The sequence below is a fragment of the Ferruginibacter sp. SUN106 genome, from assembly GCF_050611765.1.
In the GTDB taxonomy this organism is placed as follows: domain Bacteria; phylum Bacteroidota; class Bacteroidia; order Chitinophagales; family Chitinophagaceae; genus Ferruginibacter.
The window spans coordinates 1-115,088 of sequence record NZ_JBODJC010000006.1; the positions used below are offsets into that span (position 1 = coordinate 1).

The following is a 115,088-nucleotide window of genomic DNA, read 5'->3' on the forward strand; positions in this document are numbered from 1 at the left end:
AAAAGACCTCACCTGGCATTAAAAATGAAAACGCCAGATGAGATTTATCAAACAAAAACCCCGGCTACTTGAGGCAACCGGGATAATTTTAAAATCTGTCAACTTATTTAAGGACTATTCATAAGTTTAAAAACAGATATCAGAAACTTTTAATGACAGCTTTTAATTTTTTCTGCAAAGGCAAATCAGATAAGCCCTTTAAAAGCCTGAAGAGTCCGTAAAACATGGCGCCATATGGCAATACTATAATGCTGCCTTTTGAAAAACGTTCTGAAAAAAATACAATGGCTGTACCTGCTGCAGCAATAATTAACCCGTAAAAAAGATCCGCCTGTATTTTATCAAGTTTGTCTTTGCATTGTTGTTTGGCTTCTTTTATAAGCGACACCGAAATTCTATCATCAATACCCTGTTTTTTAAACTCATTTACAATTGCGGTATCGGATTTCCCTTCTTCTTTTGCAGTGGTGATAATTTTAAAAAAATCAATTAATTCTCCTGTTGTTTTTGTAAGCTTGAAATTGGCATATTCTTTTTCTTGTATTTCTTCTGTTTCTTTAGCTATTGTCAACTGCTCAATATTGATATTACGCTTTGCCAGTTCTTCTTTAGCAACTGTTAATGCCTCAGGTGTTAACTGATCGCTTTCATGCAGTATTTTATAAATTATTTGTTGATCGGTTAAGTCTGCGTACAAGTTTTGTAACAATGAATTTTCTGCCAAAGTGTGAATTTTTTAGGTGTTGCGTGAGTACAAATATAGAGGGTATAAAAAAACTCCCCAATAAATTGAGGAGTTTGTAAAAATCATATAGCAGTAATTAGATGATCAGCATCGCATCTCCATAACTGAAGAAACGATATTTATCTTTAATTGCTTTTTTATAGGCTTCCATCATTAAATCGTAACCGGCAAATGCACAAGCCATAATTAACAAACTTGTTTTTGGTAAATGAAAATTGGTTACCAATGCATCAGCTATATTAAAATTGTAAGGCGGATGAATAAAATGATTCGTCCAGCCTTCAGATGGTTTTAATAATTTTTGTGCCGTAAAAGAACTTTCCATTGAACGCATGGTTGTGGTGCCAATAGAACAAATGCGGTGACCGGTTTCTTTTGCTTTGTTTACAATATCGCAGGCAGTTTGTTCAACCCTGTAATATTCAGCATCCATTTTATGTTTGCTCAAATCCTCCACTTCAATAGGGCGGAAAGTACCGAGGCCGGTGTGCAAAGTAGTTTCTGCAAAGCGAATACCTTTAATTTCTAAACGCTTGATTAATTCTTTACTAAAGTGCAAACCAGCAGTGGGGGCTGCAACAGCGCCTTCATGTTTTGCATACACTGTCTGGTAACGCTCTTTATCTTCTTCCTCAGGTTTACGTTTAATGTATTTAGGCAAAGGAGTCTCGCCTAAAATTTCCAGCATTCCCCTGAATTCTTCATCAGTGCCATCCCATAAAAAACGGATGGTACGGCCACGGCTGGTGGTATTATCAATTACTTCTGCAACTAATTCATCGCTCTCTCCAAAATATAATTTGTTACCTACACGTATCTTACGGGCTGGGTCTACAATTACATCCCATAATTTGTTGGGCTTGTTCAATTCTCTCAATAAAAACACTTCAATTTTGGCACCTGTTTTTTCTTTGCGGCCATACATACGGGCAGGAAAAACCTTGGTATTATTTACCACAAACACATCTTTGTCATCAAAATAATCAATGATTTCTTTAAAATGTTTGTTTTCAATATTGCCGGTTTTGCGGTCAATCACCATCATACGGCTGTCTTCACGTTTTTTGGTGGGGTTTTGGGCAATTAAATTCAGTGGAAGATCGAAACGGAACTGGGATAATTTCATGTAACTAATATTTTAAAAGGTTACATGCCGTGTACAGAGAAGCTTTGAAGACTAGCCTTTCAGGAGGCACTTATCATGTTACGGCATGATTTTGAAGGCGCAAAGATAAGACATTTTAGCGGAGGAAAGCTACCGGTATTGGAAAAATGTTAATTACTTGGGAATAGCTAAAAGGTTAGATATTGTTTTTTATTGCAAACTGACAGCAATTGTTAGCAGTTTGCCAATTGAAGGAGCAGTAATTATGGAAACAGGTGGCTGATATGATCTTTGTATTATCTTTATTACACAATCAAGAGATACATGAAACTAATAGCAACCCTTTTGCTGTTTTCCTTTTCCGTACTATCAGCAAATAGCCAGCCAGCAAAAAAATCCGAAAAAAAATACCAGGGCCTTTTATGGGAGATCAGTGGCAATGGATTGGCCAAACCCAGCTACCTTTTTGGTACCATGCATGTAAGTAATAAACTGGCCTTTCACCTGGCCGATTCATTTTACAATGCTATTAAAAGTGTGGATGTGGTAGCGTTGGAAACAAACCCCGCCAACTGGCAGGATGATTATAGTAAGCCCAACATATTCGACTCCCGTTCGGGTGATATTGCAGGCTATGCGTACAAGGCCCTGCAAATTCCTAACGATTATATTCATAAAAATACTTTTGCCATTGATAAATACGAAAGCAATGTAAAACTGGCCATGTCTACAGAGCCGGCTATGATCAATGGCATGCTCTACCGCACATATAACCAGGGCGCAGATTTTGAAGAAGACACTTACCTGGACATGTATATTTTTCAAACCGGAAGTAAACTGGGGAAAAAGATGACTGGTGTAGAGAATTTTGAAGAGAGTGAAAAATTAGTGGCTCAGGCATATAAAGATGCCGCTAAAGAAAAACGTAATAAAAATTATGAGCCCGACTATAACTACGATGATTATTTAAAGAGCCCGTATTCTATTGAAGATGCTTATCGTAAAGGCGACCTGGATATGCTTGACAGCCTGGAAGGCAAACAATTTACCAGCAAGGCTTTTTTAGAAAAATTTCTGTACAAAAGAAATGAAATACAAGCCAACTCTATCGACTCGATCATAAAAAGTAAAACAAGCTTATTTGTAGGGGTGGGCAGTGCTCATTTGCCGGGAAAACGTGGGGTTATTGAAATGCTGCGAAGTAAGGGTTATACACTACGTGCTGTAAGAATGGGCGAACGTGACGGACAACAAAAAGATGTGATTGATAAGATAAGGGTTCCGGTAAATTTTAGAACCATCGAATCGGATGATAAAACTTTTTCAGTAGAAATTCCGGGAGAAAAATTTTACAGCTTTAGCAGGTTAAGTGATTTAAATATTAAGCAATATGCCGACATGGGCAATGGTGCTTATTATGTAGTAAGCCGTATTAAGACAAACGGGTTGCTTTTAGGTGAGAATGAAACCACAGTGTATAAAAAAGTAGATAGCCTGTTATATGAAAATATTCCGGGAAAGATATTGAAGAAATCTCCAATAGTGAAAAACGGTTACAAAGGTTTTGATGTTACCAACAGAACAAGGAGAGGTGATATTCAGCGCTATAATATTATTGTAACGCCATTTGAAATTTTATTTTTTAAGATCAGTGGTATTGGTGATTATGTTTTGGAAGGAGGGGAAGCTAATCGTTTTTTTAATTCGATAAATATTGTACAGAATACAGCCACCAACTGGATAAACTTTTATCCTGCAACCGGAGGTTTTGAAATAAAATTACCGCATACGCCAATTTTGCAAAAGGATTTTGAAGGCGACCGCCTGGAATATACTGCCACCGACAGCAAAGAAAATATCACCTACACTTTGATGAAGGCCAACCTGCACAACTATGGTTTTATAGAAGAAGATACTTTTGACCTGAACCTGATGGATGAAAGCTTTGCATCCAGTGATGTTATAGAAAAACAAGTGAGCAGACAGCAAGGTAAATGGCAGGGATACCCGGTATTGGATTGCAAATACAAACATAAGGACGGTAGTTTTACCTCGGTAAGATATTTACTGCAAGGGCCAAATTATTTTGCACAGCTGGCGCATTATACAACCGAAACTAAAAACGTAAAACAGTATTTTGATGCTTTTAAAATAACGCCATTTATTTATCCTGAAGTAAAGTTACGGGTTGATACCGCCATGCATTTTACAGTGCAGTCCCCGCTTTTTCCTGATATGAAGAAGCAAAATGAGCTGATGGAAAACCTGCGCAATATGATGGACGGCTATGGTTACGGAGATAATGATGATAGCCCCATACCAGAGTTTGGTGTAAAGCTGATAGGGAATGACACCATTGGCGAAAAGATATTTGTGGCCTGGGCAAAATCACCTAAAAATACTTACTTAAAAGATTCTACAAAACTCTTCAGTAACAGCGATTATAATTTTTCGGGCAGCGATAATAAAGACCAATCTTACCTGTATTTAAAAAGGGACAGTGGGATAACAGCAAATGGCATGCGGTATTTATTTCAACAGGTTACTGATACCAACAGCAGCCGGAAACTTATTTCAAAAGCCTACTACAAATCCGGCAATTATTTTATGCTGATGGCAATGACAGATACACTAACGCCGGCGAGCAGCTTGTTATCAAATTTTATACAGACTTTCACGCCTTCTGATACGGTTAAAGGTGAGTCGCCTTTTGTAAAACGCAACGGTGAATTCTTTAAAGACTTTGCCGGTAAAGACAGTGCTACGCATGCCAAAGCAATGAAGCGGTTGAAAACAATCGACTTCGATTCCTCAGATGTACAATCGTTAAGAAACATAATAGATACGCTGAGCTGGAAAACAAAAGGCTACTTACAGCTAAAACAAACTTTTATCGCCAGGCTGAAAGAAACAAAAGACAATAGCCTGGTGGATTATTTAAAACAATTGTACGTTGCAGCAAAAGATACAGCAGATCTGCAGAACAGTGTGTTACACGCCTTGTTAGGAATGCAAACCAAAAGAGCGTTTACTGCTTTTAAAGATGTGATTATAATGGAACCTCCGGTGGTTACTTCAAACAACGGTTCAAATGATTATGATTACGCCAGCGTGATCCCGGGGATGGGGAAATTTGCGAAAAAGTTTCCTGCCCCAAGAAGATATTATGATTACAAAGGTGAGTGGAACCAGCTGTATGATACACTCTCATTGGCTAAAGTGGTTTTCCCGGATATACTGCAATTGATTAACCTGGATGATTATAAAAGCACTGTAATGGAATTGCTTACCACAATGGTGGATAGTGGTTATGTTAGCGCTAAAGATTATGAATTGTATTTTTCCAAGTTTTATGTAGAAGCCAAACAGGAACTTAAAAAGGAAAGAGCTAATGAAAGCCAGAAAGCTATTGCCAAAGCAGAAAAAGTGAATAAGGCTGATAGTGATGATGAGATTAATGCGTACAGCCGTAAAGGAGATGGCGATTCAGGTAATGAACTGTTGCAAAGTTACAGCGTGCTTTTATTACCCTATTGGGATAAGAATCCCGGAGTGCCTGCATTTTTTGACGATATCATGAAACTGAAAAATAAACAGATCAGGTTTAATACCATGTTGCTGTTGTTGCGTAACAAAAAAACTGTGCCCGATTCTTTACTGAATTTTTATGCCAGCGATGAAGAGTATCGTGTGGATTTGTACAGGAATCTTAAAAGAGCAAAACTGCTGGATAAATTTCCTGCTAAATATAATAATCAATCTGACCTGGTTAAAAGTGCTATCATGAATTCATCTTCTTATGATACCATTGCCTTGATGGAAAAAATGCCGGTCACTTACAAAAACAAAAAGGGCTTTGTGTATTTCTTCAAGTATAAAAATAAAAAGGAAGAGAAAAAATGGAAGATACTTTCTTACGGTATGCAACCGGAGAATACAAAAGAGTTTGATGATGATAATGATGACTTTACTTCGGAAACCTCTTATAGTTACAACAGGAGTGAGGATGATAAATTAGATGAGACCAAACCGGAGAGAGAGCAGTTGCAGAAATTAATGAAAACGATGCTGTATAAAATGCACAGCAGCGCAGCACAGTTTTATAATGGAAGAAACGACGATTCTTATAACGATGTGCTGACTGAAAAAATCAAAACAAACCGCTATGGAGATTAAGTAATTAATTGCCTGCCGGGAATAGCTTCAATTAATTTTTGGGTGTATTCATTTTGTGGATGGTGATAAATCTGTTCCGCATCACCCTGCTCAACAATTTTGCCTTTGTGCATTACTAAAATCCTATCACTCACATACCTTACAACAGAAAGATCGTGTGATATAAATATCGAAGTAAAGTTAAATTCTTTTTTAAGGTCATTTAATAAATTCAATACCTGCGCCTGCACACTTACATCCAATGCCGAAACACTTTCATCGAAAATTAAGAAAGAAGGATTTAATGCCAATGCACGTGCAATACAAATGCGCTGGCGTTGCCCGCCACTAAACTGGTGCGGATAGCGATTGAAATGTTCCGGCAATAAACTTACCTTTTCTAATAACTCCATCACTTTTTCTTTGCGCTGCAAATTGTTTTCTAAAATTTTATGCACTACCAAAGGTTCTATAATGGCATTGCCAATAGTAATACGTGGGTTTAATGAACCATAAGGGTCCTGGAAAACAATCTGAAGATCTTTACGCATGTTACGCAACTCCGATTTTTTTATCTGCGTAATATCTTTACCTTCTAAATAAATTTTACCACCTGTTGGTTGTATCAATTGTAAAATCGTTCTCCCTAAAGTAGTTTTACCGCAGCCACTTTCCCCTACAAGCCCGAGTGTTTCGCCCTGCATTACTTCAAAACTAACATCATCAACTGCCTTAAAATATTGCGAAGCTTTGCCAAATATTTTTTTTGCAGCAGGAAAATACACTTTTAAATTCTCTACATGCAAAACGGTTGGTCGTTGATCGTTGATTGTTATTGGTGGTATACTTTGTACAGTTGTATTTAGAGCTTTTTCACTTTCTTCTCCAATAAAATCACTTACTACCGGTAATCGTTCTCCTTTAGTTTTTCCTGCAGGCCTGCAAGCTAACAGTGCTTTTGTATAAGGATGTTGTGGCGATTGCAATACTTCTTTAGTTATTCCTTGTTCTACTATTTCACCTTTGTACATTACTATCACTTTATCTGCAATATCAGCAACAACACCCAGGTCGTGTGTAATTAAAATCACACTCATGCGGTTTTGCTGCTGCAGTTCTTTTATCAGTTCCAGTATTGTTTTTTGTACCGTTACATCAAGTGCTGTGGTAGGTTCATCGGCAATTAATAAAGCAGGATCGCAACTAATGGCCATAGCAATCATCACCCTTTGCTTTTGCCCGCCACTTAATTCGTGCGGATAGCGATGAATGATGTTTTCCGGATCAGGTAATTTTACTTTTTCAAAAAGTGCAATGGTTTTTTGCCTGGCGGTTTTTGCATTTACATTCTGATGTAATTGTATAGACTCCATTACTTGTTTGCCACAGGTAAAAACCGGATTCAATGATGTCATTGGCTCCTGGAAGATCATCGCAATTTTTTTGCCTCTTATCTTATTGATCTCGGTTGCAGGTAATTTTACCAGGTTTGCAGGAGGTTTATCTTTTCTATAAAATAAAGCCTTGCCACTGATACTGCTTTGTGCAGGCAATAATTGTAGTAAGGATAATGCCGTTACAGATTTACCTGATCCGCTTTCGCCAACAATGGCCACCAGCTCTCCTTTTTTTATTTCTATCGAACTGTTTTTTACGGCAATAGTTTTTTTGCCTTCATTACTGAATTGGATAGAAAGGTTTTGTATGGAAAGGAGCGATGGCATGTAGTGTACTTTGGAAGCTCCAGCTTCCAAATATTGACTGGAAGCTGGAGCTTCCAGCTACTAAAATTTCAAATGTCTTACAGTTAAACCGTTATTGATTAATTGTTTTAAAGAATCGATACCTATTTTTAAATGGCGTTCTACAAACGCTGCCGTCACATTTTTATCACTGGCTTCTGTTTTCACTCCTTCGGGAACCATTGGCTGATCGCTTACTAATAACAATGCACCAGTTGGGATATGATTATAAAAACCAACAGAAAAAATAGTCGCCGTTTCCATATCAATGGCATAGGCTTTTACTTTTTGCAGGTACAATTTAAATTCTTCATCATGTTCCCAAACCCTGCGGTTAGTGGTGTACACGGTACCTGTCCAGTAATCAGTTTCATAATCTCTTATGGTTGTTGAAATCGCTTTCTGTAAACTAAAAGAGGGCAATGCAGGAACAATAGGAGGGAAGTAATCGTTACTCGTTCCTTCGCCTCTCATAGCGGCTATTGGCAAAATCAGATCACCAATACTGTGACGTTTTTTTAGCCCTCCACATTTACCTAAAAATAAAACCGCTTCCGGTTGTATAGCACTTAACAGATCCATAATTGTGGCAGCACCAGGACTTCCCATACCAAAATTAATAATGGTAATATTTTCGGCAGTGGCACATTGCATCGGCCTGTCCCGTCCAATTACTTTTACATTATTCCATGTAGCAAACATGTCTACATAATTACTGAAATTGGTCAATAAAATATATTTACCAAAGTTTTCTAATGCTTCGCCGGTGTACCTCGGCAGCCAGTTGTTTACAATTTCTTCTTTTGACTTCATATTTTCTTTTATTTTTTGGAACTAACTGAATTTCTTTATTGAACATCCTACCTGCAATTGCGAGGCTCGCCTGAACGTCCTACCTTTGTTCAACAATACTTTCTGGCAGTTACATTTTTTAAAATTACAAAATTCCCTTCAGGTACGATGATAAAAATTGAATACCCTCCTTATCAACCTAAAATTAAAAAGGAAGATAACCGGGAAATTATCTTTGATGAAGTAAGAAAAAAATGGGTAATACTTACTCCTGAAGAATGGGTGCGGCAGAATTTTTTGCAATACCTGGTGCAGGTAAAAAAATATCCTGCTTCTTTAATTGCTGTAGAGAAGGAAATTAAACTAGGGGATCTTAAAAAACGGTTTGACATAGTGGTGTATGATGCCGCATCAAAACCATGGATGATAGCAGAGTGTAAAGAGATGAATGTGGAATTAAATAAACAAGTGTTGGACCAGGTATTACGTTACAACATAACCATGCAGGTGCCGTACCTGGTGATTACCAACGGCAGCTACTGCATGGCTTTTCAATGTATAAATACCGAATTGAAGGAATTGTCAGAATTGCCTGTAAAAATTTAATATAAATTTATGCTACAGGCAAAATCATAAATCTGCAATCCGAAATCTAAAATCTTTTAGGGCAGCCCAATGTTTTATCTTTTTTATTAAATGAATAGATAATGCCAATACTGTGGCTCAGGTAATGATCATTTTTACTGGGGTTGGCAGATTTGCTAAAGCCGTCTAAATAATCAGTAAAACTTAAACGGTAACTCGTTTCAACAAGTAAAGAGAAACGATCGTTCAGTGCATAGCGTACGCCTGCACCTACAGGTACAACGGGTAGAATGCGGGGTAAAGTTCTTGCCGCATCTGTTGCCAATCCGTTTTGTACATCTGAGCCTTCGCCGAATACAGTGGTGTTGATGTTACTCCAGTCTCTTTTTATTTTTACAAATGAAAAGCCGGCACCTGCGAAAAGATATGGAGAGAAACGTGGCGACCTTGCCTGTAAAAAACTCCATACACCTTGTAATGAAAGTTCTGTTACTGGTGTGGTGAAATTAAAATTTCTTTGCTGCCTCCAGTCAGGATTAGAGTATTTTGCATCGTTGCCATATAACTTTCCCCTGTTAATATTGAGGCGAACTGAAAATGCAGGGCTGATGATGCGATAAATATGCAAAGCCAGTTGCGGCTTCATTGTTTTGTATGATCCTAATTGTTGTGGAGTCAGATCTCCCTGGTAAACAAATACTCCGCCGCTAAGGCCAACTTCATATTTTGAAAGATCTATTTGTGCTTGCAGGAAAAAAATATTGCCGGTTACCAATACAACGGCAAGGATAGTTTTTTTTAATACAGACTTCATTGGATTTACATTTAGTGGTGAAAAAAAGGTCAATGTAAAAGTCTGTATATCGATAAGATAGATTTAATGCTTGATTTATAGTAATGTAACAGTAGAAATCAGAAATTAGTATTACAATTATACTGTTACACTGTTAAACAAAAGTGAAGATGTAAGGTTTACTTTTTTTCTTTGATCGATGCTGTTAATTTTTGCTACTGATTACACAAATGAACACGAGTAAAAAAACTATTAGTGAAAATTCGTAGTTAACTGTTACAACAACTAACTACGAATTAGTTTTAAAATATTTATTTGAATTTTAAATTCAGGCTTACAATATCCGAATTCAATCCATTGGTTCTGCTATAGTGCCCATACCGCAATTCGAGCATGCTTAATCTTTCAATTCCCAGTACACCTTTAGGAGGAGCTACACGAAAACCTGCTCCAAAAAAATTACTGTTGAATTTAGACAGATCGGGGCTGCTGGTGTAATATTGATCTGCAACGGTATGTGCTTCGTACGCAGCATAATATTTTATTGCTGTTTGAGTATAAAAACGATAAAAGGGAGTAACAGAGAAAAACGGTGTTAATTTTACTGCAGTTTCAAGATCAATAGTATTGGATTGTAGCCCCCAGTTATCTTTATAAAAGCGGTAGAAGGATCTTAGTATAACCTTGTCGCCAAGAAAGTAATTCGCTCTTACACCTAATGGCACTTTAAATCTGTTGCCGGGTAAATTTTCCACGTGTACAGATCCGTCGGTAAAATAAACCCTGTGAAAGGGAAGCCCCAGGTAACCATTCTGTGAAACAAGATCCGTTAAAAACATCAGCTGAAAATTTTTGTTCACCACCTGCGAATAAGAAAGCGAAGTGCTGAAAGTATTCCTGGCACTAACAGGGTAATGGTGCTCACCGTGAGAAGAAGAAGCACTGCTTGTTGCAGGTATTAATTCTGTTGGGTATATCAATGAAACTCTATCTAGATATGCCTGTGCTTTTATTCCAAATTCCCGGTTATTGTTTTTAGATTTTTTATTGAAGCTGGCACCGATGCCAAAAGAAGTGTAATCAAACTCTTTAGAGAAAGAAGCATTTAAGCCAAATGTATTACCGGTTTTTTCATTTTCCACACTCCATGCCAAAGATGGATAAAAGCGCACGTCATGTGAAGATGCAGAAGAGTTTGCTTTCAGGTCAATCTTGTCAGATGATGCTGAAGTATAGGTATCAACACCTGCTTCGATGGTAACTGAATGTTTGCGTAATTTATAATCATACCCAACCAGTTTCAGATCGATCACATTGGCAATGTCGGTTAATTTTTCTGTACCAATACCTCCGGTAACGGCGCTGTTATTACCATCCTGGTGATAATAACTGCTTACTAAATTTATTTCATCAATTTTCAGCGGGCGGCTTTCATATACAGAATCTGTGGTTTTTGTTTGTGCAAATGCTCCAAATAAACCTAAGTACAAACCTACTACAGATAAACAGATTTTCTTCATAAGTGATTTTATTTTGCCAGTCTTTTGTCAATAAGATTTTTCAGTGTGTTGTTGCTTTGAGTAATCATTTTTCTAGTTACAGCCACATCCGCCACCTGTCTTGCCTCCGTTAGCACCAGATGCACCTTCACGATAGGTTTGAAAACTCATTTCTGTCTTCTGTACTTTTCTTGAACCTAATACCATTTCTGAATCGTTCAGTTTATTTTTTTGATACTCTTTTACGCTGGCGCAACTTGTGGCCGCAACTGAAACTGTAATTCCTGCAGCAATTATTTTTAGATTTCTTTTGGTGCTCATATCAGGTTTATGTTTTTTGAAGTGTAAATTTTATCCTGCTCATCAATAATAATGCAGGCTATATTTTTTATTTGATTGATCATATCCAACCCGGCAACAATACCCATAATAGTAACAGGAGTTGCCATGGCATCTGCTATTTCAGCATTGGGACTAATAATGGTTACGCTTTTAATGCCGTGTACCGGCATGCCTGTTTTAGGGTCAATGGTATGAGAATATTTTTGTCCATTGATCACTACAAATTTTTCATAATTACCGGAAGTGGCAACAGCCATATCAGTAATGTTCATATAAGAAAATGGTTGATGAATACTGTTGGGGTTGGCAATACCAATTGTCCAGGGTTTGCCATCTGGTTGATAACCCCAAGTGGTTAAATCGCCTGCTGCATTTACAATACCATTCTCTACACCATTTTGTTTTAAAATGTATTTAGCACGTTCGGCAGCATAACCTTTTCCAATGCCACCAAATCCAATACGCATGCCTTTTTCTTTTAAGAATACAGTATAATGCTCCCTGTTTAAAATGATATTTTTATAGTTGATCAGCCGCACCATTTTCTTTGCCAGTTTTTCATCAGGCAGTGCTTTCATATTCTTATCAAAATTCCACAATCGTTTATCAATAGAGCCATAAGAAATATCAAATGCTCCTTGTGTGATCTCTGATATTTTTATAGAGCGTTGAATGATATCAAATATTTCTTTATCTACTTTAACAGGTTTTATTCCTGCATTAGTATTAATTAAATAAGTCTGACTGTTATCGCTGAAAGTGGTGAGTAATCTTTCAATACGCTGTATCTCATCAATAGCAGCGTCAATACAATTGTTGGCCCAGCCTTCGTCTTCTTCATCGGCTACCACGCTTATTTCAAAGCGGTTGCCCATTAATTTTAAAGTACGCTTAAAAATAGTTTGTACTGGCGTAAGAGTATCATTTGTTAGCATTGCTGAATGATTTGATCTCGTTTGTAAATTCTTCTGCAGAAATACCAGGAAAGCCATCATAAGTTTTCAATACTTTGCCATCAGCATCTAATAATAAAGTGAGAGGGAATTTTCCTTTAGGATTATATTTATCTGCTAACGCTTCATTTCGTTTTACCTGGTCTTTATCCGGCTGGTTCTTTTTTAACCTTGGAAAATCAGCATTTACCAGTACCAGGTTTGCCTCGGCATATGTTTTAAATGCTGCGCTTTCAAATATCTCTTTTCGTAAGCGGATGCAGGGACCACACCAGTCGGAGCCGGAAAAATTCAGTACAATCAATTCATGTTTCTGCGTTGCCGTTTTTTTTGCTTCCTCTAAATTGTTCAGCCAGCCCGATGAAGTTGCAAATAGCGAGGAGAATAATAGAAGTGTTATGAATTTCATATTGATTGAATTTTATGTAATCTTTTACAAGTAATTATCAGTCAGCTAAAACTATTCCAACAAAAAATTATGCAAGTAAGTATTGAAGCACTTACTGTTAATATTGTGTTGTATCTTTTTTAATAAAGCAGGTTTATAGAAATAAACCCGCTTTTTTGTTCGCCATTAAACCTACTTAACCTGTATAACTACTGAAGCTGAGTCTTGTCCGTTTTTGCATTGGCCCCTGTCGTGTCCTCTCACATGCCACATACTATCAATATGATGATTCCATAAACTATCAGGAAGACGATGACCGATACTGTCGCTGTGATTACAAACATGTACAGAATCTAAATCCAGGCCCCTGGCTCTCACACCAATTACGTAATTGCCTGGTTGAGAAAATGTAAAATAATTGGTCTTTTCTGTAGTAACACCGTAAGTTGCTATAGCAGTTGCTGCGGGTGTTGCCGACCAGCTTAATGTATTTACATTTGTGCTGGCGGTTACAGTAACCGTTTGGCCAACAGCCACCTGGGTAGCTGAGGCAGTTAATGAAACACTACTGCTATCCGAATTGGATTTGTTGCAGGCAAATAAAGCTGTTGCGGTAATCAGCAGACTAAAAAGGGCTTTTTTCATAATTGTTTTTTTTTGAGTGGACAAATTTTGATAGCGTATAATAAAAGCACAGATGTGGAGTTATGGATAAAGGGTTGGGTAACAAAAAATATTTTATTTGGTAACCCAACCATTTAACATTTGATTGACATCTTAACTGTATTCGCAATATGCAGGACGAACTAAACCAGCTTATACAACTCTGTATTAAAGGGGAAAGACATTCCCAGAGCAGGTTGTATGCGTTGCTGGCACCAAAGATGTTTGTTATATGCCTGCGTTATTCTAAAAACAGGGAAGAAGCAGAGGAAACTTTGCAGGAAGGTTTTATGAAAGTGTTTGAAAATTTACAGCAGTTTAAATTTGCCGGCTCTTTTGAGGGATGGGTAAGAAAAATTATGGTGAATTGTGCGCTACAGAAATTCAGGAGTAAATCACATCTTCACGCCGTGGTAAATATCGACGATGTAAAAACCGAATACGGCGGTACTGAAAATATATCCTCTCAACTGGGGGCTAAAGAATTGTTACAGATGGTGCAGCTATTGCCATCAGCTTACCGGATGGTTTTCAATCTTTATGTTTTTGAAGGCATGAAGCACAGGGAAATAGCAGAAGTGCTGGGCATTTCCGAAGGTACTTCCAAATCCAATTTATCAGATGCAAGAGCTATTTTAAAAAAGGCTGTTGTAAACAGCGCACAAATTGCTAAACAAAATACTAATTAGCTTATGAGCGAAAATTTACACGATATTGATAAATTGTTCAGGGATTCCATAGAAGGGCAGGAGGAAATGCCTTCGGGAAAAGTATGGGATGCCATAGATAACAACCTGGATAAAAGCAATGTAATCCAGATAAAAAGAAAATATAATAATCTTAAACGATTAGCAATTGCATTGCTGTTACTTTTATTAGGTACCATTATTTATGAAATACAGTCAAAAAAATCGGACGGGGAAAGAGTAGCGGTAGATATTATGGATAATGGAACATACAGGAAAGTGGGAGCAACAAACAAGAATGATAGTGGTGAGAAAAATACACCCAATGCAACAGAAGGAAAGCAGAATAGTACAAGTGAAACTGCAACGGGCACTAACGGTACAGCATCAGATAATACTGAAATGAAAAATGCAGGGAAAGATCTACAAAATGATTCTTTGAATAATCTTGTAGAAAAGGATGAGCAAAAGCTGAAGCAAAAAACAGCCATTGGTACAGAACAAAAATCAAAAAATAAATTCAATATAAAAAATCCTAAAGCAGAAGGTGGGGATGAAATGGTAAATGAAAATGCTCCATCATTGCAGGTAACTAAATCACCAATAAAAAAATCCTCCGTTCATAAAACAAAAATTGCTATAAAAAATCCTGCTGCACAAGAAGATGAGATTGCAGATGAAAATGATATAGTAAGCCATACAAATAATAAAACTAAAGTGGCCGCAGGTGCCAACGAATTAAGGGCATTGCAGCATGATAAGGCAGAAAAGATAACTGGTGATTTGAAAAAAAATGATCTTGTAAAAATAGAAACCAGGAGAATTGCACCTGATGCCACAATAGCGTCTGCCAAAAACAAAAGCCTTAAAAACCCTAAGCCTTTTCATATCAATATAATGCCGTTTTATTCGCCGCAATTTAGTTTCAACCGGCTGGAAGATGATCATCATGATCCCGGTCCGCAGCCAAGAAACGGCAGAGAGGAAATTAAAAATGATGAGCAACATGAAACCACTTCTTCATTTGGAATTTTAGTCCAGGTACCTGCAGGTAAAAAATGGAGTTTGCAATCCGGTATTACTTACCTGAACAAAAAGATAAGTATCGAACCTAAAAAAATATTTGCCAAGCTGGATAATGATGGTAAAATAAAGTACCGTTTTGATTGTTCTTCGGGCTATACTTATATCAATCCCAAAACAGGTACAAGTCCTGCGGTTGGCGATAGTGTTAGTGCTGCAGCATCTACCAACACATTGCAATATGTGGGTATTCCGTTAGCGGTTAATTATACTCTTTCATTTGGCAAATTCAGTATTATGCCAACAGCAGGTACCACCATTAATTTTTTAACCAAGCAGCAAATAGAAACCGAATTAATACAGGGAAGTACTAAGGAAAAGCAAACGATCAGCACTATACAGGGGCTTAAAAAAACATATTTTAATGCCTTTGCAGCACTTGCTTTGGAGTATAATCTTAGTAAAAGAATTGCCTTGAACCTTACACCAACCGGCAGCTTTGCGTTAACGTCAATTAATAAAGATGCGGCAGTAAAATCTTATCCCAACTCATTTGGCATAATTACAGGAATAAAAATAAAATTCTGATACTGTGAAAAAAATAATTATTGCATGTAACCTGCTTGCTGTGGTGTTCATCTTTTATGTACAGGAAAATTTTTGGTAAGCAATAGCGTGCTGTAAATTATTCCCCTATAAATTCAATATCGTCTTCTGTATCCAAAGTATCTGTTGATACGTACGGCCATTTATTTTGCAGCCTGGCATAAATGAAATATACGATTATGCCACTTCCAAAAACAACAAGAAAAGAAACAATTATAGTAAGGCCGGTGGCACAAAAAATAAATAACCACATAGCAATGGCTACAATAACCGGCAAAGGGTATAGCGGCATTTTATAAGGCAGGTCCTTGGTGCCGTTTCTATTTCGTAATAAAATAATACCCACTGCCTGCCCAACAAACTGCACAATGATACGCATGGCTAAAATGCCATCTATTATATGTTTCATCTTAAATAGCATGCTGAATACAAATGCAAAGCCGGCTAATATCAGCAAGGAAACGTAAGGGAAATTTTTAGTGGGGTGTAGCTTACCGAATATTTTAAAAAAAGCACCATCAATAGCTGCTGCATAGGGTACCCTTGAGTAACCTAACATTACTGCAAATAAAGATGCCAGTGCCACCCACAAGATCATTACTGTAGCAACAGTAGCTGCAGTGCCACCATATAATCTTTCAATGAAAATACTTACTACATAATTGCTTTTATCACTCATGGTACCCGTTTTTGTAGCTTCCCAGCCTTTTATTTCCTGCCACGGAATTACGCTGCTTACGCTTACATTCATCGCCAGGTATAAGATGGCAATACCTATTACAGAAATAAACATGCTCCTCGGAATGTTTCTACCAGGGTTTTTTATTTCTCCCCCTAAATGACAAACATTGTAATAACCTAAATAACTGTACATCGATTTGATGCAGGCCTGTCCAAATACAAACGATGCCAATTGCCCCCAGCTGAAGTCTGTATTGATATCTTTTAAAGGCTGTATAAAATTGCCATGCGCAATACCGCCAAAAATTATCCAGCCTAAAGTGAGTAACACGCCACTCCATAGCAGCACGCCTATTTTGCCAATGCTGTCAACTTTCCGGTATAATAAAAAAGTAATAAAGATGATCACAATACCCGACACTGCTTTTTGCTGCCAATCTCCCAGGTGTACCAAATACCCCAGGTATTGCGAAAAACCAATAGCAGCAGAAGCGGCTACCAGCGGGGCCTGTATCACCGTTTGCCACACGTATAAAAAACTCATCATTCTGCCCGGGCCGTTTTTACCATAAGCCTCTTTTAAAAAATTATAGCTGCCGCCTGCAAGAGGATAGGCTGCGCCCAGTTCGCTCCAGATCATGGCATCAATCAAAGAAAGTACGGCTCCGGCTATCCAGGCATATAAGAACATACCACCCATTAAACCCATTACAAAAGGCAATGTTACAAAGGGGCCAATGCCCACCATGTCGATCATATTTAAAACAGTAGATTGAAAAAGCCCGAGGCTGCGTTGAAGTTTTGGTGCCGACATGTAGTGAATTAAGAACTGAAATTACGACATATAAAAAATCTGCACATAAAAAAACCGGAACCCTTACGGGGACCGGCACTAATCAAAAACCATTAACCATTAAACCTTATCCTATGAAAAACCAATTATATAGTCGGTTATCAATAATACTCGGTTGCATGGTCATAAATATTTTTACCATTTGGCAGAAAAAGCCTTCATATAATCTGGAAAATTTTTGCTTTTATAAATACCATCGCCAAAAAATTTTAAGGGCGGTTCCAACTCAGAGGGTTTAAGATAACCCGATAATGGTGCAGGTTGTGCGTCAATGGCCGACAATAAAACTGTAGTTGGATAGCCCATCTGGCCAAATAATAAATACACAGCAAGGTCATTGGCCTTGTAAGTAGTATTAAATCCATATTTCTTTCCATTTAACACCGCAGAATCCCTTGATTCGGCATTGAATTTTACAGCATAATAATTTTCGTTAATATAGGCAGCTACTTTATCATTGCCATAAGTTTCTTTGTCCATCACTTTGCACCAGCCGCACCAGTTGGTATATACATCGATGATAATTGGTTTAGGTTGTTTGTTATACACTGCTTCCAGCTCATTTAAACTCAGCCAGTTTATTTTATCTTTTTTTGGGGTATTAAAAGAAGAAAATAACGCCGGAATAATAAGAAGAATGAAAAAATATTTAACCTTTTGCATGAAATAATTGTTTTGTAGCTTAGATGATTTATAAACGCAAAGTAATGAAGAAAATTGTAGTGGCAATAACTGGTGCAAGTGGTTCAGTTTATCCAAAAATATTAATCGATAAATTACTACAGGTAAAAGAGCAGTGGGAAGACCTGGCCGTGGTAATGACAGAGAATGCCAAACAGGCTTGGGCTACCGAGCTGGAGAATGAAAACTATAAAGCGCTGCCTGTAAAATTTTATACCCAGCAGGATTTTAATGCGCCTTTTGCCTCCGGTTCCGGCCAGTATAATACCATGATCATCATCCCCTGCAGTATGGGTACTTTGGGCAGGATAGCTACCGGTGTGTCCAATGATTTAATTACCAGGGCTGCCGATGTTATTTTAAAAGAAAGGCGGCAGCTGATCTGCGTGGCAAGAGATACACCGTATAATCTTATTCATATCAGAAATATGGAAACTATAACACTTGCCGGCGGTATTATCTGCCCTGCAACACCCTCTTTTTACAGCAAACCCAGAACGATTGAAGAAGTGGCTGCCACTGTGGTTGACAGGGTGCTGGATCTTGCAGGCATTGATGTAAAAACATTCCGTTGGGGCAAATAAAAAAGGGATTGAAATTTTATTTCAATCCCTTTTAAAATATGTTTAAGCTGGTTATCTTAAATCTACTACCTCAACTCCCGGGTATTTTTTCTGATCAAAGATAAATTGTACATCAGGAACAAGTGTACTCGTATTCATATTGGCAATAGAATAAGTAATACGGTTGCCGGTTTTTTCAAATACTTTTCCTGAAGTAATGGTTTGCGATCCTTTATTAATATTCACCAATACTTTGTGAAAAGCCTTGCTTTTATCAATAGGGGTCAACTCCACCTCCTGTACGCCTTTTACTTCGCCATTCAGTTTATACAAAAAATCTTTATCGTAAAAATTGGTGAACAATTTCTGAGGTGTAATGGTATTATTAGTAAGGTCTAATTTACTAATGGTTACTTCATTGCTGGCCTTATCGTAAGTCCACACATTGCTACCATCGCAAAATACTTCCTGCCCGGTAACGCTCATACGGTATTTGGTACCTTTCATATACACTGTACCCGATTTAGTGCCGAGGCTTTTGCCGGCGCTATTTTCTATTTTTAACGCAAATTTTGCGGTAACACTTTTAAAAGTTTTAAACTTGGCACTTACGGCATCCAGCACTTTTTTTGCATCCGGATCACTTTGTCCCATGCCCTTTGGAGGTTGTGCAGTAATGGTAGCTACCATCATCATCAAAAACAACGCACTGTAGATTTTTTTCATATTACCTGAATTTTTAAACAAGCCTCTCTGTTTTAAGAGGTTGCAAAGATATGAGAATAGATGCTTTTATGCAACCCAAGTTTAACCGGGAGATTTAAGAAACTGTTAATGTATTGCCATTACTAAAATAAATGCCATAAGCATCCGTTAATCCATTGAGATTATTTATTTTGCAAACACTTCAACTCTTCTTTCTGGTTCAACTCAACTATTGAACGTTTATTAATTCATTTAACCAATTCAAATGACAGAAAGAAACATTCCGCTTTCTCAAAGGGAAACCTATGAGCCATCTCAACTCACCGAATTTTTATGGTGGTTATCTACAGCCGAAAGGGAAATACTGATTGATTCCGTAGTGGATAGAAACCGGTATCGCATTATAGGCATGACGGTTTTAGCCACCTGGTTATTCGCCAGCTTTACCTGGACGTATTTTTTCAGCACTATTGTAGATTCAACATTGCTGGCAGTTGCACTGGGCATATTCATGGGCTTTATCATTCTTACTATCGACAGGGCATTAATAAAAGGCATTACAAAATTCAATAAGAAGAAATTCACGCCATTATTATTCAGAGCACTATTGGCAATCACTATAGGTACATTCATGGCACAGCCAGCAGTATTATATATGTTTGATAAGGAAATAAAAATGCAGACATCGCTGGACAATGAGAAAAGAAAAATGGTAAAGCGCCAGGAGCTGGATAGTTTGTACAGCAACCGCAAGAACGAATTATTGTTACAAAAGGAAAAAATTAAAACTGAACTTGATAATAAATATGCTGATGTAAATAAAGCACGGCAAAATTTTTTAGCCGAAACAGATGGTAGTGGTGGCACAGGCAAAGTAGGCATCAAAGACATTGCAATCGCCAAGCGAAATGAGTATCAAAAACTGGATGAAGAATACCAGGCACTCATAAAAACAGATCAACCTAAATTGAATGATGCCGATAAAGAGCTGAATGAGATGGAAGGAAAAATAAAAGCAGAAGAACTGGCTTTTACACAATACCTCAACAATGGTTTTTTAACCAGGGTAGATGCGTTGAGTAATTTATTGAAAAATAATCCGGCCTTACAGTTTCGTTATTACCTGATCGTTTTTATTTTGATGCTGATAGAACTGATGCCTGTAATTGCAAAAACATTATTGCCCAGCGGCAGCTACGACGAAAAAGTAATGCTGAGAGAAGAGATGGAAATTGAAATTGCCCACAGCAATATCCGCAAAGAAAAACAATTAAAGGAATTGTATAACCAGATGGCGCATGAGTATGACGGTGAAGCCATCACTGCCTTTTTTCGTTTAACCAAAGAAGACAGGGCAGAAAAAATAAAAGCCTTCAGCACTAAATGGAAAGAAGAAAATCATCAAACCTTTGACGGGCTTTGGGAAAAGATGAAGAAGGAAATATTGACGAAGCAGGAGAATTGATCTGCCTTCGGCAGCTAAAGGAGAACGTAGGTTTTTTAAGATTGAATATGAGCTTCACAGATAAAATCATAGTTAATCATAATCATCTTAAAAATCCGTGTTCCGTTATCCATCTCCGCATTAGATATTTATCATTAGTTATCCTCATCATTAAAAGGAACGTTCGAAATAGCACTGTGTTCATTATTTTTGCCGGATATGGCAAAAGCAGTTGGCGAAACCCCGTTAATGCAGCAACACAATGCCATCAAGGCTAAATACCCTGATGCTATTTTGCTTTTTAGAGTGGGGGATTTTTATGAAACATTTGGAGACGATGCGGTAAAGACTTCTACCGTTTTAGGTATTACCCTTACCAAGCGTAATAATGGTGATGAAAAATCATCTCAGTTAGCAGGATTTCCTCACCATGCATTAGATACTTATTTGCACAAACTGGTTAAAGCCGGTTATCGTGTGGCCATCTGCGATCAGCTGGAAGATCCCAAACAGGCTAAAGGTATTGTTAAGCGTGGCGTAACTGAATTAGTTACTCCCGGTGTAGCCACCAGCGATAAATTATTAGAACATAACAGCAATAACTTTTTAGCAGCCTTACATTTCGACAATGAAAAAGTGGGTATTGCTTTTTTAGATATCAGCACCGGCGAATTTTTTTTAGCAGAAGGTGATGCTGCTTATGCCGATAAATTATTACAAAGCTTAAAGCCTGCCGAAGTAATTTTTCAGCGCAACAGGCAAAAGCAATTCAAAGAATTATTCGGCACTAAATTTTTTACCTACACATTAGATGAATGGATCTTTGCAGAAGCTTATGCTACTGAAAGTTTATTAAAACATTTTGGTACACACAGTTTAAAAGGTTTTGGTATTGAAAGTTTAACTACGGCAATAATAGCGGCCGGGGCAATACTGCATTATTTAAAAGATACGGAGCATCCTAATCTTGGCCACATCACTTCTATACAAAGAATTGATAAAGACGAACATTTATGGATGGATCGTTTTACCATTCGTAACCTGGAATTATTTGGCGGCGAAGGACAGAACACTTTATTGAAAGTAATGGACAATACAGTTTCTGCAATGGGTGCAAGATTACTGAAGCGCTGGATCATTATGCCGTTAAATAATATTGATAAAATAAATGAACGCTTAAACACTGTTGAGTTTTTTATTAAGGAAGTTGATACCAGGAATAAAATTACACACCATATTAAACAGGCAGGTGATGTGGAAAGACTGGTGAGTAAAGTGCCGTTGAAAAAAGTGAACCCAAGAGAAGTGTTGCAAATTGCAAAAGGCCTGCAGCAAACCGAAGCCATTAAACTGATTTGTGAAAGTAGTACGAATGATTATTTAAAAAGGTTAGGTGATTCTCTTAATTCGTGTAAATATATTTTAGATAAGATCATTAAAGAGCTGAACGAAAACCCTCCTGTTGCTGCGGCAAAGGGCGGCGTGATTGCAACCGGCATTAACGAAGAATTAGATGACCTGAGAAAAATTGCGAGTGGTGGTAAAGATTATTTATTGCAGCTGCAACAGAAGGAAGCTTTGGCAACAGGTATCTCTTCTTTAAAAATAAGTTTCAATAATGTATTTGGTTATTATTTAGAAGTTACACATGCCCACAAAACCAAAGTGCCCGAAACCTGGATACGCAAACAGACATTGGTAAATGCAGAGCGCTACATCACTCCCGAATTAAAAGAATACGAAGAAAAAATTGTTGGCGCAGAAGATAAGATCTTACAGATTGAAATGCAGCTCTTCGAAAAATTGCTGAACGAGTTGCAGGATTATATTGCACCCATGCAGGTGAACGGGCATGTGATGGCAATACTGGATTGCTTAACCTGCTTTGCCAATAATGCATTGCATTTCAGTTATAAAAAACCATTGTTAAGCGATGGTGATATTTTAGACCTGAAAGATAGCCGACACCCGGTAATAGAAAGATACCTGCCGGTTGGCGAACCTTATATTGCCAACAATATTTTACTCGATCCATTATCACAACAAATAATTATTTTAACCGGCCCCAACATGAGTGGTAAGAGTGCCATACTCAGGCAAACAGCACTCATCACTTTAATGGCGCACATGGGCAGTTTTGTGCCGGCATCGGATGCAAAAATTCCATTGACCGATAAAATATTTACAAGGGTAGGGGCAAGTGATAATTTAAGCGGTGGCGAAAGTACTTTTATGGTGGAGATGAATGAAACCGCCAGCATCATCAACAACATCACCAGCCGCAGTTTAATTTTGCTGGATGAAATCGGAAGAGGTACTTCTACCTACGATGGTATTTCCATTGCCTGGAGTATTGTGGAGCATCTGTATAACAGTTCCGCCTCTCCCAAAACATTATTTGCGACGCATTACCACGAATTGAACGAGCTGGAAAATAAATTACCCGGGGTCAAAAATTACCATGTTACCAATAAAGAAGTAGGTAATAAAATTATTTTCCTGCGTAAGCTGGCGCCAGGCGGCAGCACCCACAGTTTTGGTATACATGTTGCCCGTATGGCCGGTATGCCGCCCTCTTTAATTAACCGGGCTAATGAAATATTAGTTCAACTGGAAGAGAGCCGCAACAGCAATACCGACGAAGCCGTAAAGCAGTTAAGTGCACCCAAGGTACAACTGAGTATTTTTGATGCTCATTCTGATACTTTTGATGAAATACGCAAATTGCTGGAGACAGTGGATATCAACCGCCTTACTCCGGTGGAAGCTTTATTGAAATTGCAGGAGATAAAGGGTAAGGTGAAATAGCCATATCCAATTTCATTTTATTGTGTAATTACATCATTTCATACATCTTTACTTGTTAAAACCTTATTAACACTTGCAGCATTATTGCGTATAAAGGCATCTTTATAATAATTTCGCCACAGTTATGGGTAAAAAGACCTTGATTTTGTTGTTTTTTGTGTTCGCCTTAGTTACAAAGGACTATGGTCAGAATTGTTCTTTACCCGGGATGACCCCGGATAAGGCTTACCCTGTTTGCGGAACATCTGTATTTCATGAAGACAATGTAACTAATTGTACAGGACCTGATGTGGCTGGTGCTGGTTGTACAGTACCGGTAACTTCCAGTAGTTCTTTCTGGTATAAATTTACTTGCTACCAGGGAGGAACCTTAGGTTTTCTAATGAGCGGTATCAATCCTGATGATGATTATGATTGGGAACTTTTTGATGTAACGGGTCGCAACCCAACTGACGTATATACTGATGGCTCGTTGAGGGTTTCCTTAAATATTTACGGAGCACCAGCAGGAGTGAGAACTCCTTTTCCTAATTCTCCTACTGGTTGTAGAGCTGGTGATATAGGAAATGTTCATTGCGAGGGCAATGCTTCCGGTAATACGCCGTTCAATGCAATGCCAACTATAACGGTTGGGCATGACTATTTACTGATGGTTACCAACTGGACTAAAAGCACATCGGGCTATGATCTGTCTTTTACCGGAGGTACTGCAAGCATAACTGATCCTAAAGAGCCACACCTTCAAAGTTCAAGAGCAATATGTGATGGCACACAAGCGGTGATCAAACTTAATAAACGCATGAAATGCTCAAGCCTTTCTTCTAACGGCTCTGAATTTACCATTACACCACCAGTGGCAAATGTTATTGCTGCAGTAGGGTATGGTTGCTCTACAGGTTTCGATATGGATTCTGTAATTCTTACGTTAAATAATCCTTTGCCCCCGGGTAATTATACCATCACTATAAAAAATGGCACTCCTGATGGTAATACTTTAAAAGATAATTGTGACCGGTTAATTCCTGTGGGAGAAAATATTCCCATGGTAGTATATCCTGTATTTCCAACGCCAATGGATAGCCTTACAAAACCAGGTTGTGCACCTGATGAATTATTTTTGGATTTCAGTAAACAACTTCGCCTGATCCGTTGCAACAGCATTGCTGCAGATGGCAGCGATTTCAGGGTAACAATGCTATCGGGTACTACACCGGTGACTGTTATTGGAGCTTCAGGAGTTTGTTCGGCAGATGGATTAACACCAGTAATAAAAGTAAAATTATCTGCGCCTATTCAAACCAAAGGCACTTATCAGATAATATTGCAAAGAGGTATCACCGATAACAACACCATCATTAATGAATGCGGACAGGAAACACCTGCCGGCGCTACATTGAATTTTGAAACAAAAGACACTGTAAATGCCGACTTTACTTACAGTTTAAACCTGGGTTGCAAAAGAGATACCATCAATTATTTTCATGATGGCAGAAACGAAGTGAATTTATGGAAATGGAATTTTGATAATATCCGCACCAGCGGTTTGCAAAATCCTTCGATGGTGTATGCAACTTTCGGCAACAAAACGGCGCAGCTTATTGTATCCAATGGTGTATGTAAAGACACGTCTGCAATAAAAACGATTCTTTTAGATAATGATTTAAAAGCGGAGTTTGAAGCTACTGCAGTGGTTTGTCCCGGTGACCTGGCCAGTTATAAAGAAAGCAGTATTGGTAAAATTGTTTCCTGGTATTGGGATTTTGGTAATGGCAATACAAGTTTATTGCAACAACCACCACAACAAACGTATCCTTTTTCAACCAGTATCAGGAATGTGCCGGTACAATTAATTGTAACCAATAATTTAGGTTGTAAGGATACCGCTGTGGAAACTATTAAAGTGGTGGGCAACTGTTATATTGCTGTGCCCAATGCCTTTACACCTAACCAGGATGGTATGAATGATTACCTCTATCCTTTAAACGCCTACAAAGCTAAAGACCTTATTTTTAAAGTATACAATCGCTTTGGTCAACTGATTTTTTCAACTACCGACTGGACGAATAAATGGGATGGTACATTTAAAGGACAGGGTGCTGATGCTGGAACTTATGTGTGGCTGCTGCAGTACACCCACGTTGATACAGGTAAACGTATTGAGCAAAAAGGAACAACGATACTGATAAGGTAGTCGTGAAACGTCAATCGTCAAACGTGAATGTGGCCTTCTGCTTTGCCCGGGATTTTAAAAGGGGAGAGAATGTGGGTTTGTTTAAAGGCCGTTTAATTTTTTTCTTTCGTCTCTTTCTTCTCTCAGCATGGCACCAAAATCCATTTTACGGATCATGGTTTTAATAACCAGTGCAATTCGTTTGGCCTTAGTTACATCAGTCTTTGCACTGTCGATCCATTTGGTAAAATAATTTCTATGCCCCTGTGGCAATGCATTAAAATATTGCAATGCTTCAGGTTCATCAGCCATACATTCTATTAGTTCTGATGGAGGAAGAATAGGAGCAGTATCAGCTGTTAATTGCACTTTAATAGTAGTGCCTTTTTGTTTGCGGATGCCTTTACGCATTGCAGCATTAACAGCCATAATAAAATCACCTTCGCCCATTGGCATTAGTGCTACTTTCTCAATTTCAAAATCATCCAGTTTGCCTTTTACACGAAACGATTTTTTATTGCCCGGTTTTAATTGCTGTGCAATTTTTGCAGGTATGACAATATAGGTCCAGCCGGTTTTTTCGCCCTGCTTATCAAACCTTAATATGGTGGTGGAAAATTTTACCATGAATACCTTAGTAAAAATAATTCATTTTTTTATGTGGTCTTATTGCCATCAGCATAAACTTCTATTAGTAATTGCATGCTGTCTTTCAACATGCCGGAAGCCTCATCAAAAAAATTGTCTTTATTTTTTTTAGAAGCTTTGTTATCATTTGATTTTTTTATGGTTGTCCTTATGCTTTCCAGGTCATCAAAAAATGGGGGTGTACTTTTTTCATAAAAGGAATTCACTGCTTCAATGGTAATTAAAAGATCTTCATATTCGGTTAAAATACTGTTGATGTCTTTTACATTGTCCGGAGAATGCCGGCGTGGGATCCTGTTGAATAGTGCGTTTAATGCAGTGGTGGTAGAATTCATTTTTTATGTGATAGAGAACAAAAGTACGGCAAAGGTTTGAACTGTGGTAAATCGCAATTGGTCTTGCCGGCTATGGCATGCGGAATAACTATCGTGAATACACTTACGCTGTAAATTTTTTATCGGGACCTTATTGCAATTTTTTTGTGTACTATAAATTGGGTATTGACTTGCTGATGCCTGAAGTATAATTTTGATTTTAAATTATTCAGCACAAAAAATAAACCGCATGATAACCCAACGCAATGCAGCTCAGTTATTTGTTTTAATGATAGTTTCAGTTTTTATTTTTACGTCCTGCAAAAAAAGCAGTAATACGGATACTAATGGTAACACTGAAACATTTCCTGCTCAAATAAGCAATATAGCGCCTAAGAGTATGATCGATTCTTTACGTGCTGTTGGTGTGAATGTGTATTCCGGAACAACACCTCCTCTTGTTAACGGTATTTACCTGATGACACCAGATAGCTGCACTTATGATAATTCTCCGGGAAATTTTGCCGGTACCATTTTTACAGATTATAAATTCAGGTTTTCGGCCCAGGATAATGCTGCATTCACTATTATGGTGGAACAAAAAGCAATGCCTGCAGGAACATTAAGTTCAACACCGGTCTCTACATATATTTCGGGAAGTGGCAACAAGTTTTCTATTTTTTTATTAAGAACAATAACGCCATCAGGTATTACGGTACAACAATTTAATGTGCTTAGTGGTACTTTAACAGCAAGCGGTATACAGAATCTGCAAAATACATTGTATGTAAGAAGTAAGGGAAGCGATCCTGGTAATATTTATCCGCCTGCAGGAACGATCCGTCTTTTTGTAACAGGACGCTCGGGGCTGGCCGCAAATTCAACTACTTTTTAAAGATTATAATAACAGCAGGAGTTATCAAAGTTGTATGCCGAAGTGATTCCATAATTCTTTTTTAACTTCCTGCTCAGTATTTAATTTTCTTTCTGTGATTACACCTTGTTCAGTTATTTTTAAAATGTCTCCAGTTAAAGTAATTCTGCCATTGCTGGTGGGTAAGGAACAAATTCTTTTTTGCATAAAATGAGATGCAGGATCTGATTGGTGGTAATTACACATTTCCTGGAATTCATTCAGCAGCCTTTCCTTTTCTGAAAAAATATATTCAGGAACAAAATTTTCTTCAGTATCCTTTTTTGTTACCAGCATATAATTGCCATCGAAGGTTTCAATTTTAAAAATACCTCTGGGGTCATTAGTCTCCTTACCCGGTGCTATTAAAATGGGTTGCAATGAAAATTCACCAAATCCTGCATCAACAAGATAGTTGTATTCGTTTATTTTCACTATCAAAGCCAGGTGGTCAAATTCCGGGCTAAACTCTTTTTTACCATCATACACTCTTGCCGAAACCATTTTTACAGTAAAGCCAATTTCTTTCAGCAACTCATAAAACAATCCATTTAATTCATAACAAAAGCCACCTCTTTTTCTGGTAACAATTTTATCGTACAAATGCAAAAGGTCGATTTTAATATTGTAGTGGATATCTAAGTTTTCAAACGGCACATGCATTAAGTGCATGTATTGAAGTTGTGAGAGTACTTCAAATGTAATATCCACCGGGCCTTCATAGCCAATTCTTTCCAGGTATTGTTTGATGTTCATTGAATTTTTTATAGCGGCTTAGATTCTGTCAGGATATTTCAAAACAAGACAGAATAAGCGACAGTTTTTTTTTTGCGTTCAAACAAAAGTATTAGTTTGATATATGTGATCTTGCACTTTCTTCATCAGCATAAATAAAAGGAACAATTACCTTTCCTTCCCGATCTATGCAGCCCCACAATTTGTTTAAGCGGGCCGGTATTTTTCCTGTATGATATTGCGGAAGAATTTCATACTTTGCCTCAATAATTACCTTCCCTTCCTGATCTATAAATCCATAACCTAACCCTTTAGTAAAGCGAGCTAATCCATTGTAAAACCCATCAGTAACTTTAAAATCTTTTGGAAGTTCAGTTATTAAATTACCCGAAGTGGTAAACAAATAAGAGGAGAGTTTTTTTCTTAGTAATAAAACACCTGCTTTATGATCGTATTCTATATCAAAACTGATAGGGATAACCACTTCATTTTTCTTATTGATGTATCCAGACATTCCATCTTTCTTTACCCTGGCCAGGCCATCAAGAAATACATCATTAACAAGTTCGTATTCAGGAGGTATGATTTCTTTAAATGTGGTGTCAATAAATCCATACTTTCCATTTCTTTTAAAAAAAGCAACTCCATCATAAAAGAATTGCCCCATGATTTCATATTTGTTATTACAAAAGCTTCTGTTTCTTGTATTGTAGATCATTGCTGCCCCGTCCTTATACAATCTTAAAAAGCCATTGCTCATTACTCCTATTTCGTCATATACAGGCTCCAGAATAATTTCTCCTTTTATGCTGATGCATCCGGTCTTTCCATTATTGTATACCTGGATAAGTTCGGAGTTATAAAGAGAGCGAAGTCCATCAAATATATAGCCTGATAGTAATTGACCATTTAAATCTATAAGTCCCCATTTCCCATCTAGTTTTACTCCGGCTGATTGATGAAAAAAATCCATTGCTTCATCATATGCAAAAGGGATTTTTATTTTTCCTGCCTTGTCAATATAACCATATTTCCCTGCAGACTTCACTGGTGCCACACCATCGGAAAATGAACCTGCAGATTCGTAGGTGAATGGAATTGTAGTTTTATTATGTTCGTCTACAAAACCATATCTTCCATTTTTTTTAACTGCAATAACCCCTTCGTTAAAAAGTTTTGCATCATCATAAATCAAAGGCACTGTAAACTTTGCATTTTTATCAATTATTCCCCATTTGGTTTTACTCATCACTACCCATTTGTCTGCAGTTGCTAAATAAATATCGTTATAAACTGAGGGAATAACAATCGATCCTTTGGGATTGATAACACCATGCATCATATCATTTCCAAAAAAAATTGAATAGTTGCCTTCAAAAGGCAGGTAACTAAATGCTTCAGGTAATTTTTTAATAGCCTTAAAGTTTTGGTCTATCAAATATAGCTTCCGGTCAGCCCGGTTTCTGCCCCATCCGCCCAGGCCATCTTTTGAAACAGAAATGATGTCAAAAAAATCGAGGTTGCTTAATTTTTTAATTGAGAGGCTGTCCTTGTTATAACGTAAACATGTTTTGTATGCATCCAGTAAATATTCGCCTTGAGGAATAAAATTGTCAAAAATGTATTTAGTCTCCTGATCAAGATAAGAATTACATTGTTTGGTAGGCTGCGAAAAAACAATAAAGGGTGAAAATGTAAAGAGGATTAAGGTGGCAGTAAAAAAAATATTTTTCATTGTCTTATCTCGTTCAATTTTTATTCTAAAACCATTTTGTTAATTACTTAATTAAAAACTTAAAGAGGCAACATTCTGGAATTATAACTTCTTTAAAAGTATTGTCAATATTCTTGGAATAGTAGTACTGTCATTATCATCAAAATATTCATTCACATCTGCAATAGCAAGCCCATATTTTTTTGCAGCTTGTGTAAATTCAGAAATATTGTGGGTATAGCAGTCTACTACCTGTAAGCCTTCTTTGGTTTCAAATCTTGCCTTAGTGCCGGCATATTGTTTAAAAGGATGTAGTTCGCCGATATATACATAGCCACCAGTGGCTAAAGATCTGGACACTTCACTAAAAATATGATCAAGGTTTTGGATATGCTCTAATACCAGACTAAAGGTTACCAGGTCATATTGTATTGAAGCAAACGACCACGAGCCTGTTATATCTGCCTGTATAAATTGTACTGTGTGGGAATTAATTTTTGCTTTCGCTTTTGCAAGCATTTCTTCCGATAGGTCAACAGCAGTAATTTGTTTGGCTTTTGTAATTAACCATTCCGTATTCTTTCCTGTACCACAACCAATCTCAAGGCAGGTGTCAAATTGGATAGCAGATAAAACCGATCTTAATGACTGTGCTTCAAGGTCACGTGTTTTATTATTGTTGGTGTCGTATTGTTGCGACCAAACGTTATAAGCTTGTCTTGTATCCATGATCCTAAAAAATATTATTGTAAACTATTCATGCGCTTTATGCCCGATATACTTTCTCCATTTTTCAATCACTGCATTCATATCTTCCGGCATTTCACTTTCAAAAAACATTTTTTCATTTGTGGCGGGATGAATGAAACCTAACTCTTTTGCATGTAATGCCTGGCGCTGACATAATTCAAAACAATTATCTACAAACTGTTTGTACTTGGTAAATACTGTTCCTTTTACAATTCTGTCACCGCCATAAAAATCATCATTAAAAAGTGGGTGGCCTATCAGTTGCATATGCACACGTATCTGGTGAGTTCGTCCTGTTTCCAATCTGCATTCCACCAGAGTTACATAATTAAAACGTTCTAAAACTTTATAGTGGGTGATGGCATCTTTGCCATGGTCGCCATCGGGATAAGCAGTAAATAATTTTCTAAAACGCAAATGCCTTCCCACATGTGCAATAACAGTGCCTTCTTCTGTATCAAAATCTCCCCAAACCAATGCAATGTAACGGCGGTGTACAGTATGGTCAAAAAACTGTTTGGCTAAATGCGTCATAGCATGTTTATTTTTTGCCATTACTAATAAACCGCTGGTATTTTTATCAATGCGATGCACCAGGCCAAAACGATTTAATTCTGTTTCATCAATGTTAGGGTTTTGCTGCTGCAGATAATATGCCACTGCATTTACCAATGTGCCGTTGGGGTTGCCGCTTCCCGGGTGCACTACCATTCCTGCCGGTTTATTGATGATCAGGATATCGTCATCTTCATATTGAATATTCAACGGGATATTTTCCGGGATAATCTCTGATATTTCAGGCGAGCGGTCATCATACACTACAATTCTATCGCCTGTTTTTACTTTGTAATTATTTTTTACCGGCTTCTCATTTACCAAAACCATTTCATCATCAATGCCTTGCTGAATTTTATTGCGGGTGGCGCCTTCAATACGGCTCATTAAAAATTTATCAATGCGCAAAGGCTCCTGGCCTTTAGTAATGGTAATCACCAGTTTTTCGTATAACTCTTCAGAGTCACTGGATTCTATCTCTTCTATATTTTCTTCCTGTTTCATAATTAGTTTAGAAGTTTAGAGGTTTAGGGATTAGTTAGTGTTACTGGTAGCCCCAATATCCTAAATCATAATTCAAACATCATAAATCCTTTTTATCTTTGCAAATTAAAACATTGCAGTGGATAAGCGCAAAGTGATATTTAAAGATTTGGGAATTATTGAGTATAAGACCGCCTGGGATTACCAGGAAGAACTGCTGCAGCAGAATGTTGCCATAAAAACGGCTAACAGAAAAGCGCAGGAAGCCACAGTGATGATTCACGACTCACCACTCACCACTCACGACTCACCGCCTCTCACAACAACCAACTTTTTTCTTTTCTGCGAACATCCTGCAGTATATACTTTAGGCAAAAGCGGTAATATCAGCAATGTATTGATGAGCGAAGCGGAACTGGCAGAAAATGATATTCAGTTTTTTAATACCAACAGGGGGGGAGATATTACTTTTCATGGCTTGCAGCAAGTGGTAGGGTATCCCATTTTAGACCTGGAAAATTTTTATACCGACATTGGTAAATATCTCCGCAACCTGGAAGAAGTAATTATTTTAACTATTGCTGAATATGGTATAAAAGGCGAAAGGAGCAGCGGAGAAACCGGCGTATGGATTGAACCCGGTATTGCAGGTAAGGAAAGAAAAATTTGTGCTATTGGTGTACGCTGCAGCCGCTGGGTAACCATGCATGGCTTTGCATTAAATGTTAATACCGACCTCAGTTATTTTAATAATATCATTCCCTGTGGTATACAAAACAAACAGGTCACTTCAATCGAAAGAGAATTGGGGCACCAGGTTAACTATGAAGAAGTAAAAGAAAAGATCAGGGGTAATTTTGAAAAAGTTTTTAAAGCCAACCAATAATTGGATAACTGATTTTTAATTACTGACTTTTCCATCTTTGGAAATAAAGAATTTATTCTTTTCAATGAGTTTACCGTTCTCGTAAATTTCAAAATGAAACCAGCCGGCATGCACAAAATTTACTTTCTCAATTATCAGGTAATCCTCATGTAGTTTGGTTAATTCAAAAAGAGGTGTTTCATTTTCTTCAAAAAATTTCACCATGTATTTTTTAGTTTCTGCCCCCGGCAGGTAAATAACTACATTATTATCTTTTGCAGTAAAAATACGCCTGCTGGGATAAGTAATAAGATCAGGATTATTAATGGCGGGTAACGTTGTCTTGGGCTGAATACTTTTAGGATCTTTATTTTTGGGGTCATTGATCGTTTGCACTGCCGATTTATCTCTGCCTCGTATTAAAAACGGGAAAGACGTATCAGGTGCAGGCTGTTGTGCCGCAGTACCGTTATTGTTGCTGTTTACGGCAGTATCTTCAACTACTTCAACCACATCTTTTACGGGCCTTGCAACTTTACTGAAGATATAACTGCCACCATCGAAAGAGATAAACACCCGGTAATACATTTTGTTATAAGGAGGTTTGCTATCGGCATAACCATTTTCAATATTCTGCGGATTGAGAACCGAACCAATGGTAGAATAATTTTTCAAACTATCGTAAGAGCGTTGAATATTAATAGTGGTAACAGGAACTTTATAATTATTTACCCAGCTTACAATGATCTGGCCATTAAGGTTTTTTACGGTAATATCGGGCAGGGTTTTCTGTGCTGTAAGGGTAACGGCAAAAAGATTAAAAATAAGAATAAATAAAAAGGAGATCCTTTGCATAATAGTAAAACGAGGATAAGCCTGAAAAATTTTGTAACACAAATATAAAGGGATGTTACAAATTAGAATAATAATGTACCCGGCAGTAAAGAATTGTTGCCCTGTAAACCGCCTGTATGCAGGCAAAGAATATTACTTCCGGGGTAAAAATAACCTTGTTTTAACTTATCGTAAATAGCAAAAAATAATTTTGCCGTGTACACAAAATCTGTTGGCAGTTGCTGTTGCAGCCACAATTGATTCATAAAACCGGTTAATCCGGGAGTTTTTTTTGCATAGCCACCAAAATGATATTCGTTGAAGATCTTCAGGTGTTTTTGCGAAGCCTCTTTACCATTAAGTGAATAAATTCTTTCAGCTATATCGGTCATCCCTTTTAAAACGGGAACACTTATAATTTCCTGTTGTTCTCCAGCACACTGCAATAAACCTGCAGTTGTAGTAGCCGTTCCTGCGGCCGTGCATATGTGAGTATACATGTTTGCAGGTATCAGTTTGCCAATTAGTGCAGCTCCTTTGGCACCAGCAGTATGATAGCCACCTTCAGGAATAACAATAGCTTCCCCAAATTCATTTTGTAGTTCAGTTATAAAATGGGTGCTTTCTTTTTTTAAATAGGCTGCCCTGGAAATAAATTTTAACTGCATGCCATAATCCATGCATTGTTGTAATGTAGAGGATAGTACGGCCGGCATTTCTCCTCTTACAATACCAATGCTTTTTAAACCATTAGCCTGGCATGCAAAAGCAGTAGCTGCCAGGTGATTAGAATAAGCACCTCCAAAACTGAGGATTGTTTTATGTGGCGATTGCAGTGCTTCAGCTAAAAAATAATGAAGCTTGAACAATTTATTTCCTGATACTACCGGGTGAATTTTATCTAACCTTAATACCGAAAGGGATATGTTTTTTTGAAGCAGCATGTCATCAGTTAGCAATTCAATGGGAGCATTTAAAATATTAAACGGCATTTTGATGATAACTTATCGGTTTATAGTAATTTCGTTGCACAAAAATCGGTTTTTAATTTTTCATTTTTAATTTAAGTTATCAATGCAACCAACTCTATTGATCTTAGCTGCTGGCATGGCAAGCCGCTATGGAAGTATGAAACAGACACAGGGCTTTGGCCCAAGTGGCGAAACCATCATGGATTATTCTATTTACGATGCCATACGTGCAGGTTTTGGTAAAGTGGTTTTTATCATCAGGGAAGATTTTGCGGAGGGATTTAAAGCCAATTTTGAACCTAAATTAAAGGGAAAAATTAAAACAGAATATGTTTACCAGGCAATGACTTCTCACCTGGATGGAATGCCTGTTCCTGAAGGCAGAACAAAGCCGTGGGGCACAGGCCATGCTATTTTATGCGCCAAAGATGTAATTAAAGAACCTTTTGCTGTTATTAATGCAGATGATTTTTATGGCAGCGATGCCTTTGTAAAAGCAGCAGCATTTTTAAATAATGCATGCAATGAAAAAACCTATTCAATCATTGGTTACGAACTGGCAAAAACTTTAAGTGAACATGGCACCGTAAGTCGTGGTGTTTGCCAGGTAGATGCTGATAATAATTTAGTGAGTATTAAAGAAAGAACAAAAATATACAGGGAAGGGGATACCATTGTATACGAAGATGAAGATGGTAAACATGAAGTGCCTTTTGATTCAAGCGTATCGATGAATTTCTGGTGCTTTCACCAATCAGTTTTTCCGGCAACAGAAAAACTATTTCACCAGTTTGTTAAAGATAACAGCCACAACATTAAGGCAGAATTTTTTATACCGCTTATCGGAGATGAATTTGTTTCCACCCAGGATGGTACTATCAAGGTAATTCCTTGCTCTTCACAATGGTTTGGGGTTACTTATAAAGAAGATGCGCCTGTTGTAAAAGCAAGTATTGATAAATTGGTGGCAGATGCAGAATATCCTTCCTCTTTATGGTAAGATAAAATGTTACTACATAAAAAGGTCCCGAAAATTTTCGGGACCTTTTTTATAATTCGCTTTTTGCTCAAGCTGTTTTATTGGTAACTCTTAATTAAGAAAACACAACTGTTCACTTTCTTTACCTGGTCTTCCCTGGTTAAATTTTTAATACTATTGGTAGCGTTCAGTTTAATATTAGCGAACGTAGAATCTTTTTTTAGATTTTCAACAGTTTTAAATATGTACATTGATTTTACGGCATACACACCACCCCCGGCTGATTTATCACTTAAAATACCAATTACGTCGCCATTCTTGTTTAAAACGGGACCACCACTGTTTCCGTGATCGGCAGCAATAGCGATCTGGTAAGAAAGGGTATCATTCTGGTAACCAGTCTCACTGCTTAAATAACCTTCACCATATACAATACCTTCTTTAGGATACCCCATTGTATAAACAGGTTCTGCAAGATTTACAGATTTACTGATACCATAAGGCAGGGATTTATAAGGAATAAAATCTTTGTCATCAATTTTTAATACTGCAATATCCCTGGTGTTGTCCTGCATGCAAACTGTAGCTACAAACTGGCGGCCTTTTTCATTTGTTGCAATAATTGTTTTGCCCTGTAGCACGTGTGCATTGGTAATCAGGTAACCTTGTCCATCTATTAAAAAACCAGTACCACCTGAAACAGGTACAAGCTCCGGTTTAATCTTAGTGTTTACATCGTCCAGCTTATTGTTAGTTTCTCTAACTGATTTATTTACGGCGTCCAGTTTTCTGCTTAATCTTTCAAAATCAGGGTTTGATTTATTGCTATTATACACTGAGGTTAAGCCTGCGGTAAGAATTGAAACAAGGCCTGCAATACTTGCAGCTACGGCAACAATGCGCCTGTACTTCTTCCAGAAATAAACCACCTTGGCTTTGCCTTGTAAATGAGAGGGGCTGATAACTCCTTCTTCAGTTAATTTGGCTTCAGTTTCTACCAGTGAATGTTTAAAATTCCTGGTGCTGCTGTATTTGTCTACTTCATTTAAAAAGAAAGTATGCTCCACTACCATCTGGTCAATCTCAGGGTTGCTCTTACGCATTTCTTCCAGATAGGCTCTTTCCTCAGCAGACATCTCTCCTCTAAGATATCTCTCAACAGCGTCTAATAATACTATGTCCTCCATCTTATTGTCCATTTTTATATTGTGCAAAGAATAATTTTTTCAATCGCATCAGGCATTTATACTTCTGTGTTTTTGCATTATCAGCATTAGTATAGCCAAAATCTGCTGCTATTTCCTGCATATGCTTCTTTTGTATATAATAAGCATCCAACAGGCTTTTACAGGGTTCGCCAATTTTACTCATGGCTGTTTCCATTAAAGTAAAGTCGGCATTGCGTTTTTCATGGTTTTCCAGTTCCTCTTCCACCGGTATTGTCTCTTCCATATTCTCCAGGTTGCCACTGTAACGTTGCATCTGGGTTAACCTTTTTAGCCAAAGCCTCCTGCAAACTGAATATATATACGTCTTTATCTGGCTGCTCAGTTCAAAACTATCTGTCCGGGCTTTTTCAAATAAAACGATCATCGCTTCCTGAAAAATATCCCTGGCATCGTCATAAGTCCCGTTATTATTCAGTATAAATGCCTGAATCATAGCGTAATTGGCCCGGTAAATCGTTTCAATGGCCTGTTTGTCATTTTCCGCCAGTCCTTTTAATATCAGTTTGTCTTCTTCTAAAGTACTCACCCGGTTTATATTAATACGTTTAATGATTATTTGTAACCCAAAAGAACGAAAAAAAAAATTAATAAAACAATGGGTTACCTTTTTTAAATCCCAGTATAAATATGAAATTATAATTTTTAAAAATTAAACAAACAAAAATGAAAAAAGTATTTTTAGCAATCGCAGTAGCTTCAGTTTTTACTGCTTGTAACAATGGTGATTCTGCTGCTCCAGCTGGTGATTCAACTGTAAAAGCTGTTGATTCTACAGTTAAGGCTGTTGATTCTACAGTTAAAGCTGTTGATTCAACTGTTAAGAAAATGGATTCTACTGTTAAGAAAATGGATTCTACAATTAAGAAGTAATTCAATAACCGGCAATTGGTTGCTTGTTTTAAACTAGCCGGTCGAGTATAAAAGTTTTTATTGGCAAGCAATCGTTAAAGTCCCTCTTTTTTTTAAGAGGGATTTTTTTTGCTGGTATAAATTTGTTTTACTATTTTTGACACATAATGATGAACAAAGGCAACCATAGCTTCTTTTATTTTAGCTACTATTTTATAAATAGGCCGGGATGCTTTTGTTAAAACTGAATACTTTAAACAGACTAACATAAAAAGAATCCCGGCTCAAAAGGCCGGGATTTTTGTTTTAAAGAATTATTATGGCCAAAAAGGTTTCAATACAAGGTTTTGAAGGCAGCTTTCACCAGGTGGCAGCGCAACAGTTTTACGGCAAGGATACCGAAGTGATCTGCTGCACCACTTTTAAAGAAGTAATAAAAATTGCTGCCGATAAAAAACAAAGCGACGGCGGTGTAATGGCCATAGAAAATTCTATTGCCGGAAGTATTTTACCCAATTACAATTTATTGCTGAAAAGCAATTTGAAGATTGTGGGTGAAATTTACCTACAGATAAAACAAAACCTTTTGGTGAATCCCGGCGTATCACTGGAAGATATTAAAGAAGTACACTCTCATCCAATGGCCATTCAGCAATGCTTCGGCTTTTTAGATAAATACAATTGGAAACTGGTGGAAACAGAAGACACTGCATTAAGTGCTAAACATATCCATCAGCATAAAAGCAAACATATTGCAGCAATAGCAAGTAAGCTGGCGGGTGAATTATACGGGCTTAATATGATTGCGCCCAATATTCACACACTGAAAAATAATTACACCAGGTTTTTAGTATTGCGAAGGCAGGATATTGCCACAGAAATTGCAGGTGCTGATAAAGCTTCCATTAATTTTTTTACCGATCACTCCAAAGGCAGTTTAGCAAAAGTGCTTACAAAGATTGCAGAAGAAGGGATTAATCTTTCTAAACTGCAAAGCATGCCAATACCCGGCAGCGATTTTAAATATTCATTTCATGCTGATATGGAATTTGAAACAGCAACACAATTTAAAAACATAATAAAAAAAATAGAGCCATTAACAGAAGGATTAAGTGTGTTGGGGATTTATAAAAACGGGAAGATCAATAACACGAATTAAAACGAATGACACTAATTAAAAGAATTCGTGTCATTCATAAAAATTAGTGGAATAAAAATATATGGAAACAGCAAAAAGATTAGAAGGCATTGGCGAATATTATTTTTCTCAGAAACTGAGAGAGATTGATGCTATGAACAAGGAAGGTAAGAATGTGATCAGTTTAGGAATCGGTAGTCCTGATCTGCCACCACACCCTGATGTAATAAAAGTACTGCAGGAAGAAAGCGCAAAACCGAATACACATGCTTACCAGAGTTATAAGGGCAGCCCTGTTTTAAGGAATGCAATTGCAGCATGGTATAAAAAATGGTATAAGGTAGAGTTAAATGCAGATACAGAAATATTGCCCCTGATCGGGAGCAAAGAAGGGATTATGCATATCTGCATGACCTATTTAAATGAAGGTGATTTTGTTTTAATTCCCAATCCCGGCTATCCAACTTATAAAAGTGCAGCAACAATTGCAGGTGGAAAATGTATGGAATATAATCTTACCAAAGAAAATAACTGGTTACCTGATTTTAAGGAGATAGAAAACAATTTGTATGTAAAAAGGGTGAAGATAATGTTTGTCAATTATCCGCATATGCCTACAGGAGAATTGCCTACAACAGCAATGTTTGAGCAATTGATCAGCTTTGCGAAAAAATATAATATCCTTATCATTCACGATAACCCTTACAGTTTTATTTTGAATGATTCACCAATGAGTATGCTGAGTGTGGCTGGTGCAAAAGATTGCGTAATAGAATTAAACTCTTTAAGTAAATCGCACAATATGGCAGGCTGGAGGATTGGTGTTTTATGCGGCGCAAAAGAAAAGATAGATGATGTATTACGTTTTAAAAGCAATATGGATAGTGGTATGTTTTTGCCATTGCAATTAGCTGCGGCAAAGGCATTAACCTTAGAAAAAGACTGGCACGATTCTATCAATGCGATTTATAAAGTGCGGAGAGAAAAAGTATTTGAATTACTGGACTTATTGGAATGCACCTATTCAAAAGACCAGGCAGGTATGTTTGTGTGGGCTGCTATTCCTGCAAATTATAAAGATGGCTATGCATTAAGCGATAAAGTGTTGTATGAATCTAATGTGTTTATTACACCTGGCGGCATTTTTGGTAATGCAGGTGATAAGTATGTAAGGGTAAGCTTATGTTGCAAAGAAGAAAATATTGAAGCTGCAATTAAAAGAATAAAGAATTAATAGTAAAAGTTTATGATAGTCACAGTTGTTGGTGTTGGTTTAATAGGAGGTTCAATGGCGCTGGCATTGAAAGAAAAAGGCATTGCTGAAAAAGTTATTGGTGTGGGCCGCTCGGTAACAAGTATAGCAAAAGCCATTGAACTGGGTATTATTGACGAAGCATTGCCTTTGGAAGAAGCAGTGAAGCAAAGTGATCTTATTTATGTTTCCATACCTGTTGATGCCACCATACCGGTGATGCAGCAGGTAATGGATTTGATAAACGATACACAAATTGTTGTTGATGCAGGCTCCACCAAATTTGCTTTGTGTGATGCATTGAAAGATCACCCGGTGAGGAAACAATTTGTAGCTACGCATCCGATGTGGGGTACAGAATACAGCGGACCTGAAGCTGCTGTAAGAGGTGCTTTTGCAGGAAGGGCCTGTGTGATCTGCGAAAAAGAGAAAACTGATGCCATCGCTTTAGATACAGTAGAAAATATTTACAAAGCTTTAGGCATGCACATCATCTACATGGATGCAGCCAACCACGATGTACATGCGGCATATGTAAGCCATATCTCTCACATTACTTCTTTTGCGTTGGCCAATACCGTTTTGGAAAAAGAAAAGGAAGAGGATGCGATTTTTGAAATGGCGGGTGGTGGTTTTGAAAGCACAGTGCGTTTGGCTAAAAGTAATTCGGCCATGTGGGCACCCATATTTATGCAGAACAGGGAAAATGTACTTGATGTTTTAAATGAACATATTTCGCAGTTAAGAAAATTTAAAGCCAGCCTGGAAAAAGAGAATATAGAATATCTGATTGAGCTGATGGAGAATGCAAATAAAATAAAAAGAATTTTGAAGTGATGTGTACCTGGAAGCTCCAGCTTCCAGCAATTGATTAAGGGGCTGGAAGCTGGAGCTTCCAGATACAAAAAAGGTTATGATTTTCAGAGAAGCACTAACAAACGACATCAAACAAATTCAGGTAGTAAGAAACGCTGTAAAAGAAAATGTTTTAAGCAATCCCGGTTTGGTTACCGATAAAGATTGTGTGGAGTATTTAACATTACGGGGAAAAGGATGGGTTTGTGAAAAGGATGGTACAATTATTGGGTTTGCCATTGCTGATTTGATAGATAATAATATTTGGGCATTATTTGTACATCCTGATTTTGAGAAAAATGGCATTGGTAAAACTTTACATGACACGATGCTGGATTGGTATTTTGATCAGCAAAAAGAAATGGTTTGGTTAAGCACAGGCCCCAATACTAGAGCAGAAAAATTTTATGCTTTACAAGGATGGCGAACAGCGGGGCTGTATGGAAAAGGAGAAACCAAATTTGAAATGACTGCTGAAGAGTGGAAGCAGCAGCAACAAAAAAACAAAACTAAGCAAGACGCATAATACGCTAACAAAAAAATTAATAATTCAATCATGCAAACAGAAACTCAATCGATGAAAGATTTAATGCAAACCAAATGGAACAAGCGTCCATTGATCATCAGCGGCCCGTGCAGCGCCGAAACAGAAGAGCAGGTAATGGAAACCGCAACACGCCTTGCTAAAACAGGAAAGATAGATGTGCTGCGTGCAGGCATCTGGAAACCACGTACCAAACCAGGATTGTTTGAAGGTATTGGTACCAAAGGTTTACCATGGTTAGCCAGTGCAAAAAAAGTTACCGGCTTACCTATCACTGTAGAAGTGGCAACTGCTAAACATGTACAGGATGCATTACAGTTTGATGTGGATATGTTATGGATCGGTGCAAGAACAACAGTAAATCCTTTTAGCGTGCAGGAAGTGGCTGATGCGTTACGTGGCGTTGATATTCCGGTGCTGATAAAAAATCCTATCAATGCCGACCTGGAATTATGGACCGGTGCTATTGAGCGTTTGCAGAAAGTAGGTGTTAAACAAGTGGGTATGATCCATCGTGGATTTGCATCTTACGGTAATACAGAATTCCGCAATGCGCCTATGTGGCACTTACCAATCGAAATGAAACGCCGTTTTCCGGATATGCCATTGATCTGTGATCCTTCTCATATTTGTGGTAACAGAACTTTATTGCAATCTGTGGCACAAAAAAGTATCGATCTTGATTTTGATGGTATCATGCTGGAGAGCCATATCGATCCTGATAATGCATGGAGCGATGCCAAGCAACAGATTACGCCGGAAAAATTTGCAGAAATGTTAGATGCTTTGGTATGGCGCCATGAAAATACTGATGCCAAAGAATTCATCACTGCATTGGCTACACTACGTGAACAGATCAATCACCTGGATGATGAACTGATGACGATATTAGGACAGCGTATGAAAATTGCAGATAAGATCGGTGAATACAAAAAGAATAACAACATCACTATTTTGCAAACCAATCGCTGGAACGAAATTCTGGAAAAGGCATATACCAAAGGAGAGAAGTTAGGTTTGAGCAAAGAGTTTATCACTAAGTATTATGATGCGATACACCTTGAAAGTATCAATCACCAGAACAATATTATGAACAGTTAGTTTCGCCACGGATTACACGGATTAACACGGATTTTTATGACTAAAGTTGAATACCAGTTTTCTGAAAAGAAAGTAGTTTATTATTTTGATGCGGACTTTTCTTACCTGGAGCAGATAGCTCCAAAAGATAATACAGTTCTGATAACAGATGAAAATGTTTTTCAGCTGCAGCAACAAAAGTTTGAAGGCTGGAAAACCATTGTAATAAAAGCAGGGGAAGAGCATAAGCAGCAATCAACAGTTGATGCTATTATTCAACAGCTGATTGCTATGGAAGCTGACCGCAAAACTTTTATTGTAGGTGTAGGCGGTGGTGTGGTTACAGATATTACAGGTTATGCTGCAAGTGTGTACATGCGAGGATTGAAGTTTGGATTTGTGCCTACTACAATTCTATCAATGGTAGATGCATCAATTGGCGGAAAGAATGGTGTAGATGTAGGCGTGTACAAGAATTTAGTGGGCATGATCAAACAACCGGAATTTTTATTGTTTGATTATTCATTGCTGCAAACTTTGCCTTACGAACAATGGATCAATGGTTTTGCAGAAGTGATAAAACATGCCTGTATAAAAGATACGGTGCTATTCTCTACTTTAGAAAAATTCACCTTGCATGATTTTACAGCAGATACAACATTGCTTGCGGAATTAATTGAACGCAATGTAAAAATAAAAACGAGTGTTGTGGTGGAAGATGAGTTTGAACAAGGCGACAGAAAGCTGTTGAACTTTGGTCATACCATTGGGCACGCTATTGAAAACCTGCATCATTTGTTACATGGTCATGCAATCAGCATTGGCATGGTAGCGGCTTGTAATCTGTCTGAACAAATTAATGGCTTTCATTTTGAAGAAGCCATACGTATTGTAAAGCTGCTGGCTAAATACCATTTACCTGTTGATGTGGAAACCGAATACGAAAAAGTATTTGATGTACTGAAGATGGATAAAAAGCGCAGCAAAAATGAAATCAATTTTATTCTCTTAAATAAAATCGGCGAAGCTGTAATTAAACCAATACAACTGGATGAATTACACAAGCATTTAAAAGAAATTTTATAGTGAAGGCAAAAATAAATCCCTCCGTAATAAACGGAACATTAGTTGCACCCACCAGCAAAAGCTCTATGCAAAGAGCCTGTGCTGCTGCGCTGCTGCATGATGGAGAAACAACGATCAGCAATCCCGGAAAAAGCAATGATGATCTGGCTGCATTGGATATCATTCAAAAATTAGGCGCCTCGGTGGTAATTAGTAATGAAGAATTAATAATTAATAATCAAGGCAGCAAGCTGTCAGGTGATAACATTAATTGCGGAGAAAGTGGTTTAAGTATCAGGATGTTTACACCTATTGCAGCTTTAAGTGATCAATCAGTTACTATCAATGGAACAGGAAGTTTATTAAAACGCCCCATGGATTTTTTTGACGAAATATTTCCACAACTGGATATTGCAATTGAATCAAATAAAGGGATGTTGCCAATAAAAATTAAAGGGCCATTACAACCAAAAGATATTACTATCGATGGTTCATTAAGTTCCCAGTTTTTAACAGGCTTGTTATTTGCTTTTGCAAAAGCAGCAACAAAAGCTGTAACAATTACTGTAAATAATTTAAAAAGCAAACCTTATATCGATCTCACTTTACAAGTGATGAAACATTTTGGTTACAACGTAGAAAACAATAACTACGAATCTTTCACCATTAAACCAATAAACCAGTTAACTAATAAGCCAATCAACTATACAGTAGAAGGCGACTGGAGTGGTGGCGCATTCTTATTAGTAGCAGGAGTTATTGCAGGGAAGGTTGTAATAAAAGGATTGGATTCTTTTTCTACACAGGCAGATAAAGCAATTTTACAAGCGATCATGGCAAGCGGTGCTACTATTTCCATTGAAGAAAAACAAATTGAAATTGCGCCACCGGCAACAGGCCTTCCTGCATTAAAACCTTTTCATTTTAATGCAACAGATTGTCCTGATCTTTTTCCTCCTTTAGTAGCTTTAGCATCGTATTGTAACGGTACATCTGTTATAGAAGGCGTCAGCCGCTTAGCGCATAAAGAAAGTAACAGGGGACTAACCTTACAGGAAGAGTTTGCAAAAATGGGGGTAGAAATTATTTTGCAAGATGACCTGATGATGGTAAAAGGAGGAGAGGGTTTAAAAGGCGCAGTTGTTCATTCACATCACGATCATCGTATTGCAATGGCATGTGCTGTTGCCGCATTAAAAGCCAACGGGCAAACAACAATTGAAGAAGCAGAAGCCATCAATAAATCATATCCTGATTTTTATGAGCATTTGCAATTGCTGAATGCTGATGTATCTTTAATTAATTAAAAATTTTCTGATGAATTCTTTTGGCCGCATATTCCGGGTACACATTTTTGGCGAATCGCATGGCGAGTGCGTGGGAATTACAATTGATGGTTGTCCTGCCGGTTTATCATTAACTGCAGATGATTTATTACCCGATTTAGAGAGAAGAAAAGGCGGTAAACAAAAAGGTGCCACACCAAGGCAGGAAGAAGATTACCCGATATTTAAGAGTGGCATCTTTGAAAATAAAACAACAGGGTTTCCGATTACAATTTTATTTGAAAATAAAAATACCCGTAGCGAAGATTATAATAAGCAACGGAGTTTTCCAAGGCCGGGCCATGCCGATTGGGTGGCACATCAAAAATTTGGTGGTCATGAAGATTATCGTGGTGGCGGACATTTTAGTGCTAGGTTAACAACAGGTATTGTTGCAGCAGGTGCTATTGCAAAAAAACTGATGGCGTCAATACAAATTACGGCACAGGTTACAGCAATAGCCGGCGAAAAAGATCTGGAAAAAGGGTTACAAAAAGGTATTGATGCAAAAGATTCTGTTGGCGGTATTGTGGAATGTGTGGTAGATGGTTTACCGGTTGGTTTGGGCGAGCCTTATTTCGATTCGGTGGAATCAGTATTGTCGCATATTTTATTTGCGATACCTGCAGTACGTGGCGTGGAATTTGGGACCGGCTTTGCTGCAGCAACAATGTTTGGCAGCGAACATAATGATGCTATTGAAAATACGGCCGGACAAACAAGAACCAATCATGCCGGTGGGGTAGTAGGGGGAATCAGTAACGGCAATCAATTGGTTTTTCGATTGGCAGTAAAACCCACATCGTCTACACCCAAGATACAAAACAGTTTAAACTGGGATACGGGACAAACAGACAATTTTTCTATTAAAGGCCGGCATGACCTGTGCGTAGCGTTAAGAGCCCCTGTGATTGTAGAAGCGGTAACAGCTTTAGTAATCGCTGATTTTATGATGCTGGAAAATCACATCAAAAGAATTATTGCTTAAGCCAATAATAATCTTCTGTGATAATTTATTTGTCCCAGGTGATAAGTTAAATGTGTTGTAAGATGCAATAACATAAAACCTGTTGTTAAAGGCTTACCAAAAACTTCTATTGGAAATAATTTTTCAAAATCTTCTGCAGTTAATTTATGAATGGTATTCTTTACTGTCAACAAACAATTCTCAATATTTATAACGAGATCAGCTCTCGGAATATTCTTTAAAGCAAATTCATCATCACGGTAGCGAACATAGCCGCTATGGCCAAGCACTCCGCCAATAAAATGATTGAGATTCCCCAGTAAATGCAAGGTTAAATTTCCTCCTGAATTACTGATGCCCTCTTTTATGATCCACAAATTATCTTCGTCTCTGTACAAATTAATTTCGGTAATTAGCCTGTTAAGGTCTCTTTCAAAAATTTCTATTAAACTTTCTTTCATTGTTTGTATTTTTTTTGTTCAGGTCATTAAAATTAATATCCAGTAAATCAAAATCTTTAGCATTGGGTAAGCTATAATGCCACCATTCTGTATCCAGCGCTCTAAAACCATGTTGTTCCATTATTTTTTTTAGCAGCAAACGGTTCTGTAAAATCTCTTCGGGTAAATTAGTAAATGCATGATGGGCACTATCCGTAAAATTATCAAAACCTGTTCCCATGTTTAATTCTTCACCGGTTTTTAAGTTGACAATAGTGAGATCAACAGCAATACCACGGTTATGCCCACTCCCTTTCTTGGGATCGGCAGCATAACGGTCGTCCTGCACCGGCTCCCACATTTTTTCAGTTACAGAATAAGGGCGGTAGGCATCAAAAATTTTTAAACCTAACCCCATTTCCTTTAATTGCCGTTGAATTTTTATTAAGGAATCTACAGCGGGTTTACGCAACCAGGTGGTGGTAATTGGCGGGTATAATTTTTCTTTCATAAAGTTGTTGGTACCTGCATAGCGCAGGTCTAAAACCAATGAAGGAATTTGTTTTTTAAGATCAGTCATTTGATTATTCCCATCTTTTGCAACCGTTCTCTTTAATTCGTTCAGGGAATGCAGTACCCTTAGTCCGTATTTATTCAACAAGGAATCGCCAATTGGCCTGGTTACCGTTTGGGATACTACAATAACCGGTGTTAATAAAAAAACAATGCTGTAAATTATGTTTAATTGAAACCTATGTATTATCTTGTTCATATATTAGCTTGTGAGTAATCCTCCGGAAAACAAAACTGCCCTTGAAGTTACAAATTATTTGACCCCGATATATGCATTACACCAGGAACCCTTATCTGCAAGTTACCATTATCATCGTATGCCTGTTCATTATTTCATGCAACAGTTCAGATGCGCCAAAGGACAAGGAAATTGTTGCTGATCCTAAACAAATGGACAAAAAGGCCAGTGAAAATATTAGAGCGGTGCTGGAATTTGCACTCGGCAATGATGGTAAAGTTGATGATAGTATCCGTTTACACCTGGCCACTATTACCAGCGATTTTTATGCTGCGGAAGAGTACCAGCCGGTATGGAGCAGTAAAGAAAACTGGCAGCCCTTAGCTGATACCTTATTTCAATTTATAACCAATGCCGAGCAGAATGGGTTGTTTCCAAAAGATTATCATTTAAAAAACCTGAAGGCATTAAAAAATAAATTAGATACCGATTCATTAAAAAGAATGGATGCCGCATTATGGACCCGTGCCGACCTTATGTTTACCGATGCCTTCATGCGTATTATAAAAGACCTGAAACATGGAAGGCTGAACCCCGATAGTATTACCATTAATAAAGATTCACTGAAAGTGAACGAATTTTTTATCAATAATCTAAATACGCTTCTGGATAAAAAACAATTCACCGGTTTATTAAATTCGCTGCAACCAACAAATAAAGGTTACTGGGAACTTAAAAATGGCATCAAAAGATTTTTAGATAGTATGGACAGGCGCACTTATACCTATGTAACTTATCCTTACAAAAAAGGTGATGCAAAAGATTCTCTTTTCTTTATAAAAACATTGCAAAAAAGATTAAATGAAAGTGGTGCGATAAGTTTTACCAATAAACTTCCCGATTCGACAGAGTTAAATAATGCGATACAAAAATATCAGAAACAAAAAGGCATTAAGGCTGATGGGAAAATTTCATCAGCTATAATTAAGATGATGAATACCAGCGATGCGGAAAGGTTTAAACGTATTGCAATTACACTAGACCGTTATAAGCAGCTGCCAGAGAAAATGCCTGAAAAATATATTTGGGTAAACCTGCCCGGCTATTACTTATGGGTAATTGATCATGATACTATTGCGCTCGAATCTAAAGTGATTTGCGGTAAACCTGATACCAGGACACCTTTGCTGAATAGTGAAATAACGGATATGGTCACTTATCCAACCTGGACAGTGCCAACCAGTATAATTGCAAAACAATATTTACCTAAATTAAAAAGTAACCCGGGGTATTTAGCAAAGCTTGGTTTAAGATTAGTGAACAACAAAGGAGAAACAATTGATGCCGGCAGTGTTAACTGGAGTAAATATTCTAAAGGCATACCATATAAAGTAATGCAGAACAGTGGAGATAATAATGCGTTGGGTATCTTTAAATTTAATTTCAATAATCCTTATGCAGTGTATTTGCACGATACTAATCAACGGTATCTTTTTAAAAATGCATCCCGGGCATTAAGTCACGGTTGCGTACGGGTGCAGGAGTGGGAGCAACTGGCATTTTACATAGCCCGTAACGATAGTATGAGTATTACTAATCCCGAAACTTTAAATTACAATACAGATTCTATCAAAAACTGGATAGCTGGTAAAGAAAGACATCGTATTGATGTAAAAAACAGGATACCGATCTATATCCGTTATTTCAGCTGCGAGGGAAAAGAAGGGAAGATTAAATTTTATGACGATATTTATGGAGAAGACAAAGTGTTGAGAGAAAAATATTTTGCCGATAAATAAGGCCAGCTATGCTTTACCTTTCCTAATTTAATAGCGATTGCATGAAACCATTCTTACAGCATAAAACGTTTTTACTGGTATTGTTTACAGCAGTAGCAATATTTTTTTTAAAGCCAGCTGTATTGGCGCAGCGCAGCGATCCGTCCAGGGCAATCAGTACTGCAAAATCAAAGCGCATACTCTATGGCCTGGCCAGCTTTTATTCTAATAAATTTAATGGCAGAAAAACGGCATCCGGCGAAATTTTCAGCCAACACAAACTCACCTGCGCCTGTAATGTTTTGCCTTTGGGTACATGGATAAAAGTTACTAACCTCCGTAATGGACGCACTGTGGTGGTTAAGACCAACGACAGGCTTCATCCAAGAATGAAAAGGATTATAGACCTTACCAGTGCAGCTGCTGTAAAGCTGGGCTATACGGCTACAGGGTTAACGAGGGTAAAGGTGGAAGTTTTGGGAAAAAAGGCTCCAAAGAATGATTAATGCAACATTTTTCAGCTTATAACAGTCTGTAGGTGAAACTATTCGTTTCAATTATGTGCGTAAATTATTTTACGTTTTGAGCGTAAGAAGGTATTTTTGCCAGAATTAAGTAAACTAATAAATATGAAGAAAATCTTATTGTCATTTTTAACCATAGGCTTGTTCCTTACCAGCTTTGGGCAAAATGATTACAAAAAGCGTCCGGCACTTGCAATACACTTTATCCTGAACGATTTCAATACAGCGGCAAGTATTCGCTCAACCAGTTTATCCAATGTATTACAAACCAAGCAATGGAAAAGAACCGGTAATATGGCTGCAGGCCTTGGCTTTAGCTATCTGCAGGGTTTAAGCAACCATATCGATTTTGAAACAGGTATTTCAGCTTCTTTTTTAAATTACCCGGTTCCAGGTAAAGTTTTATCAGGTAATAATGACCCTTTGTTAGAAGCTGTAGCTTCTGCAAACGTAAAACTGCTTAGCGATAAATACTGGATAAGCCCTTATATTTCCGGAGGGCTTGGTGCATCAAAATACAAGGGTTATTATTCTGCAATCGCACCTGTCGGCTTAGGTTTACAGGTAAATCTTTTTGACGAGGCTTTTTTATTGATAAATACTCAATATCGTATTCCTATTACTGAAAATGCGGCTTACCATTTTTATCATAGCGTTGGTATTGCCGGCAATATTGGTAAAAAGAAAGAAGTTGTAGTGCCTGTTGTATTGCCTCCGGTGGTGGAAGCTCCTAAAGACAGGGATGGCGATGGTGTAATTGATGCGGAAGATAAATGCCCCGATGTAAAAGGCCTGGCTTCTTTACAGGGATGCCCTGACAGGGATGGTGATGGAATTGCAGATGCTGAAGATAAATGCCCTGATGTGGCTGGTTTGGCAAAATACCAGGGTTGCCCGATACCTGATACTGATGGGGATGGTATTAACGACGAACAGGATAAATGCCCCACTGTAAAAGGCGTGGCACGTTACCAGGGCTGTCCTGTACCTGATAAAGATAATGATGGTGTTAATGATGAAGAAGATAAATGCCCTAACGAAGCCGGCCCTGCAACTAACTACGGTTGCCCTGTAATTGCACAAACTGTAATTGACAAGATCAACTATGCAGCTAAGAACATTTTCTTTGCTACCGGAAGCGCCAAATTGTTACCAAAATCTTTCAAGTCATTGAATGAAGTAGTTAAGATTTTGAACGATGATAAAACGCTGAAATTAGATATCGACGGACATACCGATAGCCAGGGTAAACCTGATAAAAATCAAACTTTGAGTGAAAACAGGGCGGCTGCAGTTAAGGCCTACCTGGTAAGTAAAGGGGTGGATGAAAGCAAATTATTTGCTGCAGGCCACGGACAAGATGTACCGGTTGCAGATAACAAAACTGCTGCCGGCCGTGCTAAAAACCGCAGGGTGGAAATGAAGGCAAGAAACTATTAATAGTTTTTAATAAATAATAAAAAAAGCAGGGTGCGATTAAGTTCAGCCCTGCTTTTTTATTGTGCATAACAACAACTAAAAACAGGAATTGCGCTGTTCCCCATCTGCGTAATGGTAAGTTTAAAATAATCTTTAAAGACTTTTTTTATATTGATTGTTTCAGCAGTGGTGAAAGAATGCTTCCTAAGTTTGAAATATTTGTTCAGGATTATTTTCAATGAAGTTTTGCCCCTGGATGAAGTCACCTTTAATGTTTATAGTCAAGTGATTTATCCATTCGGGTGTTTTTTCTTTACGTACATGCGCAAGCAATGAAAGCGCATAGCCCCATTCCATCTGGGTCAGGTAACCCATTTTTCTCCAGCCCCTGTAATCAACACCCCGGTAAGTTTGAAAAGCTGCATTGGCATTAAATATTCCTAGTCCAAAAAACACCGTAGTCAGGTCTGTTAATTTTTCATCGTTTTTGTCAATACGATTTTCACCTAACAATTTAATATGAGCAATTTCATGGGCTAAAGTAGCCACCATGTTTTCAGGTTGTTTAAGTTTACTGCGAACTAAGGAAATGTTATACTTTCCGTCGTCTCCTTTGCCCCAATAGAGTCCTGCAGCACCACTATCATCTTTTTCCGCTTTTAAATATATTCCCTGGCCGAAAGGGCTTCCTGTGGAAACTTCTTTTGCATTTTCATTATAGAAATCTAATTGAATTTGCTCAAACGGTACCTCCATTTGCAATGCAATAATTTTTAAGGTTTCAACGGCTGTTTGTTCGTCGCCGTTATACCGTATTGGAAAGCAGGAGTGATGAGGAATAAGTATTTTTCTTTGCCTGGTATTTTCTTTGCCGAAAAAATCCAACAATAAAAGAAAAGCATTCTCCAGCCAAATTCTATTATCCTCAGCAACAGGACAAGTATTTGGTCTCTTAATTTTAGAAAATCCGAACATATCAGGAATGCTTAAAAATCTGAAAATGCAATAATTACTGCACCAAAACCACCATTTAGTTTCTATTCATAATCATTCTTCGCTTTTTCCTTTTTTAGTAATTTCTTATCCTTGTCATCAAGAGGTTTTATAGAGGGAGGTAAAACTGCTTTTGCAGGTGCTTTATCACCAGGTTTTGTTTTAGAATTTGTTCCTGTATCAGGTTTTATCTGGCTTTCTATTGGTACCTTTTCAGTGGGTGCCTCTTCGTTGGTAACAGGTGCAAAAAAATCACCGGCATCCGGGCTGCTATCATCCACAGTACTATCACCCTGTCTTATTGCATCTGCAAAGTCGGGATCGCCGGATAAAATGGCCTTGCCCATATCTGCTGGTTTTTCAAAGATTTTTATTTTACCATACCCTAATTTTTTATCAGCATATACTTTACTCATAAATATGCCCCACTTAGGTGCCGCTAATTCATTACCGCCCGATGTACCGGCGTAAATTCTTATAAACGGATCTTCGCAACCTACCCATGTACCGGCTAATAATTCCGGAGTATAACCAATAAACCAGCCATCGGCATTAGCATCGGTGGTACCTGTTTTGCCTGCTTTTTCTACCGGTATATTATAACTGTTAAGCCTGGCCGCAGTACCAAATTTTACCACGCCCTGCATCAGCTGCACCATTGTAAATGCCGAAGCCTCACTCATTACCTGTTTAGATTCCGGCACAAACTCCTGTAAAATATTACCGCTCTTATCTTCAATACGGGTAACTAAAATAGGTTCGATATTAAAACTCCTGTTGGGGAACATGGTGTAAGCCTGCAACATTTCTATCAAGGGGATTTCTGCAGCACCTAAGGCAATAGAAGTATAATTAGGTAGTTTAGATTTGATACCACAGGTGGCGGCAAATTCAACCACTCTTTTTACACCTACCAGGTTAGTGATTCTGACTGAGGCTGTATTTTTTGAAAATGCAAGGCAGTTAGCCATTGATCCGCCGCCGCCTTTGAATGTACGCATCTCGCCACCATACTGTACCGGGCCGCCGGGTATTTCAGTAGTGGCATCATAACCTGCATCCTGCACGCCTAATGAATAGATTAACGGCTTAATAGTAGAACCTACCTGGCGCTTGGTAGTTACATGATCAAATTTAAACCATTTATAATCGATACCTCCAACCCAGCATTTTACTTCACCGGTTTTAGGATCCATTGCAGCAAAAGAAGTTTGCAGTAATTGTTTATGGTATTTAATAGAATCGTAGGGCGTCATCACGGTATCTTTTTCTCTCTTGGCATTCCATGCAAATACTTTCATTTTTACAGGAACAAAAAATGATTTCTTGATGTCTTCGTCCTTCATCTCCTCGTCGGACATATTTTTCCAGCGATCCGTGTATTTCATTGCAGCTTCAATGGTGGCTTCATGTCCCTTCCACATCCTGTCACTGTTATTTTTCATGATGCCATCTAATTTTTTCTGTATTACCGGCATATGTTCTACTACGGCTTCTTCAGCGTACTGCTGCATCCTGCTATCAATAGTGGTGTATATTTTTAGCCCGTCTCTTAAAAGGTCATAAGGTTCGCCTGTCTTTGGGTTTTTATGTGTAGCGCACCAGGCTTTTAATTTATCTTTTAATACATCTCTGAAATAAGGCGCAATACCTACATTTTCATCAATCTTTTTATAATTGGTGATAAGAGGTTTAGCTTTTAGTTTAGCCGCTTCAGCCTCCGTTAAAAATTGTTCTTTACAAACTACCATCTGGTTAATCACAGTATTCCTTCTGTCCATTGCCCTGTCAGGGTGGCCAATAGGATTGTACCCGTAACCCTTAAGCATACCTACCAGCACTGCTGCCTCTTCAATTTTCAGGTCTTTGGGTTCTTTTTGGTAATACATTCTTGATGCATTTCTTATACCATACACATTGCCCCAGGCAGCCCTGTTAAGGTAGAGGGTTATAATTTCTTCTTTTGTAAAATTGCGCTCTAATTTTACTGCAACAATCCATTCTTTTAATTTATCAATACTTCTCCTGATAATATTCCCCTTGCCCTGGCCCAGCATCATCTTGGCCACCTGCTGTGTAATGGTACTGCCTCCGCCTTGCGTACCCAGGGTAAATACCACCCTGCCTAAGGCCTGCGCATCAATGCCCGAGTGATCGTAAAAACGTTCATCTTCTGTAGCAATTAAAGCATGAATAATATTGGGCGATATTTCATTGTATTTTACTTCGCTTCTGTTTTCGGCATAATATTTACCCATTAATATACCATCGCTGGAATATATTTCACTGGCCAGATCAGCTTCAGGATTTTCTAATTCACTTACAGATGGCATTTTGCCAAACAAGCCAAAGTTGGCACATAGCAACATTATAATGACGAGGGCAAATCCACAAAGAAAGAGTCGCCAGAAAATTTTTACAGAACGCTTCATGAGAGTTAAGAGTTATGGTGATGAGTAGCAATGCTAAACATAAGTACAAAGATACTTTTTGCCTTTATTTATTTTTTTATATTACCTGTTAAAATTTACCGGGGTATTGTTTATTTAACAAGGCCTTGTAACCGTTAATATCCTTATTGGTTTTTAATACCTGCAGGTTTTCGCTGGTAATTATTATAAAGGAATATTTATTGGCCGGCAACCACGATACTTCTCTCGCTGCATCTCGTTTTATCTTATCATAATATTGCAGCGCAGCAGCTCCGTCAGCAAAAGAAGAGATAACTAAAATATTTCTGTCAGCATCAATGGCATCTTTTGTAATGTCGATAACCTGGCCATAATAATTTTCTTTATTATAACGGACAAAGGCATTTCTTGCTTCGTTAACATATACACCATCTACTTTGTCTAAGATCATGACCACCGTATGTGGTGCATCTGGTTTTATTACAAAGGAACCATTAGTTAATAATGGCGGAGCTTTTACTACTGTATCTTTTATTACAGGGGCAGAAACAGTAGGCTTTTGTACAAGTACAGGAGCTTTAACTGCAGGGGCCTGTTGCTTTACTACAGGCTTGGTGTCAGTTGGTATTAATATCTGGTCATCTTCGGCACGGGTTACCTGTAAATTGGTAAGGTAGGTTTCAATTTCTTTTCTTCTCTTCAGCACATCTATCATTGTGGCTGCCTTTTCTTTTAAAGGAGAATTAGGATTGTTTTGAATGATAGTATTTAATCCGGCAATGGCCAGGCTATCGTTACGTTGTTTTACATTGTATAAGGCTTCTATATACAATAATTGCGGCGTCCAGTAATTAACGCCATACTGTGCATCTGCTTTTTTCTTTTCTGCAATAGCCTCATCAAACTTACCTTCTAAGAAAAGATTGTACACATTTTCATAGGTTTTTGTGGCTTCAGTATTTTTTGTTTTAGGGTCAAGTGCCGCAGGATCATTTAGTTTTTGCCATGCTTTGTTACCGGAGAATTTAGTGTTCAGTAAATTCTTATAATAGTTAGCTCTTTCGGTGTTGCCTAATTTATTGTAGCAATAATAAAGCCCCAGGTATATTTCTCCGTCGGCTAATTTATTGGGGAAACGTTGTAAATGTTCTTCGTATGTTTTTATGGCTTCTGCATAATCTTCCAGTTCGTCTTTATACAATTGCGCCAGGTCCAATAAATTATTTGAAATAGTAGTATTGCTGCTATCTGTCTTTTCAGGAGTCAGGGGCAGGTTTTGCATTAATCCTTCATAAGTAATTTCTGGTTGCTGTGCACCTGCATTGTTGCCACCAGGGGTATTGTTTGCGGTAGTTGCATTTTTATTTGGGGTGCCGTTAGTTGCATTAAGGTCCAGTGCAGCTTTTCTGCGCCAGTTATCAACATTAGCCCGGTTGCCCCACCTGCTTTTAAATTCAGTAAAACCTCTGCCTTTTAAGGCGCTGTTATAAAAATACCATTCTCCTTTGGTACTATTGGAAGCAAAGAGATCGGCAGGGGGATTGTTTTTAGTATCAAATGTTGGCGAAGCACTGCCGGCATTACTACCATCGTCTTTCAATCCATTTTCCTTACGCATTCTTTTCACTAATTTCTTTACAAATAATTCTCTTTCTGCAGGAGTAAGTGCGGCTATGCGTTGCAGGCTGTCTTCTCTTTCAATATTGGTAATAAAGCCAACAATTTTACTCAGGGCAGCTTTACGTGCAAGTACCAATGCAAGGTTATCGGTAAATGTGGTGTCTGTAACCTGCAGGCTATCATACATGGCAGCGGCCAGCCTGTATTGTTTGCGTTTGTAAGCGATATCGCCTAACTGCACATAAGCTTTGTTTTTATAACTGATATTATTTTCGTTGTACTTAATACTTTTATTAAACAGCACAACAGCAGCATTACTATCCGGTTTTTGCATTGTAAGTTGTGCTGCAGAGTAGTACACAATATCCCTGTAGGCTTCAAACTTATCTTTTCGGCCCATTTTTAAAAGATTGCTGATGCTATTGTTCAACTCTTTTAAATTATCGCCGCTGCGGTACATTTTTGCATCATTTAACTGGGCATAAATATCCATTAAAGGGTCTACCGTATGTTTTGATGCTTTGCCATAATAATCTGATGCTTTATCAGTTTGGCCGTTCATTTCATATAGCTGGGCGAGTAAAAATTCACGGCGTGCTTTATCCTGTTTGTCATCTGCATTGCTCAATGCTTTTTCTAAATGTACTGCCGCACTATCGTAACCGGTTTGTTTAAAATACCAATACGAACTTACTTCTTCAAGATCGTTTTGTAAACGCTTAGGCAGGTTGGCATCATTTTGCAAAGTATTGATAAGGCCGGCACTTTCTCCAAATTCATTTTGTTCTATCAGGGCACGTGCCAGCCAGATCAGGGCATCGTTGCGGCTGGGTGGCAGGGCAGTTGCTTTTTGTAAAATATTTCTCTTTTCTTTATTGGCAATGGAAATATTGCTTCCGCTGGCAGATTCATTAGTACCTACTACACGGCTGTCATCCTCATTTTTTTTACGGGGAAAAAGATTGTAGTTGATAAACTGGAAGGTCATTGCCGCCGAGTCAAAATCTTTACGGTAATAATAAGCTTTACCAATAAGCAGGTACATGTTATCTATCCAGTCGTTACGAAGATCGTGTAATAAGATACCGGCGGTACATTTGTAAATGATAGAATCCAGTTCCTGTTTTTGAGTGGCAGTATTATCTAATGAGTACGGATAAAAGGGAAGTAGTTTACTGTAATCATCTTTGTTGCTGAGTTTAGCCCTTTCCACAACAGCATTAACTTTATTATTTGAATTAAAATAATAGTTATAGTGGGTGATATTATTCTGTACTACATGCCTGAAATTAGTAAATTTTTTATCGGCTGTTTTTTCTGAACCCAGTTTCCGGGTTTCATATTTCTCCGGTTTTTTTTCTTTTCCAAAAGGATCAAGCGTCCACATGGGCTGTGCAAAAGCCTTAAAAAAGCAGCAATTAAAAACAACAAATAAAAGGGTAAATACAATAGTTCTTTTCAGCATGAATCAAAAGGTTAGATAACAACCATAAATATCGGTTATTTTTGTCAAATGTCTCAAGAAAGCTAGCTCCAAAAATGTCAATTTATCCTTTTTTTAAGAGGCTATATAAAAATCGCTTTGCGTAATTATATCTTCTATCACAAGTATAATTACGCTTTTTTGGTGTGGTTATTGCTTTTTTAGCCTGCTTTAGTTAATTTTAACACCCTGCAAAAAAATATTATGGCAAAATTTGACGCCAACAGCACATTAAAACGCTTGAGAAACCGTTACAGGTTGGTGGTGATGAATGAAGACACTTACGAAGAGGTGGTGAAATTCAAATTAAACCGGCTGAGTGTTTATATTGCCCTGAGTACCCTGTTTGTTTTACTGGTGGGATTAACAGTATCGTTAATCGTTTTTACACCGCTGAAGTATTATTTACCCGGCGTGGGCTACGGTAACGCCAAGCAAATAAAGGAGTACCGGGTATTAAAGATGCGTACCGATTCGATAGAACAGGCCCTGGAATACAAGCAAAAGTATTTTAACGACCTGCAGAAAGTACTGGAAGGTAAAGTGCCCAGGCTGGATACCAACAAGCTGGACTTACCCAAGGTAGAAAATAGCGATGAGTGAGTAACAATTGTTCAACCTCAAAAACTAAAAGAATATGTTTAATTCAAAATCAAAATCATCTTTTGATGAAACTCCCGCCAGTTCCACCAGTATTATTGGTGCAGGAACTACCATTACGGGCAATGTGCAAAGTAATGGTGATATAAGAATTGACGGTATTATAAAGGGAAACCTGGTAGCAAAAGCTAAGATATTAATTGGCGCCGAAGGTGTTATTGAAGGTGATATAGATGGAAAGCAAGCCGATATTTTAGGTAAAGTAACCGGTAAAATTAAAGTAGCCGATCTGTTATACCTGCATGGTAAAGCCGAAGTAGATGGCGATATATATGCCGGTAAATTACAAATTGAGCCTACCGCTTCGTTCAACGGCCAATGCCATATGGGAGCCAATGTAGTGGATCTGATAAAGATCACTGAAAGGTCCAGTGCGGTAAATGAATAAATAATAGTACCAAAGAACTACAGAACTGAAACAAACCAATAAGGAATTATAATATTCAGCATGCTCCTCTGCCAACGAGGAGCATTTTTATTTTGGATTAGGCATTACCTTTGTACTGGTACATTTACAAACCGTTATTAACAGAACCTGATGCAAAATAAAAACAAGCTCATCTTTCCACTGGTATTTCTATTTTTAATTTTAAATGCTTTTTTACTGACCATGCCCGCTTTTTTTGAAAAGCATAACATAGACAGAGATGTGTTGATTATTGCCAATACCCTGCTTTTTTTAACCAATTTTGCCGCCTTTTTTTTACAGCGCAGGGCACTGCAAAATAAAAATCCCAACGTTTTTGTAAGGAGCATGATGGGTAGCATGATGATAAAAATGTTGGTGATACTGGGTGCGTTTTTAATTTACGTAATTGCATTTGGTAAAACAGTTAACAAGCCGGCCATATACATATCACTCTTTTTGTACCTGCTGTACCTTGCAGTAGAAGTAATGATGGTGATGAAGCTGAATAAACAAAAAAATGCCTAAACAGGAAGCCCCTCTTTTACAGTTACAGTCTTATTTACCCGGCGGCAGTTTTGAAGAAGTGCTGTACTACCTGCAGCATTATAAAGTACATCTTACCATTACCAGGCAACGGCAAACCATTTTAGGCGATTACCGTCATGCGCATGCAGATAAAACACATCGTATAAGTGTAAATGGCAATCTTAATAAATATGCATTTTTAATTACGCTATTGCATGAGTTGGCGCATTTATTTACATACGAACAATTCGGGCATAGAGTAATGGCGCATGGTAAAGAATGGAAGAATGAATTCAGTAAAATACTGGCAAAGTTTTTATTGAAAAAAGTTTTTCCAACGGATATTGAAAGAGCTTTATTGCAAACTTTGCAAAACCCTGCTGCCAGCAGTTGCGGCGATGAAAAATTATTAAGGGTACTGAATAATTACGATGATAAGAAACCCGGGATGCAGTTGGTGGAAAATCTTGCAGAAGGCAGCTTATTTAAAATTAAAGGCGGCCGTATTTTTAAAAAAGGAGAGAAGATACGCAAACGGTATAAGTGTGTGGAAGTGAAAACCGGCAAGTTATATTTATTCAGTGCAGTGTACGAAGTTGAAATTTTGACCACTCACGACTGACGATTCACGCCCTAATTGATCCATCTGTTCAAGGCTTTCTCATCCGCACTTATCTTACCCAACACTTTATATTTACTCTTGCCTAACACCCAGCTTGCTGCTGCTTTTTCTTTCTGCACATTCCTGGTGCCAACAAAAGTGGAGTGTATAAAATAAATTTCGGCTCCATCATTATAAATAAAACCTACGTGGTTATCTAATCCAACAATGTACAGACCGAAGCCTTGTTGCTGTACCGCCTGGATGAATTGATCAATGGAAACATTGCTGAAACGCTGCACATATTTTGGTTGAATTAAAGCTGTGACCATTTGCTCCGAAGCGCATTGCGCCAGTTTTATTCTTGCAATGGGTAAGCCGGCATCCCGTAAAACGGTGGTGACAAAATACCCACAGGCAATCTTTCCTTGCTGCGGTATTTCGCTGGTACCATTAAAATCCCAGGCGGTACCTATCCAGCTGGGTATAATAGTTTCAGCAGCTGCGCCGGTAAAAATTTTCTCTTTTTGTGATTTGGATAATTTATTCCAGCCGGTTTTGTTTTTTTGTTTAAGCAGTAAGATCGATTTTTTGCAGGAATCATAATCTAATACAGTAGCTAAAGTTGCAGCAGCAGAATGCCGGGGCAAAGCGCTTGCCTTTTGTTTTTCCTTATCAGCACAGGAAATAAATAGTATGAAAAGAAGAGGGAAGAAAATAATTTTCATTTTGTTGAGCTGCTCTTTAGATTCAGGTACAAATAAATTCCACAAAATTATTTTCAGAGATCTTTTATCATCCAGATATCGCAACCATGATGGCCGCTGTCGCCCAATGGGTTTTCTAAATAAGTGAAGCCCATTTTTTCATAAAGTGGCACTGCTATGTTTAATTCGGGCAAGGTTTCAAGGTACATTTTAGTATAGCCCAATTCTTTAGCAGCAGTAAAACATTTTTCTATTAATAATTTGCCCAACCCTTTTCCTCTTGCCACATTGCTTAAATATAATTTTACTAATTCACAAGTGCCGGCAGGCAAATTCTGAGTAGGATAGATGCCGCTGCCACCAAGCAATACAGCATTATCTTCAGCAACAAAATAAATACTTCCCGGTGCTGTAAATACCGCAGATAAATTATCAGTAGTGGGGTCAAAATAAACAGTGCCGGGTTTATTGGCTTTAAATTCTTCCAACGAATTGCGGATGATTTTTGCCAGTGCGGTATTGTCATGCGGCTGTATTGTTCTTATTGTAACAGTGTTCATAAATTTAATAGGTGGCGACAGCTGTAAATTTTAATAGGTTGCCATTATTGTCTCTTATGCTGAATTCTTTTATGCCCTTAGGTTTATCTTCTAATTTGCCTTTGATGTTTACAATACCTAATGCTGAAAGGTCTGTGTAAAGGCATTCAATATCGGATACTTTGATATAACAACAGGAATGTTCGCAAAGTTTTTTATCCTCACACAAAAAAAAATGTAATTCCGCATCCCCTTTTTTCATGATCACATAACCGCCCTGGTCAAAAGCAGTAAAACCAAGTTTACTTTCGTAGAACATTATTGTGGCTTCTATGTTAATAGCTGGTAAAACAGGGATTACTTTTAATATCATCTTGCTTTTATTGTAAGTTAAGATACTGTGTTTTAAAAAAATATTCTACTTTCGATTCAAATTAACCATTTAACCTTTTGGCAGAAATTACAAAATATAGTGAAGAAGAGCTGGTGGCGCAGTTGCAGGACCGTAATCAGCAGGCTTTTTCCTACTTATACGATAATTATGCTGCAGCTTTAAACGGTATCATTTACCGGCTGGTGGAAGATAAAGAGCTTGCCGAGGATATTTTACAGGAAGCCTTTGTGAAAATATGGAACAATTTTGCCAGTTATGACACTACCAAGGGACGCCTTTTTACATGGATGCTTAACCTTACCAGGAACCTGACTATAGACACTTTACGTAGCAAAGGGTATAAAAAGCAGGGCAAAATCTCTGGCGACGAAAATTCCGTAAGTAATTTTACTGATAATAAAGCCATTGCTGAAAAGTTTGATGCACTTGGGATAAGAAAACAGCTAAGTAATTTAAAACCAGAGCAGCGGAGTATTATTGACCTGGCTTATTTTAACGGTTATACCCAGGATGAGATATCCAAAGAGATGGGTATTCCACTGGGTACCGTAAAAACAAGGATGCGGTCGGCCATTTTAGAATTAAGAAAAATGTTGCAATAAAATTGGAACTACAAGATATCATATCATCCGGTTTACTTGAGCTTTATGCTGCAGGACTCACTTCTCCAACAGAAACGGAGCAGGTAGAAAACTGGGTAAAGCAGTATCCGGAAGTTGCCGCAGAATTAAATGCGATTCAGTCGGGCATAGAAAATTATGCACAGTCAAATGCCATTACCCCGGCCGGTAATATTAAAGACAAAATATTTGCCGCTATAAATACAACTCCTCAAATAAATACAGTTGCCAATACAGTTGTTATTACTGATATGGCCAAGGTGGTAGGTATCAGCAGCGGCTGGAAATGGGCTGCGGCTGCATCAATTGCATTATTGATTGGCAGTGCTGCAATGAACATGGTGTACTACAACAAATATGATACTGCAAGTAAGAGTTTGCAACAAACACAACAACAACTGGCGGAAATAGCAACACACGATACTGAAATGAAAGGGGAAATAGATTGGGTTAAAAATCCCAACAGCATGCCTGTTTCATTAAAAGAAACTGGTACAAAACCGGGGACTACGGCAAAAATTTTCTGGATGAAAAATACCACTGAAGTAATGGTGGATGCCAGTAATTTACCTGATGCTCCTGCAGGTATGCAATACCAGTTCTGGGCTATTGTAGATGGTAAGCCTGTTGATGGTGGATTGATCATCACTAATGATAAGGGTAAGAAATTCCGCATGCAAAAAATGAAATCTTTTGGCAGGGCAGAAGCCTTTGCGATCTCCCTGGAAAAAGAAGGCGGCAGTGCCACACCAACTGAAGTGGTAAGCGTAGGTAAAATAATTTAATACGCTCTTCTTCCTGTAAAATCTCCTTTTAAAATTTCTTTCCTTCCGTCTTTTGTAATATTGTTTTATTACTGGTGAACTATTGCAAAGTATTCTTCCACAAAAAATATTTTTATAAAAATTCAATCCAAAGTTTTTCATCTGCCGTAAATGTTTCTACAATAAATAATCAAAAAAAACTTAAAAACACATTTATGAAACAGATTAAGAAATTTCTTTTTGGTGCAATAGCAATCTTGTTTGTTAATGCATCTTTTGCTCAAATGGAAAAAACAGTTATGGTTGGTGGTGCTGCTATGTATCCATCAAAAAACATTGTAGAAAATGCAGTGAACAGTAAAGATCATACCACTTTAGTTGCTGCTGTAAAAGCTGCAGGTTTAGTAAGTACTTTACAAAGCGCTGGCCCGTTTACCGTATTCGCACCTACTAACAAAGCATTCGACGGATTACCTGCAGGTACTGTAGATAATTTATTAAAACCAGAAAGCAAAGCAGCTTTAACCGGTGTATTAACTTATCATGTTGTTGCTGGTAAATATACCTCAATGGATTTGGCTAAATTAATTAAAGCAGGTAATGGTACTGCTACTTTAAAAACTGTAGCCGGGGGTAATTTAATGGTAATGATGAAAGGTAAAAAAATTGCAGTTAAAGATGAAAGTGGTAATGTAGCTTACGTTACTATTAAAGATGTTAATCAAAGCAATGGTGTGATACATGTAGTTGATCATGTATTGTTGCCAAAAATGTAATTACTACACTAAGGGTAAACATAAAGGCTCTGTTCTGCATAAGAACAGGGCCTTGTTTTTTTACCGGATGTAAAGAGTAGCATCACAAAGTTTATTTTAGTATTTTTAAACTATGATAAAAGTAAAACACATTGTTGCTGTATTAATTTTTTCATTACCGTTTTATGTGGCGGCACAAAATTTTGGCGGTAATGCACCATCAATAAAATGGCGACAGATCAATACCCCCAAAGCAAGGGTGATCTTTCCTGTCGGGTTAGACAGCCAGGCCAACCGTATTGCGAACGAAGTATTGCTAATGGATAGTGCTACATCAAAAACAATTGGTGGCCACCAGCGCAAGTGGAATATTGTTTTACAAAATCAAACTACGGTACCCAACGCTTATGTACGCATGGCACCAATTATGAGCGAACTATACATGACGCCGGGGCAGGATAATTTCAGCACAGGAAGTATACGGTGGGATGATAATCTTATCACTCATGAAAGCAGGCACATGCAGCAGTTCAGTAATTTTAATAAAGGGCTTACAAAAGTGTTTTCCTTTTTTTTAGGTCAGGAAGGGCAGCTATTAGCGAACGGTATTTTTTTACCGGATTATTTTTTTGAAGGAGATGCTGTATGGCAGGAAACGTTGGTGAGTGCCCAGGGAAGGGGAAGAATGCCATCATTTCTTAACGAGTTTAAATCGATCTGGCTGGCCAACAAGAAATATCCCTGGATGAAATACCGCAGCGGGTCTTTAAAAGACCTGGTGCCCGATCATTATCCTATTGGTTATATCCTGGTGTCTTATGGGTATGAAAAATACGGGGAAGATTTTTGGAATAAAGTAACAGAAGATGCGGTAAGGTTTAAAAGCCTTTTTAATAAAGCCATAGAAAAACATTCCGGCGTGCCGTTTAAAAAATTTAAAGATGATGCGATAAATTATTTCAGAGAAAAATCATTCCCGGCTATGGGAAAGGGCATGGAATTTACGATGCCGGGATATCTTACCGGGGTAAAAAAGAATAATGTTATTGATTACCTCTACCCCAATTTTATCAGCGCCGATAGTATTCTTGTAACAAAAAAATCTTATAAAGAAATACCAGCGTTTTATATTTTGGTAAATGGCAAGGAAGAAAAAATAAAAGTAAAAAATTATACCATTGATGATTATTATTCTTATAACAATGGGAAAATAGTTTACGCTTCATTCCAGGCCGATCCAAGATGGGGCAACAGGGATTATAGCGTGATACAGTTATTGGATATAAAATCTAAACAACAAAAACAACTGACGTTTAAATCAAAATATTTTTCTCCTGATATCAATACTGACGGTAGTGAAATACTTGCTGTACATGTAAGAACAAATGGTACTAATAACCTCGATCGTTTGGATGCAGCAACAGGTAAAGTAGTTGCAGAAGTTCCAAATCCCAATAATTATTTCTTCACACAAACAAAATATATCAATAGTAATTCGGCAGTATCTGCAGTACGTAATCCTGCAGGAAAAATGGCATTGATAACAGTTGATCTCTCCACAGGTAAAACAGAAAATATTACCCCCTTCTCATTTAATGTCTTAGGCTATCCATCAATAAAAGGCGATACGGTTTATTTCAGCATGATGACAACCAATGCGGATAATATTTTTGCAGTAACATTATCTGAGCATAAAATTTCCAGGTTGACCAATAATCTTACGGGTTCTTATCACCCGGTAGTAAATTCAAAAAATGAATTGGTGTATGCTTCTTTTACAGCGGCTGGTAACCGCCTGGCTAAAACAAGTTTGGCCAAGGCAGAATGGCAAAGTTTTTCTGAAACAACTTTTGCCAATGTGCCTGATAAATACGCTACCAATGCATTGCAAAAAAATGGAGCCGGTGCCTTATACGCTTTAGGTGAAAATAAAAATCCTGCAACAAAATTCAGGAAATCATTTCAGTTATTTAATTTTCATAGCTGGCGTCCCGTAGTTAATGATCCTGAGTATGGCTACATGGTATACAACGATAATGTGCTCAGTAATTTCAGCAATAATATCAGTTATACTTACAACTATAATGATAAAAGCCACACGGTTGGAATCAATACTGTTTTCGCCGGATGGTTTCCCCAGTTAAGTGTTGGCGCCGAAGAAAGTTTTAACCGGACTATTGATACTGCTTTAGGTAAATCAGTTCAATTTAATTCTGCAACATTTAAAGCCGGGTTTGCTATTCCTTTAAATTTTGTTGGCGGCCGTACCAATAAATTTTTAAATTTTGGTGCAGGCTATAATGTAGAGCAATACTATTATCGTGGTGTAACAAAAAATGTTTTTGATAATAAAGCTATTGATTACGCTAATGCATTTTTTTCTTTTAGTAATGTGAGCCGGCAGGCAAGGCAGCATATTAATCCACGTTGGGCACAAGCTTTTTCATTGAGTTACAGAGATGCATTTACTTATAAGGATAGTCATAAGTTTGTAGGAAGCGCTGCATTGTATCTTCCCGGTTTTAGTGTTAATCATAGTTTTGTTCTTAACGGCGCTTATCAAAAAAGAGATACTTTGTCTGATCTTTTCAGTAATACTTTTTCTTATGCAAGAGGATACGAAGCGTTGAGCACAAGGCGTATGTATAAACTGGCAGTCAATTATCATTTTCCGATATGCTATCCCGATTGGGGTATTAATGGTATAGTTTATTTTCAACGCATAAGAGCAAATGTATTTTATGATTACAATAATGCACAGGCAAGATTGTATTATTCTAATGGCACTAACTTACTTACCGAAATAAAAAACCGTAGCACCGGCGGAGAATTGTTTTTTGATACTAAAGTATGGAACTCTTTACCTGTGAGTATTGGTGTACGCTACGCACACTTGCTGGACACTGATCTCATAAACCCTGGTGTAAAAAACAGGTGGGAAATTATCTTACCCATCGGGTTGATCCCAAATTAAAAACCGGTTGCAGGGCAACCGGAATAATTTTTTGAAAGCAATCTATGTGCAGGGATTTTACGCAGCGTTTAAATGCTCCAGAATTTCATCCATTTGAATACCGCTATGACTTTCGTCGTAAATGCATTCGCCGTTTTTAATCAGGAGTACCTGTGGTGATTCGTGGTATACACCAAAGTCTTCTGCAATTTTAGAAGATAATTGACGATGTTTTACCAGGTCCAGGTAATAGAAATCAACAGAATCAGGGGTAGTGCTTCTTTCTAAACGACTTTTAGCCATGCTGCTGATAGCGCAACGGGTGCTGTGTTTAAAAATCAATTGCGCTTTTTGTTTGCTTAATTCTTTTAAGCTGCTCAATTGCTGCTCATCAATCAGATCTATCCAATTCATAGAATAAATGGATGAATTAATGAATGATACCTTCGGTACCCGGGCATCCCGTTTTACGGCTGCTTGCGCAACTATTAAATACAGCTGCCATCAGGGTTAGCAGTACAAAAGCAAAAAATAATCTTTTCATTGTCTAGATTTTCGGGTTAAAAACTTTAATCTTGCAAAGTTTATATTAGTGCAAAGATAAATTACCAACGGTAAACGGCGAAATATAGTAAATTATTACCTTGCGCCCTTAAATACTGTGAAAACTACAGTAATTTTAGCTTATTTTTCAATAAAATATGAACTTAACCCCTAATCATGTTACAACTTACACGCCCTATTGCATTTTTTGACCTGGAAACTACCGGAGTAAGTCTCTCAACCGACCGGATTGTAGAAATTGCTGTAATTAAATTGTTACCGGATGGAAGCCGGCAGGTAAAACGAAAATTATTGAATCCACAAATGGCCATACCAAAAGCCTCCAGCGATATACATGGTATTACTGATGAAATGGTAAAAGATGCTCCTACTTTTAAGCAGGTAGCTAATGAAATAAAAATGTTTATTGATGGTTGCGACCTTGGGGGATATAACAGCAACCGTTTTGACATTCCGATTTTGATGGAAGAATTTTTAAGAGTAGGGCTTGATGTTGACCTGAGTAAAAGAAAGATGGTGGATGTGCAACACATTTTTTACACTATGGAGCCACGTACTCTGTCAGCTGCCTATAAATTCTTTTGCGCAAAAGAATTGGTAGATGCTCATAGTGCCGAAGCTGATGTAAATGCAACCATTGATGTGTTTTTAGCACAACTGGAAAAATACCAGAACCTCGGTAATACAGTAGAATCTGTTTTGGGAGTGATCGGAGAAGAAAAAATTGTGGATTACGCACGCCGCTTTGGATACGACGACAAGGGTGTGGAAATCTTTAATTTTGGTAAGTTTAAAGGCAGGGCCGTTGGCGAGGTATTAAAGGCTGAGCCTCAGTATTATGACTGGATGATGAGGGGAGATTTTCCGCTTCATACCAAGCAAAAACTCACTGAAATATTTAACAAGACCCTGTTAAAAAACAACTAATTATCCCCGTGTCCCAATATCTGTACAATCCATTACTGAAATTTTTGTAAATTTGATCTTGTTAAAAGCATGATTTGGAAAAATTAGTTATTATACCTACTTATAACGAAAAGGAAAATATCCAAAATATTATTGGTGCCGTAATTGGTTTGGGTAAACAATTTCATGTGTTGATCATTGATGACAATTCTCCTGATGGCACTGCCAACATTGTAAAATCTTTATTTGCAAAATATCCCGGGCAATTATTTTTAGAACAACGCCAGGGCAAACAAGGTTTAGGCACCGCCTATATTTTTGGGTTTAAATGGGCTATTGAAAAGGGGTATCGTTTTATTTTTGAAATGGATGCCGATTTTTCTCATAACCCTAAAGACCTGGAACGTTTATATGAAGCCTGCAAACAAGGTGCTGACCTTGCCATTGGTTCAAGATATGTAAAAGGTGGTGCTGTTGAGAACTGGCCTGCCAATCGTATATTTTTATCTAAAGGAGCATCAGTGTATACAAGGATGATCACCTGGATGCCTGTTAAAGACCCTACTGCCGGTTTTGTATGTTATAAAAGAGAAGTTTTAGAAGCGATTAATTTAGATGCGATCTCTTTTGTGGGATATGCATTTCAGATTGAAATGAAATTTGCCACCTGGAAATTAGGCTTTAAAATAACTGAAGTACCCATTACTTTTATTGACAGGGAATTAGGGGCCAGTAAGATGAATAAAGGCATTGTACAAGAAGGTATATTGGGCGTACTACAGCTTCGCTGGCAAAGCCTGTTTAAAAATTACCGCAAGAAAGTTACCAATACTGATTATATCAACTCAGTGTCTTTTCAGCAACATGAAGTAATGCTGGAAAGAAAGTAATTACACATAGCGTCGGTGACGCTTTTAGCGGTCTGAAGCCTTTCAGATATCGCCAATAATAGCAACTTCCCATTTCTTTTTTTCTTTCCATTTATGTAATTCCAAAAATGGTTGCATCAGTATAACAAACCAACTGTTATGCAGCAAATTCAACTCTCTATTCCTGAGCCTTGCCACGAAGATTGGCAAAATATGAATCCCACAGAACAAGGCCGTTTTTGTAATGCCTGCGCAAAACAGGTGATTGACTTTAGTACAATGAGTGACAGGGAAGTGTTGAATTATTTTGCTACAATAAAAAATGAAAATGTTTGCGGCCGGGCTTATCCCGATCAATTGGAAAGAGCTATTACAATGCCCAAAGACCCAAAGAAAAGATTGTTCTGGCATTGGAATTATATTACGATGTTGTTTTTATTTTTTAGTAAAACGAATACCGCAAAAGCGCAGATTGGGAAAGTAGCTTTTAATTCTTCAAAATTGGATAGCATAAAAAAAACGGATGTTAGTAATGCTTTGAGTGGCAGGGTTAGAGGTATTGAAACAAGAAATGATTATGGCGTAATCAGCGGAAAAGTTAAAGACGTAAATAGTAACCCTATCCCTTTTGCATCGATAAGAATTAAAGGAGAAAGTAGTGGTGTTGCAGCTGATGCTAACGGAGTTTTTACTATCAAGGGAGATAAGAAAAAAAATATTCTCCAGCTAGCAGCAGTTGGTTATATTCAAAAAGAAATTGTGTTAGATGGGTTAACTGATTTCAATTTTATACTTATTAAATCTACAGTTAAGGATCCACAGATTGTAATTACTGCAGGCATGATGATAAAAAGACCTGTAAATAAAATTTTAATTGAAAATATCAATATTCAGATAAAAGATAACGCTACTTACCAGCCAATTGATAAAGCAACAGTTATTTTAAAAAGAACGAATAGTGAGAAGATGGATTCTGTTTTCACTACTGGTAAGGGAACGTACAAATTAAAAAATATTTATAAAGACGAAAGCTATTTAATTAAGATAACAGCTGATGGGTACCAGGAACAAACAATGGAAATCAGGATTGATAATCTTGACGGCAGCAATATTACTAAACAAGTATTTTTAGAAAAAGCGGCAGTAGCTACTGATTTTAAAAAAATGGATTCGGTAATCATTCTTTCAAATATGCCACATAAAATAAAATGCACAATGGGAGCAACCAGTGTGGTAATGGGGGCTGCAATTTCGGAGGTGACTGTTGAAAGAACATTTTCCGATTCTATCAAATCTGTTGCAACAAAAATTACCGGTGCTTTAAAAATTTCTCCTAACCCGGTGCAAAAAGGTAATGCCATTAAGCTTACGCTAAAATTAAAAGAGACGGGTGTATTCAATATCCGGATCACAGATGCCGCCGGAAGAATTGTTGTGCAAAAACAATCCATCGCAACAACAAAACAGTATATAGAAGAACTGCCCACCAATAGCAGTTGGGGTAGTGGTATTTACTATGTAAGTATTTACAGCAGCAATCAAAAAATGATCAGTACCAGCAATTTTATTATTCAGTAGTTTGGTTGTGTTTTATGCCGGTCATGATGTTTACCTAACAGAGTAATCCAAAAAAGGAACATCGGACCGGTTTTTTTAGGTGTCTGACGGTTTGGAACCGTCTGATACCTACATGGTCTGACGACCTAGTCTGACCATGTTAAACTTAAATAGGCGTCTGATGGCTTAGAACCGTCTGACGCCTATTTAAACGCCGGATGAAACTGCTCCAATGTATTTCTTAGATACTCTCTGTCTAAATGGGTATAAATTTCGGTGGTGGTAATACTTTCGTGCCCCAGCATTTCCTGTACGGCACGTAAGTCGGCACCACCTTCCACCAAATGCGTGGCAAAACTATGCCGGAAGGTATGAGGCGAAATACTTTTAGTGATGCCTGCTTTTTTAGCCAGCTCTTTTAAAATTAAAAATACCATCACACGGGAAAGCTTGCTGCCCCTGCGGTTTAAAAATAAAATATCTTCCTGTTCTTTTTTAATAGGGATATGCACCCTGATATTTTCCCTGTAAATTTTAATGAATTTAATAGCATCACTGCCAATAGGTACTAATCTTTCTTTATCGCCTTTACCGATGACTCTGATAAAACCAACATCCAGGTACAGGCAACTGATCTTTAAATTCACCAGTTCACTCACCCTTAAGCCACAGCTGTATAATGTTTCCAGCATGGCTTTATTGCGGCCGCCTTCAGGTTTGCTCAGGTCAATTTCTGCAATGATCTTTTCTATCTCAACAAAGCTTAAAGTATCCGGTAAACTACGTTTTAGTTTTGGTGCTTCTAATAAAACGGTAGGATCGATAGTGGTAATTTGTTCCAGCAGGCAATACTTGTAAAAGCTGCGCAGGCCCGAAATGATCCTGGCCTGAGAAGAAGCCGTCATACCCAGTTCTGCCACCCATTTTACAAACAGCTCTAATTCTTTAAGGGTTACTTTATCAGGGGATTTAATATCAGTTTGTAACAGGAAAGTGGTAAGCATGTCGATATCATGCAGGTAGGCTTCCACAGAATTATCTGCCAGCGATTTTTCAAGCTGCAGCCAGGCTTTATATCCTTTTTTGTAAGCGTCCCACATACTTTTGTACAGACTGTGTTTATTTAAAACAATTATACACTATTTTCGTTGCTTAAATTTAATAAGCACATTTAAAATTTATTATGCAGCCAGTAAATCTCCGTTCCTTTAAGAAGCAAGTGAATCTTAATAAGAGAAGGATGAAAACTTTTCTTACCAAAACCGAAAATAATCCGCCCCGTGGATTGGATAAAATGACTGCTGCTTTAGAACCTGAAGTTTGGAAAGAAATAGATTGTCTTACCTGTGCCAACTGCTGCAAAACGATGACGCCAACTTATACCACGGCTGATATAAAAAGAATTTCGGCGCACTTTAACCAAACGCCACAGGAGTTTAAAGACCAATGGCTGATCTATGAAAAGAGAGACAAAGATTGGCAAAACAAAAAACAACCTTGCCAGTTTCTTAATCTGAAAGATAACAAGTGTTCTATCTACGAAATACGGCCATTGGATTGTTCCGGCTTTCCGCATTTGCCAAAAAAGAAAATGACGGATTATATACACGTACACAAACAAAATATTGAATACTGCCCGGCTACTTATAAGCTGGTAGAGAAGATGATGGAAGCAGCAGGGAAAGCGTGATCCTTTAGTTACGAGTTACGTGTTATTTGATTGTTTGCGAAGAATTGTACTCCTGTTATCAAACCAACAATCAAATAACACGTAACAAAAACAACTCGTAACTCTTACAAAAACACGTCTTCAATAAAAAAATACTCCACCGGTTCGTTTTTTAAAATGGTAATGGAAAGAATATCAAACTGAATTCTTTGCCATTGGGGAAACTGGTACAAATATTCTTCGGAGGCATTAATTAAATTCCGGATCTTCTTTTTTGAAACCGCTTCTTCCGGATGACCGAATTTTTTGGTACATCTTGTCTTTACTTCTATAAAGTGTAATACATTTTCTTTTGCTGCAATAATGTCTACTTCCCAGTGACTATGCCGCCAGTTTTGGTGGAGTATTGTAAAGCCCTGCCCCGTAAGATGGAGCACTGCCATTGCTTCGCCGGTAAAGCCTGTTGTATTGTGATTTGCCATTGTGTATGTAAGGGTTGCCAACCTTTTAAATACTTACAAGTCATAAATGCCTGTATAAAGGTTGGCAACCCTGTTAAAAAAGCTGCACGAAGTAATTAACAGCCTGAGGATAATTGAGGCTGTAAAATGATGTGAGGAAAAAATTATTGCCTATTTTTGCACAAATAACTATAGAAATGAAGGCTCAAAACAATAAGTTGATATTTGTAGCTACTGGTCTTATACTGGTGGCGGCGATTGCAAGATTACTTCCTCATCCGCCAAATTTTGCACCTATTGCTTCCCTGGCAATTTTTGGAGGTAGTGTAATTGGAAATAAGAAATATGCAATCATTCTGCCTTTAGGCGCTTTGTTGTTAAGTGATATTTTGTTTCAACTGTTTACCACTACACCTGGCTTTTACGATATCAGTCAATCTTTTGTATACGGGGCATTTATACTCATCACATTTCTTGCCACCAGGATAAAAAAAGTGAATACACCTAATATTTTGTTAGCCTGTGTTTGGAGTGCAGCTATATTTTTTATCCTTTCAAATTTTGGCGTTTGGTTAACCGGACAACTTTATGCAAAAACATTTACCGGTTTAGTGGAATGTTATACAGCAGCTTTGCCATTTTACAAAAATGAATTCTTTGGGAATATGCAATTAAATAGTGTGATGAGTAATGTATTTTTTACAGGGTTACTTTTTGGAGCCTATTCATTAATTAAGAAAACAGTAGTGTCAACAAATACACAGTTGGCTTAATAGCATAAATGTATTTTTAAAAACTGCCCTCCAATTGTTTTGGAGGGCAGTTTTTATTTAGGTTGCAATTGCGCAAACCAATATTTTTCGTGTACTATTTTTTCAGTAACAGTTACTTCAATTGGCGTTGCAAAAAGCGGGCAATCCAAAACTAACGTATGAAATTCGCCATTCTCCCCACAAACATCCACGCCGGCATTTCTTAATTCATTTACGCATTGTTTATCTATAACCCGGCCTAAAAAATCAGGCCCCAGTATTTCGTTGCAACTTACAATCATTGTGGTAATGCCTGCATCAAGCATTTGCATTACCAGTTGTTCTCTATCTTGTTGCCATAATGGTAATAGGGCTGTAAGGCCGGCATTAGCACAAACCTTTTCTTCCCAATCACGATGTGGCTGTAAATCTATATCGCCAAATACAGCATGCGTTAAATTGTATTCAGTTTTAAGCTGGCTTAATGCCTGGGTAAAATTGGTTTCATAATCCGTCCAGCTGCTGGCAATTAATTGTATAGGTAAATTGGCTGCTGTAGCCTGCATTTGTAAGATTGCAGCAGGAATACCATGACTGCGGCTGATCTTACCGGCTTCATTTAAAACATTTAATAAAACGGTTGGAGTATAGCCATCTTGTAATGCCTGCATTAAAGCAAAGCAACTGTCTTTACCACCGCTCCAGCTGCAGAGAATATTTTGATTATTTTTTTTCATATTCATTTTCTTCATACCATTCATCAATGGCCAGGTCTTTTCCGTCAGCAGCAGTAGTGGCTAATTCATCGCAACGATTATTAAAAGGATTGGTGGCATGGCCTTTAACCCAATGCATGGTTATTTTAAAACGCCTTGATACATTGTAATACTGTCTCCACAAGTCGCTGTTCTTTTTACCGCCTTTAAAATTGGTTTTTATCCAGGTGTTCAACCAGCCTTCACTTATTGCTCTTACCACGTACTGGCTATCAGAATAAATATGTACAGGGTGTTCTATTTTAGTTAATGCCTCCAATGCAGTGATCACTGCTAATAATTCCATGCGGTTATTAGTGGTAAGACGATAGCCTTTTGATAATTCTTTACGGTGATTGCCAAACATTAAAATAACACCGTAGCCACCGGGCCCGGGATTGCCTCTTGCAGCACCGTCAGTATAAATTTTTATCGTGTTCAATAGCGTTATTTATTTCGGCACTAAGTTAACTTTATGAGCAATGGAGAAAAAATAATTTTATGATACAACAAAAAGAGTGTTCCGTATTTATGGAACACTCTTTAAAAAAATATGGAATTGCAGTTTACCTGTCGATTGAACCCAAAACTTTTCTCATGAAATTATTGGCGGCATCTTTTTCGGGCATACCGTCAGCTATCATCTGGTGTACTTCCAATGCACCGCACATATTGGAGATCAGTTCGCCAATCACATCTATCTCTTCACTTTTTAATGAAGCGGCTTCTGATGTATTTTCCAATACTTTAATGGCTGTTTCTATTTCTGCAGCAGTAGATGTTCTCTGTATCTGCCTAATTACGGGTAGCTTCATCAATTAAAGTTTTTAGTTGTTCTTCTTTATTGGTTTGTACCTGGTTTAATAAAATACCATTTTTAAAACTTGCAAAAGTGGGCAGGTTGTTCACACTGGCCAGCTTACGGGAGGCCGGAAATTTTTCTGCATCCACCATTACAAAAGTGGCATTGGGTTGTTCGCCTGCCAGCCTTTTAAACTTGGGTTTCATTAACCGGCAATTACCACACCAGCCAGCAGAATATTGTACCAATACTGTTTCGTGCTGTGCAATTAATTGCTCTAAATTATCTTCTGCTAATTCAATCATTTCCATTTTATTAATTATTTGAAAAATATTCTGCCACTCCTTCAGTAGTAGCTTTCATTGCTTCCTTACCTTCTTCCCAGTTAGCAGGACAAACCTCACCAAATTTTTCTACGTGCAATTGGGCATCTATCAAACGGATATATTCGTCAATATTTCTGCCCAAAGGAAAATCGTTTACAGATTCATGACGCACAATCCCTGTTTTATCAATGATAAAAGTACCACGGTAGGCAATAGGCGCTCCGGAAAAAGACCAGGTCCTGGTGTCGTTATTAAAAGCATATTCACCGCCCAGTACACCATAGTTTAATGAAATTGTTTTTGCGGTATCTGCAATTACAGGAAAGGTTACACCTTGTATCCCGCCATTATCTTTTGGTGTATTTAACCAGGCAAGATGCGTTTCTTCTGTATCAGTAGAACAGCCAATTACTACAGTATCTCTCTTCTCAAACTCCGCCAGTTTTTCCTGGAAAGCATGAATCTCTGTAGGACATACAAAAGTGAAATCTTTGGGGTAGAAGAACAGTACCACATTTTTTTTACCGATGTACTGCTGAAGGCTGAAATTTTCTACGATCTCTTCGCCATTAATTACTGCACCTGTTGAAAAATGGGGTGCTTGTTTACCTACTAATGCCATATATTTTGTTTTAGTTTTTTACAACATGTTATACTGTGCATATCGTTATAATATCACAGGTATTTCCAAAATAGCGGCAATAGTTTCTGAAAAAAAATATGAGAATCCTTAATGGGATTTCATTTCAGGGGTGCAAAGAAAATGTATCTATGTTAACAGGCAAAATAATTTTCTTATTACGTTCGATAAACAAAGCTACAGCCATAAAGTTTAACGGCACAATAAAATAATTAACACCAGGTTGAATTTATTGCAAACTGCTGTACACCATGTTTTCAAATTTAGTAGCCAGGTCGCCATGGCTGTTAGATCCTTGTTGTGTCATAATAAGGCAGATGAGATGTGCTTTGGGATCGGCCCAATAGGTAGTGCCATAATAGCCGCCCCAGGCAAAACTGCCTTCATTGCGGGATAATCTTGCCGCTGCTTTAGCGGAAGTAATTTCAAAGCCCAATCCAAAATTATTACCATTACCGTTGATGGTAAAATCAAGTTGGCCGCTGGTCATTAATTGTACAGTACGTGGCGATAAGATCTGGTGGCCATTGTATTTGCCGCCATTCAACAACATTTGTAAAAAAACAGCATAATCAAAAGCTGTGGAAGAAAGCCCTGCGCCACCGGAAAAATAATGTTTGTTCATCAGCGGGTAATCCGGATCAATATTTCTGAATTCATGAGACCATTTGATGATGTGATGTTCATTATCTTCTGTATAAACACCGGCCATACGATTGGCCTTTGCCGCAGGCACATTAAAATAGGTATCCTTCATACCCAATGGTTCAAAAATATTTTTCTGTAAGAATTCATCCAATGTTTTTCCACTGATCACTTCAATCAGGCAACCCAACAGATCAGTATTTAAACCGTATAAAAATTTTTCTCCGGGTTGATTCTTTAACGGCAATTTTGCCAGCACATTCATCTTTTCCAGGAGATTGGCATCAAAATAACCAAGGCCGGATGGCACGCCTGCTTTTGCATATATAGCCTGCATATCTGCAGAACCAATACCTGCATAATCGATACCCGAAGTATGTGTAAGCAGATCACGAAAAGTAATATCCCGTTTTGCAGGAACAGTGGTATAAGATGAGTCTGACTTATTAAATTTATCCAGCACTACCGGGTTTTTAAAAGCTGGAATAAAATCGGCAACAGGTTCATCCAGTAATAATTTACCCTGCTCAAATAAAATTAAAATACCTGCACTGGTAATGGCTTTTGTCTGGCTCATTATTCTAAAAATGCTATTGTTTGCCATGGGCTTTTTGGTATCCACATCGGCAAGGCCATAGCCTTTGTATTGTACCAGCTGGTTGTCTTTTAATACCAATGTTACAGCACCGGTAAGCCAGTTTTTACTAATGTAGCTGTTTACTAAATCATCAATACGTGCCAGCCGCTCCATGTTTACTGCAGCATTGGCTTTACCATTGAGTTGTATTTGCTGTGCAAAACTTATGGTTGTAGTTAAAAATGAACATGCTGCTGCAAATAAAGTGTTGCGTAAAAAATATTTTTTCATGATTGCTGAAGATTGTATTAAAAAGACAATGTAATTTATTGTAAAAATTCTGACTTTTAACCAGATAATATAATGCCGGGTATTAAGCTGATTTTAAATTATGTTACGCCTTCAAAATTTTACCTAATAAAGTTTATATTCGGGAAACCTCATTTAATGTATGGCTGTAACAACACCGGTTTTAAAAAAAGCATTAACTGCAATTCATCTTTGGGCCATTGCAGTGGGCCTGGTTATTTCGGGAGAATATTTTGGCTGGAATTATGGATGGGGCGTTGCCGGTACAGTAGGTATGTTGATTGCAACATTAGCGGTTACTGTTTTGTACATCACGTTTATATTTAGTTTTACCGAGCTTACCACTTCTATCCCTGATGCAGGCGGCCCCTTTACCTATGCACATAAAGCCCTTGGCCCCATTGGTGGATTAATTGCAGGCTATGCCACATTAATAGAATTTTTATTTGCCACCCCAGCTATTGCTTATGCACTGGGCAGCTATATGCATTTTCTGTATCCATCATTTAATGTGGTGTACACTGCCATCGGTTGTTACTTCATCTTTACAATAATTAATTTATTGGGTATAAAAGAATCTGCACTATTTACTTTGGTAATAACGTTGCTTGCAGTGGTGGAATTATTGGTTTTTATGGGTGTGGTAGCACCGCATTTTCAATTACAAAATTTTATGCATGATAATATGCCTTTTGGCTGGTCTGGTGTTTTTGCAGCATTGCCATTTGCCATCTGGTTGTACCTGGCCATTGAAGGGGTGGCAATGGTAGCAGAAGAAGCTAAAGATCCTCATCGCACAATTCCCAAAGGATATATTTCCGGCATTGTAACTTTAGTATTACTTGCTTTAGGTATAATGATTGTAGCAGGGGGCATTACCAATTGGAAAAATTTAGCTGCATTAGATTATCCTTTGCCTGAAGCGATAGGGATTGCTTTGGGTAAAGACAATCATCTTACAAAAATATTTGCCGGCATTGGTTTGTTTGGATTGATCGCTTCTTTTCATAGTATTATCATGACGTATTCAAGACAAATATTTTCCCTGGCAAGAGAAAATTACCTGCCACATTTTTTATCTCAATTACATTCCCGTTTTCGTACGCCTTATTGGGCTTTGCTGGTGGGAGGTATCATTGGTATTATTGCAATTCTTTCAGGCAAAACAAATGAGCTGATCATTTTTTCTGTACTGGGTGCGGTAGTGATGTATATCATCAGCATGATCAGTTTATTTGTACTTAGAAAAAAAGAACCCCTGCTGCAACGTCCATTTAAAGCACCGTTCTATCCATGGTTCCCGGCAATTGCTTTATTGTTATCTGTAGTTTGTTTGATCGCTATTATTTATTACAACTGGTTATTGAGTGTTTATTTTTTTGCCTTCCTGCTGTTGCTCATTATTCTGTTTGTAACTTCGGGAAAGCACAAAAAAAACGCCGCATTTTAATAAAATAATTTTCTTCGTAAAAAAAAATGCCTTACCGGACTATTATAAGAAATACCAGTTATGTTTTTGAGGATTTAAAAACATTATTGGCTAAAGCAACACCTTACCGTAGCGGCGATGCTCTGGCAGGATTAACTGCAAACAGCTACGAAGAAAGGATAGCAGCGCAAATGGCACTGGCAGACCTGCCTTTAAAACTTTTTTTGAGTGAAGCAGTAATTCCATATGAGACGGATGCCATCACCCGTTTAATTATTGATACACATGATGCAATAAATTTTGCGGCCATTTCTCATTTTACAGTAGGCGATTTACGGGATTGGTTATTGTGTGATGAAGCAGATACTATAACACTTCAAAAATTATCTTTTGCATTTACACCGGAAATGATTGCGGCAGTTTGTAAACTGATGCGTAACCAGGACCTGATTTTTGTAGCACAAAAATGTGAAGTGGTAACAAAGTTTAGAAATACTATTGGATTGAAAAACAGGATGTCAACACGTTTGCAACCCAATCATCCAACCGATGATGTAAAGGGTATTGCTGCAAGCATGGTGGATGGCTTATTGTATGGCAGTGGCGATGCAGTGATTGGTATTAATCCTGCAACCGATAGTCCTGCTGCTGTAGCAACATTATTGCACATGCTGGATGGTGTGATATCAAAATTTAATATTCCCACACAGAGTTGTGTGCTGGCGCATGTAACCACTACCTTGCAACTCATCAATCAGCATGCACCTGTAGATTTAGTTTTTCAATCTATTGGTGGTACAGAAAAAACAAATACCAGTTTTGGCGTATCGCTGTCTTTATTGGATGAAGTATATGATGCTGCATTAAGTTTACAAAGAGGAACGGTTGGTAATAATGTGATGTATTTTGAAACCGGCCAGGGCTCTTCTTTATCTGCCAATGCACACGAAGGTGTGGACCAGCAAACCTGCGAAGCAAGAGCGTATGCAATAGCAAGAAAATATAAACCGCACCTCGTAAATTCTGTAGTAGGTTTTATTGGCCCCGAATATTTATATGATGGCAAACAGATTATACGTGCCGGGTTAGAGGATCATTGTTGTGGTAAATTATTAGGCTTGCCAATGGGAGTTGATATTTGTTATACCAATCATGCCGCAGCCGACCAGGATGATATGGATAATTTATTAACGCTGCTTGGTGTAGCCGGTTGTAATTTTATAATGGGGGTTCCCGGTGCAGATGATATTATGCTCAACTATCAATCCACTTCATTTCACGATGCATTGTATGTAAGAAAAGTATTGAATAAAAAACCGGCACCCGAATTTGAGGCATGGTTAATTAAGCAAGGTATCGTGGATGATAAGGGAAACCGGTTACCTGTTGATACTACTCATTTTTTATTGAAAGAATTTTAAAATGAATATTCAGCAATATACACGAGGGGATAGCTGGCAATCGCTTAAAAAATTTACCGCTGCCCGTATTGCATTAGGCAGTACAGGTGTTGCTATTCCACTAAAAGAATTACTGCAATTCAGGCTGGCACATGCACATGCAAGAGATGCGGTATTTTCTCAGTTGAATAAAGATGTTTTAGCAGAAGGTTTGAAACAATTACAATTACCTTTTACTGTGTTGCATAGCAAAGCGCAGAACAGGAATGAATATTTACAACAACCCGGGTTTGGCAGAAAACTTAATCATTTATCTGCACAACAATTGCAGCACACCGGCACAGCCTGCGATATTGCTATTATTATAGCAGACGGTTTATCTGCAACTGCAGTAAATAATCATGCCTTGCCATTACTGCAACTATTGATTCCTTTATTGAAACAATCGAAGTTTTTATTGGCGCCGGTAAATATAGCGGAGCAGGCAAGGGTGGCTATAGGCGATGAAGTGGGCGTGTTATGCAAAGCTAAATTTTCAATAATATTAATTGGTGAAAGGCCGGGATTGTCTTCACCGGATAGTATGGGAGCTTACTTAACTTATGCACCCGCTGTTGGCTTAACTGACGAAAGCAGAAATTGTATCTCCAATATCAGGCCTCAGGGAATGAATTATACTATTGCAGCTGAAAAAATTTATTATTTAATTAAAGAAGCCTTTCGTTTGCAATACAGTGGTGTGGCATTAAAGGATAATGCAGGATTACTAGGCTGATTTTTGTTTGGTAATAAAGGGATAAGCTATCGATATAAGGAAAGATTAAATAGCAATTGTGCCTGAAGGATAAAATAGTTGTAATTTACCTGCACTATGATTGTAGAAATACTTACAGTTACTGCCATGGCTACTTTTGAAGTTTATGCAGCACTGGTTGCGGCTCATGCCTTTGGTATGGACCCCTGGATAATTTTGGGTTGTACATTAACGGGTGGTATTGCCGGCGTTTTTATAGCCGCATTTTTGGGCGAGCGCATTGAAAAATTTATCAGTAAAAAAATACGAAAGGATAAAACCCCTAAACCTAAAACGGGATTGATCTATAAAATATGGGATAAGTATGGCTTATACGGTTTAGGAACTATTGGCACTTTCTTTTTAGGTGCACCAGCGGCTATTGCAGTTGGTACCGGGTTTAATGCCGATTTAAAAAAACTGGTTCGTATATGTTTAATAACCGTAGTAGTGCGTTGCTTTGCCTTTACTTTTTTCAGTGATTATATAAAAGGGTTATTTTAATTTTACTTTTTTTATAAAGAGCAGAAAAAAATTACCGGAATTTAATAGAGTCGAGGATTTTTTGCGCCGGCTCAGCATTACTTGTGTTACCGGCTAATGCGGTATAAGTTGCAGTGTACATCCGGCCTTTAGAAAAACCAAACCACTGAATGACCCTTAACGACAAAGCGCTGTTTTTTGCATTGCAGGTGTAAATCAGTTCGCAGGCATCGCCATCATTCCACTTAAAATACCGTTCTGTTAATTTAGTAAAATTATCAACGGATTTCACCAGGTTGTCCAGCACCGCAGGAATGGCCTGCTTTATTTTTACTGTAGTGCCATAGGCTGTATTTTTTATCATGTTTACATTCACATTTTCATAAAAACTATCGGCTGCATTTTCGGCTGGGGAAGTAAAAAATACTCTTTTTGTTTCGTTCATTCTTTTAGTCCAGGTAGCGGGATATTTTGCAGTAAACGCACAGGCAGTATCATTAAAAATTTTCCATTCCTGGGCCAGTAATGAACAAGGCAGCAGTAACAGTAATAGACAGTAGTATATTTTTTTCATGCCATTAGTTTTAAGTTATACGCAGTATAAACTTAAGCTATTTCTTCGAATAAAATATAATGCTGATCCGCTACAGATTTTTGTACATCAATTTTGTATAGTGGCATAAATAGTTGCGGTATTTCCCGTTATTGATTTTATTTTACCTACTTTTCCGCTATCGTCAAAAATGGAAAAATAATCAACAGTAATAGTGCCGATGGATTTTACTTTGCCAATCTTTTCATTGCTGTCGAAAGCTGTAAAGTAATCTATGTTGACATTGCCAATGGTTTTTAGTTTGCCCATTTTTATATTGTCGTCAAAACTGTTGTAATAATCTATTTTATTGGGGCCTATAGATTTTAATTTTCCAACCTTTTGCCTGTCATCAAACCGGGTATAATAATCAATGGAAATTGAGCCAATGGATTTTATTTTTCCGCTCTTCTCTGCATCGTCAAACCGGTTGTAATAGTCTACGGTAGTTGTACCGATGGATTTTATTTTGCCTGATTTTTCAGCGCCATCAAAGTTGTTGTAATAATCTATATTGCCACCAGTTATGGTATTCACGTTATTTATTTCGCCGCCGGCATTTATTTCAACAGTAACATCAGCAATGAGCAGGGTTACAGATTTAATTGTTGCGGCATTATCTGGTATTCTGAAATCGGCTTTTGCAATGGCTTGGGCATTGCAAAACAACCCGGAATTTATCAATGCAAAAAAGAGTAGTATTGTTTTCATGAGTATTTTATTTTAAAAGTAAAAAATATTGCGCCTGTAGAATCATGGTAAACTAAAGTTTAACAATTTGTATGAGCAAATAATTTTTTGCTGGTGCATTTTCTTATCCCAGGCTCAACAAAAAAAGGAGCAATTTTAAATTATCTGCGCCACAGTTTATCCTCTCCAAAAAATTGCCTGGAAGCAGTAAAATAGAATTCTGGTTTAAAAGGGTATTTTAAATTATCTTCTTTGCAGATGAGGGTATGGTTCTGGAAATAGTATTTCCCTTCGGTAATTATTGTTTTTTTAGTGCTGTCATATTTCGCCCTGGTAGTATGGAGGTAGATCAATGAATCGTTATAAAAATAATAGGCATCTATATCTTCGGTAGTGATGTATACTTCTCTTACAGCCTTCAATAGCTTCTTACCTGAACTGTCCGTGTAATACCAATCAGCTCCGCTACCGATAGTTTTCTTCTTTTGTCCTTTTTTGTGAAAAGTATAGTCTGTGATGCCACCACTGATGCAGGTCGTGTTAATCGATTTTACAATACTGTCAATTTGCTTTACCGTAAAATTGGTTGTTTGTGCCATTGTTAAGTCAAAATAAGAAAACAACGCGGTAACTAATAGCAATCTGGTCATAAAAACAGGATGTTTTATTAGAGATGATAAAGTGGGTATTATTGCACAAAATAACTTATTGCAATACAATTATCTTGCAGGAAAGCAGTAATGTAAAATGTATTAAATTTATCATCAGCTTTTATTTTTCAGCAATCATAAAACATCTTAAAATGAAATTAGGTATCTGTTCAGATCATGGTGGTTTTGAATTAAAAGCAATACTGCTTCCGTTCCTGGAACAAATGGGGCATGAGGTAAAAGATTATGGCGCTTTTACGCTTGATGATAAAGATGATTATCCTGATTTTGTAGTACCGTTGGCAAAAGCTGTAGCAGCAAATGAAGTAGTTCGTGGCATTGCAATTTGCGGCAGTGGGGTAGGGGCATCTATTGCGGCCAATAAAGTGGCGGGAGTAAGAGCGGCATTGATACAGGATCATTTTTCGGCACACCAGGGTGTGGAAGATGATAATATGAATATGATCTGCCTGGGCGGAAGGGTAACCGGTTTTGCCAGCGCACAGGAATTAATAGTTGCATTTTTACAAGCTGAATTTACCAATGCAGAAAGGCATTTACGGAGATTGCAAAAAGTTGCGCTGCTGGAAAAATAATAAAGGCAATTAGGGATAAATATTTTTTATTCATGTGCAGTTTGTTTGGTAACACAGGTAAAATAGATCTTTCCGGTTAAGTACGAACTGTCAAAGTTTTCTCCAAAGGCAAGATGGTAATAAGGCTGAGTGGTTAAGGTTAAAAATCCTGTTAGTTTTTGGCCCGGCTTGAAATCCGGTTTTTTATCCAGTACCAGGTATTGGTATTTGCAGGGTACTATCACTTCACTTGCACCGGCGCTGTCAGTAAGATGCAATTTATAAGGTTTCACATCGTCGGTATATTCAAAATAATAAGCCCAATAACGGTCTTTATAAATTTTTATAATAAAGCCCAGCCCTCCAAAAAAGCCCACACCTGTATTTATGATTAATGTATCTTTTTCCATACCGGCATTACATTGCATTGGTAAACTGCCATGCCTGTTAAAATCGTTACTATCGGGGATATTGTTAGTAAACGATTGTAAATAAACTCTGCTCCTGTTATTATTAAAGCTGCTGAATTCCCTGTGCCAACCGGCACGTAGTAGTGAATCCTGGTTCCGGAGACTATCAATTTGTAACTGGTAGCTTGTTTGGATACTATCCATCTGTTCTTCTTCCTTTGTGTAGGTCATGAAATCGTTTAATCCGGGAATGGAACCCGTTTCATATTTTTCGTAATACTGATTGGTGTCAATTTTTTTATTATTGCAGGAGGTTAGCAATGCAAAAAATAAAATGTAAAAGCAGTAACTGTATTTCATATTAAGGATAGGTAATTAAACTGGTAAAAAAGAAATTTGTTAGAAACTTTTATTTAAGCATTAAAAGATCCTGCTATGGCCAGGGTTAATAATACTGAAATTGCAAAAATTAGAAACAAAATAGCAATATAAACTACAAGTGAATTTTTCTTCTTGTCGTTCATGTACGATTTTATTTTTGGAGAAAACCCAATCAAAAAAAGCAACAAAAAGAAAACTATAAGTACGGGAATAAGTAACAACAATAAAATAATTGCAACTGCACCATCATTCCATTCTGAAAGCAATATCATGCTGCTGTTTGGGGTTAAAGATATAATTTAAGCGGTACCTGTTGTATATAATGTACTATTTCTTTTTAAGGCTCATAATGAAAGGAGATGGGCTCATCATGCACTTTCTTTAATAGCTTATTATCAATCAGGAATTGCATCCACTCGTTGGCCCTGTCTTGCGAATCACAGCCATACATGCCATCAGAATTGCAAAGCTTATGAGGATAGCCTAAAGTTGTTTTGTATTTTATTTCCAGCAATTTGATCAATGAATATACTTCCCTGTCCCTGGAACCGCCGCCACCGCCAACAAAAGCTATTACCACATCATATTTTAAAAGCTCATAAATTTTATCATAGTCCAATTCAAGTGCTTCATTCTGGTAATCAATGTCGGCTTGCTGTAAGTAGTAAGCATATAATTCGTATTCGGAAAATTTATTGTACAATTCCATAAATTCATTCCTGGTTTCAGGGATATCAAAATTATCCACCATAAAAAAACCAAAATCTCTTTCCATGAACGAATACTTATACCAACTGGTTTGAAATGTAATATTTTCAATTGCTTTCATCGCAATGCCGATTTGGTTGTAGGTGATTTTAGAAAGTATTGATACCAGGGCGTCGTCTCTTTTAGCACTATCTTTTGTATTGATGTCGATAGCGTGTATTTTTTCTTTTAAACCTGTTATTATAAAATCTTTATTGCCATCATTAATTTTTTTCAGGTCTGCAGGCCTTTTTAATTTCAGCATGCAAAATGCTTTCGCTTTTACGATCTGCTGGTTCATATCAGAATCATTGGATTGTAGTTTATTTAATGCGTCAATTCCCGTTGCCCCGCAACTGGTAAATTTCTTCAGGTAATTATTGCAAATACCTATTATTCCTAAGCGGTCAAATAACAAAGATTTTTTCAGGTATAAGGTTAGTTGTCTTTCAGTATGCAATATTGTTGACCAGTTTTTGGAATAGAACATATCCAGTACCCGCCCTGTTGAATAAGTGATGCCATCAGATTGTTCATTGATCAATGCCCAATATTCAAGTGCGGTGATATCATCTAAAGATAGATTGCTGATCAGTTTATTTTCAAGTTGTCTCCTTTCGTTAAAGGATAATCCGGAATCCAGTTTTTTAATGTCATTTCTTAACTCAGGCGAACCTGTAAAATCAATGTGTTCCTTTCTGCAATAATCAGTTAATAAAACTATTTGTTTTAAAAAATTATAGGGAAAAATAGGAATGGTGTCATTTTTTTCAAAATCAGATCCTTTGTTATATTCTACCGCAAGCTCCGTTACTCTTTCCGGGTCGCAGGTAGTTAATTGTGTAAAGGCATCCATCGCAATGGAATCATTTTTATTGACCAGGAATTCAAAAAGAATGGCTTCTCTCCAGAGGGTTTTTATTTTATAGTTGGGAGCCACAAAAAGAGATAGCTGTTCATCCCATTTATATTGGGTGTAATTTTTTGCAAAATAACTTAAAAGATGAAGGGCTGCATCGGGATAAAATTCTTTATCTATATGCCAGGATATCCTGTTCTCTTCGTTTTCCACGCCAATATCTGTACCTGTAAGCAAGGCTAATAATTCCGTAAATTCATATTCCTTGAAATAACTCCTGTTAAACCGGTACCTCACTTTATATAATTCTGACGCAATCAATAAAAGTGATTTCGGATCTTTTGCTTCAATCAATGAATCTATTTGATTCTCAGTAACCCATTCGGAGTTTTTTAATTCCGCTGCTTTATTTAATAATGTTTCCTTTTTATTTTTTGATATTTCACGGATCTCAAATTTTACGGGCCTGTTTTCTAATGGCGTAAGCAAAAAGGCTTTGGCAAGATTGGAGAAAATTATTTTTTCCTTGTTCTTGTTTAAGAAGTTCAGAAAATCTTTTGCGGAGGTTTTTTCTGTTATGATGATTTCGCCTGCTGTAAAAAGACAGTTTTCCTCAATCATTCTTTTTGCAATTTCTGAGGGTGTTGTTTCTAACCGGTGATACCCTAAAAAATCAACCACTTTTTTATGATCGTCAAAATAAGGTGCTATTTCAAACAAAGCTTTTTTATCTCCGATCATTAGTCTTTCTTCAAGCTCATATACAGCGCTCCGCTGTCCGGATACTTTAAAACAGGTAAATGATAGTAAGAAAATAGCTATTGATGTGCTAAAGACTTTCATAAAATCAACAGGTATTTTTATTTTTTATACAGGTAAATTAACTATTTCAAAAACAATTACCATCCGGGATATATTTATTCTATATCCATAAATTCATTGGGCAAAATACCAATCATCTCTGTCCTGGAAAATAAATACCGGCGGTCAGTTGGAGAAAAATAAAATTTTCTGTATCCGGTTGAAATCACCCTTTCCATGCGGTGAAATACTGTTTTCAGGTACAGCTTATTTTGTTTGTCGTAAACGCTTGCTGTGCCGTTCATTAATGCTGCTGCAATAATATGCTTTAGATAGTAAGAATAAAACCGGCTGAGATCGGTGCTCTTTTTAAGCCTGGCTTTATTTAATTCAGCTACTATTTCTTTGCAATCTTTTTTTAAGTAAGCATCACTTAAACCCCTGTCTGCAATAACACTGATGCTGTCTTCTCTAATATAAATAATGGCATTGTTATTATTGATCACCATCATTAACCTTTCTGCATTTAGCGTATCAGGCAGATCAACTGCTATAAGTGTGGTGTCGCTAAAAGGAAACTTCCTGATTGCAGTAGTATCCTGGGCAAAGACAGTTGCTGTGAGTACAGTAGAAAATAGTATAGAAAGGGTAATTCTCAACATTGCAGCATAGTAATTGAAATGATTTTAAAGTTATTTATTTAAGATGGATTGAGTGGTATAATGTTTTGTGAAATGTTTTTAAACATTTGCTTCACTGTTTTATTCGTTGTTTCTAGGTAGATAAGTAAAGGCGAAGTTGTGCAGCGGAGGGTGGGTCACCCCATAAGGGTGGCTCACCCTGTAAAGAAAAAGGAGAGTGGTGGTTTTATTTTGTTGCTCTCTGCAATGTTGTACGTTGCTGGTCAAAGCCCAGTCAACGGCTAAGAGAGGAGAGAAGGTTGATATGGAATACTTACAGCGGAGAAGAGCTAAAACTGGATATAGGCATTTTCGTCATCGCCTGCATGTAATAACATTTTAAAAACTACTTGAGCTAATAGAAACCTGATATTTCTATAAGTCTGGTCATCATGAATTTTAATTGACGCTTCTAATTTATTTTTATTAATGTAGGCGAAACCCTGATTTTCTAAATATTGGATTTGTGATTCGTCAAAGATGTTATTTTTCAGATGATTCCGAATATCTGAAAAAGCAATTCGTATTGATTTGTTTGATCGGGAAAAAAATAAAGAGACATTGGCAGATTTATTGAATACTAGCCTGAATTTTTTTATTTTATTGTCAATAAGATCAGCCAAGGCTATATCGAGAATAGTTTCTTTTATATCAGGTTCAATAACTTTAGGAGCTAACTCTATTTTTTCAATATATTTTTTTTCTTTCTCCAAATATTCTTCCAGCAATTCTTTGGGAATTATCAGGTCACTTTTCTTAAGCTCCTTTTCAAGCCGTAGTATTTTAGAAAGACTGAATTGCTTTTCCAGAAAAACGTCACCTTTAAAGGAATATAAAATGCGTAGCGTATTTCTTATTTGATATAAGGCTTCCTGGTGGTAATGCGCCAAATAATAATCGGGCTCTTCAAAATCTTCCAGACAATTTTTTATCTTATTTTCAAGCGCCAATTTTTCTTCTTCATATAGGGCGATTGCAATATCAAGATTATAAACCATAGGGTAAATTAAGTTTGTAGCCTACACTTGTATTTATATTTGTAAATGTTATTCTTCAATTTTAAAAATCAGGATACTCGTCTTATTCATTTTGTATTCTTTATATCCTTGATGCAATATAATAAAATAGTTAAAATATGCAATGTCCCTTTACGCTTCGGTAAAAGCTCCTCAATGATATACAGTTGAACGGAGCGTCGCCAATGAAGTCAAATAGAATTCCAAATGCTTGTCCCGCAGTTAAAAACTTCTTTTAAATTCACCCGTACTTCGACTACGCTCAGTACTGGCAATATTCCCCTTCGACTACGCTCAGGATATTTTTTCATTACACCTGAAACACCCCCGTCTTAAACTCCGCCATTTCTTCATTTTGATTAGCAGCAGCAATGCCTTCAGCAATCACCTGCCTTGTTGCAGCAGGGTCAATTATTTCGTCTACCCAAAGACGTGCAGCGGCGTAGTACGGCGTGGTCTGGCTATTGTAGCGGTCAATAATTTCATTAAGTATTTTTTGTTCGTCCTCAGCTGTAATTTCCTGGCCTTTGCTTTTTAGCGCAGCCACTTGTATCTGCATTAATGTTTTAGCAGCTTGTTCGCCACCCATTACAGCAATCTTTGCAGTGGGCCAGGCATAAATAAAACGGGGGTCGTAAGCTTTGCCGCACATGGCGTAATTACCGGCACCATAGCTATTGCCAATAATGATGGTGATCTTAGGAACAACAGAATTAGCTACTGCGTTTACTAATTTAGCGCCGTCTTTAATAATGCCACTGTGTTCGCTGCGGCTGCCCACCATAAAGCCGGTAACATCCTGTAAAAAAACCAATGGAATTTTCTTCTGGTTGCAGTTCATGATAAATCTTGCAGCTTTATCGGCGCTGTCATTATAAATTACACCGCCCAGTTGCATCTCGCCTTTTTTACTTTTTACAATCAAGCGTTGGTTGGCAACAATGCCTACTACCCAGCCATCAATGCGGCCATAGCCACAAATAATTGTTTTGCCATACTCTTCTTTAAACTGGTCAAAACTATCCGCATCGGTAATGCACTCAATAATTTTTACCATATCGTAAGGTTTGGTATTGCCTTCGCTCATGATGCCATAAATTTCTCCTGCAGGAGGTTTGGGTGCAATACTTTTTATTCTATCAAAGCCTGCCGTTTTTGGCGCACCCAGTTTGCTCATTATTTTTTTAACCTGGTCAAGACATTCCTCTTCTGTTTTAAATTTATAATCAGCAATACCGCTTAATGCATTATGTGTTTCGGCACCACCTAAAGTTTCTGCATCAATATCTTCACCAATAGCAGCTTTCACTAAATAAGGGCCCGCTAAAAATATAGAACCATTGCCTTCTACCATTAGCGTTTCATCGCTCATAATAGGCAGGTAAGCACCGCCAGCAACACAAGCTCCCATTACGGCGGCAATTTGTGTAATGCCCATTGCACTCATCCTGGCATTGTTTCTAAACACTCTTCCAAAATGTTCTTTATCAGGAAAAATTTCATCCTGCATCGGAAGAAATACACCGGCACTATCCACTAAATAAATAATGGGCAATTTATTCTCCATCGAAATTTCCTGCATGCGCAAATTCTTTTTTCCTGTGATGGGAAACCAGGCACCCGCTTTTACAGTTTGATCGTTGGCAACAATAATACATTGCCTGCCGCTTACATAACCTATACCACTTACGGTACCACCTGCAGGGCAACCACCTTGCTCTTCATACATTTCAAAACCTGCGAATGCCCCCAGTTCAATAAAAGGTTTATCTGTATCGCACAAATAAGCAATGCGCTCACGTGCAGTAAGTTTATTGCGTTCCTTTTGTTTAGCGGCTGCTTTTTTACCACCACCTTCGTAAATTTTTTCTAAATGCTTTTTGGTGCGGCTCCAGGCAAGCTTAAGGGCATCTTCGTTTTTGTTGAATTGCAGATCCATATTTTTTAGTTTTTAGTGCTTCGTTTTTGGTTCATAGACCTTAGTTGTAATTTGATTTGCTAAATTTGTATAGATGTTTTTAATAGCAAACCTTGACTAAGAACTAAAAACTAAGTACTGTTTTAACTTTCTAATGAACAAAAATATGGGTATTGAAATTAACCGCATAGTAAAACTATTTGAAGCGTTACAGCAGGGCGATTGCTGGATCGGTACTAATTTTAAAGAAACTTTGCAAGGCGTGGATGCTACCAGTGCATCAGATGCTGTTTCAGGTAATAGTAATAGCATCTGGCAGTTAACCGCTCATATTATTTACTGGAGAACAACCGTGGTTAACCGTTTAACGGGTAGCGACAATCCTCCGCCATTCAAAGATTTTTTATTGCCTGCAGAATTAAATGATGCCGGCTGGAAACAAACCCTGCATGATTTTGAGGCCGCCTATCACTCCTTACGTACAGCACTACATAATATCAAAGACGAGCAGCTGGATAAAGCTTCGCCCCGGAAAGAACAAACATTTTATCAATTAATAATGGGTTGCCTGCAACACGATGCTTATCATTTAGGCCAGATGATGTTATTGAAAAAAAATATTTTATAGTGTTTTTACTGTGTGATAAAATCTTTATAAAAAAAGGATAGCTTAATAACAGAAAATATTATTATTTTCACTGCATAACGATGGAACAAGCTACACTAAAACAATTATCGGAGATTTTAAAGATCAGTATATCCACAGTCTCAAGAGCGCTAAAAAATCATCCTGATATTTCTGAGGAAACCAAGCGTAAAGTAAAAGAACTGGCTGAAACATTGGAGTATGAACCTAACAGCCATGCCATTTCGCTCCGCAACAACTCCAGTAATATACTCGGCATTATGGTGCCTTCATTGGATAATTTCTTTTATGATTCCTTTACCGTTGCAGTGGAAGAAGAAGCCAGGTCCAAAGGCTATTCTGTAATGATCATGCAATCTGGTGAAAGTAAAGACATAGAAACTGCTAATCTTAAGCTGTTAAAGAATAACCGTATTGCCGGTGTGTTTGTTTCTATTACCGGTGAAACTGAAGATTTGAATCCATTCTTAAAATTACAGGAGAAAAAAGTGCCGGTGATATTTTTCGATCGTGTTCCGGATTATGAACAATGCAATAAGATATGCCTGGCAGACAGGGCAGCGGCTACAATGGCTGCCGATGCCCTGATTGATAAACAGAAAAAACATGTGCTGGCACTTTTCGGCCATCCTAAATTAACGATCTCTCAAAAACGCTTTGCAGCATTTAATGAAACTTTTAAAAGCAGGTCGCCGGCAACACAAATTGATAATCATTTTCCGCTCACTATTGCCGAAGCAAAATCTATTAGCCTGGAAGCCCTGGAAAATAAGAAAAAGCCTGATGCTATATTCTGCATGGGAGATCTGATATTGATCGGTGTGATGCATGCAGTGCATGAAAAAGGATTGAGAGTACCGGAAGATGTGGCTGTAGTATCTATTAGTAACGGGTTAATTCCTACACTGTATAACCCTCATATAACTTTTGTGGAAACCAGCGGCTACAAATTAGGTAAGCTGGCATTTAAACGAATGATGGAATGTTTTGCAGGCAGTACTTTTATGCAGGAACTTACTGTGGATTCTATTTTGGTGGAAGGAGGGTCGTTGTAGGTTTAGGGGTTTAGCCATTCGGCTTCGCACAGGATGAGTTTAAGGGTTTAGGGTTTAGAAGTTTAGTTTTGACGCTTACTTTTTTCGATTGCTCACTATATAAAACTTGCTCATGTCTAACTGGAAAATTAAAGCTTCCCTGTTTTTTAATTATTTTGTTTTTGCTATTTTATTGAATAGCTCTGGTATTGCTATTACGCAGGTGCAGGATAATTTTGGTGTAAATAGTAAAGCCGCCTCATGGATCGATCCATGCAAAGACATTAGTATAGCTGTAATGTCATTCATCGTTTCTTCTTTTATTGTAAGATTGGGTTACAAACGGGCAATGCTTATTGCTTTGGGTGTTGTGGCAGGCGTATGTTTTATTATTCCCAGTGTACCAACTTTTTTAGCTATAAAATTATTGTTTGTAATTGTAGGCGCAAGTTTTGCGTTGATAAAAATGTCAGTATACAGCACTATCGGTTTAATTACAAAGGATTCCAAAGATCATATCAGGTTCATGAATTTTATTGAATCTTTTTTCACCATAGGGACAATGTTACTATACTTTGTATTTAGTGTTTTTATCGATAATGCTCATCCTGAATCTACAGCCTGGTTAAAATCGTACTATTTGATTGGAGGAATATCTGTTATTGCTTTTTTATTATTACTTACCTCAACATTGGATGAATCGGGGGCTCATAGAACTGATGGGACTGAATCAGTTAATTTCTTTGAAATGTTCAAATTAATGGCTAAGCCAATCATCCTGGCTTTTTTGTGTGCGGCTTTTTTTTATGTACTGATTGAACAAAGCATTCAGAATTTCTTACCCACATTCAATAGTAAAGTTTTGCATATGCCCAAGTCGCTGGCTATTCAAATGGGAAGTATATTGGCGGGAGCTTCTGCATTGGGACGTTTTTTAGCGGGGGTAGTGCTTAAGAAAGTGCATTGGTTTTATTTACTTGTCACTTGCCTGGCATTGGCATTTGGTTTGGTATTAATTGCAATGCCATTAGCAAAAAATGTGGCCATTAATCCTTCTGCTGGTTGGTTTAGTGCGCCATTGGCAGCTTATATATTTCCGCTTATCGGATTATTCCTGGCGCCTATTTACCCATCTATCAATTCTGCAATTTTAAGTTCGTTGCCTAAGGCACAACATGGATTAATGTCTGGCCTTATTATTGTATTTTCTGCGATAGGTGGTACATGTGGGTCGTTGATAACAGGCGCTATTTTTGATTGGTATGATGGACAAACTGCATTTTATTTCACGTTAGTACCTATAACTATTTTAATCATCAGCCTGTTTGTTTTTAACAAACTGCACAATAAAAATGTAGCTGTAAAGGCAAAAGCATAACCTGTTATATGACTGAACAAAATTTATTTTTTATAGAATCACTTGGTACACTGTATGAAGATGTACAATCATCAGGCATTTTTGCAGATAGTAAGTTTTTTGTAGACTGTGCACCAAAATATGCGCCAACAGAAATTGTAACAAAGTATAACAGTTCAAAAAACGATGCTGCATTTAAACTGGAAATATTTATAAAAGCCAATTTTGATTTGCCGGCCGAAACAGTTTCCACTTACAGCTCTGCTAAAAAAACAATTGATGCACATTTAAATGACCTGTGGGATGAATTGAAAAGAATGCCGGCACAAAGCAAAGGCACACTTATCCCTTTACCGTATCAATATATTGTGCCAGGTGGAAGGTTTCGTGAAATATATTATTGGGATAGTTATTTTACCATGCTGGGGTTACAGATGAGCGGCCGTATTGATATCATTGAAAATATGGTCGACAATTTTGCCTACCTCATCAATGAGTTTGGTTTTATACCAAATGGCAACCGCACCTATTATTTAAGCCGGTCGCAACCGCCTTTTTTTGCAATGATGGTAAACTTACTGGCAGAAGAAAAAGGAGACGATGTATTGTTGAAGTATCATCCGGTACTGGAAAAAGAATATGCTTTCTGGATGAATGGAGCTGATACATTAGATAAAGCTAATACGGCCTGCAATCATGTAGTGTTGCTGGCTGATGAAGGTATCCTTAACCGTTATTGGGATAGCAAAGATACGCCCAGGCCCGAAGCCTTTGCAGAAGATATGCATTTAGCAGCAATTGCTCCAGGTAAGCCGGAAGATACGTACCGCCATATCCGTGCAGCGGCAGCATCCGGGTGGGATTTCAGCAGCCGTTGGTTTAAAGATGGCATGAATATGAAAACTATTCAAACTACTAACTTAATACCTGTTGATCTTAATTGTTTACTGGCACATACTGAAGCCACCCTGATGAAAATGTATGCACTGCAACATAATGAACAGGCTGAGGCAGCAATGTTGAACAATATCAACCGTAGGTTAAAAGCTTTAAACAATTGCTGCTGGAATGAAACAGCAGGCTGCTATTTCGATTATAATTTTATTGATCTGCAACAGGTAGAGCATTATAATCTTGCCACTATGTTTCCACTATTTTTTGGTGTGGCAGCACAGTGGAAAGCTGAAAAAATTGCATTTCTCATCAGTGAAAAATTTCTATGCAACGGGGGCGTAGTTACTACATTGGATACAACCGGCCAGCAATGGGATGCACCCAATGGCTGGGCGCCTTTGCAATGGATAACCTATAAAGGGTTAAAAGAGTATGGCTTTAACGACCTGGCCAAAACCGTTAAACAAAACTGGCTGGCTAACTGCGAAAGAGTATTTACTGAAACCGGTAAAATGATGGAGAAATATAACGTAATGGATACTACCATTACTGCCGGAGGAGGAGAATATCCCAACCAGGATGGTTTTGGCTGGACGAATGGGGTGTATTTAAAAATGAAGTATGAAAGTACTCATATTCCGCAATTATAATTTCGGGATTGAGCATATAAAAAGCCGGAGTAATTACTCCGGCTTGTAGTGCCCACGAAAGGAGTTTTTTCACTTTATTCTAAGGCACTTTACAACACTCTACTTTACTCTGTAATCATTATCTGGCTTGATTTGTAGGCGAATCTGACAGTTGTAATTAGTTTTAGAATTCAAATGAAAAAAGTCCTTTTGGACACCTATTTGGACACCTAAAAAAATTACAAAATCATGTCAGGAATCAATTTTAGCTTAAAAGCAGCCGATAAAAAAGGCGAATCCCCGATTTATTTAACCTATCAGGTAAAAGGGCAAAAATTCAGGTATTACACCAAATTAAAAGCAACTGCCGCCAGTTGGAAAGACCAACGGGTAAAAATCAATTACACAGGCTATGCAGAAATTAACAGCATCCTAGACGATATTGAAAATACATTGAAGGAGATTGAAAGGGAAGGAGTTTTTAATAAAAAAGAATACAGTTTAGAAACAGTCAAACGTAAATTTTTTTTGAAGTTTGGAACGCTTAATAATACCAACGACTTCTTTAATGTTTATGACAAGTTTATTGCAGATTCCCGAATAACAAAATCTAACTGGACTGTTAAAGGTTACTTAAGCACCAAAGAAAAGCTATTAAAATTTTCTGATGCTAAAAATTACCCTATAACTTTTGAAAGCATAGATTTTAATTTTTATGAAACTTTCGTTAACTACATGCTGAAAGATTTAAAAAATCTGAATAATACGGTGGGTAAATATGTGAAGAATTTAAAAGTGTTTTTAAATTATGCAATTGACCGTGAATACACCACACAAACATATCCTTTTAAAAAATTCAAAGTTTTTAATGAAGAAGCCGATACCATTCATCTAACAGAAAATGAATTGATGACTATTTATCAAAAGGATAATCTTTGTAAAAGATTAAAGCCGATAAAAGATGTTTTCTGTTTTTCATGTTTTACAGGTTTGCGCTTTTCTGATATTGACAAACTTGACAATACCCATATAAAGGGAAATTATCTTGAAATAAAAACGGAGAAAACCAGAGATTCAATAAGAATTCCTTTGAATGATTTTTCAAAAGCAATTTTAAACAGGTATAAAAATAAATTCAACAGCAAACCTTTACCCACAGGCTTAACCAACCAGAAAACCAATGAGTATTTAAAAGAGATTGCAGAACTCTGCAAATTGAATGAGTTAATAAGAATTGAGCAGTTTAACGGCTCAAATAGGGTAGTAACCTACAAGAAGAAATTTGAAATGGTTACAACTCACACAGCACGAAGAACCTTTGTTACCCTTGCATTGGAAAAAGGTATTAGAGCAGAGGTTGTAATGGCAATGACAGGACATAAAAACTATAAGAGCTTTATGAAGTACGTAAAAATAACTGATAGAATTATGGAGCAGGAAATGAATAGGGCATGGGGAAAAAATTTATTGAAAGCTGTTTAAATTATCTCTAATTTTATTTATCACTATTTAAATATCACAAAATAGCAAGTGCATGATTAAATAAAGTAAACTTAGTTCTCTTACTGTGTTAGTTCATGAAGCTAACCTTAAAAAGAAGTATTCATTCCAAATAAATTATAGAAAGCTTTTCTCCTTCTTTAAGCATAGATAATTTATATCACTGTTTAATTTTCAGAAAATTTTATGGCTGCAAATGCAACCTTGTTTGTTGCAATGCCGTTTGATGAATTTCAAGAACTCATTCAGAATACAATTAAAAATGAGCTAAAGAAATTTTCAATAGTTCCTCAACCTACTCCCCAAGACGATTTAATGAGTATTGAGGATGCAGGGGCATTGCTTCATGTTTCAAAAGTTACCATTCATAAATGGAAAAAGAAGAAGTTAATTCAAGCGTACAGGATAGGACGAAAAATCTATTTTAAGCGCCGAGAATTAATTGAAGCTATCAATTCAACTGTTTTGATAAGAGGAAAAACAAAGGTTAGTATCAACTAAAAGCAATAAAGCCCAATGTAAAAAGTTGGGCTTTATTTTTAATTTTTTATGCAAAAATGACAGAAATATAAAACAATGCATTTAGTCAAATTCGATTTATTCATCATAAAGTAGGGTTTTGCATTTTACGTATAAATGAGTTCGCAGACCGAACTGTTTGGTAGATGTTATAGAACATCTACCATGCCCAAAAGGGCAACACAGATTTTTATAAAAAAATTACCACCCTCATGTCTTTTTTAATGCGTCCTAATAAAATCAATTCTAAAGCGGCTATCGTTTGCAATATTCAATAAAAGGATAAAAGTAAGGTATACCACGGAGAAGGTAATTAGCGAGGCTTAAAGGGGCTGATATTGAATTGTAACTTTAAGACTTAAAAAAGGCTGTCATTTTGACTTTTTTTGCCTCCGGCGGGGTAATTCAAAAGGATTTGGATTTTAAAGGGAACAGCCGCTTTGCATCAGATGAATAAAGCCAGACTAATTAAGTGCCATCTAAACAGCAGCAGCAAAACCAAACATTTAAATTGAGAAGCAGTAAAATTATTTACTTCATTCCCCATAGTGTTTTAGATAAAATTGGTTCATCAAGTTTCACTTCATATTTCTCTATATAAGACGGGAATAAGCCTGTATATTTTGCAGCAGCCAAAGGGATTAATGCTAAAAATTCGGGGTATTCAGGGTCACCGCCAACACCTAATAACAAAAAGACAGGTGTTTCCTTATTGTATTGCTGATAGCGTTTTAACTGGCTATCATTACACCAAACAATTTTACCCTGATATTCACCAGTTCTAAATTTTGCTTCTATGTAAAACTCTTTTTTTGTTTTCTTATCCCTAAACTTAAAATCTGGTTTTAAAGAGGATTCAACATAATCGCTACTATTTGTTGTATAATTATGCGTTCTTTCTACTAACTGATAATCCTCATCAGTAAACAAAAATTCCCTTACATAATCTTCAAACTTTTCGCCAATCTTAAAAGAGGCAGGTGTATTTGCCTCATTAATCATTGCTGTAATTCCTTTACTAAGGATTGAAAGAAGCCCCATAGAATTAAGATTTGAATTTAACCAGCCAAATATAAAGCAAATATTCGATTGCGTACTATAGTCTGCAAGTGTTTTCAGGTTAAATATTGACTTTCGGTTAAATGAAGAAATCCCTGGCATCGGTATTTGGTGAGGTTCTTAAGGAATTAAGAAACAAGGCAGGTATTTCGCAGGAAACATTGGCTTATGAATGCGAATTAGACCGTTCGTTTATATCTATGTTGGAAAGAGGCTTAAGAATGCCAACAATAGAAACCTTATTTAAATTATCTAAGCCTCTTAAAAAATCTCCGTCAGAAATCATTACACTTGTAGAACTCAAAGCTATTTAATTTATCCTGACCAGACATAAGTTAACAGACTGTAATACTTTATCTCATATTCTCGATTTCAATTTTAATCTGGGTATATAATGACGATAGAGTATAATGCCGATTATTAAAAACTAAATACATGTTGTATATTTCGCAAAACAAATAAAAATGGAGAATAAACCTTACTTGATAGCAAGCAACGAAAGATTCATAAGATGGCAAGGAGTTCTTCGGGAGCAAGTGACATTTTTAAACAACCTATTATTAACATTAAGCATTGCAATTCTAGGATTTCTTATAACTACTTTAAACAACCAATTTTTTAATCCAATTGGATGGAAGAAAGCATTTTTTTCTTTTGGCTTTATCCTGATAATTCTTTCTGCACTTACAGGATTATTTGCAAGTATTTCCAGATTACGAGATTTTAGGTTAACGCTTATGAAAATTAAAAATAGTCTTACAGATAAAAATTTAGATGAATCTAATAATCTCAAACAGTGGATGGGGATATATGGAAAATTAACTTGGACATTGTTGCTTTTACAGTTTGTTACTTTTCTTTTCGCACTAATCGTTTTGGTTATTAGTTTTTTTTCAATTTACAGTACTAAATTACTTTGATTAAATTTTTGAAAACAAAGGGAATTTTTCTAAATCAGATTTGCTTATTACTTGTGAACAAACACCATGGGCGTAAGCTTTTAGCCATTTTTTCCCTTTTGCCGATAAGAAAGAATTCAATACTGTTTGTTGGTATTTTTTTGGTACTTTGATTCGATAAATACAATCACTAATTAAAATACTACCTTTTATAATTGCTACTTTGCCGACAACTCTTTTGCCAACCCTACACATTAAGATATCACCCGAATGAGCAGAATAGTCAATATGTTTTTTTAAAATCGGTTTTTTGAAATCAATCTTTAAACTATTCTCTTTAAAATGAATAGAATGAAAAAATTGATGTTTTTTTTCTCTCAACTCTTTATATGAAAATTTCCCTCTCTTAATAATCACACCAATATCATTTAATGTTTTCAACTTACTAGATGCTTTAAAGGCAGCAAGATGGAATTGGTAATCCATCCTATCAACCAACTTTTCTTTTGTAGTATTAATTGGTTTAGACAATTTACCTTTCACAGAGGACATAAAAAGTTGACACCGGTGTGAAATTGACTTTGTTTTAGAAATAAAAATTATATGGGTTCTTGCTTCGGTTTTATTGAATATATTGTCTGGTAATTGTATAACCCTTCTAACTGTAAATTTTTCAAAAATCGTTTCTCTAAAAATCTTATAATCCTTGCCAGTTATTAAACTGTCAGAAACAATTATTCCAAGCTCACCATTGTTTTTTAGAAGTTTTAAATTATGTGCAAAAAAAACTATTTCAGATGTTATTCTTTTTAAAGCTAAAAAATTTTTACATCCAACTGATTTAAAAAGACCAGCATATTTATTTTTATCTTCTACTTTCACATAAGGAGGATTGCAGATTGCAATATCAATGGTTCCAAATTTAATCTTAAGCTTTTCAGATGCATTTGGGTTTAAGGTATCATAATTATATACCTTTAAAAATGAAAGTTTTTTATTTATAGATGCGACTTTCTTTTTTTCTATTTCCGTAGCAAAAAATTCAGCCTTATCCCATTTTGCATATGCTGCAATACTTAAAGATGCATTGCCAATTCCTAAATCAAGAATTTTTTTTGGCGATTTAGTAGTAAGATTATTTACTAGTAAATTAGAAATAATGTTACTTGTATAATATCTACCTAGTGAATCCATAATTATCCTATATATTTTGATAAATAATAAATATTAGCTTTTAAAACCTTTTCACTTCTATACTTTTTCTCAATTGGAAAATCATAAATTAGGTATGCGCTAGGGAATTTTGATACGAAAATTGCCGCACCTAAACAATGAGGTCTAGTTCCCAATGGAGACACATATATATCGTAGTTTGAATTATTGCGATGAAATATCGTTTCCAATAATTCAAACATTTCAAAAGGACTTGCTGCGGCACAAGACTCAATTGAATCAAAACAATCTGCATTCTTTAAGACTAGATAATTCATTTTAATAGCAGTAAGATTCCATCCCGGAACAAATGAAGGGAAGCCAACTACTGGAATCAGAATTTTAGGCTTAAGGCTTTCGTAGATAACTTGTAATCTCTGGCTATCAAACCCCATTGGGGCTACAAGTAAAATTTCATTTTGAGTTTGATATTTTGTAAAACCTGGAACTCCATTAGAACTTCCCATTATTTTATCATAAAGGTCATATTCTTCGGTTTCGCCAATTTCAGCGATATCCTTTTTTTTGTATTCAATAGGCTCTGTATAAGAAGCAAAAAGTCTTGCAGGGTGTACTTCCTTCAAAAGTATTTTTATCAATAAAAACAGAATTCCCTGTTTCAAATTTGTTATATCGATACAAATATTAGCACCTCTAAAACCTCTTTTACTTAACAATAACTGTAAATCAGGTATTAACACTTTATTGTCCTCGGATTCAATTAATGTCCTTTTCTCATCTTCAATTTTATAGTTGAATTTTACTGCATTTTCGCAGGTGTCAAATGAGTAAATTAGACCTTTAAAGGATTTTAGTTTATCTAAAATAAAGCTATGCCTCAAATCATCCTCATCCCTGAAGCCAGTAATGAATATATCAAACTGTTGGGAAAAATAACTTCCATTATCGTCTGTCAGTTTAAATTTCTCTTGATAATTCATTGCTGTCTGAAAAAAGAGTTGGTGATGAATCTTCTGAAATACCAGATAACTGTTTGACAGCTTCTTCTAATTCTTTATGGTTACCAGATAATAATTTAACTAATTCAGGATAGGCAATTGAAATTTTATTTTGCCTTCTATGTGAAATGCTAAAAGCAGGGCAATAAATATGATTCAAATGATAATCTGTTAATTCAACAGTATTATTCAACTTCGTTTTAGTTGGGTCGCCATCTTCCAATATTTTATTTCTTACCGCTGATTTAAAAACATCAGCTTCATTTTTTTTCTTTTCTATTAATTCATTCTCATTTGTAGAAAAATGGTTTTGCTCAACTTCTCCTAAAGTTGCGTAAGGATTTAGCTGGATATTCTTAAATATTCTGCCTAATGCCTTTGTAAAATCTTTTAACTTATACCCGTGTGGCTCATAACTTTCTATTTCTTTGATTTTAAAGTTGCTCACAAAATAAACAGCTTTTGTTTGTTCTTCAATTGAGAATTCTCTTGGAGATTCAAAACTGAACGGGCTTTGAATATCACTTAAAGCATAATCGAACGCATATTCAGCAAGTTCCAAAAAACTCCGAATCACACCAGAAGAAAGAGCTGAATAAACCTGAATTCCATGATACTTTTTTTCAACTTTAAATTCATTGCAAAGTAAATACAATGCAGCAGTTTCAATATTATGTAGCCAATCTTCGTATTTTTTTGATTTTTGAATTTTATGAGTTAACAACTCCTTTGCAGGAACTATACTCCTATTTTTTCTCATAAGGAGTGCCAAGTGTACACGCATTGCAACTGGAGCACAATTTGTTAACTCTTTATAATAGATTTCAATTTCTGTTTCGTCATAACCATATAACCTTGCTTGCCTTTTAATCTCCTTTAATACCTTTTCCTTTAAATCGTTCAAGTAAGGTGATTTAGAAAATTCATCCTCCTCAAATTTCTTCCCGTAGTTTTTCAAGTAAAACCCAATATCTAAAAACTTATCATCATACTTTTTACCAGTTTTATCAAATTCTTCTTTTAATCTTTTTTTGCATATTTCATTTAGCAATTGATTGTACTCTTTACTTTCGTAATACCCATACCTGTCTGTGCTGAATAAAAAGAAATCATCTTTGCGTTTTAAAATTTGTCCCGAAGCTGTTTCGAAAGAAATGATTCCATTTGTTATTACTCCAAAATCATACACTAAATCGCTATTACTTTGTTTTAAAAGTGTATTTAATTCGATTTGTTGTTGCTTATTGAATACTTCATACTCATCAATAAATACGTGAAATGTTTTATTTTTTAAGCTCGCATTCTGTTTTATAGCTAAAATTAACTTTTCAATTATAGTACCTGCATTTAATCCAATTGGATAGTTGTTTTCCGCAAGATTTGTATTATTTGAAAATTTCTCAATTTTCACGAGCGTAATCTCGATTTTTGATTTTAATTCATTCAATTTGTTTATTTCAGTAACATCTAACATCAAACAAATTTGGGTAATAGCATCATGTAAAATTTCCTCTGAAATTATATTTTCTTGTATTAAAAATTGAAAAAAGGCAATAATCTCTTTGGCTATTACTACATTGAAATAAGTATTGAAAATACCAATCCAAATTGTATCATCAATTTTTTTTCCTGTCAAACTTTTTATAAATCTCCCATCAACTTTATAGTAAAATCCAAAATGATTAGTTTTCGCAATGAACTCACTTACGGCTTCCCCTTTTGATTTAGCTTCTTCTAATTTTTCTTTCCAAGAATTACATTTAAAAAACATAGTTTTCCCTGTACCTCTACTCCCTTCGAAAATTAATGGTTTATCTCCGATGTATTCCTTTGAAGGTTCTACAAAATATTTCCAAGCAGAATCTCCCATCTGCTCAGTTCTTATTTTTGAAAAAGGATTTCTATATTCCGTTGCCATTATTTTAAGTTTCTGAAGTTTTTCTTTGAAACAAATTCTTCCATCCCACAGTTTTTTTCCAAAATATAGGTAGTGTCCAATCGGGTAGTCGGTCATGCAAGATTACTGCGAAATCTAATTTTGTATACCCTAAAAAACTTACACCCTTTGTTTTTTTTATGTTTTCAAAATACTTTATAGCCTCTTCACGTTCATTAGTATTCTTATCCCAAATTATATTCTCATCTGAAAAAACCCGATTTTTATCAGTTAACACATCACAAACAACTATTTCGATATCTAATAATTTATTTTCTAATTTTAATGCGTCTAAATTTTTGTCATAACCTAATAAAACCAAGTAGTAAATTTTAATATTTAATTTTTGACAAATTGTTTTTAGGTTTTGAATTGCAATTGAATTCCAAAATTTTTTCAATTGTGCCCCAGAACCCACACAGTCATCTACAAAAATTAATAATTCTTTTCCAATAAGTTTTTCTTCTGTTACATTCCAATGAAAATCTACTTGGGATTGGTTTATATCAAATTTATGTACTAAATCGCCTGTGAATATATTTCCGCTTTCGCTTGGCTTCATCGAATCCAGTAATGGTATGAAAAATGATTTATTCTTCAATGAATTCACCGCCGCACTTCCTGTACTATTGTCAATATATATGTTTTTGTCAGCAATTAGTTTCTCCTTAATTATTTCACCGTAAATTTTCTCAAACAAACCATACTTTATCAGTTTTTCAATATCAATTTTTTTGTAGTATACAGTATGCAATAAAATCTTAATCGCATAATATTTACCTTGCATATCTCCGTTAAAATTATCTTCTAACCAAGCGCATAAATTTGAATAGTTAAGGTAATCCCATTGAGACCTACAAACTACCTTAAGTTGATGAATTTTTTCATCCAAATATTGCTTGTAGTTTATCATACAGCAATATCTCCTTTAATTGAGGGGTACGGGTCGTAACCTTGCAAATCAAAATCTTCATATTTAAAATCAAATATTGATTTTACACTTTTATTCAATATCATTTTAGGGTATGGTCTAGGCTCACGGGCTAACTGTATTTTAACTTGTTCAAAATGATTATTATAAATATGGGTGTCCCCAAATGTGTGTATAAATTCACCTAGTTCATAATCGCAAACTTGTGCTATCATCATAGTCAATAATGCATAGGAGGCAATGTTAAATGGTACACCTAAAAACATGTCGGCGCTCCGTTGATACATTTGGCAAGATAACTTTCTTTCAGCTACATAAAACTGAAAGAAACTATGACAGGGAGGTAGAGACATTTTATTAATGTCGGCAACATTCCATGCACTAACAATAATTCTTCTGCTATCAGGATTAGTTTTTAATGTATTAATTACGTCGCTTATTTGGTCTATATGCCTTCCATCAGGGGTTTCCCAATTCCTCCATTGGTAACCATATATTGGTCCTAATTCTCCATTTTCATCCGCCCACTCATCCCATATTTTTATACCATTCTCTTTTAAATATTTGATATTTGTTTCACCTTTTAAAAACCATAATAACTCATAAATAATGGATTTTATGTGCAGCTTTTTAGTTGTAATCAAAGGGAACCCTTGGGTTAAGTCAAAACGAATCTGATGTCCAAAAATACTTTTGGTACCAACACCGGTTCTATCCGATTTCGACACCCCATAATCTAATACGTACTGTAACAAGGTTTCGTATTGGTTCATTATTATCGTCTTTATCCAAAAATATGATTTTAAACTAGGTTTTGATAATATATATTAATTAATTTTCTAGGGATAAATTAGCAAATTATAAGGAGATAATTGCATAAAGACTTTAATTAACTCAACTGGTATGATGTTTAATACAGTCCTCTATTCCGACAGGCAAGTGGAGAGAAACTATCAAAAACTATGTTATAGGGGTTTCTGCTTACTTAATTATTTCATAAATAATCAAACTTAATAATTTAATATCTACTCCAATTTCGATAATTATTTACATTCATAAATTCAACAAGGTAATCAGCAGTTTCTTCCAGATTCCATTCTATTAATGAATTAGGAATTCTCAGAGTTAAATACCCCTTTAGAAAAGAAAAATAAGTTCGCTGTAAATCAGAAAGGGCTTGTCTTGGGTCAAAATTATGATGCCCTCCGTCTATTTCAATATTGATTTTAGCCTCTGGAACAGCAATGTCAATCGTTTTAAAACCATCAAATTTTTCTATCTCTGCAGGAACACCTCTTTGCTTTAATGCAAAATACATGGCAAGGGTTTGTGGAGTAGTGAAATTTTCCATTTCTCGAACCCATTGCTGATGGGGTTGGCAAAGCGGAATTCCGAAATTATTGACCGAATAATTAACAACTGCAAAGTCAAGGGGTCTTCTGCATTCAAAGCAAATCTCTCTCATAAGGTTAAATTAGAAATGCTAACATACATTAATTTCAGGCACTCTTATAATTTGAATTTTAATAGCCACCTATTTGGACACCAAAAAAGAAAAAAGCCCCTAAAACGTAGTGTTATAGAGGCTTTTTAAGTTAACTTGTGCCCACGAAAGGAATCGAACCTTCACGCCCTTGCGAACGGCAGATTTTGAGTCTGCTGCGTCTACCAATTCCGCCACATGGGCAACTTTTGAATTGGGTTGCAATATTACGTTATCCCTCCAATCTGTCCAAAATACGTTGCAGGTATTTTTTCTTATAATAATATTCCTTCACTTTTAACAGATCTTCAGTAGTAGTAGTGTCATTATTGAAATGATCGATAATGGGTTTAACAGGCTGGTAAATCTCAGCTTCCAGCTTGTTTATCTGCTCCGTTGAATCGGTAGACAATTCCTCGTTCAACTCCATTACTTCCATTAAAAAATCGGGGGGCAACTGGTATTTTTCTTCTTCTTCCAAAAGCCCTTTTAACTGTAACACGTATTTAATGGTTTCGTCGCTGCTTTTAAAAATCTTAAGTGCTTTATTAACTTGCGAAGATTTTTCCAGTGCATCAGCTTGCTCATATTCTGTTTCCTGCGTAAAAAAATCGGGGTGGTATTTTTTTTGTAAGGCTACATATTTTTTAGATAGTATATTTTTATCTACCTGCAAACTTACCGGAATCTCAAAAAGTTCAAAATAATTCATACTGCAAATTTCAGGATTTATTGGCAAAGAGAAGTATTTAAAATAGGAAACACTACTTTGTGATTGTTGGTTTTTGCCACAAATTACACAGCTTATTTTATTGTATTTATCCGTGCAAATCCGTGTAATCCATGGCCAACTCCAATTCACGCAGTGAATCGTTTTTATTAGTGGTCAATTAATTAACTTGCTGTCTAAATACTACGATTGATGCTACAAATTGGTTTAATAAGAGAAGGAAAAATACCTGCAGATAACAGGGTGGCCCTTACACCGGCACAATGCAAATGGCTGCATAAAAATTTTGATACTATTCGTGTTGTGGCACAACATAGCGATACCAGGTGCTTCAGCGATAAAGAATATGTTATGGCAGGCGTGGAAGTAAAAGAAGATATTACCAGGTGCGATGTACTGATGGGGATTAAAGAAGTGCCGGCAGAACAATTGATAGCCAATAAAACCTACCTGTTTTTTTCGCACACCAAAAAAGCGCAGGAACATAACCAGCAATTATTCCAGGCCATCTTAAAAAATAAAATAACACTAATAGATTATGAATGCTTAACCCATGAAGATGGACAGCGCATTTTAGGATTTGGTTTTTTTGCAGGCATTGTTGGTGCCCACAATGGCATGATGGCTTATGGAAAAAGAACAGGCTTGTATAATTTAAACAGGGTGTATCAACAGAAAGATTACCGTAACCTGATACATACCTATTTTGGTTTAAAGTTACCTACACTAAAAATTGCAGTCACCGGCAGCGGCCGTGTAGCGCATGGTGTGCTGGAGATCATGAACCTGATGGGCATACATGAAGTGGAACCATTTGAATATTTACACCGCCAGTTCGATTACCCGGTGTATGTTGATCTGAAAGGCCGTGATTTGTATGCCAGAAAAGATGATGGCACTTATAACCGGGATGATTTTCATTCGCATCCTGATCAATATAAATGTTTGTTTAGCCCTTTTGCAAAGCAAACAGATATTTTAATGAACGGTGTGTATTGGGATAAAAGTATTCCACCACTTTTCACGGTAGAAGAATTTCAATCGGAAGAATTCAGCATTAAAACAATTGCTGATATCACCAACGATTACCATGGCTCTGTTGTAGTTAATATCGGCGATAGTTCAATTGAAGAACCCATTTACGGCGTAGATAAAAAAACATTGCAGAAAACTACTGCTTATCAAAACAATGTTGTGGATCTGATGGCGGTGGGCAATCTGCCGAATGAATTGCCCCGTGATGCGTCAAGATATTTTGGAGAACAGTTGATAAAATTTGTATTGGAAGATTTGGTTAAAGGAGGCTCGGCAATTATTGAAAGAGCAACGATGGTGAAGCAAGGAAAACTGACTCCTGCTTATGAGTATTTAAGAGAATATGCAAACGGCAATGGCTAAAAAAGAATTGATCATAAACGGCAATAATTTCTCTACCTTAAAAAATTTCCACGATGAAATGGATAAGGTGCTTACGTTTAATCTGAATTGGAAAACAGGCCATAATCTTGCTGCATTTAACGATCTGTTGCGTGGAGGGTTTGGTGTATTTGATTATAATGAACCCATTAAACTCACCTGGCTTAATTTTCAAAAAGCAAAAGAAGGCTCGGGGACGAACTGGTAAGGGAATTGGTTGATATCATTACAAGTCATGAGCATGTTGAATTTGTAACTGAAGGGTGACCGCATAATTTTTAATTCATAGGTACAGGTAATAATCTTTTAAGAGCAGTATAAATTCTTCAGAATAATTCCCCGATTCATTCTTTATTGTAATTGCCTTTGTTTGCGTAGTTATTTTGTTCCTCGAAAAAATAAGTATCGATCTGAAATATTTATGTTTTGTGGTTTGCTTTACCAATATTTTTTTGGCAAGAGAGAAATTTAATTTTTCAGCCTCTTCTTCAAAATAGTTAGTGCGGTGATAAGGAAGTAGCAATGCAAAAAAACCTTCTGCCGATAAAAGCCTTTCTGTATGGGTTAATAATTCCTGTAGTGTTAAAGTACTGTCATGTTTTGCCGCATTTTTCTTTTTATCATCAGATATAAGATCGTTTTCAAAAAATGGCGGATTGCTGATGATGCAATCGTACTTTTTATGACTTTCAAATTGCCGGATATTATTATTGTAAATCGTGACCTTTTCTTTCCATAAAGATTGTTCGATATTTTCTTTTGCCTGTAAATAGGCTGCCGTATCAATTTCCACGGTATCAATTTCAACATTTGTTTTTTGCGCCAGCATTAAACTTAATAAACCAGTTCCGGTGCCAATATCTAAAATGTTTTTTACAGCGCTGCGTACCCCGGTTTGTAATTCATCAGCAATATAAGCACCAAACAAACAGGCGTCGGTGCAAACCTTCATGGCGCATTGATCCTGGTGAATAGTAAATTGTTTAAATTGAAAATAGTTGTTAGCCATACAGGTTGCAAGATACAAAAGCCTTAAGAGAGAAGCCACAAGGGGAGAAGTCACAAGGGGAAAAGCCACAAGGGGAGAAGCTGCAAGGGAGAAACATGTAATAGCAGATTGCTTTCTTGCAGCTTGTAGCTTTTCCCCTTGCAACTCTTTATCCCCACTCTGCTCTTGCGCTGGGGCTGATGCTCAGATCGGTGAAATTGTTTTCTAAAAATTTATAGTATCCCGTAATCGCAATCATTGCTGCATTATCGGTGCAGTATTCAAATGCAGGAATAAAAGTTTTCCAATGCATTTTTTCGCCCAGTGCAGTAAAAGTTTTTCTTAAGCCGCTGTTGGCGCTAACTCCTCCAGCTAAACATATATTGGTAATGCCGGTTTCCTGCGCCGCTTTTTTTAACTTATTTAATAAAATGCTTACAATGCGGTTTTGTATAGAGGCACAAATGTCTTCCAGGTTTTCTGTAATGAATTTTTTCTGCATCGCCTCATCTGCTAAAAATTCTTCTTTAAAAACATTGCTGGTGCCGGCATTTTTTAAAAAGTATAAAATAGATGTTTTTAATCCGCTGAAACTAAAATTTAAACCAGGTATCTGTGGTTCAGGAAATTTGTATTTATCCGGGTTGCCATTGGCAGCATACTTGTCAATCAACGGGCCGCCAGGATAAGGCAATCCTAATAGCTTGGCACTTTTGTCAAATGCTTCGCCTGCAGCATCATCAATAGTTTCACCGATTACCTTTAGTTTGCCGGGAGATTCGCACAATACAATTTGTGTATGCCCGCCGCTAACCGTTAAACACAAAAAAGGAAATGCAGGTTTGTCAGCGGGAATTAAATTGGCCAACACATGAGCTTGCATATGGTGCACTGCTATAAGCGGTTTATCTAAAGCCAGTGATAATGATTTTGCAAATTGTGTACCTACTAATAATGAACCGATCAATCCCGGGGCTTGCGTAAAAGCAATGGCATCAATTGCTGACAGGTCGCAACCAGCAGTTTTTAATGCCGCATCCACCACCGGAACAATATTTTGCATATGTGCCCTGCTGGCCAGTTCAGGCACTACACCACCGTATTTTTCATGTACGGTTTGGTTGGCGATATAATTGGACATAATTTTTCCGTCCACACAAACAGAGGCAGATGTTTCATCGCAACTGGATTCGATAGCCAAAATAGAAATACTCATTGGTAAATTATGCTGTAATGATTTGCAAAGGTAGGAGGTATTCTGTTATTGTGATATAAGGCAAGGGCTTAGGTGAAACAGGAAGCCTGGAGCTTAGAATATTCAATGCTCAATACTCAGTTTTCAATGTTCAATGGAAATGCAGTGCATTAGATTTTGTAATTGCTTGTAAAATGAGGCGTATAAATTTACTTGTTTTTTATTGAACCTTGAGTGTTGAAAATTGAGCATTGATCATTTGTTTTCTTCAGTAACTGCCGGCAGCATTTACTTACTTCTTATCGCTACCACCGGATCCATCTTTGCCGCTCTTCTTGCAGGAATAATACCGGCTAAAATTCCTACTACAATACAAATGATAATGGCACCAAACAGCATGGGTATAGAAATGTATACAGGAAATTTAAGGGGGCCGGAAAGTATCAAAGTAAGAATGTACACAAAGAATAATCCGATGCCACCGCCAATAATGCAAAGCAAAGCAGCTTCCATTAAAAACTCAAATAAAATACTGCCTTTTTTGGCACCGATGGCTTTTTTTAAACCAATTAAAGAGGTACGTTCTTTTACTGTAACAAACATAATGTTGGCGATACCAAACATACCTACAATAAGGCTGATGCCGCCGATAACAGCACCTACAATATTAATGGTAACAAAAGAATCAGAAATAGCTTTACTAAAAGCTTCCACGCTGTTTAAAGAAAAATTATCTTCCTGTGTAGGAGCAAGCCTTCTTATCTGGCGCATGATGCCTCTTAATTCATTTATTAATGCGGCAGGGGGAATACCTTCTTTGCCTTTGGCAATTAAAACAGGGTTGCTCCAGTTTTCTTCAAATATCTGCTTGCAGAATTTATAAGGCAGCATTACGCAGTTATCATAATCCCAGCCAATAAAATTCTTGCCCTCTTTTTTTATCACACCAACAATAGTAGCTTTCTTGCCTCTAACTTCAATCTGTTTGCCTATTGCCCTGTCGGTGGTGCCAAATAAAGATTCTGCATTGGCAAAACCGATAAGGCAGACATTACTGCCCGAACTGAATTCGCTGGAGGAAAAAAAACGGCCTACATCAAAAGTAAAAGGCTGTACCGTCATTTGTGCTTCGGTGATACCATATACACTGGCATTGGATATCTGGTCGTTCTTATACGAAATAGCACCACCACTTCTCAGTAATAAAGAAACATCTTCTAATAAATAGGATCGTTGCCTGATCATTCCGGCCTCTTCAAATTTCATATTTGGCCGGGCCCTGTATTTCCAGATGGGGCGATCGGCACCTCCGGCATACTCCCATTTGTCGATATAAATAGTATTGCTGCCAAGGCTTTTTACTTCGTTTTGTATATTTCTTTCCAAACTATTTACTGTTGCCAGTACGCCAATAATACAGAATATACCAAAGGCAACGCCGGTAAGGCTAAGTGCAGTGCGTAATTTATTCACCTTTAATTCCTGCAGTGTAAGCCGGAGTGAATTGGCAATAATATTGAGTGATTTACTCATCTTTCAAAATTACAGTAAGCAAATGAATTGCAGGGCTAAAATATATAAGTGGCATACACAGGATAACTTTAAACATCGCAGCAACAGGTAATATTGCCCTGCAAACCATAAAGTAAAAACTATAAACCTTTACTAATGAACATTCCTTTAACAATATCTTGCCTTACCTTTGGCGCACAAAAAACCAGGATTTGTTTATGATGCAAAAAATTAATGAAGCAGTAGCTTTTATAAAAGAACAGTATAGTAATAAGCCGGCTGTTGGTATAGTATTGGGTAGTGGGTTGGGTAGTTTTACAGGAGAAATAGCGGTGGAAAAAGAAATTCCATATAGTGCCATTCCACATTTTCCCGTAAGCACGGTAGAAGGCCACAGTGGTAAACTTATATTTGGCCAGCTGGGGGGGAAAAACGTAGTAGCAATGGCAGGCCGGTTTCATTATTACGAAGGGTATGATACCAGTGCAGTTGTTTTTCCGATAAGGGTGATGAAATTTTTAGGTATAGAAACCTTGCTGGTGAGCAATGCAGCAGGAGGCACTAAAAAAGACTGGCATGTAGGTGACCTGATGATCATTAAGGACCATGTGAGTTTTTTTACCCCCAATCCCCTGGTAGGGAAAAATATTGATGCACTGGGGCCACGTTTCCCTGATATGAGTGAACCTTATAAAAAAGCCCTGATCGATAAAGTAAAAGCCATTGCTGCAAAACAAAATATTGCTTTAAGAGAAGGCGTGTATTGCGGTGTTACAGGCCCTACCTTTGAAACCAGGGCAGAGTATCAATTGTTGTCCCTTATTGGCGGCGATGCTGTGGGTATGAGTACTGTGCAGGAAGTGATTGCAGCTGTGCATATGGGCTTGCCGGTATTTGCCATGAGTGTAATTACTGATATTGGTATAAGAGACGAGGAGAATACCATTACACATGATGAAGTGTTACAAGCTGCAAAAGATGCAGAGCCTAAGCTTACCTATATTTTTAAAGAACTGATAGCACAACTGTAACAGCCATTACATGAAGTATTTTATCACGCTTTTATTTACTGTTTTTGTGGTTGCGGTTTGTAGTGCGCAGGAACCCGATATATTGAGACAATTACCAAAAGCAGGCCGCTCGGGGGGCCAGAATAAAACCGACACCAGTAAATCAGCGAGAGATAATGCATTGGGGTTTGAACATAGGGATGATAAAAAAGATTCTATCAGTATTTCTTATAAGTATCTCGATTCTGTTCGTATCAACCGTTTGGATTCTTCTATTAATGATTTTGACAAATATTTTTCTGTACCCTCCAGCTGGCAATATTTAGGTAACAATGGTGCCGCGGCTTACCCTTTAATTTATACACCTAACTTAAAACCTGGCTGGGACGCAGGCTTTCATGCATTTGATGTTTACCGCTATAAATTAGAAGACACTAAATTTTATAAAACCACTAAACCATTTACGCAGTTAAGTTACCAGCTGGCATCGGGTAAGGAGCAAATGATAAAGGCATTGCATACTCAAAATCCCAGGCAAAACTGGAATTTTGGTTTCGACTACAGGTTGATAAGTGCACCGGGTTTTTTTATTACTCAGAATACCAATCACAAAAGTTACCGGCTGTTTAGTACTTACCAGGGAAAGAGGAAAAGATATGCTGCATATTTTGTGTTGATGGGAAACACCATTAAAAATTCAGAGAACGGAGGTATTACAAATGATTCTTCATTAGCGGACCCCAATAAAAAGAAAAGGTATGCGATAGATGTAAATTTAGGTAATGCACTTAACTACACGCCTAATCCTTTTAATGCATCGGTAAGTACCGGCAATATTGATAAGGATCTCACCTTCTTTTTAAGGCAAACCTATGATATTGGAAAAAAAGATTCCGTTGCAGTAAATGATTCTACAACAGAATATTTATTTTATCCTAAACTAAGAGCACAATATACTTTCACCTACAGCCATTATAATTATCTTTTCCAGGATCTGTCTGCAGATACACTTATTTATAAAACATGGTATGATACCGTATTAAAAACGCAGTTGCTGGATACTTTCTCTGTACATGAAAAATGGAGTGTTATCAGCAATGATTTTTCTTTGTTACAATTTCCTGATACTAAAAATTCAGCGCAGTTTTTATTGGCGGGTGCCAGGATAGAAAATATCAGAGCGCAATTTTACAGGGCCACCGCTATTGAATCAAAAAATTATTACAATATAATTCTGCACGGCGAATACAGGAATAAAACACGAAATAAATTATGGGATGTTTTATTAAAAGGAGAATTTTACCTGAATGGCCTTAACAGCGGTGATTATAAAGCTAACGCTTCTATTGACAGGTACCTGAATAAAAAACTGGGTGATGTACGTTTGTTTTTTACCAACGTAAACAGGAGCCCTTCCTTTATCTACAATAGTTTATCCGCATTTAATTTTAAGAACGCAACCATCAGTAAAAAAGAAAATATTATTTCTTTTGGTGCTGAGGCGCATAACCAGTTTGTTAACCTGGGTTTTAAAAATCACCTTATCACTAACCTGGCTTATTTTTCTGATTATTACCATACTGCACAAAGCACTAAAGTGATTAACCTGCTGCAATTGTTTGCTTCTAAAAAAATAAAGCTTACTAAAAAGATAAACTGGTATGCCGAAGCTGTAGTGCAACAGACAGACGGTAGTGCACCGGTAAAAGTGCCATTGGTTTTTACAAGAAACCGTTTGGCATTTGAAGGGGTGTATTACAAGAACCTTAATTTATCCACAGGTTTGGAAGTAAGATATTACACGCCTTATGAAGGCTATAATTATTCGCCTGTAATGGGACAATTTATGCCACAGGATACGATGAAGTTGAAAAACCTTCCTGATATCAGTGCTTTTTTCGATTTCAGGATTAAATCTTTTACTGCTTATATCCGTGCAGAAAATTTAAATACGGTAAGCGTAGCCGACGGATTTGGCTTTACCAATAATAATTTTGCAGCTCCTCATTACCCCACACAAGGGCTTATGATACGCTTTGGTATTCAATGGAATTTTATAAATTAAGATATTCAGGTATTTAACTTTTTTACGGTAATTTATTGTCGACAGAGCTACCTTATTCCAAAAAATGCTATATTAGCGCACCAAAACGCTGTAATACAGCTGTTATCTTGATTTTTCTTGCTTAATGATCTACAAAATCCTGCATTCTTTAAACTGATTATTTTCTTTTTGAAAATAAGTTCCCTGATAAAAGATTTTATTCTTTAAACCAAACTATATGCTTATTACACGCCGTCTTTTAAAGTCGAAAAGGCTTTTTGTGCAATTATTATTACTGATCTTTCCCGGAATTATTTTTGCCCAAACTTTTAATCCAATTACTGTTACAGGTTTTAATCATGATGTGGTGGCCGAAGCCGGCACCAGTTCATTAACTACCACAACCATTTGTATCGATGGTCCCACAGTTTCTAACAAGGTAATGTACACCAACACTTTTAAAACACTCAATGCTTTTGGTGGAGG

The 115,088-nt window shown here is 37.0% G+C and carries 113 protein-coding genes and 1 tRNA gene (1 of these 114 running past the window's edge); 54 read left to right on the plus strand and 60 right to left on the minus strand.

Features of this window, described 5'->3' with window-relative positions; all coding sequences use genetic code 11:
- Positions 1 to 139: 139 nt before the first annotated feature.
- Both ACQ334_RS22280 and queA read right to left on the minus strand, forming a co-directional pair.
- Positions 140 to 724, minus strand: coding sequence for a hypothetical protein (locus ACQ334_RS22280; protein WP_430990492.1), 585 nt, complete (start codon positions 722 to 724; stop codon positions 140 to 142).
- Between the two features lie 97 nt (positions 725 to 821).
- The gene (gene queA / locus ACQ334_RS22285; protein ID WP_430990493.1) at positions 822 to 1,871 is read right to left on the minus strand and encodes a tRNA preQ1(34) S-adenosylmethionine ribosyltransferase-isomerase QueA; all 1,050 of its coding nucleotides are present in this window, start codon (positions 1,869 to 1,871) and stop codon (positions 822 to 824) included.
- 303 nt (positions 1,872 to 2,174) lie between these two features.
- On the opposite strand from queA, the gene ACQ334_RS22290 reads away from it, so the two are divergent.
- A complete protein-coding gene (locus ACQ334_RS22290) occupies positions 2,175 to 6,026 on the plus strand; it encodes a TraB/GumN family protein (RefSeq protein ID WP_430990494.1) in 3,852 nt (1,283 codons plus the stop codon).
- On the opposite strand, the gene ACQ334_RS22295 is transcribed toward ACQ334_RS22290, so the two are convergent.
- Entirely contained in the window at positions 6,023 to 7,729 is a 1,707-nt protein-coding gene (locus ACQ334_RS22295) for an ABC transporter ATP-binding protein (protein ID WP_430990495.1), read from the minus strand. The genes ACQ334_RS22290 and ACQ334_RS22295 overlap by 4 nt on opposite strands.
- Positions 7,730 to 7,789: 60 nt before the next feature.
- Positions 7,790 to 8,560 (minus strand): AMP nucleosidase, encoded by a 771-nt coding sequence (locus ACQ334_RS22300; RefSeq protein WP_430990496.1) that lies wholly within the window; start codon positions 8,558 to 8,560, stop codon positions 7,790 to 7,792.
- Positions 8,561 to 8,707: 147 nt separating this feature from the next.
- Between ACQ334_RS22300 and ACQ334_RS22305 the strand changes: the two genes are divergently transcribed.
- Positions 8,708 to 9,145 carry a type I restriction enzyme HsdR N-terminal domain-containing protein gene (locus ACQ334_RS22305; protein WP_430990497.1) on the plus strand — a complete coding sequence of 146 codons (438 nt, stop codon included), beginning with the start codon at positions 8,708 to 8,710 and terminating at the stop codon, positions 9,143 to 9,145.
- A gap of 46 nt (positions 9,146 to 9,191) precedes the next feature.
- On the opposite strand, the gene ACQ334_RS22310 is transcribed toward ACQ334_RS22305, so the two are convergent.
- The 6 genes from ACQ334_RS22310 to ACQ334_RS22335 form a co-directional block, all read right to left on the minus strand.
- Positions 9,192 to 9,938 (minus strand): DUF6089 family protein, encoded by a 747-nt coding sequence (locus ACQ334_RS22310; RefSeq protein WP_430990498.1) that lies wholly within the window; start codon positions 9,936 to 9,938, stop codon positions 9,192 to 9,194.
- 290 nt (positions 9,939 to 10,228) lie between these two features.
- Complete coding sequence (locus ACQ334_RS22315; protein WP_430990499.1) at positions 10,229 to 11,437, minus strand: DUF3570 domain-containing protein; 1,209 nt, start codon at positions 11,435 to 11,437, stop codon at positions 10,229 to 10,231.
- A gap of 72 nt (positions 11,438 to 11,509) precedes the next feature.
- Positions 11,510 to 11,737: a DUF4266 domain-containing protein gene (locus tag ACQ334_RS22320; RefSeq protein WP_430990500.1), complete on the minus strand. Its 228-nt coding sequence runs from the start codon at positions 11,735 to 11,737 to the stop codon at positions 11,510 to 11,512.
- Positions 11,734 to 12,693 carry an FAD:protein FMN transferase gene (locus ACQ334_RS22325; RefSeq protein ID WP_430990501.1) on the minus strand — a complete coding sequence of 320 codons (960 nt, stop codon included), beginning with the start codon at positions 12,691 to 12,693 and terminating at the stop codon, positions 11,734 to 11,736. The genes ACQ334_RS22320 and ACQ334_RS22325 overlap by 4 nt, the downstream gene beginning before the upstream one ends.
- Positions 12,680 to 13,120, minus strand: a complete 441-nt coding sequence (locus tag ACQ334_RS22330; protein WP_430990502.1) for a thioredoxin family protein — start codon at positions 13,118 to 13,120, stop codon at positions 12,680 to 12,682. Before ACQ334_RS22330 ends, ACQ334_RS22325 begins: the two co-directional genes overlap by 14 nt.
- A gap of 171 nt (positions 13,121 to 13,291) precedes the next feature.
- The gene (locus ACQ334_RS22335; RefSeq protein WP_430990503.1) at positions 13,292 to 13,744 is read right to left on the minus strand and encodes a hypothetical protein; all 453 of its coding nucleotides are present in this window, start codon (positions 13,742 to 13,744) and stop codon (positions 13,292 to 13,294) included.
- A gap of 149 nt (positions 13,745 to 13,893) precedes the next feature.
- Here ACQ334_RS22335 and ACQ334_RS22340 point away from each other — a divergent pair, with 149 nt between their 5' ends.
- Positions 13,894 to 14,451: an RNA polymerase sigma factor gene (locus ACQ334_RS22340; RefSeq protein ID WP_430990504.1), complete on the plus strand. Its 558-nt coding sequence runs from the start codon at positions 13,894 to 13,896 to the stop codon at positions 14,449 to 14,451.
- 3 nt (positions 14,452 to 14,454) lie between these two features.
- Positions 14,455 to 16,059: a hypothetical protein gene (locus ACQ334_RS22345; protein ID WP_430990505.1), complete on the plus strand. Its 1,605-nt coding sequence runs from the start codon at positions 14,455 to 14,457 to the stop codon at positions 16,057 to 16,059.
- Between the two features lie 97 nt (positions 16,060 to 16,156).
- On the opposite strand, the gene ACQ334_RS22350 is transcribed toward ACQ334_RS22345, so the two are convergent.
- Entirely contained in the window at positions 16,157 to 17,572 is a 1,416-nt protein-coding gene (locus ACQ334_RS22350) for an APC family permease (protein WP_430990506.1), read from the minus strand.
- Positions 17,573 to 17,746: 174 nt separating this feature from the next.
- Complete coding sequence (locus tag ACQ334_RS22355; RefSeq protein WP_430990507.1) at positions 17,747 to 18,274, minus strand: thioredoxin family protein; 528 nt, start codon at positions 18,272 to 18,274, stop codon at positions 17,747 to 17,749.
- Positions 18,275 to 18,318: 44 nt separating this feature from the next.
- Here ACQ334_RS22355 and ACQ334_RS22360 point away from each other — a divergent pair, with 44 nt between their 5' ends.
- A complete protein-coding gene (locus ACQ334_RS22360) occupies positions 18,319 to 18,876 on the plus strand; it encodes a UbiX family flavin prenyltransferase (protein ID WP_430990508.1) in 558 nt (185 codons plus the stop codon).
- A 51-nt stretch (positions 18,877 to 18,927) separates the two neighbouring features.
- Here the strand turns inward: ACQ334_RS22360 and ACQ334_RS22365 are convergent, their stop codons facing one another.
- Complete coding sequence (locus ACQ334_RS22365) at positions 18,928 to 19,581, minus strand: LolA family protein (RefSeq protein ID WP_430990509.1); 654 nt, start codon at positions 19,579 to 19,581, stop codon at positions 18,928 to 18,930.
- A 244-nt stretch (positions 19,582 to 19,825) separates the two neighbouring features.
- Between ACQ334_RS22365 and ACQ334_RS22370 the strand changes: the two genes are divergently transcribed.
- The 3 genes from ACQ334_RS22370 to ACQ334_RS22380 all read left to right on the plus strand — a co-directional run bounded on the left by ACQ334_RS22370 (position 19,826) and on the right by ACQ334_RS22380 (position 26,003).
- Positions 19,826 to 21,025, plus strand: a complete 1,200-nt coding sequence (locus ACQ334_RS22370) for a DUF4407 domain-containing protein (RefSeq protein WP_430990510.1) — start codon at positions 19,826 to 19,828, stop codon at positions 21,023 to 21,025.
- A 198-nt stretch (positions 21,026 to 21,223) separates the two neighbouring features.
- Entirely contained in the window at positions 21,224 to 23,812 is a 2,589-nt protein-coding gene (gene mutS / locus ACQ334_RS22375; protein WP_430990511.1) for a DNA mismatch repair protein MutS, read from the plus strand.
- A gap of 124 nt (positions 23,813 to 23,936) precedes the next feature.
- Positions 23,937 to 26,003, plus strand: a complete 2,067-nt coding sequence (locus tag ACQ334_RS22380) for a gliding motility-associated C-terminal domain-containing protein (RefSeq protein ID WP_430990512.1) — start codon at positions 23,937 to 23,939, stop codon at positions 26,001 to 26,003.
- A gap of 81 nt (positions 26,004 to 26,084) precedes the next feature.
- On the opposite strand, the gene ACQ334_RS22385 is transcribed toward ACQ334_RS22380, so the two are convergent.
- Together ACQ334_RS22385 and ACQ334_RS22390 are read right to left on the minus strand one after the other, a co-directional pair.
- On the minus strand, positions 26,085 to 26,609 hold the full coding sequence (locus ACQ334_RS22385) for a YdeI/OmpD-associated family protein (RefSeq protein WP_430990513.1): 525 nt from the start codon (positions 26,607 to 26,609) through the stop codon (positions 26,085 to 26,087).
- Positions 26,610 to 26,638: 29 nt separating this feature from the next.
- Positions 26,639 to 26,965, minus strand: a complete 327-nt coding sequence (locus tag ACQ334_RS22390) for a hypothetical protein (RefSeq protein WP_430990514.1) — start codon at positions 26,963 to 26,965, stop codon at positions 26,639 to 26,641.
- 229 nt (positions 26,966 to 27,194) lie between these two features.
- On the opposite strand from ACQ334_RS22390, the gene ACQ334_RS22395 reads away from it, so the two are divergent.
- Complete coding sequence (locus tag ACQ334_RS22395; protein ID WP_430990515.1) at positions 27,195 to 27,839, plus strand: hypothetical protein; 645 nt, start codon at positions 27,195 to 27,197, stop codon at positions 27,837 to 27,839.
- A 24-nt stretch (positions 27,840 to 27,863) separates the two neighbouring features.
- Here ACQ334_RS22395 and ACQ334_RS22400 read toward each other — a convergent pair whose 3' ends face one another.
- The 4 genes from ACQ334_RS22400 to ACQ334_RS22415 all read right to left on the minus strand — a co-directional run bounded on the left by ACQ334_RS22400 (position 27,864) and on the right by ACQ334_RS22415 (position 32,115).
- Positions 27,864 to 28,613: an arylamine N-acetyltransferase family protein gene (locus ACQ334_RS22400; protein ID WP_430990516.1), complete on the minus strand. Its 750-nt coding sequence runs from the start codon at positions 28,611 to 28,613 to the stop codon at positions 27,864 to 27,866.
- 91 nt (positions 28,614 to 28,704) lie between these two features.
- The gene (locus ACQ334_RS22405) at positions 28,705 to 30,327 is read right to left on the minus strand and encodes a WG repeat-containing protein (protein WP_430990517.1); all 1,623 of its coding nucleotides are present in this window, start codon (positions 30,325 to 30,327) and stop codon (positions 28,705 to 28,707) included.
- Positions 30,328 to 30,408: 81 nt separating this feature from the next.
- The gene (locus ACQ334_RS22410) at positions 30,409 to 31,035 is read right to left on the minus strand and encodes a class I SAM-dependent methyltransferase (protein WP_430990518.1); all 627 of its coding nucleotides are present in this window, start codon (positions 31,033 to 31,035) and stop codon (positions 30,409 to 30,411) included.
- 24 nt (positions 31,036 to 31,059) lie between these two features.
- Positions 31,060 to 32,115, minus strand: coding sequence for an RluA family pseudouridine synthase (locus ACQ334_RS22415; protein ID WP_430990519.1), 1,056 nt, complete (start codon positions 32,113 to 32,115; stop codon positions 31,060 to 31,062).
- A gap of 118 nt (positions 32,116 to 32,233) precedes the next feature.
- Here ACQ334_RS22415 and lipB point away from each other — a divergent pair, with 118 nt between their 5' ends.
- Positions 32,234 to 32,980 (plus strand): lipoyl(octanoyl) transferase LipB, encoded by a 747-nt coding sequence (gene lipB / locus ACQ334_RS22420; protein WP_430990520.1) that lies wholly within the window; start codon positions 32,234 to 32,236, stop codon positions 32,978 to 32,980.
- Positions 32,981 to 32,995: 15 nt separating this feature from the next.
- Here lipB and ACQ334_RS22425 read toward each other — a convergent pair whose 3' ends face one another.
- Complete coding sequence (locus tag ACQ334_RS22425) at positions 32,996 to 33,814, minus strand: hypothetical protein (protein ID WP_430990521.1); 819 nt, start codon at positions 33,812 to 33,814, stop codon at positions 32,996 to 32,998.
- Between the two features lie 62 nt (positions 33,815 to 33,876).
- The gene (locus ACQ334_RS22430) at positions 33,877 to 34,785 is read right to left on the minus strand and encodes a 1-aminocyclopropane-1-carboxylate deaminase/D-cysteine desulfhydrase (protein ID WP_430990522.1); all 909 of its coding nucleotides are present in this window, start codon (positions 34,783 to 34,785) and stop codon (positions 33,877 to 33,879) included.
- Positions 34,786 to 34,867: 82 nt separating this feature from the next.
- Between ACQ334_RS22430 and ACQ334_RS22435 the strand changes: the two genes are divergently transcribed.
- A complete protein-coding gene (locus ACQ334_RS22435) occupies positions 34,868 to 35,764 on the plus strand; it encodes a sugar phosphate nucleotidyltransferase (RefSeq protein ID WP_430990523.1) in 897 nt (298 codons plus the stop codon).
- A 77-nt stretch (positions 35,765 to 35,841) separates the two neighbouring features.
- On the opposite strand, the gene ACQ334_RS22440 is transcribed toward ACQ334_RS22435, so the two are convergent.
- Both ACQ334_RS22440 and ACQ334_RS22445 read right to left on the minus strand, forming a co-directional pair.
- A complete protein-coding gene (locus tag ACQ334_RS22440; RefSeq protein ID WP_430990524.1) occupies positions 35,842 to 36,930 on the minus strand; it encodes a S1 family peptidase in 1,089 nt (362 codons plus the stop codon).
- Position 36,931: 1 nt separating this feature from the next.
- Positions 36,932 to 37,498: an RNA polymerase sigma factor gene (locus tag ACQ334_RS22445; RefSeq protein WP_430990525.1), complete on the minus strand. Its 567-nt coding sequence runs from the start codon at positions 37,496 to 37,498 to the stop codon at positions 36,932 to 36,934.
- Between the two features lie 137 nt (positions 37,499 to 37,635).
- Here ACQ334_RS22445 and ACQ334_RS22450 point away from each other — a divergent pair, with 137 nt between their 5' ends.
- The 9 genes from ACQ334_RS22450 to ACQ334_RS22490 all read left to right on the plus strand — a co-directional run bounded on the left by ACQ334_RS22450 (position 37,636) and on the right by ACQ334_RS22490 (position 46,068).
- A complete protein-coding gene (locus ACQ334_RS22450) occupies positions 37,636 to 37,842 on the plus strand; it encodes a hypothetical protein (RefSeq protein WP_430990526.1) in 207 nt (68 codons plus the stop codon).
- A 298-nt stretch (positions 37,843 to 38,140) separates the two neighbouring features.
- Positions 38,141 to 38,980, plus strand: coding sequence for a prephenate dehydratase (locus tag ACQ334_RS22455; protein WP_430990527.1), 840 nt, complete (start codon positions 38,141 to 38,143; stop codon positions 38,978 to 38,980).
- A 61-nt stretch (positions 38,981 to 39,041) separates the two neighbouring features.
- Positions 39,042 to 40,193 (plus strand): pyridoxal phosphate-dependent aminotransferase, encoded by a 1,152-nt coding sequence (locus ACQ334_RS22460; protein ID WP_430990528.1) that lies wholly within the window; start codon positions 39,042 to 39,044, stop codon positions 40,191 to 40,193.
- 12 nt (positions 40,194 to 40,205) lie between these two features.
- On the plus strand, positions 40,206 to 41,048 hold the full coding sequence (locus tag ACQ334_RS22465) for a prephenate dehydrogenase (protein ID WP_430990529.1): 843 nt from the start codon (positions 40,206 to 40,208) through the stop codon (positions 41,046 to 41,048).
- Positions 41,049 to 41,124: 76 nt separating this feature from the next.
- Complete coding sequence (locus tag ACQ334_RS22470) at positions 41,125 to 41,592, plus strand: GNAT family N-acetyltransferase (protein ID WP_430990530.1); 468 nt, start codon at positions 41,125 to 41,127, stop codon at positions 41,590 to 41,592.
- Between the two features lie 30 nt (positions 41,593 to 41,622).
- Positions 41,623 to 42,711 carry a chorismate mutase gene (locus ACQ334_RS22475; RefSeq protein ID WP_430990531.1) on the plus strand — a complete coding sequence of 363 codons (1,089 nt, stop codon included), beginning with the start codon at positions 41,623 to 41,625 and terminating at the stop codon, positions 42,709 to 42,711.
- A 36-nt stretch (positions 42,712 to 42,747) separates the two neighbouring features.
- Positions 42,748 to 43,776 (plus strand): 3-dehydroquinate synthase, encoded by a 1,029-nt coding sequence (gene aroB / locus ACQ334_RS22480; RefSeq protein WP_430990532.1) that lies wholly within the window; start codon positions 42,748 to 42,750, stop codon positions 43,774 to 43,776.
- Entirely contained in the window at positions 43,776 to 45,062 is a 1,287-nt protein-coding gene (gene aroA / locus ACQ334_RS22485) for a 3-phosphoshikimate 1-carboxyvinyltransferase (RefSeq protein WP_430990533.1), read from the plus strand. Before aroB ends, aroA begins: the two co-directional genes overlap by 1 nt.
- Positions 45,063 to 45,072: 10 nt before the next feature.
- Positions 45,073 to 46,068 (plus strand): chorismate synthase, encoded by a 996-nt coding sequence (locus ACQ334_RS22490; protein ID WP_430990534.1) that lies wholly within the window; start codon positions 45,073 to 45,075, stop codon positions 46,066 to 46,068.
- Here the strand turns inward: ACQ334_RS22490 and ACQ334_RS22495 are convergent.
- Positions 46,065 to 46,508 carry a DUF1572 family protein gene (locus ACQ334_RS22495; RefSeq protein WP_430990535.1) on the minus strand — a complete coding sequence of 148 codons (444 nt, stop codon included), beginning with the start codon at positions 46,506 to 46,508 and terminating at the stop codon, positions 46,065 to 46,067. The genes ACQ334_RS22490 and ACQ334_RS22495 overlap by 4 nt on opposite strands.
- On the minus strand, positions 46,480 to 47,259 hold the full coding sequence (locus ACQ334_RS22500; protein ID WP_430990536.1) for a M15 family metallopeptidase: 780 nt from the start codon (positions 47,257 to 47,259) through the stop codon (positions 46,480 to 46,482). Before ACQ334_RS22500 ends, ACQ334_RS22495 begins: the two co-directional genes overlap by 29 nt.
- A gap of 71 nt (positions 47,260 to 47,330) precedes the next feature.
- Between ACQ334_RS22500 and ACQ334_RS22505 the strand changes: the two genes are divergently transcribed.
- The 3 genes from ACQ334_RS22505 (at position 47,331) to ACQ334_RS22515 (ending at position 50,980) form a co-directional block, all read left to right on the plus strand.
- Complete coding sequence (locus ACQ334_RS22505; RefSeq protein ID WP_430990537.1) at positions 47,331 to 49,037, plus strand: L,D-transpeptidase family protein; 1,707 nt, start codon at positions 47,331 to 47,333, stop codon at positions 49,035 to 49,037.
- A 41-nt stretch (positions 49,038 to 49,078) separates the two neighbouring features.
- Positions 49,079 to 49,522: a septal ring lytic transglycosylase RlpA family protein gene (locus tag ACQ334_RS22510; RefSeq protein WP_430990538.1), complete on the plus strand. Its 444-nt coding sequence runs from the start codon at positions 49,079 to 49,081 to the stop codon at positions 49,520 to 49,522.
- A 123-nt stretch (positions 49,523 to 49,645) separates the two neighbouring features.
- Positions 49,646 to 50,980, plus strand: a complete 1,335-nt coding sequence (locus tag ACQ334_RS22515) for an OmpA family protein (protein ID WP_430990539.1) — start codon at positions 49,646 to 49,648, stop codon at positions 50,978 to 50,980.
- A 183-nt stretch (positions 50,981 to 51,163) separates the two neighbouring features.
- Here ACQ334_RS22515 and ACQ334_RS22520 read toward each other — a convergent pair whose 3' ends face one another.
- The 3 genes from ACQ334_RS22520 to ACQ334_RS22530 form a co-directional block, all read right to left on the minus strand.
- Positions 51,164 to 51,934 carry a hypothetical protein gene (locus tag ACQ334_RS22520; RefSeq protein ID WP_430990540.1) on the minus strand — a complete coding sequence of 257 codons (771 nt, stop codon included), beginning with the start codon at positions 51,932 to 51,934 and terminating at the stop codon, positions 51,164 to 51,166.
- 62 nt (positions 51,935 to 51,996) lie between these two features.
- The gene (locus tag ACQ334_RS22525) at positions 51,997 to 54,384 is read right to left on the minus strand and encodes a transglycosylase domain-containing protein (protein ID WP_430990541.1); all 2,388 of its coding nucleotides are present in this window, start codon (positions 54,382 to 54,384) and stop codon (positions 51,997 to 51,999) included.
- Between the two features lie 88 nt (positions 54,385 to 54,472).
- Entirely contained in the window at positions 54,473 to 57,448 is a 2,976-nt protein-coding gene (locus tag ACQ334_RS22530) for a tetratricopeptide repeat protein (RefSeq protein WP_430990542.1), read from the minus strand.
- Positions 57,449 to 57,670: 222 nt separating this feature from the next.
- Between ACQ334_RS22530 and ACQ334_RS22535 the strand changes: the two genes are divergently transcribed.
- The 4 genes from ACQ334_RS22535 to ACQ334_RS22550 all read left to right on the plus strand — a co-directional run bounded on the left by ACQ334_RS22535 (position 57,671) and on the right by ACQ334_RS22550 (position 59,682).
- Positions 57,671 to 58,069 carry a hypothetical protein gene (locus ACQ334_RS22535; protein ID WP_430990543.1) on the plus strand — a complete coding sequence of 133 codons (399 nt, stop codon included), beginning with the start codon at positions 57,671 to 57,673 and terminating at the stop codon, positions 58,067 to 58,069.
- A 34-nt stretch (positions 58,070 to 58,103) separates the two neighbouring features.
- Positions 58,104 to 58,514: a bactofilin family protein gene (locus ACQ334_RS22540; RefSeq protein ID WP_430990544.1), complete on the plus strand. Its 411-nt coding sequence runs from the start codon at positions 58,104 to 58,106 to the stop codon at positions 58,512 to 58,514.
- Between the two features lie 150 nt (positions 58,515 to 58,664).
- A complete protein-coding gene (locus ACQ334_RS22545) occupies positions 58,665 to 59,060 on the plus strand; it encodes a hypothetical protein (protein ID WP_430990545.1) in 396 nt (131 codons plus the stop codon).
- The gene (locus ACQ334_RS22550; RefSeq protein ID WP_430990546.1) at positions 59,053 to 59,682 is read left to right on the plus strand and encodes a SprT-like domain-containing protein; all 630 of its coding nucleotides are present in this window, start codon (positions 59,053 to 59,055) and stop codon (positions 59,680 to 59,682) included. Before ACQ334_RS22545 ends, ACQ334_RS22550 begins: the two co-directional genes overlap by 8 nt.
- Before the next feature lie 11 nt (positions 59,683 to 59,693).
- Here ACQ334_RS22550 and ACQ334_RS22555 read toward each other — a convergent pair whose 3' ends face one another.
- The 3 genes from ACQ334_RS22555 to ACQ334_RS22565 are packed head-to-tail and all read right to left on the minus strand — an operon-like array spanning position 59,694 to position 61,280.
- A complete protein-coding gene (locus tag ACQ334_RS22555) occupies positions 59,694 to 60,389 on the minus strand; it encodes a hypothetical protein (protein ID WP_430990547.1) in 696 nt (231 codons plus the stop codon).
- 53 nt (positions 60,390 to 60,442) lie between these two features.
- Complete coding sequence (locus ACQ334_RS22560) at positions 60,443 to 60,928, minus strand: GNAT family N-acetyltransferase (protein ID WP_430990548.1); 486 nt, start codon at positions 60,926 to 60,928, stop codon at positions 60,443 to 60,445.
- A gap of 4 nt (positions 60,929 to 60,932) precedes the next feature.
- A complete protein-coding gene (locus tag ACQ334_RS22565) occupies positions 60,933 to 61,280 on the minus strand; it encodes a bleomycin resistance protein (RefSeq protein ID WP_430990549.1) in 348 nt (115 codons plus the stop codon).
- Between the two features lie 77 nt (positions 61,281 to 61,357).
- On the opposite strand from ACQ334_RS22565, the gene ACQ334_RS22570 reads away from it, so the two are divergent.
- From ACQ334_RS22570 to ACQ334_RS22585, 4 genes are all read left to right on the plus strand, one after another.
- Positions 61,358 to 61,903, plus strand: coding sequence for an RNA polymerase sigma factor (locus ACQ334_RS22570; RefSeq protein WP_430990550.1), 546 nt, complete (start codon positions 61,358 to 61,360; stop codon positions 61,901 to 61,903).
- Between the two features lie 2 nt (positions 61,904 to 61,905).
- Positions 61,906 to 62,706, plus strand: coding sequence for an anti-sigma factor (locus tag ACQ334_RS22575; RefSeq protein ID WP_430990551.1), 801 nt, complete (start codon positions 61,906 to 61,908; stop codon positions 62,704 to 62,706).
- Positions 62,707 to 62,900: 194 nt separating this feature from the next.
- Positions 62,901 to 63,461, plus strand: a complete 561-nt coding sequence (locus ACQ334_RS22580; RefSeq protein WP_430990552.1) for a fasciclin domain-containing protein — start codon at positions 62,901 to 62,903, stop codon at positions 63,459 to 63,461.
- 112 nt (positions 63,462 to 63,573) lie between these two features.
- On the plus strand, positions 63,574 to 66,414 hold the full coding sequence (locus ACQ334_RS22585) for a hypothetical protein (RefSeq protein ID WP_430990553.1): 2,841 nt from the start codon (positions 63,574 to 63,576) through the stop codon (positions 66,412 to 66,414).
- 57 nt (positions 66,415 to 66,471) lie between these two features.
- On the opposite strand, the gene ytxJ is transcribed toward ACQ334_RS22585, so the two are convergent.
- Positions 66,472 to 66,807 (minus strand): bacillithiol system redox-active protein YtxJ, encoded by a 336-nt coding sequence (ytxJ, locus tag ACQ334_RS22590; RefSeq protein WP_430990554.1) that lies wholly within the window; start codon positions 66,805 to 66,807, stop codon positions 66,472 to 66,474.
- Positions 66,808 to 67,113: 306 nt separating this feature from the next.
- Here ytxJ and ACQ334_RS22595 point away from each other — a divergent pair, with 306 nt between their 5' ends.
- The 3 genes from ACQ334_RS22595 (at position 67,114) to ACQ334_RS22605 (ending at position 70,310) form a co-directional block, all read left to right on the plus strand.
- Positions 67,114 to 67,884: an exonuclease domain-containing protein gene (locus ACQ334_RS22595; RefSeq protein ID WP_430990555.1), complete on the plus strand. Its 771-nt coding sequence runs from the start codon at positions 67,114 to 67,116 to the stop codon at positions 67,882 to 67,884.
- Positions 67,885 to 67,958: 74 nt separating this feature from the next.
- On the plus strand, positions 67,959 to 68,753 hold the full coding sequence (locus ACQ334_RS22600) for a polyprenol monophosphomannose synthase (RefSeq protein WP_430990556.1): 795 nt from the start codon (positions 67,959 to 67,961) through the stop codon (positions 68,751 to 68,753).
- A 138-nt stretch (positions 68,754 to 68,891) separates the two neighbouring features.
- The gene (locus tag ACQ334_RS22605; RefSeq protein ID WP_430990557.1) at positions 68,892 to 70,310 is read left to right on the plus strand and encodes a carboxypeptidase-like regulatory domain-containing protein; all 1,419 of its coding nucleotides are present in this window, start codon (positions 68,892 to 68,894) and stop codon (positions 70,308 to 70,310) included.
- 182 nt (positions 70,311 to 70,492) lie between these two features.
- Here ACQ334_RS22605 and xerD read toward each other — a convergent pair whose 3' ends face one another.
- On the minus strand, positions 70,493 to 71,389 hold the full coding sequence (gene xerD, locus ACQ334_RS22610; protein WP_430990558.1) for a site-specific tyrosine recombinase XerD: 897 nt from the start codon (positions 71,387 to 71,389) through the stop codon (positions 70,493 to 70,495).
- A gap of 140 nt (positions 71,390 to 71,529) precedes the next feature.
- Between xerD and ACQ334_RS22615 the strand changes: the two genes are divergently transcribed.
- The gene (locus ACQ334_RS22615) at positions 71,530 to 71,979 is read left to right on the plus strand and encodes a YkgJ family cysteine cluster protein (RefSeq protein WP_430990559.1); all 450 of its coding nucleotides are present in this window, start codon (positions 71,530 to 71,532) and stop codon (positions 71,977 to 71,979) included.
- A 104-nt stretch (positions 71,980 to 72,083) separates the two neighbouring features.
- Here the strand turns inward: ACQ334_RS22615 and ACQ334_RS22620 are convergent, their stop codons facing one another.
- A complete protein-coding gene (locus ACQ334_RS22620; RefSeq protein WP_430990560.1) occupies positions 72,084 to 72,440 on the minus strand; it encodes a YraN family protein in 357 nt (118 codons plus the stop codon).
- Positions 72,441 to 72,616: 176 nt separating this feature from the next.
- Between ACQ334_RS22620 and ACQ334_RS22625 the strand changes: the two genes are divergently transcribed.
- Entirely contained in the window at positions 72,617 to 73,192 is a 576-nt protein-coding gene (locus ACQ334_RS22625; RefSeq protein ID WP_430990561.1) for a DUF6580 family putative transport protein, read from the plus strand.
- Between the two features lie 53 nt (positions 73,193 to 73,245).
- Here ACQ334_RS22625 and ACQ334_RS22630 read toward each other — a convergent pair whose 3' ends face one another.
- From ACQ334_RS22630 to ACQ334_RS22655, 6 genes are all read right to left on the minus strand, one after another.
- Positions 73,246 to 73,908: a diphthine--ammonia ligase gene (locus ACQ334_RS22630; RefSeq protein WP_430990562.1), complete on the minus strand. Its 663-nt coding sequence runs from the start codon at positions 73,906 to 73,908 to the stop codon at positions 73,246 to 73,248.
- Positions 73,895 to 74,368 carry a ribonuclease HI gene (gene rnhA, locus ACQ334_RS22635; protein WP_430990563.1) on the minus strand — a complete coding sequence of 158 codons (474 nt, stop codon included), beginning with the start codon at positions 74,366 to 74,368 and terminating at the stop codon, positions 73,895 to 73,897. Before rnhA ends, ACQ334_RS22630 begins: the two co-directional genes overlap by 14 nt.
- Positions 74,369 to 74,492: 124 nt before the next feature.
- Positions 74,493 to 74,741 (minus strand): DUF6952 family protein, encoded by a 249-nt coding sequence (locus ACQ334_RS22640; protein ID WP_430990564.1) that lies wholly within the window; start codon positions 74,739 to 74,741, stop codon positions 74,493 to 74,495.
- On the minus strand, positions 74,722 to 75,033 hold the full coding sequence (locus ACQ334_RS22645; protein WP_430990565.1) for a thioredoxin family protein: 312 nt from the start codon (positions 75,031 to 75,033) through the stop codon (positions 74,722 to 74,724). Before ACQ334_RS22645 ends, ACQ334_RS22640 begins: the two co-directional genes overlap by 20 nt.
- 10 nt (positions 75,034 to 75,043) lie before the next feature.
- Positions 75,044 to 75,676: a peroxiredoxin gene (locus tag ACQ334_RS22650; RefSeq protein WP_430990566.1), complete on the minus strand. Its 633-nt coding sequence runs from the start codon at positions 75,674 to 75,676 to the stop codon at positions 75,044 to 75,046.
- 247 nt (positions 75,677 to 75,923) lie between these two features.
- Positions 75,924 to 77,207 (minus strand): serine hydrolase domain-containing protein, encoded by a 1,284-nt coding sequence (locus ACQ334_RS22655; protein WP_430990567.1) that lies wholly within the window; start codon positions 77,205 to 77,207, stop codon positions 75,924 to 75,926.
- Positions 77,208 to 77,367: 160 nt separating this feature from the next.
- On the opposite strand from ACQ334_RS22655, the gene eat reads away from it, so the two are divergent.
- From eat to ACQ334_RS22675, 4 genes are all read left to right on the plus strand, one after another.
- Positions 77,368 to 78,675 carry an ethanolamine permease gene (gene eat / locus ACQ334_RS22660; protein ID WP_430990568.1) on the plus strand — a complete coding sequence of 436 codons (1,308 nt, stop codon included), beginning with the start codon at positions 77,368 to 77,370 and terminating at the stop codon, positions 78,673 to 78,675.
- Positions 78,676 to 78,701: 26 nt separating this feature from the next.
- Entirely contained in the window at positions 78,702 to 80,075 is a 1,374-nt protein-coding gene (locus ACQ334_RS22665) for an ethanolamine ammonia-lyase subunit EutB (protein ID WP_430990569.1), read from the plus strand.
- Position 80,076: 1 nt separating this feature from the next.
- On the plus strand, positions 80,077 to 80,829 hold the full coding sequence (gene eutC / locus ACQ334_RS22670; protein WP_430990570.1) for an ethanolamine ammonia-lyase subunit EutC: 753 nt from the start codon (positions 80,077 to 80,079) through the stop codon (positions 80,827 to 80,829).
- A gap of 96 nt (positions 80,830 to 80,925) precedes the next feature.
- Positions 80,926 to 81,351 (plus strand): hypothetical protein, encoded by a 426-nt coding sequence (locus ACQ334_RS22675; RefSeq protein ID WP_430990571.1) that lies wholly within the window; start codon positions 80,926 to 80,928, stop codon positions 81,349 to 81,351.
- Between the two features lie 31 nt (positions 81,352 to 81,382).
- Here the strand turns inward: ACQ334_RS22675 and ACQ334_RS22680 are convergent, their stop codons facing one another.
- From ACQ334_RS22680 to ACQ334_RS22690, 3 genes are all read right to left on the minus strand, one after another.
- Entirely contained in the window at positions 81,383 to 81,904 is a 522-nt protein-coding gene (locus ACQ334_RS22680) for a hypothetical protein (protein ID WP_430990572.1), read from the minus strand.
- A gap of 87 nt (positions 81,905 to 81,991) precedes the next feature.
- Complete coding sequence (locus tag ACQ334_RS22685; protein ID WP_430990573.1) at positions 81,992 to 82,633, minus strand: hypothetical protein; 642 nt, start codon at positions 82,631 to 82,633, stop codon at positions 81,992 to 81,994.
- A 140-nt stretch (positions 82,634 to 82,773) separates the two neighbouring features.
- Entirely contained in the window at positions 82,774 to 83,262 is a 489-nt protein-coding gene (locus tag ACQ334_RS22690) for a hypothetical protein (RefSeq protein WP_430990574.1), read from the minus strand.
- Positions 83,263 to 83,414: 152 nt separating this feature from the next.
- On the opposite strand from ACQ334_RS22690, the gene ACQ334_RS22695 reads away from it, so the two are divergent.
- The gene (locus ACQ334_RS22695; protein ID WP_430990575.1) at positions 83,415 to 83,858 is read left to right on the plus strand and encodes an RpiB/LacA/LacB family sugar-phosphate isomerase; all 444 of its coding nucleotides are present in this window, start codon (positions 83,415 to 83,417) and stop codon (positions 83,856 to 83,858) included.
- Between the two features lie 26 nt (positions 83,859 to 83,884).
- Here the strand turns inward: ACQ334_RS22695 and ACQ334_RS22700 are convergent, their stop codons facing one another.
- The 5 genes from ACQ334_RS22700 to ACQ334_RS22720 form a co-directional block, all read right to left on the minus strand.
- On the minus strand, positions 83,885 to 84,607 hold the full coding sequence (locus ACQ334_RS22700) for a hypothetical protein (protein WP_430990576.1): 723 nt from the start codon (positions 84,605 to 84,607) through the stop codon (positions 83,885 to 83,887).
- Positions 84,608 to 84,965: 358 nt separating this feature from the next.
- Positions 84,966 to 87,077 carry a hypothetical protein gene (locus tag ACQ334_RS22705; protein ID WP_430990577.1) on the minus strand — a complete coding sequence of 704 codons (2,112 nt, stop codon included), beginning with the start codon at positions 87,075 to 87,077 and terminating at the stop codon, positions 84,966 to 84,968.
- Positions 87,078 to 87,151: 74 nt separating this feature from the next.
- Positions 87,152 to 87,697: a hypothetical protein gene (locus ACQ334_RS22710; protein WP_430990578.1), complete on the minus strand. Its 546-nt coding sequence runs from the start codon at positions 87,695 to 87,697 to the stop codon at positions 87,152 to 87,154.
- A gap of 308 nt (positions 87,698 to 88,005) precedes the next feature.
- The gene (locus tag ACQ334_RS22715; RefSeq protein ID WP_430990579.1) at positions 88,006 to 88,713 is read right to left on the minus strand and encodes a hypothetical protein; all 708 of its coding nucleotides are present in this window, start codon (positions 88,711 to 88,713) and stop codon (positions 88,006 to 88,008) included.
- 328 nt (positions 88,714 to 89,041) lie between these two features.
- Complete coding sequence (locus ACQ334_RS22720) at positions 89,042 to 90,670, minus strand: acyl-CoA carboxylase subunit beta (RefSeq protein ID WP_430990580.1); 1,629 nt, start codon at positions 90,668 to 90,670, stop codon at positions 89,042 to 89,044.
- A 133-nt stretch (positions 90,671 to 90,803) separates the two neighbouring features.
- Here ACQ334_RS22720 and ACQ334_RS22725 point away from each other — a divergent pair, with 133 nt between their 5' ends.
- From ACQ334_RS22725 to ACQ334_RS22750, 6 genes are all read left to right on the plus strand, one after another.
- Positions 90,804 to 91,277, plus strand: coding sequence for a DinB family protein (locus ACQ334_RS22725; RefSeq protein WP_430990581.1), 474 nt, complete (start codon positions 90,804 to 90,806; stop codon positions 91,275 to 91,277).
- Positions 91,278 to 91,357: 80 nt separating this feature from the next.
- Positions 91,358 to 92,350 (plus strand): LacI family DNA-binding transcriptional regulator, encoded by a 993-nt coding sequence (locus tag ACQ334_RS22730; protein ID WP_430990582.1) that lies wholly within the window; start codon positions 91,358 to 91,360, stop codon positions 92,348 to 92,350.
- Between the two features lie 112 nt (positions 92,351 to 92,462).
- Positions 92,463 to 93,707 carry an MFS transporter gene (locus tag ACQ334_RS22735; RefSeq protein ID WP_430990583.1) on the plus strand — a complete coding sequence of 415 codons (1,245 nt, stop codon included), beginning with the start codon at positions 92,463 to 92,465 and terminating at the stop codon, positions 93,705 to 93,707.
- Between the two features lie 8 nt (positions 93,708 to 93,715).
- A complete protein-coding gene (treF, locus tag ACQ334_RS22740) occupies positions 93,716 to 95,230 on the plus strand; it encodes an alpha,alpha-trehalase TreF (protein WP_430990584.1) in 1,515 nt (504 codons plus the stop codon).
- A gap of 228 nt (positions 95,231 to 95,458) precedes the next feature.
- Positions 95,459 to 96,691 (plus strand): site-specific integrase, encoded by a 1,233-nt coding sequence (locus ACQ334_RS22745; RefSeq protein ID WP_430990585.1) that lies wholly within the window; start codon positions 95,459 to 95,461, stop codon positions 96,689 to 96,691.
- Positions 96,692 to 96,895: 204 nt separating this feature from the next.
- On the plus strand, positions 96,896 to 97,210 hold the full coding sequence (locus ACQ334_RS22750; RefSeq protein WP_430990586.1) for a helix-turn-helix domain-containing protein: 315 nt from the start codon (positions 96,896 to 96,898) through the stop codon (positions 97,208 to 97,210).
- Between the two features lie 549 nt (positions 97,211 to 97,759).
- Here ACQ334_RS22750 and ACQ334_RS22755 read toward each other — a convergent pair.
- Complete coding sequence (locus tag ACQ334_RS22755; protein ID WP_430990587.1) at positions 97,760 to 98,389, minus strand: hypothetical protein; 630 nt, start codon at positions 98,387 to 98,389, stop codon at positions 97,760 to 97,762.
- Here ACQ334_RS22755 and ACQ334_RS22760 point away from each other — a divergent pair.
- Together ACQ334_RS22760 and ACQ334_RS22765 are read left to right on the plus strand one after the other, a co-directional pair.
- On the plus strand, positions 98,371 to 98,601 hold the full coding sequence (locus ACQ334_RS22760; RefSeq protein ID WP_430990588.1) for a helix-turn-helix domain-containing protein: 231 nt from the start codon (positions 98,371 to 98,373) through the stop codon (positions 98,599 to 98,601). The two genes, ACQ334_RS22755 and ACQ334_RS22760, sit on opposite strands and share 19 nt — an antisense overlap.
- A 150-nt stretch (positions 98,602 to 98,751) precedes the next feature.
- A complete protein-coding gene (locus tag ACQ334_RS22765; RefSeq protein ID WP_430990589.1) occupies positions 98,752 to 99,207 on the plus strand; it encodes a hypothetical protein in 456 nt (151 codons plus the stop codon).
- On the opposite strand, the gene ACQ334_RS22770 is transcribed toward ACQ334_RS22765, so the two are convergent.
- The 8 genes from ACQ334_RS22770 to hscB form a co-directional block, all read right to left on the minus strand.
- Positions 99,208 to 100,380, minus strand: a complete 1,173-nt coding sequence (locus tag ACQ334_RS22770) for an N-6 DNA methylase (RefSeq protein ID WP_430990590.1) — start codon at positions 100,378 to 100,380, stop codon at positions 99,208 to 99,210.
- Between the two features lie 2 nt (positions 100,381 to 100,382).
- Positions 100,383 to 101,339 carry a hypothetical protein gene (locus tag ACQ334_RS22775; RefSeq protein WP_430990591.1) on the minus strand — a complete coding sequence of 319 codons (957 nt, stop codon included), beginning with the start codon at positions 101,337 to 101,339 and terminating at the stop codon, positions 100,383 to 100,385.
- Entirely contained in the window at positions 101,317 to 103,275 is a 1,959-nt protein-coding gene (locus ACQ334_RS22780) for a hypothetical protein (protein WP_430990592.1), read from the minus strand. Before ACQ334_RS22780 ends, ACQ334_RS22775 begins: the two co-directional genes overlap by 23 nt.
- A gap of 4 nt (positions 103,276 to 103,279) precedes the next feature.
- Positions 103,280 to 104,185 (minus strand): phosphoribosyltransferase-like protein, encoded by a 906-nt coding sequence (locus tag ACQ334_RS22785; protein ID WP_430990593.1) that lies wholly within the window; start codon positions 104,183 to 104,185, stop codon positions 103,280 to 103,282.
- A gap of 17 nt (positions 104,186 to 104,202) precedes the next feature.
- Positions 104,203 to 104,997 carry a thymidylate synthase gene (locus ACQ334_RS22790; RefSeq protein ID WP_430990594.1) on the minus strand — a complete coding sequence of 265 codons (795 nt, stop codon included), beginning with the start codon at positions 104,995 to 104,997 and terminating at the stop codon, positions 104,203 to 104,205.
- Positions 104,998 to 105,242: 245 nt separating this feature from the next.
- A complete protein-coding gene (locus tag ACQ334_RS22795; protein WP_430990595.1) occupies positions 105,243 to 105,689 on the minus strand; it encodes a DUF559 domain-containing protein in 447 nt (148 codons plus the stop codon).
- A 138-nt stretch (positions 105,690 to 105,827) separates the two neighbouring features.
- Positions 105,828 to 105,911 (minus strand) — tRNA-Leu (locus tag ACQ334_RS22800).
- 28 nt (positions 105,912 to 105,939) lie between these two features.
- Positions 105,940 to 106,419 (minus strand): Fe-S protein assembly co-chaperone HscB, encoded by a 480-nt coding sequence (gene hscB, locus ACQ334_RS22805; RefSeq protein ID WP_430990596.1) that lies wholly within the window; start codon positions 106,417 to 106,419, stop codon positions 105,940 to 105,942.
- Between the two features lie 210 nt (positions 106,420 to 106,629).
- Between hscB and ACQ334_RS22810 the strand changes: the two genes are divergently transcribed.
- The gene (locus ACQ334_RS22810; RefSeq protein ID WP_430990778.1) at positions 106,630 to 107,835 is read left to right on the plus strand and encodes an NAD(P)-dependent oxidoreductase; all 1,206 of its coding nucleotides are present in this window, start codon (positions 106,630 to 106,632) and stop codon (positions 107,833 to 107,835) included.
- Positions 107,828 to 108,061 (plus strand): barstar family protein, encoded by a 234-nt coding sequence (locus ACQ334_RS22815; RefSeq protein WP_430990597.1) that lies wholly within the window; start codon positions 107,828 to 107,830, stop codon positions 108,059 to 108,061. The genes ACQ334_RS22810 and ACQ334_RS22815 overlap by 8 nt, the downstream gene beginning before the upstream one ends.
- A gap of 75 nt (positions 108,062 to 108,136) precedes the next feature.
- Here ACQ334_RS22815 and ACQ334_RS22820 read toward each other — a convergent pair whose 3' ends face one another.
- The 3 genes from ACQ334_RS22820 to ACQ334_RS22830 all read right to left on the minus strand — a co-directional run bounded on the left by ACQ334_RS22820 (position 108,137) and on the right by ACQ334_RS22830 (position 111,569).
- Positions 108,137 to 108,862: a tRNA1(Val) (adenine(37)-N6)-methyltransferase gene (locus tag ACQ334_RS22820; RefSeq protein ID WP_430990598.1), complete on the minus strand. Its 726-nt coding sequence runs from the start codon at positions 108,860 to 108,862 to the stop codon at positions 108,137 to 108,139.
- Positions 108,863 to 109,010: 148 nt separating this feature from the next.
- Positions 109,011 to 110,057, minus strand: a complete 1,047-nt coding sequence (gene tsaD / locus ACQ334_RS22825; RefSeq protein WP_430990599.1) for a tRNA (adenosine(37)-N6)-threonylcarbamoyltransferase complex transferase subunit TsaD — start codon at positions 110,055 to 110,057, stop codon at positions 109,011 to 109,013.
- 267 nt (positions 110,058 to 110,324) lie between these two features.
- Positions 110,325 to 111,569, minus strand: coding sequence for an ABC transporter permease (locus tag ACQ334_RS22830; RefSeq protein WP_430990600.1), 1,245 nt, complete (start codon positions 111,567 to 111,569; stop codon positions 110,325 to 110,327).
- Between the two features lie 197 nt (positions 111,570 to 111,766).
- On the opposite strand from ACQ334_RS22830, the gene ACQ334_RS22835 reads away from it, so the two are divergent.
- The 3 genes from ACQ334_RS22835 to ACQ334_RS22845 form a co-directional block, all read left to right on the plus strand.
- Positions 111,767 to 112,579 (plus strand): purine-nucleoside phosphorylase, encoded by an 813-nt coding sequence (locus ACQ334_RS22835; protein WP_430990601.1) that lies wholly within the window; start codon positions 111,767 to 111,769, stop codon positions 112,577 to 112,579.
- A gap of 10 nt (positions 112,580 to 112,589) precedes the next feature.
- On the plus strand, positions 112,590 to 114,623 hold the full coding sequence (locus ACQ334_RS22840; RefSeq protein ID WP_430990602.1) for a putative porin: 2,034 nt from the start codon (positions 112,590 to 112,592) through the stop codon (positions 114,621 to 114,623).
- Positions 114,624 to 114,840: 217 nt separating this feature from the next.
- Positions 114,841 to 115,088: the 5' portion of a gliding motility-associated C-terminal domain-containing protein gene (locus ACQ334_RS22845; protein WP_430990603.1), read on the plus strand. It continues 1,678 nt past the right edge of the window; only the first 248 of its 1,926 coding nucleotides appear in the window; the start codon lies at positions 114,841 to 114,843; its stop codon lies beyond the right edge, outside the window.

What these genes read in the sequence shown, in the direction of transcription:
- ACQ334_RS22540 (WP_430990544.1), top strand. Translation starts at nt 58,104, where the DNA reads ATGTTTAATTCAAAATCAAAATCATCTTTTGATGAAACTCCCGCCAGT.
- ACQ334_RS22555 (WP_430990547.1), bottom strand. Translation starts at nt 60,389, where the DNA reads ATGAAAATTATTTTCTTCCCTCTTCTTTTCATACTATTTATTTCCTGT.
- ACQ334_RS22505 (WP_430990537.1), top strand. Translation starts at nt 47,331, where the DNA reads ATGCATTACACCAGGAACCCTTATCTGCAAGTTACCATTATCATCGTA.
- ACQ334_RS22475 (WP_430990531.1), top strand. Translation starts at nt 41,623, where the DNA reads ATGCAAACAGAAACTCAATCGATGAAAGATTTAATGCAAACCAAATGG.
- ACQ334_RS22500 (WP_430990536.1), bottom strand. Translation starts at nt 47,259, where the DNA reads ATGAACAAGATAATACATAGGTTTCAATTAAACATAATTTACAGCATT.
- ACQ334_RS22400 (WP_430990516.1), bottom strand. Translation starts at nt 28,613, where the DNA reads ATGAACATCAAACAATACCTGGAAAGAATTGGCTATGAAGGCCCGGTG.
- ACQ334_RS22735 (WP_430990583.1), top strand. Translation starts at nt 92,463, where the DNA reads ATGTCTAACTGGAAAATTAAAGCTTCCCTGTTTTTTAATTATTTTGTT.
- ACQ334_RS22370 (WP_430990510.1), top strand. Translation starts at nt 19,826, where the DNA reads ATGACAGAAAGAAACATTCCGCTTTCTCAAAGGGAAACCTATGAGCCA.
- ACQ334_RS22430 (WP_430990522.1), bottom strand. Translation starts at nt 34,785, where the DNA reads ATGCCGTTTAATATTTTAAATGCTCCCATTGAATTGCTAACTGATGAC.
- eat (WP_430990568.1), top strand. Translation starts at nt 77,368, where the DNA reads ATGGCTGTAACAACACCGGTTTTAAAAAAAGCATTAACTGCAATTCAT.
- ACQ334_RS22410 (WP_430990518.1), bottom strand. Translation starts at nt 31,035, where the DNA reads ATGGATACAAGACAAGCTTATAACGTTTGGTCGCAACAATACGACACC.
- ACQ334_RS22685 (WP_430990573.1), bottom strand. Translation starts at nt 82,633, where the DNA reads ATGAAAACAATACTACTCTTTTTTGCATTGATAAATTCCGGGTTGTTT.
- ACQ334_RS22495 (WP_430990535.1), bottom strand. Translation starts at nt 46,508, where the DNA reads ATGAAAGAAAGTTTAATAGAAATTTTTGAAAGAGACCTTAACAGGCTA.
- ACQ334_RS22520 (WP_430990540.1), bottom strand. Translation starts at nt 51,934, where the DNA reads ATGTTCGGATTTTCTAAAATTAAGAGACCAAATACTTGTCCTGTTGCT.
- ACQ334_RS22380 (WP_430990512.1), top strand. Translation starts at nt 23,937, where the DNA reads ATGGGTAAAAAGACCTTGATTTTGTTGTTTTTTGTGTTCGCCTTAGTT.
- ACQ334_RS22665 (WP_430990569.1), top strand. Translation starts at nt 78,702, where the DNA reads ATGCCTTACCGGACTATTATAAGAAATACCAGTTATGTTTTTGAGGAT.
- ACQ334_RS22730 (WP_430990582.1), top strand. Translation starts at nt 91,358, where the DNA reads ATGGAACAAGCTACACTAAAACAATTATCGGAGATTTTAAAGATCAGT.
- ACQ334_RS22720 (WP_430990580.1), bottom strand. Translation starts at nt 90,670, where the DNA reads ATGGATCTGCAATTCAACAAAAACGAAGATGCCCTTAAGCTTGCCTGG.
- ACQ334_RS22695 (WP_430990575.1), top strand. Translation starts at nt 83,415, where the DNA reads ATGAAATTAGGTATCTGTTCAGATCATGGTGGTTTTGAATTAAAAGCA.
- ACQ334_RS22605 (WP_430990557.1), top strand. Translation starts at nt 68,892, where the DNA reads ATGCAGCAAATTCAACTCTCTATTCCTGAGCCTTGCCACGAAGATTGG.
- ACQ334_RS22330 (WP_430990502.1), bottom strand. Translation starts at nt 13,120, where the DNA reads ATGAAATTCATAACACTTCTATTATTCTCCTCGCTATTTGCAACTTCA.
- ACQ334_RS22655 (WP_430990567.1), bottom strand. Translation starts at nt 77,207, where the DNA reads ATGAAAAAATATTTTTTACGCAACACTTTATTTGCAGCAGCATGTTCA.
- ACQ334_RS22530 (WP_430990542.1), bottom strand. Translation starts at nt 57,448, where the DNA reads ATGCTGAAAAGAACTATTGTATTTACCCTTTTATTTGTTGTTTTTAAT.
- hscB (WP_430990596.1), bottom strand. Translation starts at nt 106,419, where the DNA reads ATGAATTATTTTGAACTTTTTGAGATTCCGGTAAGTTTGCAGGTAGAT.
- ACQ334_RS22365 (WP_430990509.1), bottom strand. Translation starts at nt 19,581, where the DNA reads ATGAAAAAAATCTACAGTGCGTTGTTTTTGATGATGATGGTAGCTACC.
- ACQ334_RS22450 (WP_430990526.1), top strand. Translation starts at nt 37,636, where the DNA reads ATGAAAAAAGTATTTTTAGCAATCGCAGTAGCTTCAGTTTTTACTGCT.
- ACQ334_RS22795 (WP_430990595.1), bottom strand. Translation starts at nt 105,689, where the DNA reads ATGAGAGAGATTTGCTTTGAATGCAGAAGACCCCTTGACTTTGCAGTT.
- ytxJ (WP_430990554.1), bottom strand. Translation starts at nt 66,807, where the DNA reads ATGAATTGGATAGATCTGATTGATGAGCAGCAATTGAGCAGCTTAAAA.
- ACQ334_RS22755 (WP_430990587.1), bottom strand. Translation starts at nt 98,389, where the DNA reads ATGCCAGGGATTTCTTCATTTAACCGAAAGTCAATATTTAACCTGAAA.
- ACQ334_RS22775 (WP_430990591.1), bottom strand. Translation starts at nt 101,339, where the DNA reads ATGAATTATCAAGAGAAATTTAAACTGACAGACGATAATGGAAGTTAT.
- ACQ334_RS22460 (WP_430990528.1), top strand. Translation starts at nt 39,042, where the DNA reads ATGGAAACAGCAAAAAGATTAGAAGGCATTGGCGAATATTATTTTTCT.
- ACQ334_RS22345 (WP_430990505.1), top strand. Translation starts at nt 14,455, where the DNA reads ATGAGCGAAAATTTACACGATATTGATAAATTGTTCAGGGATTCCATA.
- ACQ334_RS22490 (WP_430990534.1), top strand. Translation starts at nt 45,073, where the DNA reads ATGAATTCTTTTGGCCGCATATTCCGGGTACACATTTTTGGCGAATCG.
- ACQ334_RS22585 (WP_430990553.1), top strand. Translation starts at nt 63,574, where the DNA reads ATGATAAAAGTAAAACACATTGTTGCTGTATTAATTTTTTCATTACCG.
- ACQ334_RS22390 (WP_430990514.1), bottom strand. Translation starts at nt 26,965, where the DNA reads ATGAATTCTACCACCACTGCATTAAACGCACTATTCAACAGGATCCCA.
- mutS (WP_430990511.1), top strand. Translation starts at nt 21,224, where the DNA reads ATGGCAAAAGCAGTTGGCGAAACCCCGTTAATGCAGCAACACAATGCC.
- ACQ334_RS22300 (WP_430990496.1), bottom strand. Translation starts at nt 8,560, where the DNA reads ATGAAGTCAAAAGAAGAAATTGTAAACAACTGGCTGCCGAGGTACACC.
- tsaD (WP_430990599.1), bottom strand. Translation starts at nt 110,057, where the DNA reads ATGAGTATTTCTATTTTGGCTATCGAATCCAGTTGCGATGAAACATCT.
- ACQ334_RS22350 (WP_430990506.1), bottom strand. Translation starts at nt 17,572, where the DNA reads ATGTCGGCACCAAAACTTCAACGCAGCCTCGGGCTTTTTCAATCTACT.
- treF (WP_430990584.1), top strand. Translation starts at nt 93,716, where the DNA reads ATGACTGAACAAAATTTATTTTTTATAGAATCACTTGGTACACTGTAT.
- ACQ334_RS22290 (WP_430990494.1), top strand. Translation starts at nt 2,175, where the DNA reads ATGAAACTAATAGCAACCCTTTTGCTGTTTTCCTTTTCCGTACTATCA.
- ACQ334_RS22745 (WP_430990585.1), top strand. Translation starts at nt 95,459, where the DNA reads ATGTCAGGAATCAATTTTAGCTTAAAAGCAGCCGATAAAAAAGGCGAA.
- ACQ334_RS22780 (WP_430990592.1), bottom strand. Translation starts at nt 103,275, where the DNA reads ATGGCAACGGAATATAGAAATCCTTTTTCAAAAATAAGAACTGAGCAG.
- ACQ334_RS22760 (WP_430990588.1), top strand. Translation starts at nt 98,371, where the DNA reads ATGAAGAAATCCCTGGCATCGGTATTTGGTGAGGTTCTTAAGGAATTA.
- ACQ334_RS22395 (WP_430990515.1), top strand. Translation starts at nt 27,195, where the DNA reads ATGATAACCCAACGCAATGCAGCTCAGTTATTTGTTTTAATGATAGTT.
- ACQ334_RS22340 (WP_430990504.1), top strand. Translation starts at nt 13,894, where the DNA reads ATGCAGGACGAACTAAACCAGCTTATACAACTCTGTATTAAAGGGGAA.
- ACQ334_RS22770 (WP_430990590.1), bottom strand. Translation starts at nt 100,380, where the DNA reads ATGGATTCACTAGGTAGATATTATACAAGTAACATTATTTCTAATTTA.
- ACQ334_RS22790 (WP_430990594.1), bottom strand. Translation starts at nt 104,997, where the DNA reads ATGAACCAATACGAAACCTTGTTACAGTACGTATTAGATTATGGGGTG.
- ACQ334_RS22405 (WP_430990517.1), bottom strand. Translation starts at nt 30,327, where the DNA reads ATGAAAAATATTTTTTTTACTGCCACCTTAATCCTCTTTACATTTTCA.
- ACQ334_RS22295 (WP_430990495.1), bottom strand. Translation starts at nt 7,729, where the DNA reads ATGCCATCGCTCCTTTCCATACAAAACCTTTCTATCCAATTCAGTAAT.
- ACQ334_RS22675 (WP_430990571.1), top strand. Translation starts at nt 80,926, where the DNA reads ATGATTGTAGAAATACTTACAGTTACTGCCATGGCTACTTTTGAAGTT.
- ACQ334_RS22355 (WP_430990507.1), bottom strand. Translation starts at nt 18,274, where the DNA reads ATGCAAAAGGTTAAATATTTTTTCATTCTTCTTATTATTCCGGCGTTA.
- ACQ334_RS22650 (WP_430990566.1), bottom strand. Translation starts at nt 75,676, where the DNA reads ATGGCATTAGTAGGTAAACAAGCACCCCATTTTTCAACAGGTGCAGTA.
- ACQ334_RS22710 (WP_430990578.1), bottom strand. Translation starts at nt 87,697, where the DNA reads ATGTTGAGAATTACCCTTTCTATACTATTTTCTACTGTACTCACAGCA.
- ACQ334_RS22335 (WP_430990503.1), bottom strand. Translation starts at nt 13,744, where the DNA reads ATGAAAAAAGCCCTTTTTAGTCTGCTGATTACCGCAACAGCTTTATTT.
- ACQ334_RS22815 (WP_430990597.1), top strand. Translation starts at nt 107,828, where the DNA reads ATGGCTAAAAAAGAATTGATCATAAACGGCAATAATTTCTCTACCTTA.
- ACQ334_RS22515 (WP_430990539.1), top strand. Translation starts at nt 49,646, where the DNA reads ATGAAGAAAATCTTATTGTCATTTTTAACCATAGGCTTGTTCCTTACC.
- ACQ334_RS22560 (WP_430990548.1), bottom strand. Translation starts at nt 60,928, where the DNA reads ATGAACACTGTTACAATAAGAACAATACAGCCGCATGACAATACCGCA.
- ACQ334_RS22510 (WP_430990538.1), top strand. Translation starts at nt 49,079, where the DNA reads ATGAAACCATTCTTACAGCATAAAACGTTTTTACTGGTATTGTTTACA.
- ACQ334_RS22470 (WP_430990530.1), top strand. Translation starts at nt 41,125, where the DNA reads ATGATTTTCAGAGAAGCACTAACAAACGACATCAAACAAATTCAGGTA.
- eutC (WP_430990570.1), top strand. Translation starts at nt 80,077, where the DNA reads ATGAATATTCAGCAATATACACGAGGGGATAGCTGGCAATCGCTTAAA.
- ACQ334_RS22810 (WP_430990778.1), top strand. Translation starts at nt 106,630, where the DNA reads ATGCTACAAATTGGTTTAATAAGAGAAGGAAAAATACCTGCAGATAAC.
- ACQ334_RS22645 (WP_430990565.1), bottom strand. Translation starts at nt 75,033, where the DNA reads ATGATTGAATTAGCAGAAGATAATTTAGAGCAATTAATTGCACAGCAC.
- ACQ334_RS22830 (WP_430990600.1), bottom strand. Translation starts at nt 111,569, where the DNA reads ATGAGTAAATCACTCAATATTATTGCCAATTCACTCCGGCTTACACTG.
- ACQ334_RS22545 (WP_430990545.1), top strand. Translation starts at nt 58,665, where the DNA reads ATGCAAAATAAAAACAAGCTCATCTTTCCACTGGTATTTCTATTTTTA.
- ACQ334_RS22465 (WP_430990529.1), top strand. Translation starts at nt 40,206, where the DNA reads ATGATAGTCACAGTTGTTGGTGTTGGTTTAATAGGAGGTTCAATGGCG.
- ACQ334_RS22310 (WP_430990498.1), bottom strand. Translation starts at nt 9,938, where the DNA reads ATGAAGTCTGTATTAAAAAAAACTATCCTTGCCGTTGTATTGGTAACC.
- ACQ334_RS22750 (WP_430990586.1), top strand. Translation starts at nt 96,896, where the DNA reads ATGGCTGCAAATGCAACCTTGTTTGTTGCAATGCCGTTTGATGAATTT.
- ACQ334_RS22835 (WP_430990601.1), top strand. Translation starts at nt 111,767, where the DNA reads ATGATGCAAAAAATTAATGAAGCAGTAGCTTTTATAAAAGAACAGTAT.
- xerD (WP_430990558.1), bottom strand. Translation starts at nt 71,389, where the DNA reads ATGTGGGACGCTTACAAAAAAGGATATAAAGCCTGGCTGCAGCTTGAA.
- ACQ334_RS22435 (WP_430990523.1), top strand. Translation starts at nt 34,868, where the DNA reads ATGCAACCAACTCTATTGATCTTAGCTGCTGGCATGGCAAGCCGCTAT.
- ACQ334_RS22705 (WP_430990577.1), bottom strand. Translation starts at nt 87,077, where the DNA reads ATGAAAGTCTTTAGCACATCAATAGCTATTTTCTTACTATCATTTACC.
- ACQ334_RS22305 (WP_430990497.1), top strand. Translation starts at nt 8,708, where the DNA reads ATGATAAAAATTGAATACCCTCCTTATCAACCTAAAATTAAAAAGGAA.
- ACQ334_RS22690 (WP_430990574.1), bottom strand. Translation starts at nt 83,262, where the DNA reads ATGACCAGATTGCTATTAGTTACCGCGTTGTTTTCTTATTTTGACTTA.
- aroB (WP_430990532.1), top strand. Translation starts at nt 42,748, where the DNA reads ATGACTAAAGTTGAATACCAGTTTTCTGAAAAGAAAGTAGTTTATTAT.
- ACQ334_RS22820 (WP_430990598.1), bottom strand. Translation starts at nt 108,862, where the DNA reads ATGGCTAACAACTATTTTCAATTTAAACAATTTACTATTCACCAGGAT.
- ACQ334_RS22765 (WP_430990589.1), top strand. Translation starts at nt 98,752, where the DNA reads ATGGAGAATAAACCTTACTTGATAGCAAGCAACGAAAGATTCATAAGA.
- ACQ334_RS22320 (WP_430990500.1), bottom strand. Translation starts at nt 11,737, where the DNA reads ATGAGCACCAAAAGAAATCTAAAAATAATTGCTGCAGGAATTACAGTT.
- ACQ334_RS22535 (WP_430990543.1), top strand. Translation starts at nt 57,671, where the DNA reads ATGGCAAAATTTGACGCCAACAGCACATTAAAACGCTTGAGAAACCGT.
- ACQ334_RS22840 (WP_430990602.1), top strand. Translation starts at nt 112,590, where the DNA reads ATGAAGTATTTTATCACGCTTTTATTTACTGTTTTTGTGGTTGCGGTT.
- ACQ334_RS22565 (WP_430990549.1), bottom strand. Translation starts at nt 61,280, where the DNA reads ATGATATTAAAAGTAATCCCTGTTTTACCAGCTATTAACATAGAAGCC.
- ACQ334_RS22325 (WP_430990501.1), bottom strand. Translation starts at nt 12,693, where the DNA reads ATGCTAACAAATGATACTCTTACGCCAGTACAAACTATTTTTAAGCGT.
- ACQ334_RS22640 (WP_430990564.1), bottom strand. Translation starts at nt 74,741, where the DNA reads ATGAAGCTACCCGTAATTAGGCAGATACAGAGAACATCTACTGCTGCA.
- ACQ334_RS22425 (WP_430990521.1), bottom strand. Translation starts at nt 33,814, where the DNA reads ATGCAAAGGATCTCCTTTTTATTTATTCTTATTTTTAATCTTTTTGCC.
- ACQ334_RS22440 (WP_430990524.1), bottom strand. Translation starts at nt 36,930, where the DNA reads ATGGAGGACATAGTATTATTAGACGCTGTTGAGAGATATCTTAGAGGA.
- ACQ334_RS22455 (WP_430990527.1), top strand. Translation starts at nt 38,141, where the DNA reads ATGGCCAAAAAGGTTTCAATACAAGGTTTTGAAGGCAGCTTTCACCAG.
- ACQ334_RS22630 (WP_430990562.1), bottom strand. Translation starts at nt 73,908, where the DNA reads ATGAAAAAAAATAATCAAAATATTCTCTGCAGCTGGAGCGGTGGTAAA.
- ACQ334_RS22595 (WP_430990555.1), top strand. Translation starts at nt 67,114, where the DNA reads ATGTTACAACTTACACGCCCTATTGCATTTTTTGACCTGGAAACTACC.
- ACQ334_RS22725 (WP_430990581.1), top strand. Translation starts at nt 90,804, where the DNA reads ATGAACAAAAATATGGGTATTGAAATTAACCGCATAGTAAAACTATTT.
- ACQ334_RS22700 (WP_430990576.1), bottom strand. Translation starts at nt 84,607, where the DNA reads ATGAAATACAGTTACTGCTTTTACATTTTATTTTTTGCATTGCTAACC.
- ACQ334_RS22525 (WP_430990541.1), bottom strand. Translation starts at nt 54,384, where the DNA reads ATGAAGCGTTCTGTAAAAATTTTCTGGCGACTCTTTCTTTGTGGATTT.
- ACQ334_RS22580 (WP_430990552.1), top strand. Translation starts at nt 62,901, where the DNA reads ATGAAACAGATTAAGAAATTTCTTTTTGGTGCAATAGCAATCTTGTTT.
- ACQ334_RS22680 (WP_430990572.1), bottom strand. Translation starts at nt 81,904, where the DNA reads ATGAAAAAAATATACTACTGTCTATTACTGTTACTGCTGCCTTGTTCA.
- ACQ334_RS22550 (WP_430990546.1), top strand. Translation starts at nt 59,053, where the DNA reads ATGCCTAAACAGGAAGCCCCTCTTTTACAGTTACAGTCTTATTTACCC.
- queA (WP_430990493.1), bottom strand. Translation starts at nt 1,871, where the DNA reads ATGAAATTATCCCAGTTCCGTTTCGATCTTCCACTGAATTTAATTGCC.
- ACQ334_RS22315 (WP_430990499.1), bottom strand. Translation starts at nt 11,437, where the DNA reads ATGAAGAAAATCTGTTTATCTGTAGTAGGTTTGTACTTAGGTTTATTT.
- ACQ334_RS22615 (WP_430990559.1), top strand. Translation starts at nt 71,530, where the DNA reads ATGAAAACTTTTCTTACCAAAACCGAAAATAATCCGCCCCGTGGATTG.
- ACQ334_RS22620 (WP_430990560.1), bottom strand. Translation starts at nt 72,440, where the DNA reads ATGGCAAATCACAATACAACAGGCTTTACCGGCGAAGCAATGGCAGTG.
- ACQ334_RS22625 (WP_430990561.1), top strand. Translation starts at nt 72,617, where the DNA reads ATGAAGGCTCAAAACAATAAGTTGATATTTGTAGCTACTGGTCTTATA.
- ACQ334_RS22360 (WP_430990508.1), top strand. Translation starts at nt 18,319, where the DNA reads ATGAAGAAAATTGTAGTGGCAATAACTGGTGCAAGTGGTTCAGTTTAT.
- ACQ334_RS22415 (WP_430990519.1), bottom strand. Translation starts at nt 32,115, where the DNA reads ATGAAACAGGAAGAAAATATAGAAGAGATAGAATCCAGTGACTCTGAA.
- ACQ334_RS22385 (WP_430990513.1), bottom strand. Translation starts at nt 26,609, where the DNA reads ATGGTAAAATTTTCCACCACCATATTAAGGTTTGATAAGCAGGGCGAA.
- ACQ334_RS22715 (WP_430990579.1), bottom strand. Translation starts at nt 88,713, where the DNA reads ATGGTTTATAATCTTGATATTGCAATCGCCCTATATGAAGAAGAAAAA.